The organism is Fibrobacter sp. UWB15 (genome assembly GCF_900177705.1).
Classification (GTDB): Bacteria; Fibrobacterota; Fibrobacteria; order Fibrobacterales; family Fibrobacteraceae; genus Fibrobacter.
The window spans coordinates 1-115,343 of record NZ_FXBA01000002.1; the positions used below are offsets into that span (position 1 = coordinate 1).

Here is a 115,343-nt window from a genome sequence, read left to right on the forward strand (position 1 = left end):
CAGGCCGCATCTCAATTATAACCAAAGGATTTTTTTCAGTACCGCTAAAGCTTCTTTAGAACCACCTGCCTAGCAGGTGGTTTTCGGTTATACAAAAAAGGCCTTATCTCAAAGGATAAAGCCTTAAAGTAAACGACTTCGTGTTTATAATTCTTATTTCAGCATCACTTTCTGAGTCAGGTTGATTCCCTGGCCTGCGACCTTCACAAAGTATGTACCCGCAGCCGCATTCACCTTGAACTGGTGCGTGCCTGCAGAAAGCGTACCCTTGTGAAGCGTTACAACCTTGTGGCCCGTGACATCGAAGAGTTCCGCTGTCACGCCTTGTGTGCGGCCCATCGAAAGACTAAGCATGTTACCACTTACTCGCAGAGCCTTGGCACCTGCAACTTGCGGGCGCATGCAAATTCCCGAAGGATCTCCGAAGACAATCTTGATTTCGGGAATCATCTCTTCGGTGTTTTCGAAGCCGCGACTGAAGGCGTCGTACTTGTCTTCGTTAAAGTCCCAGAGAACCTGGTCGTCCGCCTTGAAGTTGTCGTAAAGGATAGTACCGGTATAGCCTGCGGCATAGTTTGCGATAACGACGCTCAAGGTCTTGTTACGGTCGGCGTAGCTGGAAATATCGAACGAACAAGTCTTGGACTGGCCCGCGGCTACTTCGCAGGGGCCTTCCACCTCGGTCCATGTCCACGCATCCGTCAGCTTGAAAATCAAGTTCAGTTGTGCATCGCTTTCGCTCTTATTAGTAACCTCGAACGTAAACGTATTGGCCTTGCTCAGGTCCCAAGTCTTCTGGTATTCAATCTGGGCATTGTCGCCGCCGTAAGTCACCGCCATCTTGCCGTCACCGCCTTCTTGGCTGATGGCGACATCCTTGATCTTGATGCTCGCTTCTTCGGTAGCGGCAAGGGCCTTCATGGCATCGAGAGCGGGGTCAATGGTATAGGTGTAACCGCCAAAGTTCGATTCGGTCTTGTCGCCAATGTACTGCCAGGCAAGTGCGCCTGCGTAGCCACCGTCAAAGGCCTTGCGGTAGCATTCTTCGGTCGAAATCTGGGTCTTGGCAGCCATGCTTGTAGTATAAGTATCGCCCTTCCAGCCGCTTGCCGGGAATTCACCGATAATCATGGGCTTGTTGTCGTACTTGTACGTCGTTGCCATCTGGGCTGCCGTATTCACGAACGGAGACACGGCATCGTTCTGGTAGTACGGATAGTAATGCGTCTGGAAAAAGTCGAGCGTACCGTTCGCTTCGCCACCGGCAGCAATGAGTTCGGAATCGTTCCACCAGCTCTGATACTGAATATTCACGCTACCCGTAGAAACGAGCAGTTCCGGGTTTGTGGTATGGATTGCCGCCGCAATCTTGTTCGTGAACTTTTGCAGCACGGCCTTGTCTAACTTTTTGGTCGTCCAGCCCACGCTTGTCATGCCTTCGGGTTCGTTGAACACTTCCCAGGTCATGAGCGCATTGTGGTTACCGATAGCCTTTACCACCGGAACAAGCGCATTGTCGATAAAGGCCCTGGTACCAGCATCTTCGAAAAGCTGCGTATTCGCGGTAATGTCCAGTTTTTCGTCGTAAAGGCCCCACTGATTCGGTTCCATCAGGTTATGGCTGAAAAGGCACATCGAAACCATCACGCCGTATTCTTCGGCAATGTCCAAAGCCTTCTTCATGTTGGCGATGGTATTTGCCTTGAGGCCCGAAACCAGATGCGTGCTCTGATCGATTTCGGGACTTTGGCTCATGTTGTTGAAAAGCCACCAGCGAATGGCATTGCCGCCTGCGGCACGGGTACCTTCCACAGCCTTGCGCCAGGCGTTTTCGTTCAGCGGGGAATCGCCCACGTCGGAGTTGTAGTCGCTCCAGGCGAGATTCGTACCCGAGAAGAAAATCTTCTTGCCGTTGTACATGAGATCGGTGCCGCTCACGGTGAGTCCCGGGGCAGCAAACGCGGAAACGACTCCACCGAGTAACAAAGCTCCGCTTAATGCCTTAAATCCAAACTTTTTCATAATACTCCTCAAAACACCTCCTCCTTCGGAGGTGGTTATCTGAAAAATACACTAACAAGGCTCTAAACGATTATTTTTTATTCCGGGGTGTTGACATTCATCATAGAAAATGTCCACACCCGCAATGAAAATCCCTAGCGAACTATCCAGCCGCCGCCAAGTACCATATCGCCGTCGTAGAATACGGCGCACTGGCCAGGGGTGACTGCAAACTGGGGCTGTTCAAAGCTGGCGAGTGCGCAGCCATCTTCTAGAATCTTGACCATGCAATGGGTCGGACGCTGGCGGTAACGTACCATGCCCTCGCATTCAAACGTATCGCCCGCAGCGTAGGCAACACCTGTAGCAGGGTTCACCCCGTGCCACTGGCAGTTCTGAATGCGCACTTCGCTTGCCGAGACGGCCGACTTGTCGGCGGTCACCAGAATATCGCCCGTTTCGGGATTCACGCTCTGCACGAATGCAGGGACACCCAGCGCAACGCCAAGTCCCTTGCGTTGCCCCACCGTGTACTTGTGAAAGCCGTCATGCGTATTCCACACCTTGCCACTTTCATCGACAAAGCGACCTGCGCGTGTCATCGGGCCAAAGCGGTCTTGCAAGAAGGCGGTATAATCATCGCCGTAAATGTCAAAGCAAATATCCTGACTATCGCTTGCGCTCGCGTTTTCAAAGCCATGCTTTGCCGCCATCGCGCGGACCTCGGGCTTTTCCATACCCCCGAGCGGTGTCATCACGCGCGCCATGGCGGAATCGGGCACACCGAACAAAAAATAGCTCTGGTCCTTGGCAATATCGCGCCCCTTGAAGAGCCTTCGCACGCCACCGACCTCCTTCACGTTCACATAATGCCCTGTAGACAGGAAGTCTGCGCCGTGCTCAAGCGCAAAGTCGAGCATCCAGCCGAACTTGATGTAGCGATTGCAGTAGCAGCAAGGATTCGGGGTACGCGCCCCTGCAAAATCCCCGTGACAGCGTTTAAGCACCCGCTCCGTGAATGCGTCGTCACATACTGCCACATAATGCTCTATACCAAGCTTCTTCGCGACCGCACGGGCGCGTAAAACGCTTTCGTCCTTTTCGGGGTCATAAGGGTTCGCACCATTCGCCAGAGGCGGCAAAACTCGCAGCGTCACGCCGAAAACGTCGTAACCCTGCTCCAAGAGCAGGAGTGCCGCCACCGACGAATCCACGCCCCCGCTCATGCCGACTGCTACACGTTTCTTAGTCATACTAATCAAATCGGAGCATGAGTGCAATTTCGAATTGCAGAATCTGGCGCAAGTGCGGCGTTTCGTCATCCAGCTTTTCATGAATCTGACGGTATTCAATGTAGCTGCTCATGGAGGCTATCTTGTTGAACTGGTAGCCAGCGCTCGGGCGAATAAACCATTCATGAGTACGCGACGGTACCGTGCGATCTGTCAGAGAAAGTTTCGGGTTATAAGCCACCGTATCTCTCACGTTGCCATACAAGCCGTCATCGAATGACCACTGTTTGAACACGCCATCCGTTCCGCTTTCTTTATTCCACTTGTTGTAACCTTCGTCAGGGTCATATTCCTTACGAATGGTCTTCTTATAGTCGTAACCGGCAGTGAACTTCAAATCAATGGAATTCTTGAACTTAAAGAACCACTTGAAGAACTTGACGGCCTTATCGAGCTTGAGCGGGTACGTAACGGTAAAGTCATCACCAATGTTGAACATAAAGTCGTTATACAGCGACGTGTGAATCCACGGTGTTTCCCAGAAGTAATCAGACGTATCCTTACCCGTGCCCGAAGAATCCGGCCAGGTGGTAATGCCAATGACTTCTTCCTTCGGGCGTCTATCCGTATCTTCGATCTTCATACGCACGCTGTTTTCGATGCGCATATTGTTCTGCAGCAAGAAGGTAATGCGGATAAGCGGATTGAAATTGATGCTCTGCGACCAGGAATCTTCGGCACTCTGGAACGGATGAACCGTGGTGGTGTAGGCGTAGTCAAAGCGATGGTAGGTAGATACACTACGGAAGCGGTTCAAGAACGAAATGCGCTGTGCAAAGTTCGGCACCGTCACGCCTATGCCAATCTTTGGCCACACCGTCGTGGTATCGATATACATCGGGTATTCTCTAGACTGCGAGAAGTCTTCCTTCCATTGCAAATCACCCGTCACGCCGATATCCCAAATCGGAAGCGTAATGCCGGAACCAACCTGGAACTGACGGGACACGGAATGTCTAAAGTTACCCTGATACACCAACGTATCGACATGGCGGTTCCTGTACTGGCCAAAGCGCACAAAATCATCGCGATGATCCAACCCCATATCGCCCGTGACAATGTTATAGAATCCTCGATTGCGGTAACCGTTACCCAAGCCAAGACCATACAGGTAATACTGTAGCGGAGTCACACCCTGGTCTTCGTATAGCTGAGCCAACGTAAAGTTTTCACCCACGGTGTTGGTGCTAGCGGTCCAGTTAAAGCGGACTTCACGCCACTTGACCTTATCGAAAGCGGTAGCCACCGGATTTTCCTTGCCAAAACTGCGGGCCAAATCCAGCACCTTCAAAGACGGAGAGAATTCGAAGCGGTTGGTTTGAGAAATCGTCCAATAATTCTTCTCGACAGATGTTTCATCCATAAAGTCGAAGTCATCGGGGATAGTCTTTTGCTGGTTAAAGTCAGAACTGAAGTTTGCGCTAAAGGGCAAGAAAGGAATCAAGCGCGGGTTGAAGCCGATCTTGAACTGCTGAGAACGGGCGCGTTCGTTGCGCAAAATACCGTAAGACTTGCCGTAAGACCTAGAACCGACGCTATCGACCTTGTAGAACACCGTCGTGTCGTAACGGATTTCGTAGGAATTCGGATTCTGCATGTCAATGGCGAAGGTGTCGCCAGATTCAGAAACCTTCGGAATCGTATCGTAAGGAACGGCGACGACACTGTCACCCGAAATATACACACGCTTGTCGGTATGGTCGTAATCAAAGATATAGTCGCTAGCGAACAGGCCACCATCGCGAGAGGTAAAGAAGTTCTTCTTCACGAATGCTTCACGATCGCCACCACCATACATGTCACGCTTGATGTTTAAGGAATAATTCGTCGTAAGGAACGAGAAGATATTCCAGCGCATGTTCAACTTGTGGTTCAATTCCGTGGTGTAGGTCACAATCTTGTCGACCTGAGGCTCCACATAATCCGGATCGCGGTTCTGGTTCACGTAACGGATATAGTTCAAGTCGAAAACAGTAAGATCGAATGTCTGCGGCCAAGGTTCAAATTCAGACTTCGAAATGGGTTTCAGCCATTCGTACTTAGAAAGTCCTTCGAGCGGTCTAAACTTGAAGTTGCTGAAAGTACCCAACTTATATTCAATCACCGTGTGGTACGAATAAGAGGAGTCGGCAGACGTGGTTGCGCGGCCTTCAGATTCGTTGTAAGAAAAGCTCACAGCCGGACGGTCCAAAAAGATTTGCGACATCACTTCGCCTAGTTTGGAATCGTGGGCGTGGTAATCCTTGCGGTAGCTAATACCAAAAGACTTGTCACGGGTGTAGGACTGGTAACCTTTCGATTCTGCACCGTCGCGAAGTTCCTGTTCTTCCCTATTGGAATTCACAGCAAGCTTGTTCTGGAACATGTCGCCCGTAAGGTCCACGAAACTGCTCTTCTTGAGCATCATGTCGTCAGTAGGCTTCATGTAGGGGCGCTTGGTCGAACTATGGTAGCCCAAAGAAAGCGGAATATGGAATCCGGAACTGTCATTCAGGAACTTGTTCAAGTTCATAGTGAAGTCACCCGCCACATCGAGCTGGGAGGCTGCTACAGAAGTTTTCGGCTTCGGCGACCCGTTAGATGTCGAAAGTGTGGCGAAGTTTCCGTCCTGATAGCGAATCGTACCGGAAAGCGAGATAAAATCGGCGAAGTTCACCTGGCCACCCGTACGGGCAGCATAGCCCCATTCGGTATCCATGTCCGAAAGGCGGAGGTCGTCTAGCCAGAAGGTACCGGAATCCAAATCTGCTTCAGAAGCACTGGAGTCGGCGATAATCACAAAGCGCATCCAGTCAATGCTGGTAATCGAGGGATTACCCACCAAGCGAATCTTTTCATCGCGGTCACCGCCAAGATCCTTAACGACCGCATTCAGGTAAGGCGGACGGCGTCCACGCTTCAAGTCCGTAAAGTCAGCGACATCCATGGCGAAGGCGTTATCGAGCCAGTTGCGTTCATGGCAATCCGATTCGCGTTCACCGTTACCCTTGTTGCAGGAGTAGTTAACCGGGCGGAAGCTCCATTCGTAGTAATCGTTGGAGCCTTCAAGGGAACCCTCACCGAACTGAATGGCAAAACGCACCGGCACATCGGTCACGCCATCCTTCGCCTTATAATGGATTTCCATTTTGAGGGAGCGGTAATTCGAGAAGTCCTTCACGTCGGTTTCAAAAATACGGGTAACACCCACTTCCTGACCCGGACTAATATTGTGGTAATCCAGCACCAATGCGGTTTCCTTAAGGGGAGCGTTGGAATCCGAATCTCTTTCGGTGCGGGTATTGGGCGACTTGTGATACTTATTCGCATCTTCGCGATTGTTAATCGTCTTCACGCTAATGTAGCTGGTATCACGGGACGTCACATTTTCGGACACCTTCATTTCCACGCCGTTCACTTCAACAATCTGGGAATGTTCGGTAGAAGAAGTCTGGTAAAAATCAGCCACGGTCGTTTCTTCCCAAGCGTTACCCACCACGGCAAGGTTCACAATTTGCACCTTGGCTTCGGAGACGCCGTTATTCAACTTACCAAGCCAGAGCCTGCTGAACTGGGCTTCCGCAAGAATAGTCAGGTAGTCGCTTCCTGTTGAAGAAACAATGGTATCGAACTGGTTCAAAGGTATACGCCACTTGCGCCAGCCGTTTCTCAGTTCCTCAAAATTCATTTTGTTGGTGTCAGACAAATCAACGCGGTAACGGACAAAGCTGATGTCCTTATCCAAAGAGCCGTTCCTGTTAATATCTTCGGTATCGTAGGTTCGTTCACCGGCGTTATTTTCGGTACCGTTCATCTGCTTAGGCGGATCGCTTTCGTCTTCCAGGTCATCGTCGTAGTTGTCGCGAGAAATATCATTCGTGGAAGCATCCACGTTCCCCATTCTGATACTGTGCTCCATACCCTTACAAGGATTCGTGCGGCAGTCCCACACCGTATCGAATTCGTCGGTTCCGCTCAAACCATCAAGACCCTTGTCGTGCAAGGCAGTCGTCGTACCGATATCATTTTCACCGTTATAGTAACCATTAGGCGACCAACCGTTAATGGAAAGGTCTTCGCTCACCAAACCGAGATCAAGGTACAGGGAGCCTACGTTACCACGGGCAACCACCTCGATGTACTTCATGTCGCTCAAGTCCTGGTAGTAGCTGCTATTCGGGCGCATAATGCCACCCCAGGAATTTCCGGCCAGGTTGTCATTTGCGCGGAGAGTCATCTTCAAAACGGTCAAGTGCTGGTTATCCACATCGGAGTTACCCACCGGCGTGTAGATATTCTTGTACAGTTCCGTATTGTTGCTGTGCCAAATGAATTCACCCTGGTGCTTATAGTCTAGCTTTTCAATAAAAGTAGAACGATCCGATTCTACACCGCCCGGAGGCGACGCCTGGTACCAGGAAAGACGAGAAAGAGGATAAGTCAAGCCAGACGTTGTCGCTTCAAAATCTTCCACAAAGGCAGACTGATCATCGCTCGTGTTCGCATTGTGGCGGCTTGCCGCAAATTCAGCTTCATAGCGCCAACTCGACTGGGCCGTGGTGTTAATGCCCGGAATCAAGTTCACCAGTTCCGTGAGAGCAGGCACGGTATCCTGCAGGCGGAGGTTCATGCCCCACAGCACACTGGAATACGGTTCGTTTCCAAGCGTCGGAGTCTGGGCGGTCGTGCTCTGGCTCTTGTACAAAGCAGTAATGCCGAATACGGAACCGGCGCCCATGCCGTACAAGTCCAGCGGGAGTTCCGCGCGGGCACCAAGTAACAGTTTGTTGTCGATTTCGAACAGGGGTTCGCATTCGTAGCTGACCTTGATTTCCTTGTTCGGGTCAAGGGCGCGTTCACTCAAAAGTTCAATCTGGCCGAGTTCATAGTTGACTTCGTAGTCGGTACCGCGAATAAGGGTCGTAGAGCCCGCCGTCACCTTTTCGGTTCCCGGCGAAATATCCATACAGGAACTGCCACTCACGGAATAGCTGGAACTGGGGTCACGCACGCTAATGGTAGAACTGCGGCGCTTACCCACCGATTCGAAGTAGAATCGATTCGTATAGCGAGAAAGGTTATAGACTGGCAGCGTATAGAGCTGTGCCATAGCCGTGGTAGAATCCAAGTTACGCAAGGGTTCCAAACAGTTCTGTTTGGCGAGTTCTTCGGCATTGCTCTTGCCAGAGTAAATCGGGTCCGAAGTCTTTTTACAAGGGAGCCACATTTCGCCCGTATAGTTGCCTGCACCATCCTTCTTGAAAATAGTAGCGTCGTTCACCAGCGGAGTCCCCGTCGTCGTATCCACCAAGCCAAGCTTCTTGAGGAAGTCGCCCGAAATGCCGGACTTGTTCTTCATGCGCAACACGAAGTTAGAAGAACTAGCGTCCGAAATACCGATGGAGTACACATTACGCAGCATCAACTTGTCGATGTCCGTGAGTTCCGAAAGGGTCGCATCCCACTGGATAAGCGTAATGGTATCGCCATCTTTCACCGAAGACTTTCCGCCGCGATCTTCAGACCAGCTGGCAGCAAGCAAGGTATTGCGGCTTACGCCATTCACCTTCACCACGCCCATCTTTTGGTCGTAGCTAAAGTCGGTACCTGGAATTTCAGTCAAGCGTTCCACCAGCTTGGTAACGGGTTTTCCGCTAGGCGTCACGTACTTGACATACACATTGTCAATCACGCCGGTCTTGGCATTGGTCGCGCCGCGCTTGTAAAGTTTCAAACTCGTTGCGTTATAAGTCGAAGCCTTTCTGCCCGAATTCGTCACTTCGCGCACATACTTGTCCCTGGCATCGTAATTCAAGAAGTAATAGCGGTAAGAGACAAACTGCTTATCCAGAATCTGGAATTCCGAAACCGTTTCACTCGCCTTAAGGCTGTATTCTTCCTGGTCGCCACCGTCCTGCGAAGCAATGGTCGTGAGCCTCCAGTCGCCCAACTTCCAGTCGGCCTTGATACCGAACAGCCCCTGGTGGTTCTCGGAATAACCCGTAAGTTCCGTACCCGTCAAAGCGAGGTTCGTGGTACCGGCTTCTACGCGCTGCAGAATGTAATCTTCGAATTCGTCCTTGTAAGATTCTTCGTAAACCACGCGTACCTGATTGCGGGCGCCGAGGCCTTCTTCCACGTTGTTGATTTCAACCGTGATATAAGGACCGATTTTACCCTTCACCATGAAGTTCGGCGTGTAATTCAGAGTCGGGCTCGGCCACAGGCTCGTGTTGGTACTACCTTCGGCATCGTCCTTTTCGCCGTAGCCCTTCAAGCGGATATCCATGGTACCCTGGAGCATCAGCTTCGGCTTGTCGAGGCCAAAGTCGCGCATCCACGCAGGCATCGTCACCGGAATCGTAATGTCGAACACCGAACCCACTTCAGGGGTCTCGTAACCGTCGTTCGCCTTACCGACCAAATCGTTCAGCCACAGGCTCTTCTGGCCAATACTGTACATGTCCGACACGTAATCCGCAAGTTCAGGGTAATGCGCCGTCCACAAAGTGGTGGTATCGCGCGAAACGGAGTTCACACGCTTTTCGCTCACGTCCATTTCACGGGTCGACACATCGATATCGTGACTAAAGATCTGCCCCTTGCTGGTACTCATCAAACGCGGCGAAGCACCAATGCCACCAAACGGCAACAAGCCGTTCAAAGGCGTTACAGAAGGTGGAAGCGAAATGTACTGGTAAGTCGGCTGCCATTCGGTCTCTGCCGGATCAGGAGCAGATTCAGCATCGCTAGCAGACACAACCGAAACAGAGTCGCTCTGGGACCAGGCGATTCCTACGGCAAGGGCGACAGTCGCCACCGGCCACAAGCGTTTTATACCTTCAAAAAACACAATATTCTTCTATACAGGTGCCCCATAAAATACTGAATTCGCATACCGCAAAACCACCTACAATATGGGATTTTCCCGCAATTTGTGCGAAATTAGCAATTTTTCGGTAATTTGTACGGCTTTTATGCCGTCATAACATGAAAATTCCCCTTTCTACTTAAGAAAGATGCCCTCGACAAAACTGCCGAGAGCACCTCAACATCAGAATGACTTTGCGCTAAGCGTTAGTCAACACGCACAAAGCAATAGGCCAAATAAAGAGGAGCCGTCGAATAATCATTTCTATAGTTAATAATTCGTACATTTGCGGTTCCAGTCTCCTTTGCAACAAAATCAATAACTTCAAAGTTATTCATCAAGCTTTGAGACTGAAGACCTCTGTACCCCAAACCGGCTCCATAGACAGCCAAATCAAAATCATGAGGCATAACATGATCATAGAACAATGGTGCAGGAGGAACCATCCAAGCAATAACAGCCCTATAGCGTTTTCCTTTCTGAACATTTTCAGTTACAGTATAATAAGCATCATTGCCATTATTGTTTGTTCCGAAGATTTCATATTGCGTTATGCCCGGCCAAGACAAAATATGGCTTCGAGACTCTGTAAATAATTTATACGAAGGAATATGAGCAGTAAATCTTGCATCGTCGTAATCAATATCATCTGCATTCACGACTTCAAGACCTTCAGCAGCAATAAACTGAGCCTTCACAAGTTCCGGATTCCATTTAAATTCAGAACGCTGAGACATCAACACCGCAGCCATACCTGCTGAAAACGGTGTTGCAGCACTCGTTCCATCGAAATACTGTGGGCTACCACTATTTCGAAGCCAGAAATTGGTAAAATTAACAACTTCCGGTTTCGCAGTACCATCACCATGACCATTCATATCGGGATTCTTATATAGCGAATAATCCGTGAGTACGTAGCCATATTTTGATCCATAATGTTGCTTATCAAGCCGAGCGGCACCAACAGTAATCGAATTTATCCCTCGACCCATAGCTGTTACCCAATAATCAGCATATGAAGCTTTTTTATTTCCAGCAGCAACGAATTCAGACACTCGAAAGCTATAAACATACTGGTCTAAAAGCGCATCATCAATCGTATACGCGTTATCCCCCGTATAATAGCCCCAAGAATGAGAACCAACCATAATTTGAGGGCTATACGAAGCAGGATTTTCTACCATATATGCATTATTGCCACTAGCGTCTTCCCAATCAATGCTATACAATTTTGCATTAGGAGCAGTAGAATGAAGAACATGAGCTACACCTGTCGCATGGCTTTGCACACCATAATAGCAATTTAGACTCTGGTAGGAAGAGCCCAAGTATGTTGCATTAGCGCAACCTTCATCCGAGAAGTACACGCCAACATTCTGTCCATTATAACCACCATTATGACCATAAGTTTTCAAGCCATTGGCATTCCACATTTCATCCGGAGTATACCACGGTGCACCATTATAATTCGTTACAGAAAAAGTTTCCTTTTGAGGAACGGACGTAATAATGACATCATCAGAAGAATTAAATTCTCGTTCTATTTCTTCCGCCGTAAGGTTCTTTACAACCGGCAAGGAAAAACTCTTCACCTTTTTGTCACGATTTTTCTTCCACTTGTTGACGTTCGCTTCATATTCAGAAGCGCTCATTTCTTTCCCATTAAAGGAATAAACATTTTTTTTCAGTTTTTCATCATAACGCACTTCACCGCGGAAGCCTTTCACGTCTAAAATATCGCGATTCAACCGGCCAACACGCACGCGCATTCTTTCAGACGCAGCGTCATTCACCATATAAACCACAGAATCCTTAACACTAGCACTCTTGCTAGCACCCTTACGACCCAAAAGGTCAGATTTAACAACCTGCTTACGAACCACCTTTTTGGACTTGTGGTCATTCACAAACTTGCGAACTTTCGGATCCATACGATCAGCAGGTTGTCCTATCGACAGCAATTCTTCCTTTGACAAGGCGCTGTACTTTTCAAGCAATTGAGCTTGCGATGCAATACTGCATGCCATTACAGCAGCAGAAATAATTTTTGTAGACTTCATTGTCTCTCCATATTTGTTATTCATTGTTCGTTAATTTATTGATAATATTTTTAGTTTATTATCAATAAAGCAAACAAAAAATAAAAACAACAGACTCATTTTTTAAACAATATTTTTATGTAAGAAAAATATCACCTTGCTAGTAATTCATTTATACACAATATTACACACAATGTAATATATTGTAATTTTCACACAAACAGTCTAAACATCTCAATCACACTCAAAAAAAGCCCTGCAACAATCGCAGAGCTAAAAAAATATAATCGTAGCTTTATTTTACGGAGAGGAGAAACTAGCGCTCATCGAAGACGACGGTTCAATTTTTGGATACGGAGTGGACCAGCGTTCTTCAGCAAAGGAGAGAATCTCCTGAGCAACAGAGTCAACGAAAGCTTTATCTACAGTATCAATTTCTAGGGGATACATGCAAGACAACCAGAGTTGCTGACCTACACAAACTTCTCCTTTTTTGTCATTAGCAAATTCGCCTTTGCGGTTGGAACATTCATTTTTAAACAGTTCAAAATCACTTTCGCACGCACTGTCCGCATGACTATATTCATTGCACCACAACCAATTTGCATACTTATTTGATTCTTTAGACACCGTTCTGTACGTAACCATGTAATGACCATTGTAATCGTTATTAAGTAGTTGAACGCCCAATTCGCCATAATATGCAGTTATTATCCTATAGAAAGACGGTTCTTCAAATAAAATCGTTTTTTCGCCATTAAAACGATATGCAGTGCTAGATGCAGACCGAAGCGGAAATTCGTCATCGTAATCTTCTTGCGAAACTATTGTAGACTCATTTGAATCTACAGGACCAACCTCATGTGATTCAGAAGATTCGCTTAAAATACTAGAAGACGAAACTTTCACAACTGTTTTGTCCTCACTAGATGAAGATTTTTGAAAGTCTACCGCATCATCTATTTTAGACACATTACCAGAAAAACTAGATTTTGATTATTAGTTGTAGCGTTGGTAGACGAATCCGACGAACACGCCACCAGAATTAAAGGAATACACAGAAATGAAGCAATGTTTTTATTCATATTTTCCCCTTATATCTATCAATATACATTCATTGCTTTTTTTCTGCAGGAAAAAAAATGTCCACCATTGAGAACCTTCAATGGCGGACGTTTCTCTAGATATAGAATCTATTACAGCGGAATGTTCGCGTGCTTCTTCCAGTGACGCTTCTGTTCCTTGGTCTTCAAGGCATCGAAAGCGGCAATCAGGCGCTTACGAACATCGGCCGGGTGAATCACTTCGTCGACCACGCCCATGGAGGCGGCAACGTAGGGGTTCATCAGTTCTTCTTCGTACTTGGCGATGCACTGGGCGCGAGCAGCAGCCGGATCCGGAGCCGCAGCAATTTCCTTCTTGTTGATGATTTCCACGGCACCTTCGGCACCCATCACGGCCACCTGGGCAATCGGAAGGGCGAACACGTAGTCGGCACCCACGTCCTTGCTGTTCATGGCGATGTAGGCGCCACCGAAAGCCTTACGCAGAATGAGCGTCACCTTCGGCACGGTCGCTTCGGCAAAGGCGTAAAGGAGCTTTGCACCGTGGCGGATAATGCCCGAGTATTCCTGCTTGGAACCCGGCATGTAACCCGGAACGTCGGCGAGGGCCAAGAGCGGAATGTTGAACGCGTCGCAGAAGCGCACAAAGCGGCCAGCCTTGTCGGAACCGTCTACGTCCAAGGAACCAGCGAGCACCTTCGGCTGGTTAGCCACGATACCGATGGCTTCACCGTTCAAGCGGGCAAAGCCGATTACCACGTTCTTGCCCCAGTCGCTCTGCACTTCAAAGAAGCTGTCTGCATCGGCAAAGGCGGCAATCACGGACTTCACGTCGTAGGCCTGCTTGTAGTTATCCGGAACGATGTCCTGGATAGAGGCGCTGTTGTCGAAGGAAGCGGCCACTTCGTTCGATTCGGACTTGGAGAACAGCTTCTTGAAGAAGCCTTCGTCGTTCTTGGCGGCTTCGGCAATCTTGCAGTTGCATTCGGCAGATTCCTTGCGGTTGCTCTGCGGCAAGTAGCTGAGGAGCTTGCGGACACCTTCAAGGCACTTCTTGTCGTCTTCGTACATGAAGTGAGCCACACCGGACTTGGAGGTATGCACCGGAGCGCCACCGAGGTCAGCAGCGGTAATGTTTTCACCCATCACCTGCTTCACGACAGCCGGGCCCGTCAGGAACATCTGGCTCGTGTTCTGCGTCATGAAAATGAAGTCGCTCAGAGCCGGAGAATAGCAGGCGCCACCAGCGCAGGGGCCCATGATCACGGCAATCTGCGGAATCACGCCCGAAGCCCAAACGTTGCGGGCCATAATGGCGCTATAGCCTGCCAAGGAGAACACGCCTTCGTCGATACGGGCTCCACCGCTATCGTTCATGGCGACAAACGGAGCACCGGCTTCCACAGCCATGTCCATCACGCGGCAAATCTTTTCAGCGTGGCACTGGCCCAAGGAGCCGCCACCCACCGTAAAGTCCTGAGAAGAGGCAAACACCAGACGGCCATTCACCTTGCCGTAACCGGTCACGACGCCGTCACCCAAGACGACCTTGCTTTCCTTGAGCACGCGGTTGCTCGACTTGCGGAGTGCACCAACTTCAACAAACGTACCTTCGTCGAACAGCATTTCCATGCGTTCGCGGGCAGTGCACTTTCCGGACTGGTGCTGCTTATCGACACGGGCAGCCCCACCTGCCGCCTGGGCCTGAGCCAGGTAGCTATCCAGCTTAGCGATATACTTTTCGTTCCACATTTTGTAAAGAACTCCTGTATTTGTAAGATTTTCGTAGCCAAAATTAGAAAAAGCCGTTGAGCTAGTCAACGACTTTTGTATATTTTTGTTTAAATAAGTAAGATGCAAGTAGTTTGTAGGAAGCCTCGGCAATCAGGGGCCGCAACAAGCTAGAAGAGCACCACGCCTTCCTATACCCATAATATTGAATTGTCCCTCAGAACCAGTCTTAGCCTGAATTCTGACTCGGATGGAAGCAACAGAAGTGATCGCTTCTTCTATGGAAATGAGCTGGTCAGCCTTAGCCCAGCTTGGCTGAGCAAACTTGGACCAAGGAATGACAACATACTTACCGGTAGGAGACTTGCCCAGGTCATAAGCCGGAAGTGCATAACCGATTTTCTTATCCATTTCTTCGCCCAGGCTCAACTCAAGTACAGCGGCATGCGAGGAACTAAATAGAATGTCAATACCCTCCATACCAGAAATATCGACCGGTATGGCTTGACCATCGGCACCCTTCCCCGCAAGGTCGAAAGCGATCTCCACAAACGGATCATAGTCCAAATCGCCTTTATCCAGCTTGTACGTTCCACACATACCGTTACCGCAAGCTTCGAGCACTGGTTCAAGATCACCGTATTCTTCGTCCGGATCTGCAGCCCATGTTATAGTTGATTTTCCACCATCAAGGCTATCATTATAGGTATACCAATAACCGGAATTATTAAAACCGGCATCATACCCCGTGTTTATTCGAGCTATGCCTTCGGCCCCAATCCAATTTTCAAAATCGCAAGACGCTAAACTGCTGCTGGATTTGGGTTCAACACTGTCGCTAGACGGCGGCACTACACTACTGCTCGACAGCAGCTCTACGCTCGACGGAGTACTTGACGAACTTTCAGTGACAGACGGAACACTCGACGAACTTCCATCTGTCGACTGCACGCTCGATGAACTTTCATCAGTCGATCGCACACTTGACGAAGACCCCTGTTCAGAAATGTTTTTTCCATCAACCGTTTCGGTATTTGTTGGCACCCCGGAATCGTTGACAACCGAATCTTTCGGCGTTTCAGACGGTCTGTCACATTCACAGGACTCCTTAGAATCGGAACCAAAATCGCAAGCCACCACCGCAAACGTTGCAGAAAGCAACGCCAAAGGCAGCGCTTTTTTGAAAACGCGACTACTCTTCATATTCATAGTAGACTCCTCCACATTTGTCCCCATAAATATACACAAAAAAAATGGCTTACATAAAAAAAAAGTCCCCCGATGGAGGACTTCCTGTAAATTTAATCACCTTATTTTGCGATATTAAAGGAACACTTCGATACCGCCGCGGCACTTTTCCCAAGTGGAGTTCTTCTTGCACAGAAGATCCATCATCTTGTCGTAGGTGGCCGTATTGGAGAAGCCCTTCCACAGGCGACGTTCCACAGATTCACCGCTATCCTTATCGATTGTGGTGATGGTGTCGTAGTAGGCCGGATTATCCTTGAATTCAGAAATCAGGATTCCCTTCAAGTCTTCGGTGTAAATCTTGGAAGCGTACTTGAGGATGGAATCGTTGAAGTTGAGTTCGTTTTCGACCAACCATTCGAAATCCTGAATCGGGTCACCGTAAATGAGCCAATGCTTAAGGGCAAGGGCCACCACGAGGTCCTTCACGGCGCTGCGGAAGATAAACTTGTCTTCGAGGCGGCCGTTCCAGGTGATACGGGTCAGCGGGTTATCGTCGTTGGCTTCGATAGAAACACCCTTACCCGGGGTTACGCGGCGAATCTTGATCGGGAGTCGGCTAAGGAGCTGCCAAGCCTTGGTGAAGGCGATGGTCTTGCGGACGAAATCCTTTTCCTTATCCGGAGAAACACGCACGAACGCGCCGAAGCAACGCTGGTACAGAGTTTCCTTATCGAAAATGCAGTCGCTAGAGCGGCATTCGCTGAGCTTGCCATCCATCATGAAGAGGGTCTTGGCAAGTTCGGGGCGCATACGCACTTCGAGCTTACGGGTACGTGCCTTCAGGCGCACGCCATCCTTATAAACGTAGGTAAAGCCTTCTTCCTGGTAACGCTGCCAAATGAAGAACTGCAGGTCATCAGCGGCACGCAGGTGGTAGCTGAACACCGGGTTCTGGCGGTTGTTGGCCATGGTCACCTGGTTCAGGAAGTTGTCGGCACCAGGATACGGCACCACCACCTTCACGAGCACCTGTGGGTTCACCGGCTTCTTGCTCTTCTTGGCGTACTGTTCGTAGGTGAACAGGGACTGGGCACCGTTAATAATCTTCGGACGTTCAATATAGAGAACCTTCTTGCCGTCGCGTTCCTTGAGGCGCAGGTCATCGCCCGTCAGGGTCATACCGTTGTGCAGGAACGGGAAGTCATCCACGTTCACGTTCTGGTCGTCGTTGCGTTCCATGGTCTGGAAGGCATCGATCAAAGCAGCGTTCGTGTGAGTGAGGTTACCGAGGTAAGTACGAATGTTACTAGAGACGATAGCCATGTTGTGCTTCGTCTTGAGGCGCTTACCCAGGTTCACGTGGTAGTCAAAAATCGTACGAATCGGGCAGAAACCGAGGAAAAGTTCACCGTGATCGGAGGTCAGGTGGAGCGGATCGGAATCCATCACGATTTCAAGCTTGTCGTCGGCGCTGCGGAAGTCGCGGGTCAAGTCATCGTGTTCAGCGATAATTTCGAGCTTAGCCTTGACTTCGTTCTTCCAGATGCCGAGCTTGCGGCGCATATCCTTGAGGGTACGTTCCAGTTCGGAGTCGGTAATGTCGCGGGTCGCACGGGTACGGAGAACCGTAATTTCGAGTGTTTCCATGTAGGGGCGACTTGCCGGGGAATCGGAATCTTCCTCTTCTTCGTCGTCAGAAATCTTATTAACAGCCCAAGGATCAGCTTCTTCGCGAAGCGACATGAAGAACGGATTAGGAGGGTCGCTGGTGCGGAAAACGGCTATCTGGAGCTGCTTGAGGTCGGAATTCAAGTGAGAAACGACCTTTTCGAGCGGAGTATCTTCATCAAGGAAGATGAAGAATTCCATAAAGCCCTGGGAGTATTGGAAGCCATGGAAGCAGCCGTTTTCATCAAGGTTTAGATGCCGGAGTGCCTTAATTCTGTCAGTAGGATCGTTCGGATTGAGACTCAAGAGGCTAGCTACAAATGCTAGACGGCGTTCCTGCGATTTGGTTAGTTCCATTTTTTCCTCAGTTCTGTTATTTTACAATACCAAAAGTCGGGTGCAATTGCGGCACCTTACCCTTAATATCGTATTTTGCACCTTAAAAATAGTTTCAAAATGCCGCTTTGTGGATAAAAAACATACATTTTTTTCATTTTTTTTCAAAAGGCGCCTTATTTATAGTGAACATTTGTGCAAAATTCATACTTTTTTACTTTTTTTGAATAAAGTTTCATCTTTTCGGGGCAAAAATGCTATGATTTACACTATAGGAGATGTTCCCATGAATTTGCTAGATATCATTAATAAAGCCAAGGCCGAAAAAGCCACCTCGTTAGACCTTTCCCAAAAAGAACTGAGGCTTCTGCCCCCGGAACTTTTCGAGCTGGAAGACCTCGAAGAGCTGATTCTTGATCGCAACATGCTCGTGGAACTCCCCGACGACATTTCCAGGCTCAAGAAGCTGAAGAAGCTCTCCGTGAGCGAAAACGACCTGATGGAACTCCCCGAAGAGATCGGCGAGCTCGTAAACCTGGAACACCTCTACCTTGGTTACAACAGCCTGTCGGAGCTCCCGGACTCCGTGGGCAACCTCAAGAAGCTGGAAACGGTGAACATCGCCAAGAACCAACTTTTGGATTTGACCCTCGAAGTCGGCAAATGGGAAAACGTCACCAAGCTGAGTCTTCACGACAACATGCTGTCCGAAGTCCCGGCAACTCTCGGCAAGTTGAAAAAGCTCCGCAAGCTTTACCTCGACAACAACGACCTGACCAGCATTCCGGCAGCTCTCTCGCACCTGGAATCTCTGGAAGTTTTGATGGTGTCGGGCAACAACCTGGGCGCAATCCCCTCTGAATTTGGCAACCTGAAAAAGCTCAAGGAACTGGTCCTTGACGCAAACCAGCTTGAAACGCTCCCCGAAACCCTTGCCGAATGCGACAGCCTCGAAACCATCTCTGTAGTGGAAAACCCCATGGAAGGCGGTATCCCCCGCGTGCTCCTGGACAAGAAGGGACTGAGCATAGACCAGTAGGAAGTAGACAGTAGGCAGTGGTTAGGAACATGTCATCCTGAGCGGAGCACGAAGTGCGTAGTCGAAGGATCTAAACTATGAAAGACCATATTTATAGATTCTGCTCCTTCGAATCTAACGCGACTAAGGGACTAAAGTCCCTAGTCTTGTATATCGATTCCGCCCTAAAGGGCGTCACTCAGAATGACACATTCTGTATAATCAAGAAATTTATTCCTATTTCCTGCGTCCTAATTTCATTTCTCATTTCTTCTTGTTCCGATTTTTTTGAGCCGGTAGACAGCACTCCTGCCCCCACGGAATACACTTACAACTACTGGCTTTTACAAAGACTGTACCTATACGAAGACGAACTGCCCCTGCTGGATGAGCAGGGAGACTCCGTCACCGAGCTTTACAAGAAGCTGTCCGATCCATATACCCGCTACATTCCGCCTGCCAAGAGTGCATCCGCCATCAGCAACATGAACACAAGCATTGTGTCTGGCGACGTGGGAATGGAATACAGCGAATTTGCGATAGAACACCCGCTTATTATTTACCGCGTCTACGCCGAAAGCCCGGCAGGACGCGCAGGGGTTCCCCGCTACGGAAACATCTTGACTGCAAACGGAGTGGATATCGCCGGCAACCGAGCAAGAGCCATTTACGACTCCATACTCGCCTACAGCAAGGATATCACCATCAAGGTCGCCTACCAAGGCGACACTACCGACTACAAACTTACTAAAGAAGATATCTACGCCCCTACCGTTTTCATAGACACTTTAAGTGGCGTTGAAATCATCACCATTACCGGATTCAAGCTCAATACCGTCGACAAAGAAGAAGGGACCTTCGGCGAACTGAAAGCCTACCTGGAATCCACAAAGAATTCCAACAAGCCAAGGCTCATTGACCTGCGCAACAATCCCGGCGGACATGTTGTCCACTGCACCGCCATGGCAGACCTGTTCATTGAAAAAGGTCCCGTTTCTATACGCACCTCCCGAGGCGCCTCTGGAGACGGTACCCCCACTTACACTACCCAGACGATTATCGCCAAGCCGGGCGACGCCGGAGAGAAAAAGGACTTTGTTGTTCTCGTGAACAAGAATAGCGCAAGTTGCGCCGAAATCTTTGCGGCCGCCATCAGCGAAGGCGCCAACATAAAAGTCGCTGGCGACACCACCTACGGCAAGGGTATAGGTCAAAGCACCTGGAAAACCATGAACGGCGGATTGGCAATTATTACTAATCTTGAATTTTTGACTCCCAAAGGAAATTCCTACCACAAAAAAGGAATCGTCCCCGACTACGTTTGTAAGCCCGCCACCCTACCCTGCGGACTGGATGCCATTCAAAAATTTTACGGAAAAACGGCAACAAAGACGGCGCTCCCCGACTACTTTACAGACAACGCCGCATTACGTTCGCAGAATATATTTGAAGGGGGCGCTTTCCTTGAGGGAGAGGACGAACCGTAACTTTGAAGAAAAAAGGAGCAACAATGAAATTCAGCAAGTTACTTATATCATTGGAAACAGCTTTGTTACTAGCGGCTTGCGAATCGACTGTCAGCAGCGATTCGTCAGAATACGAAATTCCTAGCAGCGATCTTACTAAGAACGGCATCTTTCTTGCCACTTACCCCTCGGATCAAGTGCAGAACGAATACGAAGGGGAACTTTATATCAACTTCGCCTGGCTTGACCTCGCCTACATTTACGGCCATACCCGCAATGAAATTGGAGACAATTACAAAGTTTACCTAGGCAAGGGAACCGCCGACGTCAACAAGGTCAAGGGCTATTGCACAGCCGACTATTACGACGTGTGCTACATGTACAACCAAATGGCGGACCCCTTTACCCAATACTTTGATCCCAATGTCGCCGATCAAGTATACAAGAGCGTGATGGAAACGAATGAAATCGTAGGCATTGGTGCTGATGTCGAGCCTGTTTCTGACGGAACATCGAGCTACTTGACCATTACCAAGATTTATCCCGAATCCCCCGCTAAAAAAGCCGGACTCATAGAAGGCGACATCATCGTCTCTATCGACGGTCTTTCCATTTCGACATCCGAAAACTTCGAAAAAATGTGTTCCGGAGAAAAAGGCAGCACGATACAGATTACGGTTCTCCGTAATGGCGGGACAATCGTCGCAAACGTCACCTTGGACGAATACCACGCCCCGTCTGTCATAATCCACTACGAAGATTCGATTCCGGTGATTGAAATCCTGGAATTTTCCGAAACGACGATTCATCCCAAGGGAACCTACGGAGAATTCCTCGAAGCTCTAGAAAAAACCGCAGGCGCCACCTCGACCATTATCGACTTACGTCAAAATCCCGGCGGAAGCGTTGATCATTGCAACAATATTTCAATGGAATTCCTCTCTGCCGGAGACACTGTCATTATGGACCAAATGGTAAATATCGACACCACTACGGTGAACGGCAAACTGAAACTCATCCAAAGAATCGACACCATCGTCACCACGGCTACAAAGGACGGTATCGGCAAGGACCGCTACTACGTTCTAATGTCCAGTGACTCTTCCGCCAGCTGCGCCGAAGTCGTATTGTCGGCCGTGTCCGTAAACAAAAGAAGCCCCATCGTGGGCGTGACCTCTTACGGAAAGGGTATTGGCCAGGGCGTCTTCACCGAAAAGGAACATGGCATTCGCGGTCTCGCCCTCATTACCGCCATGCAGGGCTTTGACAAGAACGGCGAAAGCTATCATGACGTAGGCATTGTCCCCGACTACGAAATATTGGACCCCGATGAACAAATGGCAAAGGCCGTGGAACTCGCCAAGGGCGCGACAGAACTGCGTACCGCCGGATACGGAACCGAAAGACTCTACCATTTCTCGAAGGCTCGCGAATCGATAAATTCAAACAAAAAGATCCCGGATATCCGAGACCTAAAGACACGATATAAAATCATGCATTAATTGATTCTTTTACAAGCTACGCATACGCACCAGCACATCGGTGGTATCGTTAGCTTTTACGGCAGGGGCGGCGAGAGTCGCCTCTATTTGTTTGCGGATTTCGGCCACCTGTTCCTTGAGGCGAGCAAGCCGCTGCCCTTCGAGCTTGGGGGCGGCAATCATGGTCTTGGAGGCCGGATTGATCCATTTGCCCTTTTCGTTCTTGAAACCCAGATGCAGGTGCGGGCCGGTGCTTCGGCCTGTGGAGCCCACGCGGCCAATGCACTGGCGCGCAGCCACCTTGGAGCCTACCTTGACGCCGCGGACCGAGAGGTGCATGTACCAACTTTCGGAACGGTCGCGGTGGCGAATGGCAATCTTGTTGCCGCTGAAGGGATCAAAGCCCGAAACAGTCACAACACCTTCGGCGACGGCGTAAACCGGCGTACCCGTAGGACTACCGTAGTCAATGCCGGCATGCATTTTGCGCTGACCCGTAATCGGGTGAATGCGACTACCGAAGGGGCTTGTAATATGCAGGCGGTCCAGCGGGTAACGCAAGCCGTCAAACACGAGCGCTTCGCCCTTTTCGGTATAGTGGGCGTTGAAGGAGCTTTTCGGATCCGGATCTTCGTAACGGAAGGCTTCGTGATGCCCCACGATGCGACCGTCGAATTCGGCGTAAACGACTCGGCCGTCAATCCAGATAGAATCCTGGTAGAATGTTTCTTCGAGCAGAATGCGGAACTTGTCGCCGGCACGCGCCAAGGGGAACGCCACCTTGCACTGGAGAACGCCACTTACTATGCCAACCATGCGACCGGGAATACCGACCTTGAAAAGCGTACCGTTCAAGGTGCTGCCTTCGGTAAGGGCGCCTTCGAAAATGGATTGACGGCGCTTTACCGGCTTTTGAATCAGGCTATAGACGTAACCGTTTTCGGTGCGACTAAGCATGTGGATGTTTGCCGGGTTCGGGGCGTAACGGAATCGTTGGACACTACCCGAAGAGTCAATGGCTGCATAAAAGACCTGACCCACGCGGAGTTTGGAAAGTTCGGCACTGTCCTGAAGGGCAAGCACAATCTTGCCGCGTTCGCGTTCGTTAATCTGCATGCGAACCAGCACCTGGAAAAGGCCATCGCCCGCACGGACAGTATCGTTATGCACCATCCAGTTACCCGGCTGCATTTGCAGTTGTTCAATTTCGTTGGTCAGGGAATCTATTTGTGCACGTAGGCGATCGCCTTCATCTTTCAGATTTTGAATCTTTCCTTGTTCATTGCAACCAGACAAAGCGAGCAAGAAAAGCACAGACAAGACTACAAACAAAAAGCGGTTCACGTGCACCTCAAAATGATGTTACAAGATAGAAAAATCCCCTCGCGGTTAAGCAAGGGGATTCTCAAAGTTCTTATGCGAACCGATTACTTTGCAGCGGGAGCAGCGGCCGGGGCGGCAGCCGGAGCAGCAGCAGGTGCGGCGGCAGGAGCAGCCGGCTTTGCAGCTTCAGCAGGCTTGGCTTCAGCCTTCGGGGCTTCGGCAGCAGCCGGCTTGGCGGCTTCAGCAGGCTTAGCTTCAGCCTTCGGGGCTTCAGCAGCAGGCTTTGCAGCTGTGGCCTTAGTTTCAGCCTTCGGGGCAGCGGCCTTAACAGCAGCCTTCTTTTCAGCCTTCGGAGCTTCAGCCTTCGGGGCTTCAGCGGCCGGAGCGTCGGCAGCATGTGTATCAATCAATTCCATTTCGAACACGAGGAGGCTGTTACCCGGAATCTGCGGGCCACGGCCACGCGGACCATAAGCGAGGTCGCTCGGAATCCAAGCGGTGACCTTGCCGCCCACCTTCATGAGCTTGAGCATTTCGGTCCAACCCGGAATCACGGCGCCGATCGGGAATTCAAGCGGCTGGCCACGATCGACAGAGCTGTCGAACTTGGTGCCATCAAGAAGCGTACCGGTGTAGTGAACCTTCACGATATCGCCATCGGCCGGAGTTGCACCCGTACCTTCGGTAATCACCTTGTACTGGAGGCCAGATTCGGTGATCACGACGCCTTCGGCGGTCTTGTTCTTGGCGAGGAATTCTTCGCCAGCGGCCTTGTTGGCTTCGGCAGCGAGGCTATCCTTTCTGTCCTTTTCAGCCTGACGAGCCTGAGAAAGATCGGTCAGGGTCTGGAAAATGACGGAGTCGTTCATCAAGAAATGAGCGGAATCATCGTTGTAACGTTCCTTGAAAGCCTGGATAAAGAGATCGAGGTCGAGGTCGATAGAGTCGCGGGTTACCAACTGGAAGCGAGCCTGGTTACCGAAATGGGCACCGAGAGCGTAGCTGTACTTATCCTTATCGGTCACCAAAGCAGTCTTGGTCTTGGGACCCTGGCAAAGTTGATCACAGCCAGTCAGAGCAAATGCGAGAGCACCCGCAGCAATAATGAGTTTTTTGTTCATTTTATCCTCTTTTATGTTTGACAAACGAAAAATAACAAAATCTTACGCCAAAAGACCATATGTAACCCATTTTTACCAAAAGAAATTGGTATATTGCGTTTCGTTAACAAAAGAAGGATATTTACTATATGTGCGGAATTGTCGGATACATCGGACAGAACGAAGCTTTGCCTATCTTGGTCGGCGGTCTTAAAAAGTTGGAATACCGCGGCTACGATAGCTCGGGCGTTGCCCTGATTGAAGACGGAAATATTGAAACTGTCCGAGCTTCCGGCAAGATTGCAGCCCTCGAAGACAAGCTCAAGACAAAGCCCCTTCATGGCCACATAGGCATTGCCCACACCCGCTGGGCCACCCACGGTGCTCCGACCGAACAGAACGCTCACCCCCACCAGAGCTTTGACGGCAAGATTTCGATTGTACACAACGGCATTATCGAAAACTACGCCATTCTTAAAAAGAAACTCCAGGCCGAAGGCGTCGAATTCAAGTCCGAAACCGACACCGAAGTCGTTGCCCACCTGATTGCCCGCTACTACAAGGGCAACCTCAAGGATGCCGTCCTCAAGGCCATTTCCAAGATCGAAGGAACTTTCGGCCTTGCCGTGATTTGCAAGGACGAACCCGGCACCATGATTGGTGCCCGCCGCGGATCTCCGCTCATTCTGGGTATCGGACAGAACGAATTTTACTTGGCCTCTGACGTTTCTGCCATTATTATGCACACGCAGAAGGTCGTTTACCTCGACGACAATGACATCGTTGAAATCAAGGAAGACGGTTACAACCTGTTGAATACGAACAGCCAGCCGGTGCAGCACGAAGTGCAGGACGTGGAATTCGATGCCGACGCCATTGCGAAGGGCGGCTTTGCGCACTTTATGCTCAAGGAAATCTTCGAGCAGCCTGAAGTGCTCCGCAACACCATGCGCGGTCGCCTGCTGTACGCCGAAGGCAACGCCAAGCTTGCAGGCCTCGACACCAACATTAGGGAACTCCGTAACATCAACCGTATCATCATTACCGCCTGCGGTACCAGCTACTACGCCGGTATGGTCGGCGAATACATGATCGAGGACCTGGCCGGCGTCCCGGTCGAAGTGGAATACGCCTCGGAATTCCGTTACCGCAACCCGATTATCAAGCCGGGCACGCTCGTGCTCGCCATTAGCCAGTCCGGCGAAACCGCCGACACGCTCGCCGCCCTCAAGGAAGCCCAGCAGAAGGGCGCTACCGCACTAGCCATCTGTAACGGCGTGGGTTCGACCATCGCCCGCACGAGCGACGGCGGCGTTTACCTGCATGCAGGCCCCGAAATCGGTGTAGCCAGCACCAAGGCGTTCACCAGCCAGGTGACCGTGCTTGCCATGATAGCCCTTTTGCTTGGCCGCCAGCGCAGACTTTCCTTTGAAGCAGGCTCCGACATCGTGAAGGCTATGCAGGAACTCCCGGAACTCGTGGAGCAGACCCTCAAGCTTTCGGACCAGATTGCAGGCATCGCCAACAAGTACGTGAAGGCAAACAACTTCTTGTACCTGGGTCGTCACTTCAACTACCCGGTGGCCATGGAAGGCGCACTCAAGCTCAAGGAAATCAGCTACATTCACGCCGAAGGCTACCCCGCCGCTGAAATGAAGCATGGGCCCATTGCCCTTATCGACGAAAACATGCCGGTCGTGGTGATTGCCCCGAAGGACGCCCTGTTCGACAAGGTGATCAGCAACGTTCGCGAAATCAAGGCCCGTGGCGGCAAGGTGATTGCCATCTCGACCGCAGATTGCCACCCGCTCGACGAAATTGCAGACCACCTGATTACAGTCCCGAAGACCATCCCGATGCTCATGCCGATTGTGACCTGCGTGCCTTTGCAGCTACTCGCCTACCACATCGCCGTGCTCCGCGGAAACGACGTGGACCAGCCGCGCAACTTAGCGAAGAGCGTGACCGTGGAATAAGCCCCACTGGTTATTGGAATAATCGCGGCTACGCCGCAAGGTTATAAGCAAGCCTCCCTAACGGGAGGCTATTTTGTTAAATCTTAAACTGCAATATTTCTTCGGCAGTCAATTCCTCAATTTTCTTGCCGACACGCTCAGCATATTCACCAAGCTTAAAAATATTCAACTTACTTTTCGGAGAGGGCTTGTACGGATCCGGCGTCGCCATATATTCTTCCATGGAGTCCGCCAGAATTACCGCAGGCTTTCTAATTCCATTCATAGGTATAGACCTCCAAAAGTTTTTGCGCAGCGCCCTTGTCAAGCATGAAATGAAACGGATGCAACACACCTAAAAAGGATGCTCCAACAACTTTAATATAGTGATTTAGCAGATCCTTGTTAAGGGCAAATCCATAAACATACCCTTTATAACTCCATAACATTGAGCGGTCTGCTGCAATTGCAAAAAGATGACCGCCAACCCCACTAAATTTCTGTTTTCCAAACAAGTGTTTATTATTGTGTGGAGCAGTGCAAGCCCAATGCAAATACGCCGCTTGAGCATTTTCATCATTCTTTACACCAACTAACCCTTGGATTTCATTATTTTCCTTCAAGGCAAGTGCATACACCTCGACATCATTGGGAACATCAATCCAATTGATTCCCCATCCGTCCTTTTCCTTGAACTTTCTCAAAAACGAGCGGCTTTCAATCTTGAATACCACCGTTTCCTTGATTTCTCCGGTTTCGACATCCTTGAGGCAAGGGACTATTTCGTCCAACCAAATGTCAACACAACCGCTTACCAGCGAGCTCTTCATCTTTTACTCCAATCCGCCTACAAGCTAAAAAAGGCGGGGCTTTAATTATTTTGCTTCGTGCGCAAAAATCAGTTTACTACACACTCGTGCACTAAATATAAATTGCTGAAATCGGATTGTCAAGAGGTTTGAAAAAAAATTTCGGTTGATTACTTTATTATATTTCGCAAAAAAAATGAAGGTTTTGGTGGGATTTTACAACTGGAGGTCTTATGAATTACATCATTGCGAGTGTAACGAAGCAATCCATCTTCTTGACATTTTCCATTCTTCTAGCCCTGCTTGCAGCATGTGGCGATGAATCCTCTTCTTCTGTTTCGCCGGAACCTCGCCACTGCGAGGAACAGAGCGATGACTGCGACGATACCAGCTCTAGTAGCGGTGATGTTTCCAAAAATTCTTCTAGCTCGCAAAAGAGCGCCGATAAGGGCAAGTCTTCTTCGTCGGTAGAAAAGTCGAAGTCCTCTTCTAGCGAAGGTAAGGTCGCCTCTTCGTCTTCTAAAAAAGACGAAAATTCTAGTTCTTCAGTAGAAAAGGCGAAGGAATCCAGTTCCTCGGTAAAGCCGTCTTCTTCTTCGGAAGCCAAGTCCAGCAGCAGCGAAGAAACGAAAACTTCTTCATCAAGTGGCGTTTTTGACGTAAACGCTCCCTGTACTTATGGAGATGTTTATGTAGAAGAAGTTGATGGTGAGAAGCGGGCTTACATTTGTTACGAAGATGGGTGGAAAAGATATATTCCGAAGTCTTCCTCTAGTTCCACACCCAAGAGCAGCAGCAGCCGGGGCTATGACTCTTTGCCGAGTCCGTTGCACTATAATATGAGCTATGGTGAGTTCACGGATACTCGTGATGGTACAAAGTACGCCACAATCGATATCGATAACAAGTACGGCCCCGATAGTGTGCGCCTTGCCTTTACCGTGTTTGCCCAGAATCTTAAGTATCACGACAAGATGGTTCTCGGTACAGAAGAGCAGGATGACGATACGAAGGTCGAAATGTACTGTTACAATGACAGTATCGAGTATTGCAATGACTGGTGGGGCGGTCTGTACCAGTGGGCAGAAATGATGGCTCTGCCTTATGAGTGTAATAGCAAAAATTGTGCCGACTTGATTGACCCCGATGGAGATGGGTTCCACCAGGGAATTTGCCCGAAGGGGTGGCATTTGCTTTCTGAAAGAGAAATGCTTGCTGCATCTTATGCTTCTGGCGTTGGCGTAAGTGAAATTGAAAGATCAAATACTATAAAATCGGAAATTTCCTTTTCGTTGGTCGGAGGAAGAAATCTTACGGGAATGAGCTTGATTGCGACCGGCTATCGGTTGAATGAAATGGATGGAAATAAATTGGTTGTGTTCGATCACCTTAATAAGGGTACATATTTTGATTTTCCTGCAGAATATGAGGCCGTGAATGCCGCTACATGTAGAGGTGGAGCAGTGTATTCAAATAATGCGTATTTGGCGATGGGTGATCAAAAAAGATACGGCGTTTCCGTTCGCTGCGTAAAGGACTATTAATTCTCACCGCCTTCTTTAGGCCTAAAATCAAAAAAAGTTTAACAAAAAATAGAGATTCCGCTGAGGGGCGGAATCTTAGGAGTTCTTCTATGTCCAACAACAAAAAAAACAACAAGAATAAGAAAAATCGTAAAAATTTCACTCTTGAAGCTCTTGAACCGCGCCTGCACTAAATCGACGGCGAATGCCTGGCCGCTAAGCATTTTTCTCGGATGGGAAAGGATATTCCACCTTGGTGGCCATGCGCACTAAGCAACAAGTTGCTAAGTGCTGTCCGCTCGGCTCTGCGGCCGGGAAGACAAGTAAGAAGAATAACGCTTGGCCAACCAATAAAAAGCGTCGGCCAAGGAAAGGGAGGGTGCAGGGAGGGAACCGTGCGGCCTTCGCAACTCCGAGCTGGGTTCCCTCCCGCATTATCGGGATTTTAAGGGCAGAGCCCTTAGGCGAGGGGGTGCTGGAAGACCCGGCACGGGGCTGCAAGCAGGGGGAGGCGTCCCCCTTCTTGCAATAAACAAGCCCATTCTTCCCGTAAATAATGTATATTGTAAATAGAGCATCAAATGAACTTGCCGATAAACATAATACACCAGATAGAGACCTTTGCCAAGGAATGTTTCCTTGACCGCGTTATTCTATTTGGTTCTAGGGCTCGAGGTACAAACCGCGAACGCAGTGATATTGACCTCGCGGTGTCCGGCGGCAATCTGGCCCGTTTTGAGGAACTGCTTGAAGAAAAAGCAGACACCTTGCTTTCGTTCGATGTAATTAACATGGACGGAGTTGCTTCAAGAAAATTGAAAGACAACATCCAGCGCGAGGGAGTCCTGCTTTATGCAAAAGTTTGACAACTTTGTTGCATGTTTTGACGTGCTGAAAAACTCCAATCGCGATATGGCAAAAAGCGATGAAATTTATCGTACTGGTGTTATCGGACAATTTAGTCTCGCTTTTGAGTTGTCATGGAAAACTTTACAAGAAGTTATGCGAGCCCACGCCATTAACGAAGCCGAGAACGGTTCTCCGCGCGAAATCCTCAAGGCTGGTTTCAAGTATAATTTCATTGATGATGAGCAAACCTGGTTGCAAATGTTAAAAGACCGAAACTCCGCAACGCATGTCTATGACGAAGAAGCGTTTGAGGCTGTGCTAAATCGAGTTTACGACAGCTACATCAACGCTTTCGAACACTTCTCCGAAAAGATGCTCGTCAAAATTGAAGAATTGAAAGATTAAATCGCCGAGTGGAATTCGCCTTCGCGCTCTGGAAACGCGTTCAGGCCGAATGATTTTAACTACATTTACCGTAAATGACCGAAGTCGAAGAACAGGAAGAATACGAAGTTCGCATCGGGGCGTTCAATGGCCCGATGGACTTGCTGGTGTATCTTGTTCAGAAGAAGGAAGTTCCGCTCGAACAGATTTCGATTGCCGAAATTGCGGACCAGTTTTTAAAGTGGGTGAACGAGTACGAGGGTACCGACCTGTCGAAGGCGGGCGACTTCTTGTACATGGCGAGCCGCCTGATGGCCTTAAAAGTGCAGGAACTTTTGCCGGCCGAACAGCGTGACCCCGAGATGGAAGCGGAATACAACGAAGACCGCGAACAGCTCATGAAGGAAATGCTGGAATACCAGCGCTTCAAGCAAGTCGCGAGCGGCCTCCAGGAAATGGAAAGCGAAAACTTCGGTACGTATTCCCGCGGACGCCTCGAAAAAACGCAGACCGACGAAGAGACTTTGGCCGACGCAAACATCTGGCAGCTTTTCCGCGCTTACCAGAAGAGCCTGAAGACCAAGATTTCGGAAACGATTCACCACATCGAACTCGACTACGTGACCATTCAGGACCGTCAGCAGGCAATCAACAATTATCTTGCGGTGAATGGCCGCGCCCTGTTCGAAGACTTGCTTGACAACGATTCTCACCCGATTGTCGCGGCAGTGACCTTCATGGCCATGCTCGAGATGATCAAGACGGACGAAATCGTGTTCCGCCAGAGCGAACTGTTTGGTCCAATTTGGATTTACCGCAAGAAGAACAACGCCGACTACGCCGAAGAAATGGCGCACGAGACCGTATTCTTCAGCAAAGATCCGGACGTGAAGCCGGGCCTTGTGGAAGCGATTCGCAACCAGGCGATTGCTCGCTCCAAGGAGCAGACCGTGGGCGACTTGGCCGCGGTGATGCGCGAGGCCGTGCTGTGGACGGAACGCGGACGGAACGTGAGCGACGACGATTTGACCGCCATGCTCGAAGGTCGCGAAGACTTGAGCGAAGTGCAAGAAAACCCGTTCGCCGAGATGATGAAGGAAGACGAGGCGACAGAGAATGCCCAGGCTTCTGCGGAAGGTGCGCAGGCCCCGGCAGAAGGAACCGCGCAGGTTGTTGAATCTGCTCCCGAAACAAGCGCGCCGACAACTGAAACGGTTGCGGAAGAAACAAGCGCGCCCGTCGAAGAAACTCCGGTGGAAGAAAATGAGGAATGGAGCGCTTCGTTGTCTACGACTCCTCGCGATGACGTGAGCGAAGAACCTGTCGACGCCTCGATCGAGCCTGCAGAAGAAATCTCCTCTGAAGAGCCGCAGCCCGCTGACAACATGACGGACGAAGAATTCGAAGCGTTCATGAAAAAAGCCCAGGCGTTCTATGACTCCCAGGCTAATGAAAATTCTGATTCAGACGACGATGACGATTTCCCGTCTATAGAGGTTCATACTAATGACTAGGAGATCCCGGGTCAAGCCCGGGATGACAATAGAAGACTAGTCTCGCCGACCGCCGATAAGTCCGGCTCGGTACGCCCAATAAAGCAACTGCATAATGGAACCGATGGCGGCTGCCACGTAGGTAAGCCCTGCGGCAAACAGCACTCCCGAAACCGTATTGTATTCGCGGCCCTGCGCCACGATGTCGAGGCGAGCAAGCACCTTTTTGGCGCGGGAAGAAGCATCGAATTCCACCGGCACGGTCACCAGCGTAAAGAGTGTCGCGATACCGAACAGCAGCACACCCGCCACGGCGAGCGAATAGCCGAGCGCACGGCCCGCACTCATCAGGATGATGCCAAGAATCACAAGCCACGGGCCAAGATTCGAGCCAAGGTTTGCGGCAGGCACAATAAACGAACGCAGCCACAGCGGGAAATACCCCTGCGCATGCTGAATGGCGTGGCCCACTTCGTGAGCGGCAACGCCCGCGGCAGATGCATTGCGGCCGTTATAGACTTCGGGCGACAAGTTCAGAGTCTTGTTCAGCGGATTGTAATGGTCCGACAAGAACCCGTGATGCTGCAGCACCTTCACGTCGGTAATGCCCGCATCCATGAGAATTGCCTTCGCCACATCGGCACCGGTAAGGCCGCTCGAAATGCCGACCTTCTGGCCAGCGTTAAAACGGGACTTGACCATCCAGGAAACGCTACCAGACAAAGCGAGCGTCACCAGGAGAATCATCATGTATAAAGGATCGAACATCATAAAAATACCTCTAATCGTAATATACAAAATTACATATCGCCGGTTTTCAGTTTGCTACCGTCGCGGAGGTTGGTAAGCACGAGCCCGAGCAACAGGTAGAATACCGCCTGCATCGCAAGCGGCAACAGAAGCGATGCCGCATCGTAAATGTCGGCGCCGCGCTGCTCAATGGCAAGCCATGCCGGAATGGCAAACGTCGAGGGCAACAAGCAAGAGAAACCCTTCATCCACGTCGGAATCAGTTCGGTGGGCCAGCTAAAGTTCGAAAGGAACAGAATCGGAATGCTCATGTACAGGAACAGCTGCATGCTCGTTTCGCGGCGCAAGAACACCTGCGAAAGTACCATCCCGAAGTTGATGACCGAAAACAGGAACACGATTGCAAAAGCCACCATCGGCAAAATTTCGCCACGGCGCGGAAAATCGAACACGTTGTACACTACAAAGTGGTAGAACAGGATAAAGCTGCAGTAATGCAAGAAGTACGCAAGCGAACGCCCAAAGTAACGGTAAGGCATCAACTCGTTTTCGACAGAACTGTCGCGTTGCAACTTGCGGAACTTGCGGTGAGCACGGGCACCGCCCAGAATGCAGATGCCAATCACAAGCGTCTGCTGCAAAATCAGCACCAACACGCTCGGCACCACATAATTCGAATAGCTACCCGTGTTGTTGTACATGGTCTGCACGCTGATGGGTATCGGGTCGCGCATGGCAATCGCCTTGGCCGCCGGAACTTTTTTGCCGAGGGCTATTCGCTTGACTTTGGTGGTAGCCCCAACAGTCAATGCGCATGTGGTAAATGCGGTTCCAATATTGCCGTGAAGCATCACGTAGGCACCGTGCGTAAACACGTTCACGTTCGTCTTGCCACCGTTACGGAGCGTTTTCTCCATGTCTTTGGGAATCACCATGAAACCGTAGATTTTTTCTTCGGCCATGGCCTGTTCCGCTTCGCGGATATCCGAAAACACATAGCGCACATCAATCTGCTGGGCTGCGGCAGACATCTGCGTGAGTTCGCGCGACATGACAGTATGATCTAAATCTACCACGGCCACAGGCACATCTGTTGCCGTCTGTTTCATGTAAGGCGTCGGGTAATAGAAGGCGTAAAGCAAGCCCGCCACCACCAGCAACAGTACCGCCGCAGGGTCGGTGTAAAAAAGCTTCCATTCGGCAAACGCCACCTTAAAAAGTCGCTTAAAGAGGTCAATCATTTTTGCCTCCTTTATGCAATTTTCTTTTGGCAATTTCAGATGCGACCGCCTTGCGAATACTCAAATCCGAATAGACGGCGCCGGCAATATTTTTCAGCTTATCCTTCAGGTGCAACTTTTCGCGGGCTTCCCAATCCGCCTCTTTTTCTTCGGCAACTTTCCAGCGCAAGAACAACAATTTTGAGGCGAGTAGGTGCCAGAACAGCGCCATACATAAAAGGATTGCTATCGATTCCCAGGCGTGAGCCTTGCCGACCGAGCCCAAGAGCATGGTAGACTGCACCTTTAAAACATGCGTGAGCGGAAGCAGGAAAGCAAAACCGCGCACCACCAAGGGCATCGCCATCACGGGGAATGTCTGACCCGCAAAGGCAAATGCGGGGCCGGCGATAACGCCCGCCACGCTAGACGACATACGCATGTTGCCTGTAATGCCCACAAAGGCGGCCCCCGCTCCAGAGCAAGCGAGAAACATCGCCAGCTGCCCTGCAGACACCACCACGAATTCATCGAATGTCATCGGGGTGAGCGCACGGCGAGCATACGCATACACCGCCACCATCGACAGCCACTGAATCACGACCAGCGGCAAAACTGTCGCAGCGCCAAGCACCACGCGCGAGCCACCCGCAGCCTGCAAAAATTCGCGGACGCGGTGATCGCGGAACGGAAAACTGAACAGGTACACCGCCGCCAAAATTCCTGCCAAATGGAAAAGTGCCGTCACAAGCCCGAGCCCTAAAAAACCCTGGTAGTTACCGCTGTTATTGCTCACGGACTTGAGTTCTACATGAATCGGGTCATCCATCTGCTTGGTAAACAGGTCGGCGCCAATCGTCGAAATCACCGAGCGGATTTCCTTAACTGCAAACGTATTCGTAAGATAATTCTGGCCGCTGGAATACACCGGAATCACGGGCGTTTCAAGCCGCAGCGCCCGGCGTTCCATGTCGTACGGGAGCACGATAAACGCCTGCAAGTCACCGCGAATCACCGCATGTTCGCATTCGCTACGGTCGTGGCATTCCACCGCGACTTCGAGCACGGGGTCTGCACGCAATGCCATTTCGACTTTATCGGCCAGCTGCGAACGGTCTTGCTTTAAAAGGCCAATCGGCACATGCTGAATGATTTCGGCCGAAAAGAAATTCACCATAAAGACCGATGTCACCACCGGCAAAATCAGGAGCACCAGCCACAACACGATATTGTGACTGATATAGATTTTGCGAATCGCTCTAAAGAAATCGATAAACAAGGCGCACGACCTTACTGAACCTGTTCCATCGGGAAAAGCACGCTCATGCCGGGGCGCAGGTTTTCAATCTTGGTTTTCGGGCGAAGGCGCACTTCGAAACTTTTGAGGTCAAAGCCGCCGCTTTCCTTGGAGCTGCGCCAGGTGGCGTAATCGCCTACAGACGCAATGTAGCTGACTTCCATTTCTACGTTCTTGTCGAGCGCCGGAATGAACATGCTGAAAGTCTTGCCCTTGGACACATTCTTGAGCAAGTCTTCGCGCAAGTGGAATACGGCCCAAGAATCGTCGAGGTCGGTAATGGCGACTACCGGCATGCCGGAGCCCACGACTTCGCCCTCTTCGACCAGTTTCACGGAGACTTCGCCTGCGATGGGGGCGCGGATTTTCGTTTCTTCGAGGTAGGCGTCGACCTCGGCGTTGGCGCCCTTCGCCTGCATCACGAGTGCGTTTGCGGCAGCCTTGTCTTCGCTGCGGGCGCCGGCAAGCGCCTGTTCATACTGGGCCTTGGCGGCGTCGGCAGCAGACTGCGACGCCTTCATCTGGGTTTCGGCTTCGTCGCGCTTCTGGAGCGGGAGCACGCCTTCGTTATAGAGTTTCTGCACACGGTCGTAAGTGTTCTTCGCGAGGTTCGCGGCATCTTGCGCGCGCGAGGCCATGGCCTTGAGGGCCGTAATATCTTCGGAGCGGGCACCATTTTTAGCCTTGTTCGCCTGAGCGCGAGCCGCACCTAAAGCACCCTGCGCCTGCATTTTCTTGGCTTCAATTTCGGGGCTGCTAATAATAGCGACAATGGCATTCTTTTCGACCATGTCGCCTTCGCGGAAGAACAACTGTTCCACGCGACCGGGAACCTTACCCGCCACAAGCACGCGGCGAGCTTCCATCTGGCCTTGCAAATAGGCGTCGCGAGGTTCAGTTGCGAACTTCTGCAAGGTAACGATACCAAGGCCAATCAGGGCAATCAACGCCAAGACGACCAAAGTTTTTCCAATCACTTTCATGACGTTCATTCTTTTTCTCCGTTTCTAAAATCAGTTTGCGGGTGTAGCAGGCGTTGCCGTTTCTGGCGCCTTGGCGCTATCTGCCGGTGCAGAATCTGCTGCTGTAGATTGCTTCACCCCTTCGGGGTTCGCAATGACGTTTGTTGAGGGGCTCGCGGCAGCGTTGGTAGAGTCGCTTGCAACCGGTACGGCTACAGGTTCTGCAACGGGTTCTTCGGGCTTCGACACCTCAGCCGTTTTTTCTTCCACAGGCTTTACGTTCTTGAGCATCTCGCCCGCATTCACCACTTCTCCACTTGCTTCCAAAAGTCCAAGCCAGGCGACCACCGCGTCGTAATGCGCCTTCAAGTCAGCCACCTGCAAGCGCGAAAGCGCAAGTTCTGCATCCACTACATCCAAGCCCGTGGCAAGGCCCGCTTCGTAAGCCAAAGTCTGGCTGCGGTGCGCTTCTTCGGCAAGTTCGCGAGTCTTCTTCAGGCTTTCCAAGCGGCTCTTGGCATGCTCCATTTCACGCCAGCGTTTTTCAACCAGCAGGCCAATGTTATCCATGGTCTGCTCTTCCATACTCGAAAGCGAACGGTCGAGAGCCTTCGCGTTGCTCACCTTAGAGCGAGTCTCGCCGCCCTTGAACAAGTCCCACTGCATCTTGGCACCCACCGCCCAATCGGGTTCCAAGAGCGTCAAGTCGCGGGTATAAAGTTCCTTGTAGGCGAATAGCGCCACCGTCGGGAAATAATCGGCGCGGGCAGCACTTACCGCATCTTGACTGCGCTTGCGCTCGGTGCGCAACTGACGCAGACCCGGGTGTCTATCCATCGCAAGCTGCTTGAATTCTTCCATGGCCAAGGTCTGCTCCGGAGCAAGCACCGGAGTGATAGCCGTAATGTTCGTGTCCGTATGCAACAGACTTGCAAGAGCCAAGCGAGCAAGAGTTTGGTCGCGGTAAGAATCTTCAAGCGCGTTTTCAGCCTCAGCCAAAGCCACTTCGGCGCGCAAGCGTTCCGCCTTGCTAATCTGGCCACCTTCTTCCAGTTTCTTGGAGCGGGCCAAGTGTTCTTCCAAGTTCTTCTTGGTGCTTTCGCGAAGCACCGTCAATTCTTCGGCCAGGCGAAGCGTAAAGTACTTGGTAGCCACATCCATGAGGATTGTGTTTTGCGCCATGTCAAAGGCCGCCTTCTTGGCATTCACGTTTTCTTTGGCGGCATCGTAGGCGGAATAAATCTTGAGGCCCGTAAAAATCGGCCAAATAGCAGTCAAGCGCGCATTAAAGAACACGTCGTCCTGCACCTTCATGCGGAAATCGGCATCGTCGATTTTCGCTTTGGCGGCATCAAGCTGTTGCTTGCTGTCAGCCGCATACTTGTCTGCCGTCTGTTGAGCGATTTCTTGAGCCGTACCACCGACCTTTTCTTGGGCAAAAGCGTTCGCCTGGGCTTCGCTCAGACCTTGCGCCCTTGCACCGGCATACGCCTGTTCATAACCGGCCTGAGCCTTATTGTAGGCATCGATATAAGCTTTTGAATACACTCCCGCAGGGCCAACAGTCGAAAGTCCGCCTGCAAGGCCACTTAGCCCCTGTTGAATTTCACCCAAGTCAATATATATGGGGTCGTTGATTTTTGTAACGCTGGCGGTCAACGACAACTGAGGCATAAAACGGGAACGGGCCTCAGACTGTCCACTCTCAGCCATATCCACTTTAGCCTTTTCAGCCTTAATCTGCGAATTGTTCGCCTTTGCCATCGCAATGGCATCGGAGAGCGAAATGGGTGCTGCAAAAACGGCAGCACTCGCTGCAATACCCAAAATCACACACTTTTTCATACATTGTAAAGATATATATTTTTTACAAAAAAAGCCACCTTTTAAAGGTGGCATTTATACTATAAAAGCAATTATATAATTTTACTTACCAGGAGTGGGCTTGTCCACCGTCCAAGCGGCAGCTTCATAACCCATCGTGGTGAAGTCCTTACGTTGCAAGCTATAGCCGAAACCATCAGCGCGCTTGTAGTCAACACCATTGCCGCTCCACTTATCGCTATAGAGCGTAGCATCGGACCAGTCGTAGTACCATTGGTCATTAAGCGGGTTCGAAGCATCTTTCTGGTAGAAGTAAGGTTTCTTGACGGCAATGGTTTCACCACGGTTAGAAAGCTTACCGCTATAGAAGCTAATCACCACGCCAGCGTCGATCGAATAGCGCGTACGCAGTTTATCAGCAGTCAAACCACTACTCTGCAAGGAATCCGGGAACAGCACTACAATGCCGCCAGCCGGAATCACGTCAGTCGAAGCAAATTCAAAATTAATACCTTCGACCTTCCAACCTCTGTTTCCGTTTGAAAGTTTTTCAAACGGCGTAATGGGCGTTTCAGACAAATTCTTGAGTTCCAAGAATTCCACGTCGTTCAAGTCTTCTTCGTTCGGATGGTAGTGAATTTCGCTAATGACCAAAGAACCGATATAAAGAGCACTGTTGGCGGCCCCCGGCGTAGCCTGTACAAGGGCGCCTTGAGCCGTAGAACCATCGCTCAAATCCACCACGCCGCTCGAAAGCTTGCTAGACGGCAAGAGCAAGCTGGATTCATCACCTTCGACAGCGCCATACAGGTAGTAAGAACCACCGATATCGCTAACGATCAGTTCCTTGGCAGCACCTTCGCTATCGTTAAAATCGGTTGCAGCATTCAGGACAAGGTAACCCTTTGCAGGAACCGTACCGGCCTTGATCGTGAGTTTTTCCTTACGGATCTTGGATTCAAAAACCCAGCCGGTCACGTCGACATCGGCGCTGCCTGCATTGTAAAGTTCAACCCAAGCATCGGTACCCGTACCGGTCGGCATGATTTCGTTCAAGCGGATATTCGAAGTCGTGAGCCATTCATCGTTGCCCACACCCGGATTACCGTTCATAATCTTGCTTGCACCCCAGGAGGTTGCCTGAGCAGCGTTGCCGCCCTTGTACACAAGCGTACGGCCCTTGCCGTTGGCAAGAGACGGCCAAGGCGGTTCCATGCTGTAAGAGCAGCTCACGTCGCCTTCACCCGTCAGTTTCACGTCAATCACGTCGCCTTCGTTCGAAAGCTTGGCCACAGCACCCGTCTTCGGGTCAACATCCCACGGGCCATAGAGACGGCCATTGAAAGTGGGATAAGTCTGCATGAACAAATCCTTGTCGTTAGTCACGACAATGTATTCGCCCTTCTTGAGTTCTTCGTTCGGGAACGTATAAGAAAGAGCTCCGTCCAGACGCATGCCCGAAGCAAGCATACTGCTGATATCCGGACCACTCTGGATTGTCACTTCGACCCATTCCAATGCGGAACCATCGTCAGCATTATACATGATTTCGGTAATCGCCATTTGGGTGACCGAAGGATCGTCAATTTCAGTAGCAGAAGACAGCTCCGGCTGAGGATTATCGCCATTAACGCTGCTCGAAGAACCCGTCACAGGAGTATCGCCAGCAGACGAAGTCGGGTCAGGATTCGCACCACCTTCTGAAGACGAAGAAACGGTCGGATCGACAGGATCCGGTTCCGTAGATTTGTCACTGGAGCAAGAGGTGGCAAGAACCATTGCGGTTACTGCCGAACCAGCCAAAAGAATTTTTTTGATATCCATAGAGGTATCCTCGCAAAAACTTTCTTCTATTTTAATAATTTTCACCGGCGCCCACGGCAAGCTTCGTCCAGTACGGAGTCTTGAATCGGCGCGGATTTTCGTAAACACGCTTCCATTCGGCAGCGGCGTTACCGAACTTGGAGAATGCGGCATGTTTCAAGTTCAGGAACTTGATCAAATCGAACATCCAGTAGGGCACCTGGGAACACGGGCACTTGAGTTCGAGCACGGCATCGCACCCCGGCTGGAAGAACCTGGGAATACCTGTCGAATGCATGTAATGCGGGTCAACTGTATAATCAAAACCGTTTTCTTCGCGGAAGCGCATGCCGGTATCAATCGTCACGCGGGAATATTCTTCGCGAAGTCCGAACCAGGCACGGCGTTTGTACTGGGTCAAGAGTCTCGGGTGTGCATTGTAGAGTTCCGTCTTGTACAAGAAATCCTTGATGTACATGCGGTCCTTTTCACCCTTGCACGGCCAGTCTTCGGGTTTCATGTGCCAGACTTCGCCCGGGTTAATGCCCTTGATGGTTCCACGGCTCTTGTAGCAAATGTTCTTGATTTTGCGCTTGCATTCAAAATGGAATGTTCCGTCTTGAGCCGGGTGTTCACCGTAAGTGCGAATGCGCATATTGAAGCGATCCAGCAACTGTTTCTTTTTCCAGCCGAGGAACGTCCAGCTAGGCGAATCCAAATAGAGGTTCGTAATCCAGTAGAATCCGCCCGGCGTAATTTTAGAGTAGTAGTCTTCTTCGCAGTACGGAGCAAGGAATGCACCGATACGGTCCGCCCATTCCACAGGAATGTGGTACTTGAGTTCGAACCTTTCGAGAAGACTGAATCCGCGGGCTTCGGCCATACTACTTAAGTCCCCCGACTAAATGGTTCTGCACGCCTTCCTTAGAAAGCTGGCCTGCATACTGCAACAGTTCAAGATAAAGGTCGTAAATGTCGGTTTCGAGCTTGGCTGCATTCAGTTCGCTTTCAACCGCGGATTCGCGGGCACGCAGCAAGAGCAGCGGGTCAGATCCGGCGTCTTTGGCAAACTGTTCAAAGATGTTGCCAGCCTTTACCTTGTCGGCAAAATCCTTCTGGACCTTCCACTGGGCAAGGAAACCATTAATTTGTTCAGCAAGGCGATTCACCTTCACGCTCACGTCGCGAGACTTTTGCATATAGTCGCCTTCGGCATCGAGGTCAGCCACCTGGTTGCGCAGGCTGTTATCCTTGTTGCTATCGAAGAACGGGAGCTTAATGGCAAGCGTTGCGTAGAACTTATCGCGAGTACGACGATTATCCTTGTCGTCTACGAGTCTCTGGATAGAATAGGTGTTGTCATAGCGGACGGTTTCTTCATTATAAGCGTTGTCCTTCCACTTGGTACAATCGTCTTCGCTGTAATATTCGCTATTCGTATTGCACAAATCGTCGTAACCCATGTCCTTATACTTTTTCATCAAGGACTGGATTTTCATGGAGTAACCGATACCGATGTGCGAAATATAATCGTGACGGCTTGCCAAATCCTGCTTGGCACGGGCCTTTTCGGAATCCATCTTGCCCTTCGCCATTGCAACCTGCGGGAACTGATCGTTCACTTCGACGCCGTCATTCAACCAGGCTTGAATATCTTCCATTTTCGGAAGCCAAGAAGAATCCAGTTCAACGCTTTCGAAATCCGGAATCCAAACACGCAACTTTCTTTCGGAATTCTGGAGCGAATTGGAATCGCTAATGAGGGCTGCGCGAATCGAGGCTTCCTTTTCAAGAGCAGACATCAAGTCTTGCGGATTGAAATTGGGGGAACCCGACTTGAGGTGCAGCACTTCGATACGGTCGGCGTTAATCTGGTAAAGTTCCTGGTTCAACGCATTGATTCGCTTGCGCATCAGGTAATGGATACCGCGTTCGTAACGGTCGTACAGGAGAATGCCACGGTCTTCGGCCAGCTGAGCGTTTGCGTACGCCATCTGGGCTTCGTAATGAGCTCGGTCGGCAGAACCTTCGCCAAAAGGCTTCGGCGTCAAGCGAAGTTCGAAATCATGCTGGGCAAAACTAAAACCATCAAGCTTGTAACGGAGTTCAAGCTTTTCCCACAACTTGGTGTTGCGGGAGGTCGCAATGTTTGCACGCTTTTGAGAAGCCTGATAACGCACATCCTGGTCAGCAGACTGAATCAAGGTTTCCCAAGTAAGCGGAGCCGCAATCAAAGGGGTAGCGACAAGCAAAGAAATAAAAGCAAAACGATTCATAAAAATTTCATCCATTGGATTGCATCGCACTCAATAGGTGCTCGCAATGACGTTAATGGAACTTACTCCGAAATAGTGACCATTTCTCCCAAGAGGAACGAATTTTCAGCAGGGATTGTGATAATAACTTCGCGGCCGTGAATCGGCATTTCAGGCATCTTCCACATACGCATCGGGAATTCCACAATGCGGCTGGAAAGGCCAACCACCTTGCCCTTCACCGGCTTACCCGTAGCGCCGAGCGACTTCACCTTGACGGTTTCGCCAATATCCATGCGCTGGTACATTCTTTCGTGGATGTAGCCACGAACCAATGTCGGAGACTTGTGAGTGAGGGTGACAATCGGAGCGAAACTAGACACTTTTTCGCCGTCATGAACATTCACGGAACCCACGACCCAGCTTTCCTTGGCAATCTGGATAAGTTCTTCCTGCTGTTTCTGAAGTTCTTCGAGTTCCTTTTTCAGGTTTTCGACTTCGCTCTTGCCGGCATCTTTCTGCAAGCGATTGCTGCTGCGCAGAAGTTTGATTTGTTCGTTGGCATTAGCATTTGCAACGGCAAGTTCGTTCTTGAGTCCCTTGATCTGCATAGCCATGGCGTCGTTGCCATCGGCTTCAGAATTAGAATTCTTGAGGCTCTTGAGCTTGGATGCGATTTCCTTGTTCTTCTTGTATTCGCTTTCAAGTCTGTTGATTTCAGACTTCAAGGTAAGAGTCTTCGTGGCAAGGTCTGCCTTGACTGCAGCGACCTTCTGGTCGATGTCGGCGGCAGAGAGGTTGCTACGGCCTTCACTAGCATCCAGTTCACGAGTCACTTCGGCTATACGGAGCGTGAGGTCCGGGCGGTTGAGTTCCACGATGGTATCGCCCACATTGATTGCCTGCCCCGGCATCACATGTACCTTGACCACTTCGGTGGGACTCGGCACGCTAATGGTCGTTTCGGCAGCTTCTGCAATACCCTGGAAGGTCGCAATCTTGCCCTGATACATGAACCCAAGAATAATGGCAATGATTACGCAAAGAACCCAGGCAATAGAAAGCTTGTGACCGTAAACGTAGGCAACACCGGCGTTACTCTTGTGCGTATTCCAAAAATTTTCGAGCATATCGCTAAGCTTGTTCATACCGTCTCCCTTACATTTCCGTCGTGGCGTCTTGCATCATGAACTGCACGTCCGAGATGCCTTCGATTTTAGAGAGTTCGCTCAGGATTTCTGCAGCCGGATGAGTGGCACGCAGGCGAATCTGGTAAGCAACGTCAAGGCGAGCACCGCCGTCAACTTCACGCATCGTAATCAAGATGAACGTCTTGAGACTAGACTTCATGATGTCTTCGATCTGACCACGGACCTTGGCTTCGTTGGGGAGCGCAAAACGGAGCATACCGTCAAAGAAATGCTTGGTACCAAGACCAGTACGGGAAAGGAGGAAAGCAACCGCGCTAAAGGCAATCGTGCCACCCACGGCAGCACCCCAGGCGTACACACCGCAACCGATACCGGCGCCGAGCGATGCGAACACGAACATAATGTCACGCGGGTCCTTAAAAGATGTTCTAAAGCGAACCACGGAAAGAGCGCCCATCATACCAAGACCGCGACCCACGTTATCACCGATAGCCTGCATCACAGTGGCAGCGACAACGGCACTAAGCACAATGGCCTGCACAAAATTTCTCGAATACGACAAACCAAGGAAGGTTTTTTCGTAGGTCCAGGCAATCACCGAAGAAAGGATAAATGTGAGAATCAAGGTGTACGCCAACGTAATGAGAGTGGCGTTGGCGGTGCCGGATTGGACGGCTAATAGGTCGAGCATAAGGACTCCGTGGTTTACTTTTTATCTTTCAGCCAAAATTTACTTTAATCACTCGCAAAATAGTGAATTTCTGTGTAAAAATGGATGAACAAAAACCAAACGTTCCTAAAAAATGAGGCGATTCGGGACGAATTCACCCTATTTTACCACACCAGTTAGAATAATAGCAAAAAAGGCCAAAAATAACACCTAAAAAGAAATTTGCATTTCAAAACTAGCGTGCAAATAGCGTGCAAATCACAGTAAAAAAAATTTACTTTTTTTAGTTAAATCGACCCGCTCCAGCGCGACGGCGACGGCCCCTTTCGGACACCAAAGCTTCGATCAAGAAAAGGAGTGCAGCAAGGCCCAAGAATATCTGGTAGCGGTCCTGATAATTTTCCATACGATCAGAGGCCTGCTCCTTTTTCTCGAGGTTTGCAATTTCAGAGAGCACCTTTTGCAATTGGAATTCACCGGGGCTTGCATAGAAGTAAAGACCGCCGGTGACGCTTGCGATTTCTTGCAAGGTTCCGTCTTCGAGACGCGTCGTCACAATGTTTCCCTGCATGTCTTTCTTGTAAGCGACTTCACCGTTTTTAGAATGCACCGGAATAGGCACACCTTCGCGAGAGCCGATACCGATCGTGTAAATGCGGATTCCCATTTCAGCAGCTTCTTTAGCAGCATTCACGGCAGCGGCTTCAAGTTCTTCGCCATCGCTCATCAAAATCATCACGGAGTACTGGCCTGCACTTCCTGAATTCCTGTAAAGATCCATTCCCTTGCGAATCGCCTTTTCGAGGTTCGTACCCGGCATGAGCCAGCCTGGAGTCAGTTCCTTGAGCATCATCTGTACGGTGCCGTAATCAAGAGTCAGAGGCACCATCACCTGGGCTTCGCCCGAGAACGCCACAAGCCCCACACGGTCACCCGAAAGCGATTCCAAGAACGCCGAAATTTCATGACGGCTACGGGTCAAGCGATTCGGCTTGATGTCTTCGGCAAGCATCGAAAGTGAAATGTCCTGCAGCAGCACCAAATCGAGGCCGCGGCGTTCGATATGTTCCATTTTACGGCCCCACTGCGGGCGTGCAAGAGCCACAAACAAGAAGGCTATCGCAAACAACAAAATGGTCACCTTCGCAAGCCTACGCCAGGGCGACACCGAAGTCGAAAGCTTTGGCAACATCGAAAGCGAAACAAAGCGTGCGGCAAGCTTTTTGCGACGGTGGTATGCATACACAAAAAGAAGCGCAAACAACGGGAGCGTTAAAAGGCCCCACAAGAACATCGGTTCAGCAAATCGCATCTAAAGCCTCCATTACGGGATGCGCACAAAGCGCGTATTCGCAAGCAACAGTTCAAGCAAAATCAACAAGGCACCCACTAAAAGCCAGGGGTAGAACTTTTCGGCATAGCGGGCATAAGCCACCGTTTCAATTTCGGTCTTTTCGAGTTCATCGATTTCGGAGTAAATCTTTTCCAATTCTTCCTTGTTTTCGGCACGGTAGAAGCGGCCGCCCGTCTTTTGAGCCACAGACCTGAGCACGCCTTCGTCAATGCCCTCTTCGGGCGTAATGTCACGTTCGCCCCAAGAGATATCACCGGTCCAGGGGTTCTGCTGGAATGCAAGAATCTTACCACTCTTTTTACCAACGCCCACCGTATAGACTTTAACACCCAGCGACTGGGCCACATCGGCGGCACGCATAGGCGGCACCACGCTAGCATTGTCGCGACCATCGGTCAAAAGCACCACCACCTTGGACTTGGCTTCGGACTTTTGCAGACGGGCCAAAGCATTCATCAGGCCATCACCGATTGCCGTACGGCTATTCATAATGCTATCGCGAGCAAGGTCATCCGTTGCCTTCAAAATTTCGAGCAAGGAGCCATAATCGAGCGTCAAGGGGCATTGCGTAATCGAGCGTGCTCCGAAAGCGGAAAGACCTATTCGGTCGCTGTGACGCTTCTGGATAAAGTCCGCAATCACCTGTTGGGCATAACCCAGACGGCTATACTTCCAGTAATCGCCCGACTTAAGAATGCGTTCCGCATTCATCACGCCGAGTTTAGCCTGCTCCATGCGGGTAAGCATGTCAAGCGTGCCCATGGACCCCGAAATGTCGAGCGCAAGCATAATGTCGACGCCATCAGTAGAGGTGTATTCCACTTCCATGGCGTTCTGCGGGCGGGCAAGTGCAACCACAAAGCACACGAGGGCGGCCATGCGCAAAATCGGCACAATATGGCGAAATTTAACGCGACGGCTCGGAACCGCGCGCTTAGCAATCGAAAGGGCCGGAAATTTGATAGTACTCTTGCGGCGGTGTTCGCGATAGATATACCAACCGACTAAAACAGGAACCAAAAGTAGGAGCCAAAAGGCCTCGGGATTCTGAAAATGTAACGCACCAATATCCATAAAATCTCCGAAAAATCGCAAAAATCAAATCTTTTCGCAGAAGAATATACAAAATTGTGGCGGGAAAAGTACAGTCGGCAGAACGCAGCATTCCTCATTCCACACTACACATTCCACATCTCACATTCCACATCAAAACACATCTTTCTGCGCGGTCACATGGGGCAAGAAGCGCTTCATGAACGGAATAATGCCCAAATACAGCAGCATGGTCACCACAAAAACAAAGGCAAGTGCTACAGGCCGCGGCCAATGCACATGGTTTTCCTGCAAAATTTTAATAATTCCCCACTGAACCCATCCGTGAGTCACAAGCACCATGATAGAAAACCTTCCAAAATAAGACACCAGTGGTAATTTCTTTATCGCCTTCGAAAAGAACAGCACCGCAAGCGTCCCTAAGATGCCGCACAGGTAAACGTTCCAAATCGGGAACCAATAGCGGTTGCTCACGTAACTCACCGAATCAGGAGGGGCATTCCACGCAAGCGCAACAACCAAGCCAAAGCACAAAAAGGCAAAAGGAATATTCCAACGGTCCAGTCGATTCGGGGTCAGAAGTTTAGTATAGCGGTAGGCGACGTGCCCCGCGCAAAAATACGGAATCGACGCCATCGAAGACGCCCAGAACAACGGAAGCTTGATATTGTAGCGGCCCAGGAAAAAGCCTACCAGGCCAAACGCAACCGAAAGCACCACTAAAGAGGACGTCGCATACTGCGGGAACTTTCTGGCGACGACTTTTTTTGCGACCAAGTACAGCCCGTAAAACATCAGGTTCGTCCAAAAGAGGCTCAGCAAAAACCAAACCGGGATATTCGGGAAAGACTGTTTCCAGACAAACGAATACCAAACGGCAGCACCGGGATTTCCTCGCAAGTGCAGACAATGCAATACAAACGGGAGTATGCACGAAAGAGTCACGAAAAAGAATGCGAAGGGTATCAGGAGTTTGTTGATTTTGCGACGGCTGAAATCAAAGAATCCCGCATATTCCTTAAAGAACAGCCCCGACAAAAAGAAGTACAAAGGCATTCTAAATGTAGAAACCGTTTCTTTGAGAGGATATGTTTCAAGGCCCCAGGTACTTACCACATGGTGCCACACCACAAGCATAATGCAAATGCCTTTCGCCAAGTCGACAAAAGCGTAGCGCGGCTTTGCAACAGTTGTGGGCGTCGCAGGTTCCATAAATACCGTTATTACTGTTCCAGGAAATCAAAAATGCGTTGCTTGTAATCGGGCCGTTCATCGAAGACTGCATGGCCGCAATCTTCGTACATATAGAATTCGCAAGGAACTCCTTCGGCCTTTAGCTTTTCGGCTAATTTGACAGACGCTTCAGGCGTTGTCACAAGGTCTTTGCCAGCCCCCAACACAAGCACCGGACACTTGATTTTGCCAAGGTCATCGTAAGTATCCACATAATCGCAGGCATCCGAAAAAAGTGCAAAACGGTCCAGTTCTTCGTCCGAGATTTCTTTGTACAGCGCAAGCAGAGCCCTGCGGTAACGGGTCACGAACTTTTCGCTAAAGCAGTCGTCAATAAAGCTGTTTACAAGGGCTGCTCTTTCTCGGGCCCGTGCAAGGTGCGCCCAATTCCGAATCGTCGTAATCTGCCGTGGCTCAGCCTTCGATGTCGAGGATCCGAGCACGAGCTTGTTCACGACTTCGGGATTGCGGATTGCCATATACTGCGCCACCATGCCGCCTTGCGACACGCCATAGATATCGGCATTTTCAATGCCCAAAGCCTTGAGGGCAGCCACCTGGTCGTCGGCCATTTCGGGCAGCGAATAACCGGGCTTAGCGTCTTTTTTGCGGTCAAAAAAGTAAAGCGTGTATTTTTCCTTAAAAATCTTGTAAGGCCCTTCTAACGAGGCAGCCGATTTCATGACGCTCTTAATCGAAAGTCCGGGAATCACAATCAGGGGCTTAGGGCCCGAACCGATACGGGCGTAATCCATTTCAAAAGAGCCCGTACTCACCGTATGTACAAGATTTTCGCTCATGCTAGAAATATAGTAAGTAGTAGGAAGTAAGACAAATGCGTAAGTCGAGTGTCGCGATCAAGCTTGCTTGGACATGACCGAGGCTAGCATTTGGTACTTGAGCGAAGCGAAAGTACAAGTAGACAGTAGGAAGTTAGAAGTAGACAGTGGGCTGTGACGGTTAAAAAAATGCCGGAACTTTGTCCGACATGTAATTATTGTTCAAACCCGAATTCTGGATTTCGAAATGGATTTAGTTTCTGTGGAAGTCGTCTTCGACGCGGATGATATCGTCTTCGCCGGTGTATTCGCCCACCTGGACTTCGACGATGACCAGCGGGAGCTTGCCTTCGTTCTGCAGGCGGTGAACTTCACCCACCGGGATGTAAGTCGATTCGTTCGGACGCACGTAGAAGACATTCTTGCCGACAGTTACCGTAGCAGTCCCGCTCACGACCACCCAGTGTTCCGAGCGGTGCAGGTGCTTTTGCAGGCTGAGGCGCTTACCCGGCTTCACTACGATACGCTTCATCTTGTAACGTTCGGTAGATTCCAGCACGGAGTACGTTCCCCACGGGCGGCTCACGGTCTGCGGCACGTTAATGAGGTCAGAGCCGCGTTCCTTGAGTTCTTCCACCACCTTCTTGACCTTCTGGCTGCTGCTGAGCGGAGCGACGAGGAGCGCGTCCGGGGTGTCCACGATGAGCATCTTGTCGAGGTCGATCGTCGCGATGGTACGCTGACCGCCCATCACAAGGGAATTCTTGGAGTCCACGGCAATGTGGCGCGGGTTCACGTTGTTGCCGTTTGCGTCGTGCTGGTATTCGCCATAAAGGCTGTCGAAGCTGCCGAGGTCGCTCCAGCCGATATCGCTCGGAACCACCTTCACCTTGTTGGACTTTTCCATGACGGCATAGTCGATGGAATTCGACGGGATAGCCATCATGTCGTCGCGGTCGATGCGAATGGGTTCGCCGTCTTCGACTGTCGCATTGGCAAGGGCCTTTTTCGCAGCGGCGAGCATTTCCGGGGAATATTTGCCCAGTTCGGCGAGGAATGTCTTTGCCGTAAAGCAGAAGATACCGCTGTTCCAGTAGAAGTTCCCTGCCAGCAGGTACTTTTCGGCAGTAGCGCGGTCGGGCTTTTCCACAAAGCGCTTTACGTTTTCGCCATCGGCTTCGATATAGCCGTAGCCTGTCTCGGGGCTGGTGGGCGTAATGCCGAACGTCACCAGATTACCGGCCTTCGCCAGTTCTTCGGCGCGGAGAAGCACCTTCTTGTATTCGTCCTTCTTGCGGATCACGTGGTCAGACGGAGACACGAGAACGACCGTTTCGGGGGCCATCGTAAGGCAGGCAAGGGCGATTGCCGGGGCGGTGTTACGGCCCACGGGTTCCAACAGGAACTTGCTACCCGTCATGCCTTCCGTTTCAAGCTGGTCCTTGGCCAAGAAGAACTGGTCGGCGTTAGAAACAATAAACTGGGATTCGCAAACAGCGGAGTTCGTGACCACGGTCTTGCGGAACAGGGACTGTCCGTCAAAAAGCGGGGCGAACTGTTTGGGCATCAGGGAACGGCTCACGGGCCAAAGGCGCGTGCCCGAACCACCACAAAGAATCAAGTTAATCATAATTCAGCGCACCTTATTATCTATCATCGGGTGTATAGTCGTCCTTGACCACATGAACTTCATGAGCAGCCAAAGCGCCATAGTAAACCATGTTAACAGACGGGAAGATCAAGCTGACAAGGCGGTTCCAAGTAGCGAGTTCGGAAGCGTCGACATAGACGACATCGCGAGCATTCAACTGGAAGCGGTCAGCCATGGCAAGGGCCATTGCATTCTTCGCATTCAGCTGGAACACGTCAATCTGTTTGTCCGACGTATTACGGATAACATAAATACCGCGGGCCGTAGCGTTCAGAGCCTGCAGACCGCCGGCAGAAGCCAAGGCTTCGGCAAGAGTTAACTTTCCGTTATAAATGTTGATAATGCCCGGCCTTCCAACTTCACCCATAATGTAGGCCTTCTGGTCTTTCTGAGTTTCAGAGAGGGACGGAACAAAGACCTGGTCATCCGGCTGAACCATAATGCGTTCAAGCGGCAAGTTCGCCTTGAATGCATTGAGGTAATTAATGGTATAAACCTTGTCGCCACGACGAAGCTGCATCAAGGACGGATCGGCTTCTTTAGCGAAACCGCCCACGCTGGCAATCACGTCGGGAAGGGTCATCGGATTTTCATTGAACGAAACATAACCCGGTCTTGTAACAGCGCCGGACACGGACATCTTGCGGCTATGGTAACCGGTCACACGCACATCGACCTGCGGATCGTTCAAAATCTTGTCAGACAGGCGCTTGGTGATTTCGGCGCGGAGTTCCTGGGCCGTAAGACCTGCAGCCTGGAGTTCACCGGCATACGGGTAGAAAAGCTTACCGTCGGTGGTCACCTTCTGACCAGCGGGCTGGTACTGACCCATCGGAGAAGTCAGTTCCGGATGTTCCCACACCACGACCTGAACCATGTCCAGAGGTCCAATACGGTATTCCAGTTCAGGCAAGGAATCCACCATGAGTTCCTTCAAGTCGCCAAAATTGTCAGCGCTGCCACTGTCGGCACTTGCAACGCCATTACCCAGATCGCCTTCGCCAATGTCATGGATGTGAACCATCATGCCATTGTATTCAGCAGAATCACCCGGAAGAGTCATCTGCATTTGCGGTCCGAGAGCGCAACCGCTCAAAACAGCTGCGGCAATAAGGCCAAGACCCAAACTCATTTTCTTCATAAATTAACCCTTTTAGCCAGTTTAAGCCTGGCCTTCGCTTTGTTTGATTTTTTCTACCCAGTACGGGGTCAGTTTAGAGATAAAATTCCACGCCAGCACGAAAGCGTTTTCGGGACGGCGATACGGGTCGGGAACATCCACCCGCTGCGGTTCACCATAACGGAAAACCTTGCCTTCGAGCCATGGATAACGGTGCAACAAATCCATTTTGTGGCCATTTTCCATCACCAGGATGAGGTCGGCCCACTTAAGAATATCCAGATTAATCTGCCGAGCGCGGTGTGCGCTCATATCGATACCATGTTCAAGAGCAATCTTTTGGCTGAGTTCGTGCGCCGGATGATCCACCAAGGCGCCAAGACCAGCACTCATGACTTCAAAATCAGGCCCCAATTCCTTTTTAAGGCAATATTCACCCGTGGGGCTGCGGCAAATATTACCGGTACATACAACGAGAATGTGTTTCATCGGTTTTAAATTAGAAAATTCTTACAATTCAAACGCAAAGCCCAAATCCTTAAGAGCGGGGTTCTTTGTGTCCTTTTCAGAAAGCAGCGGTTCAAAGCCGTTACCCACCGGCCATTCAATGCCAATTTCGGGATCATTCCACATCAGGCCACCTTCGTCCTTCGGATCGTAAAGGCGGGTGCACTTGTACACGAACGTCGCCGTTTCGCTAAGCACCACGAAACCGTGGGCAAAGCCCTCGGGAATGTAGAACTGCTTCTTGTTTTCGGAAGAGAGCACGACGCCTTCCCACTTACCGAACGTGGGGCTGCCCTTGCGCAAGTCCACAGCCACGTCAAAGACTTCGCCTTCGATCACGCGGACAAGTTTGCCCTGCGGGTTCTTCTTCTGGAAGTGAAGACCGCGAAGTACGCCCTTCTTGCTCTTGGATTCGTTATCCTGCACGAAAACCATATTGAGGCCGGCAGCGTCGAATTCCGCCTTGTTATAGGTTTCCATGAAGTAGCCTCGATGGTCGCCAAAGACCGTCGGCTCGACAATCGTCACGCCCTCGATGGAGGTTTTAATGAAATTAAACTTTCCCATTTTCTTTTTCCTGTCTACTGCCTACTTCCTACTGTCTACTATCTATTCCCGTACATTTTTTCGTAATACTTCTCGTAGTCGCCGCTGGTGATGTTGTCCAGCCATTCCTGGTTGTCGAGGTACCAGCGCACCGTCTTCTCGATGCCTTCTTCGAACTGCAGGCTCGGTTCCCAGCCGAGTTCTTTCTGGAGCTTGGTGGAGTCGATGGCGTAGCGGGCGTCGTGGCCCAGGCGGTCGGTCACGTAGGTGATGAGGTTCATGTCCTCGCCTTCGGCGCGGCCAAGGAGCCTGTCAACAGTCTTGATGACGACCTTGATAATGTCGATGTTCTTCCATTCGTTGAAGCCACCGATGTTGTAGGTTTCGGCAATTTTGCCGTTGTGGAAAATCACGTCGATGGCGCGGGCGTGGTCTTCTACAAAAAGCCAGTCGCGCACGTTTTCGCCCTTGCCGTAAACCGGGAGCGGCTTCTTGTGGCGGATGTTGTTGATGAAGAGCGGAATCAACTTTTCGGGGAACTGGTACGGACCATAGTTGTTGCTGCAGTTCGTGACAATCGTCGGCATGCCGTAGGTGTCGTGGAACGCGCGAACAAAATGGTCGGAACCGGCCTTACTAGCAGAATACGGAGAATGCGGCGTGTACTTCGTGGTTTCGTAGAAGAAATCGTCACCGTAAGCCAAATGGTGTTCCGAACTGGACGCCGTAGTCGTGAACGGAGGCGTAATGCCTTCGGGGTGGTTCATCTTGAGGGCGCCATAAACTTCGTCGGTCGAAATATGGTAGAAACGCTTGCCTTCGTACTTTTCGGGCAAGGATTCCCAGTAGAGTTTCGCTGCCTGGAGAAGCGCAAGAGTTCCCATGACATTCGTCTTGGCAAACGTAAACGGATCCTTGATGGAACGGTCCACGTGGCTTTCTGCAGCCAAATGAATGATACCGTCGACATGCTCGTCCTGCATAAGTTTGTAGAACGCGTCGAAATCACAAATGTCCATCTTCACGAACTTGTAGTTCGGCTTGTCTTCGATGTCTTTCAGGTTCGCAAGGTTACCCGCATAAGTCAGCTTATCGAGGTTGATAATCTTGTATTCCGGGTACTTGTTCACAAACAGGCGAACCACGTGGCTACCAATGAAACCTGCGCCGCCGGTGATAACGATGGATCTTTTCATATTTTTCTCCGATTTCGGGGACAATATAGTAATATGGGCTATTGATTTAGCAAGTCAAGGGCCTCGGCTTCAGACTTGCCCGTTGCAATAGCATACCCATAGGCAACCGCCATCGCACAATTGCCTCGATTTTCGGCATGGAATTTTTTGGATCCTTCTGCAATTGTCATAATTGCGCCCTCCTTATTGTTGGAACACTTGCCAATAGTTTCTGGGTATACTCATGTTGCGGGTTAGTAAGCACCACGTCGGCATTCCCGCGCTCGACGATGTGGCCAAAGTACATGACCAAGACCTCGTCACTCAGAGCGCGAACCACCTGCATATCGTGGCTGATAAATACAATCGAAAGACCAAATTCGTTACGCAAGTCGTTAAGCAAATGCAGAATCTGCGCCTGCACCGAAACATCCAAGGCGCTGGTGACTTCGTCGCACAAAAGAATCTTGGGTTTGACCATTAAGCTGCGGGCAATGCAGAGTCGTTGCCGCTGCCCCCCCGAAAATTCGTGGGGGAACTTTTGGAGTGCCTCTTTCGGTAACGACACTCGCTCCAAAAGTTCTCTTGCACGCGCCTCCGCATCGGTAACCTTCACGCCGCGTGCAAGCAGCGGCGCCGTTAAAATTTCGGCGATGGTCTGTCGCGGATTCAAGCTACTGAACGGGTCCTGAAAAATCATCTGCACCAAGTCAGAAACACGACGTTCGCCTCCGGGATTTTTTCCGACAATGCGCCCCTTTACAACTGGTTCACCGAAAAGTTTGAATTCACCGGAATCCATAGGTACAAGTCCCACCAGGGACTTTACGAGAGTCGACTTACCGCAACCCGACTCCCCCACAATCGAAAGGATTTTTCCGGACTCAAGTACAAAAGAGACGTTTTCGACTGCTGTAAAATAGTTCTGGACTTTGCCGAGTACTCCGCCACGAATCGGGAACTTCACCGTAAGTCCCGAAACCTCCATTGCAGGTACGGATTCTTGAGCCATTCCTAAGCCTCGGTTTCCGTTTCGCCGTCAAGGCCCGAAAGGGCTTCTTGCACATTTTTCTCGGTGGCAAGCAAAATCTTGCGGCATTTGCGCAAAAGTTCAGTGGCTTCCTGTACCGCACCGGCCAATTCGTCAATTTCCATCTCGGAATTGTCAATTCGCTCCAAGATGCTCTCTAAACGCTCCATTGCAGTTTTATATTCGAAATTTTCGGTACTCATATAAGTGAATATAGTTATCTTTGACTGAGTGAGTTTTATGAAGATGGACAAGCGGCGTGTTTTGGAGCTTTGCCTTACACTTATGGTTGGGGGCCTCTTTTCGGCATGCCTCGACATCCCCGAACCTCCAGGAGACACTCCCAAAATCACCTCCGTCCAAGTCCTCGTAAAGCAATTCGACGACACCAAGGGCGAGCCTCTCAAAATCAATTCCGACGAAGATGCCGAACTGATCGCCGAAGTCAATCCGGACAAATTCAAAAACGACATCAAGTATTTTTGGTATAAAGGAAACGACATTCTCGGCAAGGGGATGGTCTACCCTATTAACTCCGATGACATGGCTTCCAGCGAAAAAATCAAGCAGAACATTCCCGACAAGCTGGTCATCGAAGATAGCGAAAACAACCAGCTCAAAATCACGTTCCAGATTACCATCAACGTCCCGCCACAGATTTCGACCAAGACAAAACCCGCAAACGGCGATACCCTGTACGGCAACACTCATACTCCCATTCTTTTTTCGTGGCAGTCTTCTGACCGCAACGAAGACAAGCATTTATCCCACGTTCTTGAAATCGACGGAATCCGCTATAACGTAGGCGAACTGCAGCAAATATCTCAATCCGGTTTTAGCGAAGGCAAGCATACCTACCGTATTCTAGTCGAAGACTCTCTTGGCGACAAGGATTCCATTCCCGAACAGGAATTCTTTGTTATCGACACCTTGGAGACCAAATGATTTTGCGCCTATTCAAATCGTCGGTTCTCCTTGGAATTCTTGCAGTCCTCATGGCCTGCACCAACTCCGACGATTACCTGTTCGACAGCCAGGACTCTCAACAAATCGAGGTTTCAGCCGTCGTCACACGGTCCTTCGACAGCGACGGCCAAAAGTCCAAAGCAGACACCATCCAACCGGGTGACTCCCTTATATTCCTCACGAGCGTGTCGCCCTCCAAGTCCATACGCAACAGGCAATACTTCTGGACCATGGACGGTGCCAACTTTGCCAGCGAGTACAGTTTCAAAAAAAGCATCAACGAGCCCGGCATCCACAAAATCGCCTTTATCTTCGTTGACTTTTTCGGAGACACCCTCAGCGACACCTTGACCGTTACAGTCGCATCGCCACCCATCATGGACACCGAAAAGTTCATCCCGGCGAGAGGTACGCAAAACATCGATCCCGACAGTGCCATCCGTTTCGCCTGGAACTTTGACGACCCCGATTCCCTGTGGGATGTTTCCTTCCGCTTTATCTTGCAGGACAGCGAAAAAGACACCCTTGTAGACACCTTGCTGAATCAGGCCAATTTCACCTGCCGCAAAAAACTTTCTCCCCTGCTGAAATACACCTGGACCGTCAGCGCCTATAACGAGTTCGGTCAGCGTTCAAAGGAATCGCTCTCCACCTATTTCTTTACCGACGGAAAAACCGGACAAAACGCCATTGCCGGAACCGTCGGCATACATTCGGACCAAACACATTACAATTACAACGTCTCCCTCCAGGATTCCTCGCAGGCCCCCCTGACCTCACTTCAGCTTTTCGGCAACCCCGGCGCAAGCTTCAACATTTCTCCTCTAGATAAAGGCACTTACAGCCTAATCGTCTCGGTAGACAGCGCCGACGATTTCAAGCCCGACACGATTCGCTTCAAATTAAGTGCAGATCAGGTTCTCGAACTAGATTCCATCATCCTTCAAGACAAAATTCCGCCCCGCATTCAATCCCTAAACGGTAGCGACACCTTGGACTACTCCGACACCTTGTACTTTATCGTTTACGATTATGGTGGCCCTATTTCGACTTCTAAAATCAACATCTATTTCGAAGGCGAATACGTTCCGAATTTCACTCTTTTGAACGACACGTTGCACGTTCCATTCAACAAGAAATCTGCAAACCAAAACTGGGCCAGCAAGATGATTTTCGTTGAAGCCATCGATCAAAGCAACAATAAGGTTTGGAAGACGTTCTACCTCCGCCCCAACGCCTCATTAGCGGAGGTATTCAGTGATTAAGCTTTTGTACATTCCCCTGGTAGCGTTGATTCTTGCGTTAGCGGCGTGTGGCGACGAGCATCTTGTCGACAAAGACCCGATAGCCCTCAAGCAATACGTTTTTGTGGGGCCCGACGGCTTTAGTGGCGACATCGCCAACTACTACGATCCCATTGAAAAATTCTACGCCGAACAAGGGCAAACCATCAAGTTCTTTGCTGGCTACTCCGCAGGCGGCTCCATTTACACCGACGAATCCCTGCAACAGTACTACAACGGGCTCCTTTGGGAAATCGACAGTTCCACTTACAACTTGAATTATTTCCGTCACACTTTCTTAAATCCTGGAGAATTCGAAGGCTCCTTGAAAACCGTCGACCTCTTTGGCGACACCCTGCGCACCTCTTTCAAAATCTACGTCAACACGCCCAACGAAATCACCCTGGAAGCCCCGATTAATGGATACAACCAGGCAAGCCCCGAAAGCGATCAAGAATTGAAACTGCAGTGGAAGGTCACCGGAATCGACCCGTGGGAAAAGCCCCGCTGCATTATCTATATGTCTTACAAGCGCGATTCCGTTTGGAATATGCCCCTCGGTATTACAAACTGCAACGAACCCGCCACCCTCAAGGGCTCCCTCATTCAGACTTACGATTCCATCGCGCAGCAGGATATCAGCCCTTATGACAGTTCCTTTACCTTATACTGGGGCGCAAAACTAGTCGTGAAAAGCGAAAGCGGCCGCGAATACCGCGATTCCACCGACATATTCCATTTTTCCACCAAGATTCTCGAAGAAACATCGACGCTAAAAATCCCCTTCCTTTACGAACGCTATAGAGGCATTTCTATTCTGCAGACAAAAGCCTACCTGATTTCTAAAGATGGCGACACCCTGCAGACTCTTACCAACGATTTACCGGTTGGAACATTGAGCACAAAAGTCAAGCCCCAATTCGGCCTTAAAGTAGTATTGGAAGAAAAATACCGCAAGGAATACGCCAGGGAAAGTCTCGAAGTAGACATTCCCGCCTACACCGTACTGACCACCGACACAGTCGTCTTCAAAGACAGTACGCCGCCCCAGTTGGCTCCCGCGAACAATCTGGTAATCAATTCCGATTCCATCGCTTTCCATATTTACGATGACGGTTCCGGCATCAACGTTTCCAGGCTGCAAGTCATCATGGATTTCGACACCTTGGATTTCAACTACAGCGTGCCCACTGTAAAATTCTTCAAGAATTGCTTTAGCAAATGCAAGCTCTCCTTTGTCGGCGAAGACAACGCACACAATAGTTTGCCCAACGTTTACTGGACCGTCGAAGCAGCACCCGGCTACCGACTGATTTCGGGTCCCTATTCATACGAGGGATTCTAACATGTTGCGCCTTTTGACCACACTAATCCTTTGCATGACAGCCTGCGTTTTTGCAGACCCCAAGGTGTTACACGTATCGACGATTCCAAGTAACGCCGATATCTACGTTGACGAAATCCGTCCGAACCACGCCAAGGATCCTGACTTTGTTTCACCTGCCGTCATTGAACTTTCCGAAGACACCTTGGCAAGCGAAGTCCTGATATCCCTTTTCAATCCGGGATTCATGGACACCACCCTCCGCGTAACGCTGTCGCCTAAGGACACCTCGTTCATCATCATTTCTCAAAAGCCTATTCCTGACGAAGAATTCCTGGAAAGGCAACAGTCCGAACTTGCAAAGCGTAAACGCGCACACATCGGAAAAAAACTCATGAAGATTTCGCTTATTCCTTTTGCGGCAGGCCTTGTGGCAGGTGCTGTCACCTACTACGAAATCGACAAGGCCAAGGACTACAAAAAGTCCCTCAAGAATTCTTCTATCGACACGGACCGTTTCCAGCAAAAACTCGAAGATTTTTCTGACTACCGCGAAAGCGCCAAAACGGCCAAGGGTTTTACCTACGCCGGTATCATAACAGGCGCCGCACTTTTTTCTATCGGATTCATTTTATCATTCTAGGGCCTTATGAAAAAATTCATACTGACATTGGCAATCTTGTGGGCCAGCGCCATTTGGGCAGACGAAGGCATCCCAAGCCTAGTAGAACTGGTAAACGGCACCAAGCAGGCCGCCCAATTTCTGGGCGTCCAGAACGACACCGTTAGTCTAGGCGGAACAATCCAAGGCAAGTTCACGGTCATTCGCATTCCAAAGAACCGCTTCAAGAGCATCGTCGACGAAAAAGGCAACGACCTTCTGAACGGAACCATCCCACAGCAAGATTCCGTCGATCAAAGTTCTGCAGAACCGAATTCCGGCATTCAAGACAGCACCCAAGCCGAAACGGTGGAAGCGCCTCACAGTATTCCCTTTTTGGATTCTGTGGAAGGCAAGCATGTCTTTGTCTCTTTCGAACGTCGCAATTCCGAATCCAACCTGGCAGAACAACTTGAAAACTTGATGATTCGCCTAATCAAGGAATCGGGCACGCCTCTTTATTTTGTAAGCCGTCAAGACATCAACGTCTGCAGCAACGCCGCATGCATCAGGGATTCCCTGAAGGCACACGGGGCGGCAACGGCCTACATTGGCCGCATCACCTCGGCAAGAACCCCTGACTCTGTCGCTATTCAAATGTCGCGCTACACCTTGGAAGATTCAACCCAAGCCAAGACGAATACAGCACAAATTAATTTATCTGCAGTCCACGCTTTGACAGATGCGCTTTCTAAAGACAAACTCCACCGCTTTGTCCTTCGCGTTCAGGGCGAACGCGTTCCCGAGCAAGCCTCTAACGGCAAGAGCTACGTGCGCGTGGAGACCAATCCCGAAGGAGCAAACATCGTCACCAAGGGCAATATAGACATCTGCAAGAGTCCCTGCACCTTCGTGGTTTCTAACACCGAAAAAACCGAAGTCTACGCATACTGGGGCGTCGACCGACAGTTGTGGGGCGCAAAGACGACCATCAATCCGCTCCCCGGCGACACCGCCAAGGTATCCCTAAAACTCAAGCGTGTCAAGCCCGAACTTTTAATACACTCCAAGCCTGAAGGAGCCTACATCTTTGGCGGCTCGGCCAAAGTCACCAAGACTTCAAAACCCATAGGAGCAGCCCCCAAGAAATTCCCCATCTACGACCCAGGATTTTCGACTGTCCAACTCCGCATGGAAGGCTTTAGGGACACCACGCTCACCGTGTTTGCCGCACCCACCGAAATCACCAATGTCAATGTGGAGCTCACCCCCATTACCGACCAGCGCGAACTGTTGGCACAACAAGATTGGTTAAAACAGCGCAAGAAACATTTTATCGGCAAGACCCTCATGGGGTCTTCAATCGCGCCCCTCTTCTTGGGAGCCCTCTTCATGTACCTGGCTAGTCTGGACTACGACGACGCAGACAAGATCAAGACGGACTTGGACCGCCCCGCTGCAGGTGGCGACAACTTCCAGTCCCAGGCCTCCGAGAACAAGGAACTGGTGGACAAAGGTGACAAAAAAATGATCATTGGCGGCACCTTGTTTGGCACCGGAATCCTTTTACTGGGCGTCGGTTTCGTTTTAACCTTCTAAAACCACAAAAAAGACCCTAAAAACGGCGTTTTATTTTTCATTTTTCGATCCACATTGCAAAAGAAAATTTAAATTTATGCTGATGCGTAAACTGTTACTTGCACTGACTTTATTGGCTGCGGCTTCTCAGGCCGCCGATTTTGAGAGAATCAACTGGCGTACCCAGCTGTACTTGCAGGGCGAACCCGCTTATCTGAAATTCAAAGCAGATAAAGATAAGACCTTGCTTAACGATGGTATCGATACAAAACTTCTAACGATACCGGTCTCGGTCGGCGCACTGTGGTCGCCGCTCATCACCCCGTTCTGGAAAGCTGATATTCCGTTTACCCTTTGGCTCGGTCTCGAAGTCAATTCCATTCAGTTCGGAACGATTGAAGACAAGCCGAAGTATACCTTCGAAGACGACAACGGCGAAGAGAACACCAAGAGTCCCAAGGACGACGAAGAACTTTGGTTCCTCTCTTACGCGCCGTCCGCACTTGCCGGTTTCTCCTTCAACCTGGCTGGCGACTTTGACCTGCGCGTCTTGGGTGGCTACGGTTTCCAGTTCTTCACCTTCTACGATGAATTTGGCGGCAACACAAAGCAGCACACCGAAATGCTCCCGACGGGTTTCGTGTCCGGTGCATTGGAATACCGCATTGGCGAAATCTTCCAGGACGCCGACTTCAAGATCGGTATCAATGTCCGCAAGGAATTCCTCCCCTACGAAAAGGTCAAGGCCCGCAGCAAGGACAACAGCCCGAGCCCCTCGCCGTACTCCGACCTCAAGTTCGACAAGATTGAATACAAGTGGCCCGTCCGCGTTGGCCTAGAACTCTCCATTGACTTCGGCCGCGAAAGCCGCCGTGACCGCCGCATGCGTTACAACCTGCATGACCGCGACGACGTGCTGCGCAAGTACAGCGAAGTCAAGGACACGCTCTCCGATTGGGACTGCATGGCCATTGAACGTGACTACCGCTTCTACCTCGACGAAAACGGTGAACTTCCCGACATGAGCGAAGCCTACACCCGTACGCAGTTCGCCGACGTTCTTGAAAGTTTCCTCGCCTTCTGCCACCCGGCAGACCTCGCCACTAAGGAAAAGCTTTACTCCACGCTCGACAGCGGCAAGGTGCAGATCAAGGAATACCAGGCCAAGCAGGAAGATTCTCGTTTTGACCAAGTCATGGCAAGCAACGATCCCGAAATGCTTGAAATGTTCTTGCTGTACTACCCCGACTCTCCGCGTAGAGCCGAAGTCGAAGCCAAGCTCCGCTCTCTCAGCGAATACGACAAGTTCCGCGCCATCCAGGCACAGAACACCTTCAAGGCTTACCTCACTTACTTGAACGACAATCCGAACGGTGCTTTCCGCGACGAAGCCGAAGCCGGCATCTTTGAACTGGTGAAGGCCGGTAACCGTCTCAAGGACTACGAAATCTACCTGAAGCGTTTCCCGAACGGTAAGTACGTCGAAGAAGCCAAGGCAGCATTGCAGCAGGCCAAGAACGGTGGCGCCGCTCCGGCAGCCGAAGAACAGTCTATCATTGAATACCAGACTGGCGAAAGCTACAGCGAACCGGAACAGCCGGCCGAAGAACCGGCCGCCGAAGAAGAAGCTGTCGAAGAAGAACAGCCGGCCGTTCAGCACAACAACAGCGCAGCCGCAAACAAGAGAGCAGCCAAGATGGAAGCCAAGAAGAAGGCTAGACAGAAGCAGCTCGAAGCCAAGAAGGCCCGCGCCGCCAAGAAGAAAAAGAGATAATCTCTTCTGACACATTTTTCAAAAGTCCAGACACGTCTGGACTTTTTTTGTTTATCGACATTCCCCTCCTATGTCACCCCAGCCCCTTTTCCATATTCTATATTTGCCCCTATGAATAAAAAAATCTTGTTTCTCGCAACCATTACTTTATTTGCAATCGCGGCATTCGCCGCCCCCGACGCAGCCGCAGATTCGGTTTCACAGGCCGCAGCATCCGGCAAGTCCGCAGGACTTTATACGCAAATCATTGACTGGTACAACGCCCATTTGAACTACTGGTCCATCGCTCTCCTGATGGCCATCGAAAGTTCCTTCATCCCGTTTCCGTCGGAACTGGTGGTGCCGCCCGCCGCCTACAAGGCGTTGCAGCCCGAATCTGGCTTGAACATAGCCCTGATTGTGGTTGCTGCAAGCATAGGCGCACTCGTAGGCGCCTACATCAACTACTTCTTGGCCAAGTTCCTCGGTCGCCCGATTATCTACAAGTTCGCCGACAGCCGCCTGGGGCATTTCTTGCTGCTTGACACGCAAAAGCTCGAAAAGGCCGAGAATTACTTCCGTGAACACGGCGCCATTTCTACCTTCGTGGGTCGCCTCATCACTGTAATCCGCCAGCTTATTTCGATTCCCGCAGGCATCGCCAACATGAAGCTGTTGCCCTTTACGGTCTACACCTTCCTGGGCGCCACCATCTGGAACTGCGTGCTCGCCGGTCTTGGCTACCTCGCCCACGGCCAGAAGGACATTATCGAAAAATACAATTCCGAGCTCGCTATCGCGCTCCTCGCCTTTGGCGCTCTGTTTATCGGCTACATGGTCTGGAACGCAGTCAAGAAGAAGTAGACAGTAGGAAGTAGGAAGTAGACAGTAGGAAGTAGACAGTAGGCAGCAGGATGTTGGAAGTTGAAAGCAGGAAGTTGGCTGTTAGCTGAGGCTGAACTCTAATAAGGATGAATAAGAGGCGTCCTTTTAGGATGTCTCTTTTTTCGTAGGCAAAACGTAGGCAATAAAAAAAAGCTCCCCGAAGGGAGCTTTTCTAATGCTGTTTTAAAGGAGCTTGTTACTTGGTGCCAAGACCACATTCGGCCTCTTCAGCACCCGTCAGTGAGATACAGACATCCTTGAAGGAGATTGCACCCTTAGTCACCTTACCGAGATCGAAGGTCACATTATTGACACCATACTCGCCCTGACCCGTCACCGGTTTATCAGTGCCATGAGAAATCGTCAAACTCACGCCCGAGCCCTTTGCATCGCAAACAACCGTAAGCGACGGGGTATAGTATTCATTATCCCAGGTACCAGCCACAGTAATGCAACCAGCATTGGCCACCTTGATCTTATCCTGAGGAACCTGGCCGCCATCTACTTCGAGCAAGTAATCCGGGGCAGAGGCATCCGTAGCAACAAGAGTCGGGCATTCCACCACCTGAACAGTATTGTCATCGTTAGCGACAGAGAGTTTCGGCGTATAAGTATCACCCTTCTTTTCGAAGAGATGCTGGTACGTTTCTGCGGTGGCGCCGAGATCCGTGCCATCCCAAGTGTAACCGGTAATGTTGGCCTGCGACCTGCAAAAAGCAGTCCAAGTCGCAACACCTTGGTCATCCGTAATATCGCCACCATCTACACTGCAAGTACAAGTAATCGGGAAGCCGTTCACCTGAAGCGGAGAGCAGGTAATCGGATAGTTTGCCCCCTTGTAGGTCACGACGACAGAAGCACCGAACTGACCGGAAGCGGCATAAGTGATATTGCCACTGGAGGTGCTCTTCTGGGTTCCGTCATCCACACCGCCAGTAGTGGTCCATGCGTAAACGGACTTGGCGACTTCAACCGGATCAAATCCAGCAAACTTCGAATTCGGAGAGAATTTCCACTTAACGGATTCACCCTTGCTAATGGTAGCCTTTTCCGGAGCGCAAGTACCGAAGGTATCGTCGCTAACAATTTCCATGCTGCTAGAAGAAGGATCACCCGGATCAACGACAATCATCGAAGAAGAAGAAGGCTTTTCGACAATCACGAACGGGTCTCTAGAAGCCGAAGAGCTCGGATTCTGGTTCTGGTTCTGATTCTGCTGTCCCTGGTTCGGATCATCAATCGGATCCGGATTTACATCAACCGGTTCATCGCCATTAAGGTAAGCCTGATACTGAACATAGCAGCCAGGATCTTCTTTACAGCTGGTCAAGGCATCATTCTTCAGAGTAACAAGTTCGCTGCTAGGACCGCCCGTTGCCGGATCCAAAGCATAAAGACGCAGCATAACTTCATCTTCACCACTCATCTGGTTAATATTACCATCACCGCAAGCCCAAAAGCTTGCTGCAGCGATAGCAGCTAACGAGACTCCTGCTAAAAGTTTCTTATTCATAATAAAACCTCTTTGACCGAAAAATACATTATTCAAATTGAAAATGCTACAACCGCACCAAAATTAGTGCTTAAAAGCACATATTTTTTGCATACAAAATTTGCAACCGTTCATCAATGTAAACCCGAGTTTACCTATACGAAAAATAGGGCAAAAACGGGGCTAATTACGGGTCTTCGTCTACCGAAATCTTGCGCTGACCGGTAATAAACTGGTGCACATAGGGGTTGCTGGTGTTCTTGATTTCGTCCACCGTTCCCACTTCGATAATACGGCCATTATACAGCATGGCAATACGGTCGGCCACCTTGAAGGCGCTCACCATGTCATGAGTCACCACCACCGAGGTCACGCCGAGCTTGCTCTGCATATCGAGAATCAAGTCGTTGATCACGTCGCTGGTAATGGGGTCGAGACCGGTCGTAGGTTCATCGTACAAAAGGATTTCGGGGTTCAAGGCGATGGCGCGGGCAAGGGCCACACGCTTGCGCATACCGCCCGAAAGTTCAGACGGCATCTTGGTACGGAATTCCGGCACCAGGTTGATCATCTTGAGCTTTTCGGTCACCACGTCCTGGATTTCGGCTTCGCTCATTTCCGGGTGGTGTTCACGCAAGGCAAACGCGATATTTTCGCCGGTGTCCATGGAGTCAAAAAGCGCGCCCATCTGGAACAGCATCCCCATTTTGCGACGAATCGTATGCGTATCGAAGAACTTGGGCGTACTGATTGTCACGCCATCCACAGTCACCTCGCCGCCATCGGGCTGCAAAAGCCCGATCATGTGCTTTAGAATCACGGACTTGCCGCCACCGGACTTGCCGATAATCACCATGGTCTCACCACGGCGAATATCCAGGTTCACGTCGCAAAGAACGTCCTGCGGACCAAAGGACTTCTTGAGGCCTTTGAGGCGAATGGCGATATCGTTCGGGTCTATTTTTACGTTTGGCATAGTGACACCTTAGAAGAATAGGATAGCGTCCAAAACAAAGTCTGCAATCAAAATCATGAGGCAGCTGGATACCACCACGCTCATGGTAGCGATTCCCACGCCGCGGGCACCTGCCTTGGCATTAATACCATGGTAGTAACCTAGCAAGAAAATCAAGGTTCCGAATACAAAAGACTTGAGCGTCCCCGACCACAAATCCATGGGATCGAACAGGTACTGCATGCCGGTCACATAAGTGTAGGTCGTGATATCGAGGCCGAGCACGCAAACGATCCAGCCACCGATAATACCCAGCGCATTCGAAATAACGGTAAGGCAAGGCACCATGGTAAAGAAGGCCACAAAGCGTGGCATCGCCAAATAGCGGTAAGTATCGAGACCGAGCACCGTGTAGGCGGCGAGTTCCTCTTTTTCTTTCATGGAACCGAGCTCTGCAGCGATAGCAGAACCGACGCGGCCCGAAAGCACAATGGCCGTAAGCAAGGGGCCAAGCTCAATCAAAATCATCTTACAGGCGGCCGTTCCCACGAACTTGTCGGCCACCAGGTTGTGGAATTCGAACTCGGCCTGCACCGTAGCCACCATGCCCGTAAAGATAGACGTCACGAACAAAAGCGGCAAAGACGACACACCAATCGAAATCATCTGCTTTACAATGAGCACCGGATTCTTGTGGATAAAGCGCAGCTGCTTAAGGGTGTTCAACAAGATGCAAACGACTTCGCCAATAGCCGAGATACCGGTTACGAGAACCTCACCAAACCAGATAAACGGGGCTAACAGCAACTGCATCTAGGACTCCTTAGTAACTTCCGAAATCGGTTGCTCCCATGTCGCCGGCATCGTCGTAGGCATAGGCTTCGCCGCCGCCTTCGCCTTCGGGTGCTGCATCGTAGAACGTGGTATATTCCGGAATGAAGGTCATGGGAATATCCTTGACCGAACCGTTACGGTGCTTTGCCACAATCAGTTCTGCAGTATGTTTGTCTTCTTCGCGGTGAGTCTGCACGAACTTACGTTCCACAAACCACACCATATCGGCATCCTGTTCGATAGAACCCGATTCACGCAAGTCCGAAAGTTGCGGGCGTTCGCGGCCCTTTTCTTCGACTTTACGGCTAAGCTGTGCAAGCGCGATGACCGGGATCTGCATTTCCTTGGCAAGAATCTTGAGGCCGCGGGAAATGGCACCGATAGCGACAGCGCGGTTTTCTTCTTTACCCGTCTTCATGAGCTGCAGGTAGTCGATAATCAGCAAGTCGAGTTTGCCCTTGCGTTTGAGCTGGCGGGCCTTGCTCATAAGTTCCATAATGCCCAAGTCGGCGTTATCGTCCACATAGAGCGGGGCCTTCTGAATCGGCGTCACGGCGGCAATCAGCTTTTTCTTTTCGTCGCTGTTGAGGTAGCCGTTACGGAGCTTACTCTGGTCAATCTGCGCTTGTGAACAAAGTAAACGTTGGGCCAGCTGAACACCGTCCATTTCCAAGCTGAAAAACGCCACATTCTGCTGGAAGTTGATTGCCGCGTTTGCAGCAATCGTAAGCGCGAAAGACGTCTTACCCACACCGGGGCGCGCTGCGAGAATAATCAAGTCGGACTTTTGAAGTCCGTTCGTGAGTTCGTCGAGTTCGGTAATGCCCGTGCGAATGCCCGTAATGCCGTCTTTGCGGTTGTTCAGGCGTTCCAAAAGCGGAGTCACAAAATTCTGGATTGGCTTCAGGGAATCGCGAATCTGGTCGTCGGCAATGGCGAAGATATCGCGTTCGGCATCTTGCAAAACTTCATCAGGTACAGCCGCCGGGTCCATGGCATTCTTGATGACCGCAGAAGAAGACTTAATCAACTTGCGGAGTGTCGCCTTCTTGCGCAAGAGTTCGATATGCCAGCTGGCGTTAGCCGAAGAGGCCACCGATTCCATGAGTTCAAACAGGTATTCGCGACCGCCCACAAGCGTAAGCTTGTTCATGGTCTCGAGTTCTGCCGCAAGCGTCACCAAGTCAATCGGCGTCACGTTGCGGTTGAGCGTACACAGGGCGGTCCAAATCAGCTGGTGCTTTTCCAAGTAGAAAAAGCTTTCGTCCTTGATGATCATGATGGCTTCGCCCATCACGTCGGGATCGCGCAAAATACTTCCCAAGAGGCAACGTTCGGCTTCCAGGTCCATCGGAACCTGGCGACCTTCGTAAGAATTCTGTTGATTTTCAAAATCAGGCATCGTTGCCATCCATCATAATCTTAAGTTCTTTCAATTTACGCCACAGGGTCGCGCGGCTAATGCCCAAGCGCTTGCAGACTTCGGTGCGGTTTCCATTGCACACGCTCAAGGCACGCAGAATATGCCTGCGTTCCATTTCTTCAAGCGGCAAGAGTTCGTCGTCCGCATCGCTTTCGGCGGCGGGTTTCTTTTCTGTTTTCGCGCTGCTTTCAAACGAGATTCCCGGCAAGTCGATTGGTTCTGCTTCGATTACCTGGGGGTCGACATTGTGGTCGCCCTTGATGTGCGGAATCGCCATCGTCTGTTCGCGGGCACAGGCCTGCACCTCTTCGGGCAAGTCTTCCAGGCGAATCACGCCGCCTTCAGCAAGCACGGTCGCATGTTCGATAATGTTTTCAAGTTCGCGAATGTTGCCCGGGTACGAATACTTGGTCAGCGCATACAGGGCTGCCGGTTCAAGGTCCACGATATCCTTACCCTGGGCGTCCTTGTTCTTCAAGATGAAATACTTGATCAGGTTCGGAAGCGCGGGCTTACGTTCGCGGAGCGGCGGCAAAAGCAAATGGAAGGTATTCAGACGGTAGTAAAGGTCTTCGCGGAAGCGGCCCTCTTGCATAGCCTCTTGCAAGTCGCGGTTCGTTGCAGCAAGCACACGCACATCCAGGTACTGCGGTTGGGTGTCGCCCACTCGCCTGATTTCGTGGCTTTGCAAAAAACGTAAAAGCTTGACTTGGGTCGCCGCCGAGAGTTCGCCGACTTCGTCCAAAAAGAGCGTTCCGCCGTTTGCGGATTCGAACAGGCCCTTCTTGTCGGCGGTAGAACCGGTATAAGAACCCTTCTTGCTACCGAAGAGTTCGCTTTCGACCAGGTTTTCGGGAATGGCGCCACAGTTTACCGCCACAAACGGTTCGCCCGCACGCTTGCTGTAGCGGTGAATCACGTTAGCGAGGAATTCCTTGCCCGAACCGGATTCGCCGGTAATGAGCACCGTACTGTTGGTAGGAGCTACCTTGTAAACGGTCTTTAGAATCTTGCGCATCTCGGGCGTGTTCCCGAGGAGGCCATCCAGCACCTGGGATTCCATGAGCTGGTTGTTTGACTTGTTCAGTTGCTGAGCACGCACCTTCTGGGCCGTCGATTCAAGTTGAGATATCGAAATCGGCTTTTTGAGGAAGGTGTTCGCACCGCGGGTAATGGCTGCGGCAGCGCCCTGCCAGTTGCGGTCGTCGCAAAGCACAAAGATTTCAATGCCCGGATGGCGCTCCTTCAAGAAGCTCACCATGTCCATATTGTCCTGCATTAAAAAGGGAACTTCGATAAACGCGAGGTCTATCGAATTCTTCTTGACGATGGGCATGAGGTCACTTTCGCGGGTGCAGGTGAACAACGTTGTCCCCGCAACCGACCAAGAGTGCTGGATATCGTCGATAAATTTCTGATCCAAGTCCGCGATCAGGATATTCATCGCGACCTACTTACGAATGGCTCTTGATGATTTCTTCGACCTTCGCGCGAAGGGCTTGCAAGTCAACCGGCTTGTTGAAGGTTGCCGCGGCATCAAAATGCTGGGCAGTCATCAGGTAGTCTTCGGCAGAGGTACGGCCACCGCCGCTCACGGCGATAGTGCGGTCACTCATGTTCAAACGGCGCAAGTCCAAAATCACTTCGTAACCATCGACGTCCGGCATAATAATGTCGGTAATGATTACGTCATAGGTCTTATTCTGGTAAAGAGTCTTGGCTTCTTTACCGTTCTTAGCCGTTTCTACATTGTAGCCCTTGATTTCAAGAGCGGACTTGAGCATCAAATTAAATTGCTCGTCGTCATCAATAATCAGGATCGTAGGCACTAGCCCTCCTTCGTTTCAGTTTCCATTGGCCAATATAGATAAAATGTAGTTCCTTCACCCAATGTTGTCTGCACCGTAAAGTAGGCATTTCCCTCTTTTAACAGCCTTAAGGCCGAAGAAAGACCTAGTCCTAAGCCTTCGCCAGGGGCCTTTGTGGTAAAAAACGGTGCAAAAATTCGTTCCAAGGTACCCGAATCCATACCCGTACCCGTATCTGAAATTTCAAACTTGGCATAGGCACCGGCAGGAACCGGCGGAGCATAGGGAGTCACTAGTTGGGATTCCAGGATTTCAGGATAAAGTTTAAATGTCAACGATCCGCCTGTCTGCTTCATGGCAAACAAAGCGTTATTCGCGAGGTTACTGATAATGCGGTCGAGAGACGCCACAATACCGCGAATTTTCAGGCTCTTGTCCAGTTCCTCGCTATGCACCTTCACGTTAGGCGGCAAGGTCAACGAAATCTTTCGGACCACGTCTTCGATAATCATGTAAGGCGAGAAAACAATGGCAGGAGTTGCGGCATTCGCATTGCCGCGAATGGCGCTCAGCAATTCGTTGAGCGAATCCTTGGCGCGGTTTGACGCCTTCAATGCTTCTGACACAAAAGAGAGCAACTGCGTCTTTTGATCTTCGATTTTTTCGAGTCCAAGCAATTCCTTCGTGAGTTCCAAGAACCCTAACTGGGCGCCAAGAATATTGTTGTAGTCATGAGCGAACGCGCCGCAAATGGTACCCAGTTCTTCAAGTCGCGAATGAATGAACTTCTGTTCACGCAACATGTTACGTTCGTATTCGAGCCTGCGCTGTTCGGTCATGTCCACCTTAAGGCACAACGTCTTGTAAGGGGCCTTGCCCTGCTGGATAATCGGGATGTACATGTTGTCGAAGGTCTGTACCAGTTCGCCCATACCCGTAAGGCGGTTCGCTTCGTCCTGGGAAATTTCGACGCCGTCTTTATCTTCGAAAGAGGTGTAGACTTTCGCTTCGCCCTTCTCACGGGCTTCTTTTTCGTAGATAGAAATATCTTCGTTATTGTCTCGGGCACCTTCGCGCGAGCCGCGCTTGGCTAGGTCCAGCTGGTTCTGCTTCTGGTAAACGCCCAGTTCACTCTTGTACCACACTCTAAAGGGCAGCGCGTTAATCAAGGTGTTCAGCACGTTTTCTTTTTCCGCCTTGATAGACGCTTCCTTGTTCAAACGATCCTGATAGCGCACCAGGTCATGAGTGTATTCCACATACTGTTCGTTCAGCGTTTTCAGGTTCTGCTGCAGCAACAAAGTCTTGGACTGGTCCATGAAAAAGGCGATGTTGACGACCGTCATGAGAGTCTGTCTGCACTTGAACAGGTAAATCTTCATGACGTGAGTTTCGCCGTTAATATTCATGCGGACATCGCTGTAAACCGATTCCTTGAAAAATTCGAGGTTCGGCGGCAAAACGTTCTTGATGGATTTTTCACACAAACTAATAGAAGACTGTCCCAAAAGTTTGGAGGCTCCATGGTTCACCGCCTTGATTCGTCCGGCATCATCGTAGTAGATGATACCGTCTTCAATCTTGGTAATCAACTTTTGCAAGAACCAGAAGGCGCCCATGTCCCTAAACCTTGCAGACGTGTAATACTGGCCGCAAAGCAGCGCCAGGAACAGCGTCAAGAACTGGTGCCAAACAATAAACTGGAACCCGCCATGCCAGGCGCCGAATTCCTTGATTACAGGAATGAGAAAATCAAAAAGAACCGCCACAATCAAGCACAGGGTAAAGGTACCGGCCATGTAGGCTCCCGTATGCCGCACCGTTTGGTCTAGCGAATTAAGGGAGCCCTGCAACAACTGGTAAATCACAATCAAGCAAGGCGGCAAGAAGAACAGCACATAGACAACGGTAAATGTCTTGAAAATCGGCATTCTTTCAAAGGGGTGGAAACCGAACAAGTCAAACTCGGGCACCACATCGGGGCAAAGCACGAACACGGTGGTTAAGGCGACAATCACAATCACGCCCACATAAGCAGACAATGCCTTGAAGATTGTGCGGCGGCTATACAGCACTATTTCGCACATGTCGTAAACGGCAACGCCTACACGCACCCAGCACAAGGCCTGCAACCCAAAGACCAGCTGGCGGCCAATATAGCGGCCAGATAGATCAGGCTCCATGGGTCCGTAAAAGAAGAGGATGCCCAGAATACTGCAAGCGTTCCAGGCAATATTTGCAAGCACCATCATACGCAAAGGTTTCGGCAGGCGGCGTACCGTCATCTTGCGTTCTAGCAACACGGGGTAATAAAAGGATACAATAAGGGCTAGCACCGAAAGTACCAAAAGGTACGGAGAATCGGAAAACAAGCTCTCTGCCATTTTATTTTACCCGTCTTATACCAAATGTGGACGTTTTCTCGTAGGAGTCCTTGCCGCTGAACTTGTCGGCAGCCTGAACCCGTTCATTGGGAACGAACAGCGTTTCCAATTGCAATTTATAAATATAGGCGCCCGTGGCAACAGCCTTACCCTGTTCGGACTGGATTCCGACATCGGTATTTGCCCATTCTACGTAGAAAATGACCTTACCCGACGAAGAAAGGTAATCGGCAGAGGCTACACTGTACTTGTTCGACACTCGGTTCACGTAGCTGCCCAGATTCGAATAGATGGGCATGTCGACCTTGACGCGCAAGCTGTCCCAAGCGGCGGGCTCGCCACCCACGGAGCCGCGGGGTACCGACATTTCGATTTTCCAGATAGCGCCCTGAATGCTTGTCGTGTCGATACCGTTTGCCACCACCTGGCCCTTGCTAATCATGTCCAGCTTGTGCGAATTGGGGTTCTGCACATACAGGCGCATGTTGTCCTTGAAGGGCACCTGGGAGCGCAAGACACCGCCCGAGTTGGACACATTCTGCAGCATGGTCACCTTGAACTTGACCTTCGGATTGCCGCTGCTGGTAATCGGAATCCACGGAGCATCTGTAGCAGGCATGTTGCCCAAGGCATCGCGCAGGGCACTCATTACCTTGGGCTGCAAGCGCACGAAGTCGCCTTCGCTTACGGCCAGCGGATTACCCTCTTCGTAAACAGCAACCATGCTCATCTTGTTAGATGCAATAGACAATGTCTGCACTGAATGCTTGAATACCGCCGTGTCATGGTCAGAAATCTTTTCGCGGTAATACACCAGCGAAGAATCCGCAACACTTACCGGTTCACTCAAGTCAATATCCAGCATATCGAACTTGTCGGACTTGGACGCATCAATGGAGGCCGCCACAATCACCGGGCCCACCAAGTCTTCGCCGAGCACCGAATTCATTTCGTAAGAGGCGCCGGAGCCCAAGTGCTGCGACACAAAGCCAGCGCCTTCCACGCTGCGGCCCTTCAGCGAGCCTTCGTAGGTGCCGCCAGTAATACCGTAGCTGAAGGGTTTAGCCAAATCGATTACCGCCGTCATGCCGTCGGCAGCGTAAGTCGGCACTGTGCCCGCCACCCAAAGCGTTTCAGGAGCCGTGAGGCCAAAGACAATCGAAATGCTATCGGGGTAATGCTTCTGGTCGATGGCGCGGGCGTATTCAATGTAAATGTGTTCGGCGTAGCTATCTTCGTTCAAGTCTGAAACAGACGCATAAGTCATAGGCACTGGAATCAGCTTGAGCGTAATCGGCAGCTTGGGCTGGCCACATCCGGCAGCCACCTCGTTGCCGTTTTTGTCCTTAATGACGCCGTTCGCAAGCAACTGTGCGAACATACCTTCGGTCACAACAGAGTTGCCGTTAGCGTCAAAGCCAACTTCGAATTCCCACAAGTTCATGGATTCGTTATAAATCTGCGTAAACTTGACTGCAGGTGCATCCACGGGCGAAGTACCGTTCACGGCAAACAGCTGCACCGGCCAGTCAGTACCCGGGCTAGAAATCGGTTCGCTGAACTGCATGTACACGCGGTCGCTCTTTGCAGTGTCGAGGCGTTCCAAGACAGCCACCGCCAACAGCGTCGGAGCCATGCCATCTTGATAGAAGTCAGTATGGCTTTCTACCGAGCCGTTCACGTTGGAATTCAGGGTAATGGAGCCGCTGGGATCCGTATTCTTGGCGGTATCCTTGATGTTCGCCTTTACTAAAAGTTCTCTGCCGACAAGGCTAATCACGTCGGTAGAGGTAATGGTGTCGTTACCGTAAACGAAGCTTACCGACTTAAACGACTGATTTTCCTGGTACTCGTTCGAAAGCGAAATCTTGATAGCGTCGGGCACATTGTCGCAGTCCGTATCAATCATCTTGGCGACATCGATAATCGGCCAAGGAGGCGGAGCTTCTACGACTAACTTCGCAGTCGCCATGATATAGTCGAACTGGTTAGATACAGGGCCCGTTGCAAACAACGTCGTAGTCAACGCTTCTTCGGAACTCACGTAGAAGGTCGCCTCGCCGTTCACCAGCTGAATATTGGTGATTGGAATTGTCGCCGTCATGGAACTCCAGAAATGAACGTTGCCGCTAGTGACGCCCAAATCGAGAGTGAGGTTCACCGTATCCATGGGTTCTGCCAAAGTATCCAGCAAGAACACGCGGACAGCGACCCTCTTGGGATTTGCCGGATCCGTCGTCTGGTACGTGCTGTAAACATTCTTGTCGAAAACGAGAATGCGCTTTTCGAGCGGAGTGGTAACGGTATCGATTTCTACGTTGCTACGCACCACGGCACAGGCGCAGTCGTACTTGTTGGCACCCGTATAATCGGACTTGCCCGCCGCATGGTTGTGCCAGCTCACCCATTCCATGTAGTTGTTGCCATAGGCGAGCGTCGTGTCTTTACCGAACACAAAGGAATCGGTACGGAGTCCGTTATCGTAGCTAAAGTTCTGCTTTGTGCCGTTCATTTCAAGGTCATCCAGATTACCCGTCGGAGTCACCTTACTGTAGCCCTTATAAGTCGTCTTGTACTCTTCCCTTTCTACAGAGTAGTACGGGCTCTTGAAGGGTTCCTCGAAATTGAGCGAAACCGTACGATGCACCTGCGGGCCGCTTTCAGGAGTGTCTTCCGGACTATACCCAAATATATGCTTGCCATGGTAATAAACCGGAATGTAAGGGTTTTCCACAAAAGCAGGGAGCGTATCTCCGTTCGGGAACACCTCAAGTTGATCCGTTTCAGAGCCAATAAAGTACGGAGCTTTCGTCAGGTCTACTCCTTCGAACATTTCTGGATCGCTTGCATCCAAATGCGGTCTAAGAGACCAGCCGTTGCCGCTCAGGTCGCCAAAGGAAAATCCATAGTCCCACCTAATCTGGAAAATGATTCGCCCTGAAACATAAAGTTTTTCTTTAATTGTCATGGGCAAATAATACTGTCCGCTAGCATCGGCCTTTTGTTGTCCAAATACAACTAGCGGCGAGTTCCAATCCTCCTGATGCATATCCTTGCCTTTTCCATCAAAAACATGCCTTATGTAGCTAACAGGTGTTCCTGGAACTACATTCGTGTCCAAATACAGGCGAAGTTCAAAGTCCTCAAACTCAAGCGTATCATTATTGTCGATTTCAACAATAAACTCTCTACATTTTTCCCAGCCCATCGCAAGTGTGCATTCAGCTGAATCCTGATAAGCGCTCGGCTTAATCGTAATTACAAGATCCACATACGAGGCTTCGCTTTCGGTAGTAAAGCTGTAGCCCGCGCCGCCGTTATCTTCTGGCGGAGACATTCCCGAAGACACCGTAAAGTAATATGTGGTTCCCGCTTTGAGATTTGTGAGATTTACCTCATGGAACAGCACAGCACCATCAGTCGATGTTTGGGATTCACTCAATGCCGACATCGATGTTCCATATTTCACCACGCCATTAGAGCGGATATCGGTCCACCAGTAAATCTTGGCGCTGCGATTATCTACTTGGCAAATGGTAACGCCACTAATTTTAGGTTTCACATCGGTCATGGTAAACTGGTACCATTGGCCATGATTATCGTCAGAGGAAATATTGTGCTTAGTATCCATGCCCTCCAAGAAGAAGTAATAGGTCTGCCCCATTTCCAAGCCTTCGAGGGTAACTTCACCACCCTTAGACGCCTTGGCTTGTTGCACCGACTTGGCACCCATCTTTTCTGGAGTCGTATTGTAGAAGACCGTCACAAGCGCCATTTCATCGGTATCCCAGCTTACAACTGCAGAAGTTTCTGTAATTGGGGTTCCCTGAACATTGCTAAACAAGGGGCCATCGTTATCGGGCGGCAAAAATTCAGCAAGACGCTGAACAGGTATCAAAAGCTGTGCCGAGAAGTCAATACAAGTTTCCGTTTTAGTATAATCTTCCCAGTAATCTTCCAAGGTCATATCGGGGAAATAGCCCCCCATCAAGGCGCCTCGCGGGCACCTGTATTTGTAAGGCTTTCCGCCTGCATCATAACCATCTGGATTAGAAGTTCGGTTATGCGGGTGGTTTTGGTTCTTGTCGCCTGCACCCATCAAGAAAGAGATATCCCAGGGGTTCGCGCCCAAGGTATAATAAATATTTTCGAGTGCAAGGTTAAAATACGCCTGTTTTTCAGGGCCTTCCGGAAGCACTTCTGAAAGCATGAAGACGGCGTTGGCGGCTCCCATATTGTAACGATTAAGCCCCCACGCTGTAGGGTAAAGAATATCGTACGGAGGAACCGCGTGAATCGTCCCCCATCTATTGTCCCAAATAACCTTATTACCCTTTGTACCGTCAGCAGTCGCGCGCCGCAAGGCGTTTGTTGCACGCTGTATAAGAGTATCGCGTTCCAGTTCCCCCACATTATATGTTAACGCTGTATCCTTATTAGCAAGAATTAGCTTAAGGAACGAAAACAACACGTAGGTATGGACGTTTTCATAGTCGGTCATCCAGCCACCAGGATAAAAACCGCTAATGACTCCCAAGAAACCTCCTCTAAAGAAAGCACCAGCATCGCCAGGTTCATTATTGTTTCCATAATTTACCCTGTTATCATGGATTTTCAAATCCTTGTACAAATCAAACTGGTACGAGGTATCCTTGGTCGCATACCACAAGGCGAGAGCTCCAGCGGCAAGGTCGTCATTCATATTGAATTCACTATCCCCCCCCTTATAAAGGTCTTGTGGGATATGTGATGATTTATAACCAGTTCCAAGAGGAGAATGATATAATGCTACATTCTTATAAATATCCTTGGCCGCTTCCAACAGAGAATCCGCATATATAGGGTCATAAACCTTCCATGCCGCAGAGAAATAAGCCAATGTGGCAGCAAAGGAACCCGCATACGAACCTACCGTATCACTGACATCGCGGTCGGGGCCACCATGTTCGTAAGCCTGAGCATCTTGTCTTTCCGGCTGATCCCAAAAATCATGATCTAATATACTGCCTACGGTGTGCCACATATCATGTTTTTCAATAAGGCCATCCGCTTTCGATGCCTTATAAAGTTTAAAGATGTAATCGGCACCGATTTTGGCTTCCCACAAAATATCAGGAACACCATCGACAATCACTGTATCATCGTAAGATTCACCATAACGGTCTTCGGCCTTGTCCTTATACACAAGGTATGTCGTTATCAAAGCGTAAGCGACATAGCCTAGAGTTTCGGAGGGTTTAAAGTGGTCACCACAATCGTGCCAACCACCCGTCAAGTCATGACCAATAGCCGAACCATCCTTCAAGTGACACGGAGCATGAAAATGAGACTTGGTATTACCACAACGCTGAATACCAAAAAATTTCAGAGCATTTTCTAATATGGCATTAAAAACATAGGGGTTAATATCAAAGGTGGCAGATGTATCATTCCCGACAACAATAAAATATTGTCCCGGCGTGCTAGGAGAAAGGCTCGAAAAATCAGCACGATAAAGTTTTTCGGTTTCCTTGCTGTTTTCACGATTGCCCATATGATACATTACTTTAATGGAATTATATCCACCATAAACCCACATGTTGGGCTTGATTACATTTTCGTCTATCAAGCTTAATGTACCACTCAACGCCTCGGCACCACTATTGGCATCAATCACCTTGAACTTGGTATCCGTAGGGTCAGCTACATAGGCAAACTTCGGGTCTTGCGGCCTAAAGCCCACTTGGTTCACGCGAATCGCTCGACGAGCATTGACGTTAATCGAATCCAGGTAACGGCGATCGTGTACCTTGTCCGTGCGATCGATATCAGGGAGCCTATCTGCCATGGCAAAGTCCACGGCAAACAAGGCGAGCAGCGCCATCAGTTTCAGAACATTTCTCATAGTCTAACTATTCCTCCCACAAATAAATAAAAAAAGAGAATATACCACCCCCTGGTACATTCTCTGAAATTTTTTAATTCTTGGCCCTTCTGAAACCGAAGGTTCTGGTGAAGGTATCCGAATCCTTGAACGTTTCGGTTCGGTCACCTTCGTCAGCCTTCTGTGGCAGGTATTCGCTCTTGGCCTTGGTATTGAACTTCGCTATATAAGGTCCAGTACCAATCTTCTTGCCGTCGGCGCTCTTCGGATAATCTTCCGGTGCACACCATTCCAGATAAAGGGTCAGCGTGCTGCTTGCCGAAATGTATTCCTGGAGCTGCGACGACTTGAAGGAGTATGTCGCCCTGTTCACATAAGAGCCCATGTTGTTGAAGATATCCATTTCAAGATTGACATCGTAATCGCGCTTGGCTTCGCCGAGTTCCGTCTTGTCCAACACATCGGGCAATGCGATTTCGACCATAAAGACCGGGCCGCCATGAACGTAGTTACGAATCGGGGAGCTCAGCACGTCGTGCAGCTTGCTGTTGCCTTCGGCCACCACAACCGTTTCGTTGCTCTTGTTCAAAGTCGTCAAGCGGAAGTTCACATTCGGATCCATCGGGACGCCGCCATAGTAAACCGAGTTCGCGTTCCTGGACTTGGTCACGCCATCCACAGCCGTAATGGTGAACTTGATCTTGGACACAGAACCGGTCACAGGCACCCACGGAGTAGCGTAGCCTGCATACTGGCCAAACAGATCCTTGAAGTAGCTCGTTTCCGGATCAGAGATCAGGCGCACGGAGTCCGCAATCCAAATGGCTTCGTTATACTTGTGCTTGTAGCCAAGCTTTGCCGAAGTGGAGTGCGTCATGTAAGTCAGCGAAAGACTGGGGTTCTGCTTGGGGCTAAAGAACACGCCTGCATTGGCTTCGCGCTTGCGTTCCACCACATAGGCGCCGGTAGGCACGGTATCGAGCGGTTCAGACAGCGTAAGGGTCACGTAGTCCTGAGAACCGTAGGAATCGTCGCCCACATCGAAGCCCTGCCACACCGCGGTCAAAATCACCGGCGGGCACTTGTCCACAACAGGGTAATACTTGTCAAAGAAGCCGCCTTCTGGACCAAGGCGCGGCGTCACGCGGCCATAACCGTCGTAAGAGCCGGTGGTCGAACCGTAGGCAAACGTATTTGCAGGGCCAAGCTTAATGGTAATCACCGAGAACGTATCGGCAACCGTCACAGTCGCAAGAGACGAATCGGCAGCCATCTTGGTTTCTTCGTGGGTACCATATTCAAACGTATGTTCCCATTCGGGCAACATGCTGCGGACTTCGCCCTTCAGGCCCCATTCCACCACAAAGCTGTCGAGCATGTCCTTGTCGCGGAGCTTCTTGGCAAACTTCATGTAGAGTTCGTCGGGGTAGCCGTCGCCTTCGTGGTCACGCATTTCGGCAAGAGTAACAGGTACCGGCCTCGGGGTTTCCGCCACCTTGACCGTCTTACAAATCAGAGTCGGGTCAAGCACGTTCAAGGCCTTGTCGGCCACCTGGTTGCCCTTCACCATGACCGTAGCACCTTCCTTAACGAAAGCGCCATCGGTGTTGCCGGTAATGGCAAACATCCAGCTCTTGCCGTCGTTAGTCGTAGTCGCCTTGCCCACCACGCTAATGGCGGCACCGGTGACGCCGACAATATCCAACGGCCAAGTGCTTGCGGAATTGAGAATCACCGGTTCGGTAAAGGCGATCATCACGGTATCTTCCGGATATTCGCGATTCGGATTTTCAAGAATCGTCACGCTCATTAGCTGCGGCAGAATGCCATCGGAAATTGCCATGCGACTTGCGTTGGTAGCGCCTTCAGCCTTCATGTACACCGTAGACATGCCCGCAGGAGCGGCATTTTCTTCGATACCGAGCGTTGCAGGCAAATCCACCACCACGTCGCTCTGGTCCAGAGCCGAGGCCGGGTCGACCTTGAGCGTCACCGTATCGGCCATGCCGGACAGGTACACGCGAATGCTGTCGAAGCTGTAGTCGCTTGTCAGCGCATTGCTGAATGTCACCACCAGCTTGTCGGCAATGTTGTCGCAGTCGCTATCCTGAGCCAAGACCTTCGTGGGTTCGGGGTACTTGGATTCGGCAAAGAAGCTCTGCTTAGAAACGTCTTCTTCGTCATCGGGGTCAATGTAAATCACCTGGATCGTGTCACCCGCGAAGAACGAAATCTGGGAATTATTTCTTGCTTCCGGAGCAATGGAGGTTGCCGTAATGGCATTTGCACTCTTGAAGCTACCCGGGTTAGAAGCGTCTTCCACCATCTTCACCTTAAGGGTATCGTTCTTCTTGCCGTTGATTACCAGGACTTCGATCGGGGCAGAAGTTCCTGCCTTATCCTTGTCGTTCAGGTAAACATAGAAGCGGGTGTTAGACGGGTCGGCCGGAGATGCCACCGGGTTGCCAGCTTCATTCTTGATGGTGAGGCTAGAGGCCGTGAGGTTGCCGCGAGTGAACTGCACGTAGTAGGTACGGTTAACGAAAGCACAACCGCCGTTTTCGGAACATTCTTCACATTCGGGGTTTGCACCGGCAAAAAGCGTCAAGTCAATCTTGTTGCTACCGATCTTCATCTTCACCGGAATATTGAGCGTCCAGAGGCCGGTCGAGTCAATGGTGCCGTTGCCACTCGTCACGTTGTAATGAGCGATGATTTCGTGATTTTCGTAATCGAGCAAGAAGATTTCGTCACCAATTCGATCAATAACCGTCTTGATTTCGGTACCGTTTGCCCAGATACGGGTAATGTAGCCCTGTTCAGAAATCTGGGCATAACCCTTCACGTACACCGTGCTGCTGGTCTGGTCAATCTGCACGTAAGAATTGTTAGACACATTGAACGGAGCATCAAAGTTCACATCCATCTTGTAATGGGCACGCTTGGTCGACATTTCCTGCGCCGAGGGGCTATACCCCCAAATGAATTCATCTTTACGATAAACCACAATATAAGGATTGACAGGAATTTCACCATCGATATCGCCATAGTCCTTGTCTTCATACGGCATACCATCGTAATCGGCACCATCGTCCAGGAACTTATGCGGAGCCCAGGACCAGTCACCGGTCGTCTTGTCCATGTGCTTCTTTGCAGGCTGGCGAAGTGTTTCGCAAGTCTGGTAATTGTCATTAGAAATACCCGAAGAATAGGTCAAGTCAACACGCAAGCGTGACTGGGACTTGATAATAGACGATCCCAAAGGAACCGGGAAGTAATAGGAATACTTTCCTGTCGTTGCATCGTAAGTGTCATCCAAACGCACAGGCAATGCAGCACGCATCAAGTCGCGGAGTTCGCGGTCATTTTCGCAGGGTTTGTTGAAGCCAGCTTCATCGTAGGCCTGGCAAATATCGGAGTCAATCAAGGTGGCGCATTTTTCAACTTCTTCGGGGAGTGCCGTAAAGTACATTCGAAGCGTCAAGCTATCGAATGGACGCGCCTCGTTGTTATAGATGTTCAGGTTCAGGAATTCAGTGCCACCGAAGTCATACTGATAAGCACGGACACTAAAGTCGTACCAACCCACCGGAGTCGTAAACTTGAGCATTTCTCCCGTCTTTTCGTCAACATTGGTGAACTGACCGTTACTTTCGACCATGTAGTAGTATGTCGTCTTTTCTTTAAGGCCGCCAATCTTTACGTAGTGGAACTTGGTCGGAATGCCCGACACGTCGGCATTGCCTGCCCCACTATTAAAGGCGTATTCAGAAGCGGTAGCATGCGGGACTGTATCCCAATAAATCTTGGATTCGTATTCGCCATTCGGAGTATACCACATGACTTCGGCACTGTCTCCAAACATATTACAGACAGTCACATTCGTAATCTGGGCGCTTTCCACCGTATTGAGAGTGGTAAAGCTGAACGGAGTCTTGGTAGAATCCACCATATACTTGATGGTCAGGTTTTCCGGCACATAGGCATTTTGGCCCACGGCGTAGAAATGGTAGGCAGTACCGGGCTGCAAGCCACGCAAGATAATTTCGTGCTGCACGCCGGCCGCATTGTCGTCCGGAACGGCAGTTTCGGTCATCGAAGCTTCGTCGGTACCGTAGTAAAGGCTTGCCGTACCACGAGTCGAAAGTTTGACCACCACAATGGCAGAGTCCATGCTCACGTGACGGATTTCCACGCTCACGCCCGGGGCAATCGTGCGATCGAACTTGGCGGCAGCAAGCATACCAGAACTCACAAGAGTTGCCGCGGCATCGATACAGGTTTCAGACTTATGGTAGTCTTCCCAGCTCTTGTTGTCGGGAACCATGGAGTTTGTAGCCCCCGGAGTCACGCCACCATAAAGGGCGCCAACAGGCGGGCGGTACTTGTAACCGGCACCCGGCATATTCTTGCCTTCGGGGTTAGCGGCACGATGGTGCGGGTGAGCATCGTTCTTGTCGCCAACGCCCAAAATGTAGGACACATCCCACGGGTTCACGCCCAACAAGTAGTTCAACTGATTAATACCCAGCTGGTGCATTTCATCGGATTTCCAGTCGGGGGTGCCCAAGTTCGGGAGAGCCAAATTCTGTTTTTCAATATCCTTGGCGACGTCGGCATATGCCAAAACTTCAAAGATGTTACCGGCCTGATAACGGTTGTAAATCCAGGTCTGGTCCGTCTGCATCGAGAACCAAATCGGGTCATACTTGACTTCGTTACCCTTCCAGCCGATATCCTGGACCATGTAGTTAGAAGGATCCTTGCGGGGCAAAACGATTGTCGCCGAACCAGCACTCACGTCACTCAAGTTGTGGATCATGCTCATGATACAGTCTTCAATGGCGTTGAGGCGTTCTTCCTTTGTCAAGCCAAATTCATTAATGGCCTTGTTTTCGTCAGCAAGAATCAACTTATAAAGAGCATAGGTCGCATAGGCGTAGGCATTTGCCCAGCTGGTATTCTTGACATTCTTAAGGAAGCCCTTGTTATCTGTCACGAACCAACCACCGTCGAAGCAACCCACGCAGTTTTCCATGAACGACTGCGGAACCGTCGTGCCAAGCGTCTTGGAACGGATAGCGTCGTCACCATACTTCGAATCACCTGTGGCATACCAAAGGGCAACAGAGGCGAGTGCCAAATCATCGAAATATTCGTTGTTGCCGTTGTAGGCCGGAGAAGACCAGCCGGCAGCTTCGGTATTATTCTTATAGGTCTTGCCCTGAGCCATCGATTTTGCAAATTCATACATTTCCTTTGCAACCTTCAAACAGCTGTCAGCAAAAGCCTCATACTTAGGATCCTTATAATCGGAATAAAGCTTACCCACAAGGGCAAGGCCCGCCGCCGTTTCACCACCGATATTTGCACCGATTTCGCCAAGGCGCACGGTACGAGACATAGGACCACCACGGTCCGTCGCTGCAGCAGAACCATCAACAGGAAGCAAGTCGCTATTTTCAGGACGGCCCCACCAACCGTGGTCAGAACCGAAGTTACCCACAGAAAGAGCCATATCGTCAATCACACCCTTGGCACGGACATAGGCACGCAACACATAATCAGCGCCATGCTTTGCTTCGCGCATCATATCCGGGACACCGTCCTTATTCACCGTTTCACCGTGGTTAAAGGCATAGTGGTCTTCGTCGGCATCAGCATTGGTAGCAGCAAGAACGGCGGCAACCATAAAGGCATACATCTGAGTCTGGGATTCCTTCAAGTGGTCACCGCAGTCATAGTAACCACCTTGCAAAGTTCCCGCAAGAGAGGCATTATACTGGTCGCGTACATCAGCAGCACCCGTAACTACAGCACCAGCACCATCTTTCATGTGGCTTGCGGGGTGGAACCAGGAATCACCATCACCACTACGGTTAATGCCGTAGAACTTGAGGGCAGCATCCTTCACCATGGAATACACCTTGTCACTCACAATGAAGGTACTCGAAATATCGTTTCCGACCTTGATGCGCAAACGGGTGTCCGTCGGAACGTTACCAGGAATGTGACCCACCTGAATAATACCGGACTGTCCCGTAATATCCACCTGGTAACGCTTCTGGTCATTCGTAGCCGCATTAGTACCGGCAATGATAGTCCAATCCGAAGAGGTCTGGAAACCGCTACTGACTAAAGAACCTGTCACCTTCGGGTTCAGGGAATTACCGTCAATATCGACCACTTCGAACGTCGTCGCCGTACCCACGTAGTAGAACTGCTTTTCAGGGTCACTTTCCAAGTAACCGGCCTGGTTAATACGAATCGGCGACATACGGTAGTTAATCGCATCCAAATAAGCCTGGTTCAAGGTATCGGGAATCAAGGCGTTCGGTACGTAAGAGGCAGGAGTGCGGTTCCTGGGCACCATATTGTGCTTCTTGGTCACCGTCGTATCGTAATGATCAAAGACAGTCGTATCCCACGTAAGCGGGTAGACCGGGCGAATCAGGTCGTAGGGCGTAGGCTGCTCTTGCTCGGCGGCAAAGGCAAACGAAACAAACGCAGCTATAGTAAGCGCGGCAAACAGATTCTTTTTAACGGGCACAAAAGCCTCCTTTATAATACAGCCAACACGGGTACTGCAGATACCCGTTCCATAAATCCCAAATACACAATTTAAAAATAGATTTAAAAAGCCCGAAACGGACCACCCAAAAGCAGAAAATGTTCCCTTTTTGCTCACAAAAACGGCAATAATCAATGATTTGGGACACGCTGTTTCGTATAAAAGATTTTAGTAAGAAATATATAGAACAAGGTTCAGAAAAGTTTACAAAAAGAGGCCGACACCCGTAGGCATCGACCTTTTGAAATCTGTGGATTTTAAACCGCTAGATTAGTCCTTGCCGGTGAAGATAATCACGAGCACGGAGGCAACGAAGGCGGCAGACACGATCAGGAATTCCCACGGGTTTTCCATGATGGTGGACTTGGCAGAACCGGCAGAGCTGTTTTCGAGAGCAGCCTGTTCTTCGGCCTTGGCCTTGGCAGCTTCTTCAGCGGCCTTCTTTTCTTCTTCGGCCTTAGCGAGAGCGGCGCTGTCAACCGGAGCTTCTTCAGCCTTGGCTTCGAGCACTTCGGTCTTGGCGGTATCGGCCTTGGCGGTGTCGGCGGCGGCTACGGCTTCAGCCGGAGCGGCAGCAGAGTCAGCCGGGGCAGCGGCGGCAGCTTCGGCAGCAGGAGCGGCTTCAGCAGCCTTAGCAGTATCAGCGGCAGGTGCAGCAGCCGGAGCAGCGGCGGCAGCCGGTGCGGCGGCGGGGGCCGGTTCAGCCTTAGCAGCTTCGGCAGGCTTTGCTTCAGCCTTCGGGGCTTCAGCCGGCTTAGCTTCGGCAGCGGGCTTGGCAGCTTCTGCCTTGGCAGGAGCGGCAGCCGGAGCAGCGGCGGGGGCTGCGGCAGGTGCAGCAGCTTCGGCCGGTTTGGCAGCTTCAGCAGCCGGAGCAGCGGCAGCAGGCTTGGCGGCCGGTGCGGCGGCCTTAGCGTCCTTGGCAGCCGGGGCTGCAAAAACAACAGCAGAGGCAAGCATAGTTGCCAACATGAGAGTCTTGATCTTCATAGTTTCCTCTTCAGTTTAAACTTTTAACGATGTAAAAAATAGTACAAATTTCAGTTGTCTGCCAACTTTTTTATAAAAAAAAGTACAAATTGTCGCTATTTTCCGTCCATTCATCGGCATTTTGCGATATTCCTCACACCGCCGCGGGCTAAACCGCTCCATTCAGTCGAAAATTTTAGACCAAAGCCGCTAGAAATTTTAAATTACACACATAAAAAACAATGTGAAATGTGTAATGTGTGATGTGTAATTAGTCATTCCACTTCCCACATTGCGGCGCAAGCCGCCCACATTCCACACCACACACTAACCCTTGATTCTAACCCTAACCCCTAATTAACTATGGCATTCAAATACGAAGCTACCGTCCAGCACGGTGAAGATACTACCGAATACGTGAACCTCGGTAAAGACGGCGTTTCCGTCGCCGAATTCGAAGGCAAAAAGATTCTGAAGGTCGCCCCCGAGGCGCTCACCAAGATCGCCCAAGCCGCTTTCGAAGAAGTGGAATTCTGCCTGCGTCCGGCCCACACGGCCAAGGTCGCCAAGATTTTGCAGGATCCGGAAGCTTCGGACAACGACAAGTTCGTGGCCCTCACCATGCTCAAGAACGCCTGCGTCGCCGCCAAGGGCATTCTCCCGTTCTGCCAGGACACGGGTACGGCCATCTGCGTCGCCCACAAGGGCCAGCAGGTCTGGACGGGCTTCGACGACGCCGAAGCGATTTCCGAAGGTATCTACAACGCCTACACCACGAAGAACCTGCGCTACAGCCAGATTGCACCCTTGACCATGTACGAAGAAAAGAACACCGGTTGCAACCTGCCTGCCCAGATCGACATCCACGCCGAAGAAGGCGCCGAGATGAAGTTCTTGTTCGTCGCCAAGGGCGGCGGCTCTGCCAACAAGACTTACTACTGGCCCATGACCAAGGCGCTCCTCAACCCGAAGTCCTTGGAAAAGTTCCTCGCCGAAAAGGTGAAGACCTTGGGTACTGCGGCTTGCCCTCCGTACCACCTCGCGATCGTAATTGGCGGAACCTCTGCCGAAATGAACACCCACATGGTGAAGCTCGCTAGCTGCGGCTACCTCGACGATATTCCGACCACGGGTTCCGAAGGCGGCCGCATTTTCCGCGACCTCGAAATGGAAGAAAAGGTTCTGCACATCTGCCAGAAGACGGGCATTGGCGCCCAGTTCGGCGGCAAGTACCTGGTGCACGACGTTCGCGTGATCCGCGCTCCGCGTCACGCCGCAAGCTGCCCGGTTTCTATCGGCGTCAGCTGCTCTGCCGACCGCAACATCAAGGCAAAGATTGACGAGAACGGCCTCTGGCTCGAAAAGATGGAACACCATCCGGAAAACTACATTCCGGCAGGCAATGCCGTGAACCTCGCTCCGGCTGTGGAAATCGACCTTGACCGCCCGATGAAGGAAGTGCTCGCCGACCTCACCAAGTATCCGGTGAAGACGCGCCTCAGCCTCAAGGGTACGATGATTGTGGCCCGCGACATGGCTCACGCGAAGATTGCCGAAATCTTCGACAAGCAGGAACGCGGCGAAGAACTTACGGACGAAGAAAAGACCGTGCTCAAGGTCGTGTCTGACCACCCGATTTACTACGCCGGTCCGGCCAAGACTCCGGCAGGCATGCCCACCGGTAGCTTCGGCCCGACGACCGCCAACCGCATGGACCCGTACGTGATGCGCTTCCAGAGCAAGGGTGCTTCGATGATCATGGTCGCGAAGGGCAACCGCAGCCAGGACGTCACCGACGCCTGCAAGAAGTACGGCGGATTCTTCCTCGGTTCTATCGGCGGTCCGGCAGCCATCCTCGCTGAACAGAACATCCTCAGCAACGACATCGTGGCCTTCCCGGAACTCGGCATGGAAGCCATCCGCAAGATCACCATCAAGGACTTCCCTGCATTCATCTTGGTCGATGACAAGGGAAATAATTTCTTCGAAGGACTGATTTAGTAGGAAGTAGGAAGTAGACAGTAGGCAGTGATGCAACTGCCTGCCACAATCAAAATTCCCGTCGGAACAACCGGCGGGGTTTTTCATTGAAATTTTGTCAAAAGCATAGTACTCTTTATTGTCCTTTTCGTGCAAGAAAAGGTTATTTTATTGAATGGATAACTGTGTTTAGGGAACTGGCCTATGCTCAACATTAACGAAATAAGCGATTACAGGGATTTACTCAAGAACTACTATACCCAGCGCAAGCTGGATATGCCTCTGTATTCCTACAAGATAATGGGGCAAAAATTGGGGCTTGAAACAAGCCAGATTTTCCGAGTGCTGAACAAGGAACTGCACCTGCCAAACCACAGCATTCCTCTGGCCAAGGACCTATTGGATTTAAAAGGACGCAGCGGTGAAATTTTCGAAATCCTGGTGGCCGCAGCCAAGGCAAAATCCCAGACGAAAAAAGAGAAGCTCTACAAAATGGCCCTTTCGCTGCAAGATGTCGACTTGCGCAAGTTCAGCGCCAGCGAATACCTGTTCCTGAGCAAGTGGTGGATTCCCGTGGTGCGAGCCCTTATCGAGATGAACGGCGGCCATGCCGAAGTTTCTCGCCTGGTAAAACAGATATCGCCTGCGGTTTCTGAAGACCAGATTCGCGAAGCCATAACGGTTTTGAAGGATTTAAAGCTGATTACGCCGCTCGCCTCGGAACGCTACGCCGCAACAACAGCTAATTTTACATCGGCAGGGTCTCCGACAAAGACCTCCGCCATCCGCAGCTATCAAAACCAGCTTTTGGCACTTGCGCAAAACGCCCTGGTAGCCGTGGAGCCCTCGAAGCGAAACATTTCTTCGCTGTTGGTGGGCGTAGACGATGAATGTTTTGCCGACTTGAACGAAATGACGATTGAATTTAGACGCCAGGTGCAAAAAAGAGTTGCCGAAGTAAAAGACGCGAACCGCGCCATGCAATTCGTATTTGCCTTTTACCCAGTAGCCGAAGTTTCCAAAGGCATGCAACCCAAAAAAATAGGAGTAAAAAAATGAGACGATTGCTTTTACTCCTCGCTCCCCTCGCCTTTTGGGCTTGCTCCGACAAAGAAGTCGCGGGCATCAGTACCGTTGAAACCGAAAACGCGTTTCTGATTCAAATCGTTCGTGAAGATTCTTTGCCAGCGGCAAACGTAGTCGCCCGCATGCGCTCCGTGGACTTTGTAAGAAACGTTTCCGAAAATAGCGGCAATGGGGATTCCGCGAAATCCGAATTCTTCGAGGAATTCACGACCGATTCCTTGGGGCAAATTCGCATCGACAGTCTTACCGTAAAAGAGGCGACGATTGAAATTGTGGACGCCGGCGAAGGCCTGTTCACCAAGATTTCTGCCGAAGACATTCAAGAAGGCGACTCCGTACAGTACACCCTCGAAAAAACGGGCAGCCTGCGCGGCAAGGTTTACTTGCCCGACAGCGTGGACTACGCCTGGGTGCAAGTGTACGGCACCGGCCGCCTGGTTAAAACCGACAGCGAAGGCTTTTACGAAATGGATTCGCTGCCGCCGTACGAATACGACATGCGCGTGATCGTTGGTGACAGCATTATCGAGCAGTCCGCGAAAATCAACGCCGGCGAAGATGTTTCTGCAAACGTGCGCACTTTCGAACCCGACTCGGTCAAGGTACTGGACTTTGAATCGGCAAGCGCCCAATTCACAATCAAGGAACTCGGCATCAGCGAAACGGGCTACATGTCTTCTACCGACACAAGCGTCAAGACGACGCCCGAAGTCGAAATCATTCCCGAAACCCGCAAAGACCTCTCAGAATTCATTGTCGAAGCGGGCGCAGACCGCGAAGGGAACGCTATTTATTGGGAGACTTCGGCAGTAAAGCGTGGTTCCTGGTCGTTCTACGGAATCTGGATTTGCAAGGAAGAATCGCCCTGCGACTTGTCCGCAACCGATTCTATCGTTTACTACGCTCGCGGCACAGGCGTCATCTCGATTATCCTGGAAACCTTAGGTGAATCAAACACCGAAGGCAAGACACTCGCCTACGACACGCTCAAGACTAGCGACGAGTGGACGCGCCGAGTTATAAAGCCCGAAAACTTCAAGCCGCGCGACGACTTGTACGGCAACCTCGGCTGGGAAGTCATCAGCAAGTCGGTGACGACGATTTCAATCGCCGCCTACGACAGCACGGAATTCTGGATTGACGACGTCGTGTTCTACGGCGTCAAACCGAGTGATTTTATCATTAAATAAAAAGGAGATCCCGGGTCGGAGCCCGGGACGACAATGCAAAAGACAAGATTACGGCAGGCCGACGTGGCGCTGCTTCTGCTTTTTAGGCTTCGGTTCTTCCGGGCCTTTTTCAGCTTCGGCCTTGGCGGCTTCGGTTAAAAGCATTTCAAGCGACACGCGAGAAGCCTCCTGCTCGGCTTTCTTCTTGTTGCCGCCCTGACCGCGACCGTACACGCGTCCGTCCACATGGACTTCGACCGTGAACACCTTCTGGTGTTCCGGGCCCGATTCATCGACCACCACGTATTCCGGAACCGTGCGGAGCTTGCCCTGCAGGTATTCCAGGAGTTCGCTCTTGTGGTTGATGAAGTCCTCGGCAGAAATGATTTCCTGCACCCGCGGAAAGTGGAATTTGTTCAAAATCGCGCGGACCTCGTCGAGGCCGCCATCCAAGTAGACGGCGCCAAGAACCGCTTCGTAAGCGTCGGCCAGAATGCTTTCTTTGCCGCGACCGCCGAGCTTTTCTTCGGCCTTCCCCACCTTCACGTATTCGCTCAGGCTCCATTCCTTAGACGACTGCGCGCAGGCATGTCCCGAAACAATCGCGCTCTTGCGCTTGGAAAGTTCGCCTTCAGGGTCGTCGGGGTAAGTCTTGTAAAGGTATTCGGTGGTGAGCATGTTCAGCACGGAATCGCCCAAAAATTCCAGGCGTTCGTTGTTGCTCACATAAGGCATGTCTGTGCCCGTCAAAAAGGAGCGGTGCACCAGCGCATGCGCCAACAGTTCGGGGTCCTTGAACCGGTACCCGAGCTTCGCCTCAAGCCCGCCATCGGACTTCTGGCGAAACCAGAGTTTAAGCACTTTGTGTAGAAGGTTTGTATCAGACATTAAATAGTAGGAAGTTAGAAGTAGGAAGTTAGAAGTAGGAAGTAGGAAGTAGGAAGTTTCTGTCTACCGTCTACTTCCTACTGTCTACTAAACAGAAAGGGCAACCCGAGCCGGGTCACCCAGTCTAGTTTCTTATCGAGAGAGGCTAATAATTAAGCCTTCTTAGCTTCGATGAAGGCGACCACGTCAGCAACCTTCTGGAACTTTTCGGCGTCGGAGTCGAGGATTTCGACTTCGAATTCGTCTTCGAGGGCCATCACGAGTTCCACGCGGTCGAGGGAGTCGGCACCGAGGTCGTTACCGAATTCGGATTCCGGCTTCACATCTTCAGCCTTAACGCCGAGCTTGTCAACGATAACAGCGGTGACCTTCTTGAAAATTTCTTCGTTCATTGTAATCTCCATTTGGATTGATTGTTTGAGTTCAAATTTAGTAAAAAAAGCCTAGGCGTTCAACCCACCATCGACGCCAAGAATCTGGCCGGTGATGTAGCAGGCGTCGTCCGATGCCAAAAATGCGGCAGCGTTGGCAATATCTTCGGGTTTTCCGATGCGGCCGAGCGGAATCTGGGCGGCATACTTTTCCTTGGTGGCCTCATCCATGGCGGCGGTCATGTCGGTACCGATAAAACCGGGGGCAATCGCGTTCACGGTAATGCCGCGAGAGGCAAATTCCATGGCGTTCGAGCGGGTCATACCGATAATGCCAGCCTTGGCAGCGGCATAGTTAGCCTGACCGGCCTGGCCATGCAGTGCGTTAATGCTCGAAATGTTGATAATGCGGCCGGTACGCTTGCCCATCATGGTGCGGGCGACAGCGCGGGTGCAAAGGAACACGGAACGCAGGTTCGTGGCGATCACGGCGTCGAAGTCTTCGTCCTTCATGCGCATAAGCAGGCCATCGCGGGTAATACCGGCGTTGTTGACCAAAATGTCGACCGTGCCCATGTCAGCAATGATCTGCTTGAACACGTTCTGCACCGTTTCGGAGTCGGCCACGTTGCAAGCATAGCTCTTGACCTGCACCCCAAGTTCGGCGGAAAGTTTGGCGGCCAATTCTTCCTTGACCGAAGTGGAAAGGATGGCGACGTCAGCACCTTCGCTGGCGAGCTTGGTTGCAATGGCGAGACCGATACCGCGAGAAGCGCCCGTCACGATTGCCTTTTTACCAGTAAGTTTACCCATAGAGTGTTCCTCTTAGTTAGGAGTAGGAAGTAGGAAGTTGGAAGTTGGAAGTAGGAAGTAGGAAGTAGGAAGTTGGAAGTTGGAAGTAGGAAGTAGGAAGTAGGAAGTAGGAAGTAGGAAGTAGGAAGTTGGAAGTTGGAAGTTGGAAACATTCACTGTCTACCGTCTACTTCCTACTGTCTACTATTTATTTAAGTGCCTCAAACGCCTCGATTGTTTCGACCGGAGTAACCTTCACGTCGCGGCTGATCTTACGCATGAGGCCCATGAGCACCTTGCCGGAACCCACTTCGACACCCTGAGTAACACCCAGGGACATAGCCTTGTTCATACAGTCATTCCAACGGACCGGAGACACCAGCTGGCGCACCAGGAGGTCGGCGATTTCGGCACCCTTCGTGACCGGTTCGGCAATCACGTTGGCGATAACCGGCTTTTCGACATCGTTAAACTTGGTCTTGGCAATCGCTTCGGCAAGGCCTGCCTGAGCGAACTGCATGAGCGGGCTGTGGAAGGCGCCAGACACGGCAAGCGGAATGGCCTTGATACCGGCAGCAGCGCAGTTTTCGACGAGCTTGTTCACGCCGGCGACCGCACCGGACACCACGATCTGGCCCGGGCAGTTGATGTTTGCCGGAACCACGACACCTTCGGCCTTCACGGCTTCGCAAAGTTCAAGAATCTTGGCTTCGTCCTGGCCCATAATGGCAGCCATGGCACCCGGATTCTTGGAACCAGCACTGGCCATGAGTTCACCGCGGGTACGCACCAGACGGAGTCCCTCTTCGAAGCTGAAGCCGCCGGCAGCGTAGATGGCGGAGTATTCACCGAGGGAATGCCCGGCCACGTAATCAAAGGCAAAACCTTCGGACTTGAGGAGTTCCATCACCATGGCAGACACGGTAAACAGAGCCGGCTGCGTGTTGTCGGTGCTCTTCAAAACATCTTCCGGACCTTCGGCCATGAGCTTGGAAAGCGAGAAACCGAGAATTTCGTCGGCCTGCATCATGAGCTTCTTGGCCGGTTCAAAAGTAGAAGCGAGCGTCTGGCCCATGCCCACGTACTGGGCACCCTGGCCGGGGAAAAGCAAAATCGTCTTAGACATTATATATAAACCTCTGCGGCAAAACCGCACTTTTATAGTTTCGCGCTACAATTTAGAAAATAAGGGCAGGCATCACCGGTCCGCCCGCCCCTGTATACAAGAAATTGCAAATGAAAGATTTTCAACGCATTTTTGTAAGGTCAATTCTAAGACGCCCCTGTTATAAAAGCAAAACAAAAAAGAACGGAACCTGCAAACCGCAGGCTCCGCCTTAAATTTCGCACAAATTCGCGCTATTTTGCTTCGGAGGAATCATCCTTGATAGCGAGCAGGCGTTCGTTCACATTCTTGGACACACCCTTTTCGGCATACTTGGCAGCGACTTCGACAGCCTTTTCGATTGCGAGAGCATCGGAACGACCGTGAGCGATAATGCCCGTACCATTCAGGCCAAGGAGAAGAGCACCACCCGTCATGCGGTAGTCCCACATTTCGTCGAAGCGGCGACCGTTCGGGGTATCGATAACACCGAACATCTTCTTGTGCAGTTCGTAGAAGCCTTCGAGCATCTTCAGAACTACGTTACCCGTAAAGCCAGAAGTCACGACCACGTCGGCGACACCTTCGATAAGGGTTTCGCCTTCGATGTTACCGATAAAGTTTACCGGAGCGGACTTCAGAAGCTGGTGAGCTTCCTGCAGCACGGCCGGGCCCTTGTGTTCTTCTTCGCCCATATTCAACAAACCAACCTTCGGGTTTTCGTAACCGAAGTAGGTCTCGGCGAAGGCGGAACCGGCAATGGCGAAATCCACCAGAGTAGCAGCGCGTTCATCGACGTTAGCACCGGCATCGACCAAGATGATCGGGCGGTCAGCAGTCGGAATCACGCAACCGATAGGCGGACGGCTGAATTTGTCTGTAGTACGGCCCAAGAGCATGAGGCAGCTAGCCATCATGGCGCCGGAGTTACCGGCACTCACGGAGGCATCTACCATGCCCTTCTTCTGCAAGGCAACGCAAGTCACCAAGCCAGAATGGGGCTTCGTCTTGAGAACCTGTACGGGGTGTTCATCCATGGCCACAGGGTCCGGTGCATCGACCACGGAAATGCCTTTGCCAGCATAGCCAAGCTTTTCAAGCTTAGCCTTGACCTCGGCCTCCGGTCCGCACAGAACCACGTGCAGGTTTTCGTTCTTGTTGACGGCGTTAACCGCACCTTCAATCACTACGTCCGGGGCGAAATCGCCACCGAGAGCATCAAGAGCAACTTTTACCATGGACATCTCCTTACAACAGTAGAACCGTTAATTATTCGGCATCCTTCATGTTGATCACTTCGACACCATTGTAGTAGCCGCAAACCGGGCACACGCGGTGCGGGCGCTTCACGGAACCGCAATGATCGCAGGTAGCCATAGCGGGCACTTCCATCTTCCAGTGGGTGCGGCGCTTGTCACGACGGGCGGTCGAGGTTTTTCTTTTAGGTACTGCCATTTTTAACTCCTATTTTCCATTTTGCTCTTAAGAGCCTTGAGTTTGTCCCAACGAGGGTCGGTTTGAGGCTCCTCGTCGGCGGGTTTGTTTGTTACAAAGATAAAATCTTCGTCAGGATTTTTCACGGGCGCTTGCGGTTCTTGTAGAATAACCAGCTGTCGGACGCACTCGGAAAGGTCCACGAAGTTCTGCCCCTGGGGAATTCGGTAGGCAAAGACGTCTACATCGTCTTCATCGAGTTCCTGTTGCGAAACCCCGGTGCGCGTTATTTCTGCCACGATTTCGGTCGAAAAGGGGCGGTCGAACGGTTCCAAGGTACGGGAGCAGGTCAGAGTTTGCACTCCGGAGATAGATCCAGTCACAAGACACTTGCTTTCGCCTTCGGGGCTTACCAGCACCTCGGCTACCAGATCGCCCTTGAGGTGCAGTTCGTCGAAGATTTCGGGGGCATCGGTACGGCACCAGACCACCCGGCGGTCTTCGGAATCAGTAAGTTTTTGTGCGATATCTAATCTCAAAGTAGCCCAAATTTAGTAAAAACAGGGATACAAGTCAATATTTGACGAGTATCCCGGTTAAAGTTTGCGTTTACTTTTTCTTTTTGCCTGGGGGACTGGGCATGAAGGGGCTGCTGGCAGAGGATTTTTCCTTGGTGGCAGTCACCGTTTCTTGACTTACGACCACGGAATCGCCCACGGAAAGCCCTTTGAGAATTTGGATGTTCACGCCGTCGCTGATGCCGGTCTTGACGGGGCGAGGGGCGGCCTTGCCGTCGATGTTTACCCATACGAGGTTGCCGCTCGGCTTTTTGCCGTCGGGGCGTTTTTTGAAGGATTTGGGGAAACTGCCAGGAGGCGGGAAGTTACCCTTCTTGAAATCGCCTTTCGGGAAATTACCCTTGGTGAAATCGCCGGAGGTGGAGTCGCCGGATTCGGGGCGCGGCGGGCGCATGCCCTTGGGCGGTTCTGCCATCGGGGTTCCGTCTGCCGGCGTGAACTTGAGGGCCTTCACCGGGATCGCGATGGCGTCGGTGATTTCTTGGGTCACGATGGTGCAGGTCGCCGTCATGCCCGGGAGCAGTTTCTGATCCGGGTTTTCGGCGGTAATCACCACGGTGTAAGTCACCACATTGCTCGTGGTCGTCGGATTCAGGCGGACTTCTTGCACCGTTCCGTTAAACGTATCGTTCTGGAAGGCATCGACCGTAAAGGTTACCTTCTGGCCTTGCTTGACCTGACCGATGTCCGCTTCGTCCACGTCGGCCATCACCTTCATTTGGCTCAAGTCTTTCGCGATTACAAACAAAGTAGGAGTACTCATGGAAGCGGCCACCGTCTGGCCGACTTCTACCGCGCGCTTTAAAACCACGCCGTCGATGGGGCTCTTGATGGTGGCGTAGCTCAAGTTGAGGCGAGCCTGGTTGACTTCATTTTGGCTGCGTTCTACGGCGAGCTTTGCCGAATTCATGTTGTATTCGGCGGTTTCGAGTTCCACGGCGCTCGCGGAATTGCTTTCGGAAAGCTTCTTGACGCGGTTGTAAGTCGATTCCTTGAACTTGAAATCGTTTTCGGCCGACTTGTAGGCGATTTCGGCCTGCGTGAGCGTGGCCTTGAGCTTGGACTTGTCCAGTTCGGCGATAATCTGGCCTTTTTTGACCTTGGAATTGAAGTCTACGTTGATTTTTGCGATGTCGCCCGACACTTGCGTACCGACTTCCACCTGGTCGACAGGTTCCAATGTACCGGTCGCCGAAATGGTGGTCGAAATCGTAGTCTGCGTAACCTTCACGCTCACGAGCGGACCTGCAGCATTTTCAGTCTTCGCGTCAAAGAAAAAGGTTTTCACCCCAAACCCGATACCCGCCAATACGGCAAGCACCACGATAAATTTTATGATGAATTTGAGCAATCGTTTCATACAACAGACCCAAAAATAAAAAGTATTACCGACGTTTTCGGGTATTTAGATGCGCACACACGACAAAAGGTTGCCTATTCGCAAGAGTTTATCCCCATTTTTTTATATTATGCAGCATTAATCGCTAACAACTGTCTACTTCCTACCGTCTACTTCCTACTACCTATGACTCGTATTGCAAAAAAAGATGACAGCGCAGAGGTCCGCCGCGTTACGTGGGTGGGGCTCGGCTGGAACGTGGTCTTGTCGGTAGGCAAGTTTTTTGCGGGTTATTTTGGCGGATCGCATGCACTTATTGCCGACGCCATTCACAGTGCATCTGATTTTATCACGGACATAGCGATTATCGTAGGGGCCCGCTTCTGGAATTCGCCGCCCGATGCGAAACACCCGTATGGGCACAGGCGATTCGAGACGCTGATTTCGGTCGGAATCGGGCTTGCGGTTTGCGCCGTGGGTCTCGGGCTCGGCTACAATGCGGTGGTAGCGCTCATGAACGGCGAGCAGTCTCACCCCGAATGGATTGCGGCGATTATGGCGGCGGTTTCGATTATCGTGAAAGAGGCGCTTTTCCGCTACACGCGGGCGAAGGGTCGCGACATTCGCAGCGAAGCCGTCGAGGCAAACGCTTGGCACCACCGGAGCGACGCCTACAGTTCTATTCCTGTTTTGATCGCGGTCTTGTTCGGGATTCTTTGCCCCACACTCTGGTTTGCAGACTCCGTAGGCGCGATTATCGTTTCCGTTTTCATTTTGCACTCGGGCTTTGAAATTGCATGGCCGGGCATTCACCGCGTGGCCGACGAAGGCGCGAGCGCCGAGGTGGCCCAAAAGTTGCGCGAAGTGGCACTCGCCTGCCCGAACGTGATTAGCATTCACGGGTTCCGCACGCGTTACGTAGGCAGCGACTTGCACGTGGATTTGCATGTAGTCGTTCCCGCCGACATGACGCTCTTGGCCGCCCACGACCTGGCCGAAGAAGTAGAGCGCCGTATTATCGAGGCGGGCGAAAATGTAGTCGATGCGCTTGTGCACATCGACCCGTACGATCCGAACAAAGTATAATCCATACTGTCTTCCCGGATATTGCACATGTCATGCCGGGCTTGACCCGGCATCTCCTCTAGTTGTTTGAAAAAACGCTTGCATTTTTACTGCAAGCGCTTTGGAAAGCCGTAAAGGGAGATCCCGCATCTACGTGCGGGAAGACAATTAGGAAGCATCCGGGAAGACAATCGGGGCTATTTCTTCAGCAGGAAGCCGGCGACGCTCTTTTCGCGGACGAAGGTTTTCTGCGCGGCCGCTTGTACGTCGGCGGCAGAGACCTTATTGAGTTCGTCCGCCCAGTTGAGGAAAATGCGGTAGTCGCCGTACATTTCGTACCAGGCAAGCATCGTCGCCACGTTTTCCATATCGGTCAGACTACGCACCAGGCCGGCGTAGGCGTGGTTCTTCACCTTCTGGAAATCGCGTTCGCTCACCGTTTCGGTCTTAAGGCGTTCCAGTTCTTCCCACACGATTTTTTCGACCTTCGCGGGGTCGGCATCCGGGCGCAGGTTCACAGTCACGCCAAATTCAGACACGTACTTGTTGGGCGAATTAGACGCCTTCACGCTCACGGCGAGCTTTTCTTCTTGAATCAGGCGCCTGTAGAGTCTGCCGGAACGGCCATTCAAAACGCCCTCGGCAATGTCCAGCGGGTACAGAATCTGGTCGCCCACGGCAGGCGTCGTGAACACGAGCGTATACAGGTTCGGGGCATCCGGGCGTTTTACCGTCAGGCGCTTTTCGCCGGCCTGCTCGGGGTCGCGAATCGTGAGCGGAGGGAACGCCTCGCCTGTAGGAATCGGGCCAAAGTACTTCTTGACCATTTCCATGGTGGCGGTGGTATCGATGTCACCTGCCAGCACCAAAATCGCATTGCGCGGCTTGTAATACTTGCGGTAATGTTCGTCGGCCATTTCGCGCGTCAAGTTCATGATGTCACTTGGCCAGCCGATTGTTGGCACGCGGTACGGGAACGCCTCGTAAATCATGGAATTCAGCGTTTCGTAATAGCGACCCGTAGGTTTATCATCGTAGCGCATGCGGCGTTCTTCGCGCACGACCATGCGTTCGGAATAGAATTCGCGCAGCACGGCGTTCTGCATGCGATCGGCTTCCAGCCACATGAACAGTTCAATTTTATTCTTCGGGAGCGTCACGATGTAGGCGGTCATGAGGTCGCTGGTGAAAGCGTTCAAGCCCGTACCGCCCGCGGCCTGGTAAGCGCTCCAAAGTTCGTCCTTCACAAAAATCTTGCGGTGTTCGTTCACCACGGAATCGTGTTCGGCGGTGAGCTTTTTCACCTTCGCGGTATCGCCCGCCAAAATCGCCGGACGGATGAGAGCCTGCAGGCTATCTTGCACCGCCATGAACTTGGCGTCGGCAATGCTGTCGGTAATGCCCACCTTCTTGGTGCCCTTAAAGAGTTCATGTTCCAGAATATGCGCCAGGCCTGACTTGCCCGGGACTTCGTGCACGGAACCTGTCACGTAGAACAGGCGGCAACTTACCGTAGGAGCCTGCTTGTTCGGGTGCAAAAGCACCGTAAGGCCGTTCGGCAAGACTTCTTTGTGGACCACCAAGTTCACCTGGGCAAAGGACTGCGAAAACAAGGCAGCGGCCAGCGCCACACCACACGAAATTTTATTGAGCCAATTCATTACGGCAGCTCCCCGCTATTTTTTTCTTTAGCGAACTTGACAATTTCTTCTGCGATTTCGTTTGCCTTCTGCGTATCTTCGTTGTAGATGGCATCGATTTTTTGGCAACCCAGTTCCAGAATGCGGCGGGCCAGCGCAGAATCCTTCTGATTGCGCAAGTCGCGAATGGCCAAGTCAATCAGCTTGATGTCGGCCTTTGCCGGGTAGCCCTTCATAAAGTCATAAAAAAGCTTGATTTGTTCGTCGTACTGGGCATCCGTTTCGAGTGCAAGCAAAAACGGAATCACGCGCACGTTCAAAAGCTTGCCCAAGTCACCCACGAAGGTGTTCAGCGTGAGCCCCTTCGGGAACAATTCTTCGGTATCGTTCTGCAGGTCATCGGTATCCATGAATTCGCCCGATTCGATCTGCGTGAGCGCTTCGTTCAAAAAGTCCATCTCTTTTTTGCGGGCCTGTTCGCGGAACCTTGCCTGGTAATAAATCGGGAGCGTCGTGAGGCAAAAGTGAGCCTGCCCCGCGCCAATGAATTCTCCGATGTAATAAATGTCGGCGTCTTCGGCGAGAATGTCCTCTTCGCGGGTAAAGTTGCCGATCTTTGCCGGAATCGGGATGACTTCCATGCTCGAAAGTTCGTGCAGGCGTTCGCGCATCTGCTCTACATCCATATCGGGCGGGAGTTCCACGCCATCGGCCTGCATCGATTCCAGCATGTCGTTGATTTTGTCATCGACAGCGCGATCAATCGCCTTCTTGCTAGGTACGCGCGGCGAGAACATGCGGAAATCGCCTTCGAGCGCCAAGAGCCCGTTCTTGATCATGTCATCGAACGGTGTGCCGCTATCGCGTTCGTCGGGGTTCGGCAAAATCTTGGCGTAGGCAATCATACGCCCGCACAGGTTGTCGTCGTTTCCTTTTTTCTGCTCAATACCTAACATACAGGGAGCAATATAGTAAAAAGGTATTATTCAAAGTGTCATTCTGAGCGAAGGGCAATGCCCGAAGTCGAAGATTCTAAATGCACCTAAGATCCTTCGACGCGCTACGCTTGCTCAGGATGACAAAAATGCTAACGCTTTTTGTCACTTCACGCGGATGATTTGCTGGCGGAGTAGGGAGCCGTTGCCGCGCTGCAGCAGGTACATGCCCGGCGCCAAATTTTCGGTGCTTACAGTCAAGCCCACGGATTCGCGAACCAGCTGCCCCGTCAAGGTAAACAGGCGAACGCGAGTTGTCGGGACCAACTGCTGGCTCGGCGTTGCAAGCCCGCGAATCGCAGTCGTCGCATCGGCCTTGACCAACTTCAGTTCCAGTTGGTCCAGGTTCGGGCCATCGCTACCGCCTATGGTCGCAAACGTCATGTAGCCTGCGCCCTCGGCGAGTTTCGCCTTGAACGAAAGCGTTTCCCAGGTCGTCCAATTCGTGGTTGCCGCAAAGGACAGCGACTCGGCACTCTTGCAGCCGTCAATGCCGGCGGTGCACACGCCCGGGGCCGCGGCCGCCAGGCTACGCGCATTGCCACTACCGTTGGCGTAGCGCACCATAACTTCGTACTCGCCCGCGACTTCAGCGTATACGGGCACTTGAATCATGCTCAAGTCGCCGGCCGTAAAATTTACGAAGGCGGTCCCGTTAAAGCCCGCGTTGTTGCTTTCGGCAGCGGCGTTCGTAATGATTCCGTCTTCCGCCTGGAACACAGTCGTTCCCTTGGCGGTAAAACTCGGAATGAGTTCGATATCGCCTGCCGCAACGATTTCAACCGCAGCCTTGCTCGCATCAATCTGGCTTGCGCTCTTGCCGCTCCAGCCCGCGAATTCCCAGCCTGTATTCGGGACTGCGGTAAAGGTCGCCGTCTTGCCCTCGGCTACCTTGTCGCCCGAAAGGTTTGTCGTCACCTTGCCGCCGATGGCGTCGCCAAGCGTTACTTTGTAGTAAGTCACATTCGCGTCGACTGTTGCGACTTCGTTGGAATACGCGCCGAGGCCACCCATGCTGTTTGCAGCACGCACTGTAATCTTGGAACCCGTAGCTACACCATCGAGCGAGAAACTCGGAGCGACTACATTCGCCTTGTACTTGCCGTTTACGAACACCACCCAGCAGCGGGCATTATTGTCGTCGGCCCAGACAATTTCGGCGCCTTCCTGCGTGATTTTCGGGGCGGAAACCTGCGCCGTCAACTTGGTCGGATCCCAGTTGTCGCTACCCTTGAGTACGTTCTGGAGTGTGTACTTGGCGGCATCGCTTGCGTTCCACACCGTCTTAAGCGTAGTCGCCGTCGAACCATCCTTGCCTCCGTTGAAATAAGTCTTGCGCTGGCTTGTGTTCACCGCGTTGCCATTGCCATCCTTGCTGTTGTATTCGCCAAAGACCTGCGGAGCCGAATTCATGTCGGGGCCCCAGCCTTCGCCCTTGGGCTGCGCAATCATTTTCGTGTTCAGGAAGACCGTCTTCGCGTGCCCCCAGGAACGCCCGAGATAGAACGTGCCGTTGAAACTGTTGTTGCTCACGGTAATGGTCGCGTTGTTGAAGACGTAGCCCCAGTCTCCCGGATTTTGCGATGCGGTAATGTACCCGCCGTTGCGCGTCATCACGAGTTTGGTGCCTTCGAAGAACACGTCGCCGCCACCGCAAATAAAATCCACTGTACCGTTGATTTCGCCACCTTCCCAATAGGTGCGGCCTTTCTTGGTGTAATAGGTATCTTGGCCGCTTAAAAGGCGCACGTTCTTGTAGATATATTTATCGCCTTCGTTCTGCTGCAGCGCCACCTGGCGCGCCGCATTGCCAGAATTATAGGTGCCCTTGTTCTGCAGGGTAATATCCTGCATGTACATCTCGTTGTTCTTCGGGAAGTATATTGTCGCCGTAAGGCTGATGCCCTCGGTATCGGTCTTGTTCGCGATGATCGTCTTTTCAAGGCTCTGCCCGATAATCGAGAGGTACGATGCGCTCACGGTCGATTTTCCGTGGCTGTCGCCCGTAAGCTTGGTGATGTCGTATTCGCCATCGGGAACAAAAATGACGAAGCGGTTGCTGGCAGATGCTCCCGACTTGCCCGCTGCCGCAACAGCCGCCTTAAAGTCGCCATCGACACCAAGCACAAAATCGATTTTCTTTTTCTCGACCGCGGACGCAGAAACTGCGAAGCCTAAAGCCGCACAAACAAAAATCTTATTCAACATATCACCTCGCTCCGTTCACGCGGAAAATCTTGCCGTTTGCTTTTTTCAGGTAAACGCCTGCGGCGTTGTCGCGGCTACCAAAGTTTACATAGTAGCGGGCGGCAGCATTTGCCGGAACAGCTTGCACGGCGCGGTCCCCGATCACGGTCGTTCCACCGATATCTTTTTCGCCGGCGTACAAGTCAGCGCTCATCCAGCCAACGTAATCTATGTTTGCCATGCCGTCTTTCGAGGTGCTCACAAACTTGAGTTCGCTGTAGCCCTTTTCGAGCGGCACCTTAATGGTTTGAGCCTCCCAAGTGGTCCAGCCACCAGTAGAGCCCATGCTCACGCCTTGAACAACAAGCACATCGCCCACGTATATGTCGTAGCCGCGAGCGCCCGAGCCACCATTTGCAAAGCGGATTGTCAAATCGTATTCGCCCGCCTTCGCAGCGGTCACGCCGTAAGTTACGTAGCTACCCGTTTCGTTGTCTACATTCGCGTAGCCCTCGCCCACAAAGCCCGTGTTGGTCGCTTCTTTAGCGCCCTTGATGTCTACAAAGTTCACGCCATCGATGTATGTCTTGCAGGTATCGCTCCCGCAAAGTGCAGCCGGCGGTGGAGGCGGAACGTAGGTGCCAGACATCTTTTCAAGCGCTTCTAAATAAGCGGCTTCCGTCGAGAGAAGCGCACTGCCGTAGTCGCCCGCCCACTGGTAACCCGTGCGACGTTCTTCGCTAATTTTGGTAAAGTCCTGCGTCTTGGTGCTAGCCCCGTCGCGGTCGCAGAAGAAATAGTTGTCGTTGTTCACTTCGTAAAAGCGATACCACAAAACATTACCGTCGCGCTTGTCAAATGTACCCGCTTTCTTGTTAAAGTAAAGCCCCGTAACCTTAGTCTTCTTATACCAGGCAATAGCCCCCTTGACCGCCTTCTGGATTGCTTCGGTCTGTTCGGGCCAATTCATCAGGAACCACACAACGCCGGCAGATTCGCTCCCCGACTTAGATTCCAGTTCATAGGCGCGGGCCGGGCGCGGTGCATAATTTGCAGTATCATGCTGGGCACACCAAACCGTCAAATTTCCATTGTTCACAATCTGCGCCTTGAGCAAGTATTGAATTGCCTTGTCGAGTGCAGACTTCATCTTGCTTCGTGTCGCATCGTCAATGATATCGGAATCAAAAGGCGAAGTCTTGTTAGCGATATCCATCATAGTGACCATAGCGCGCACCATGGCATTGTCGTTGAGCGTCACGTGGTCGCTGTAGTTACCGCGCTTGGGCCACACCTGCGGAAGCCCGCCCGTGGAGCGTTGCATGGTGAGAATAAAGTTCAGAGCCTTGTTAAAGCTTGTCTTAAAAGCAGCCTTGTAACTGTTGTTGGTCGTCTCCTTGTAACGCACAGCCAGCAAGCGCATTTCTTGAATAGTCGCATTGTTGTCGATAGTGCCGAGGTCGCCGCCATCTTTAGCTCGCCATTCCGATTTTTGCCCGCCGGAATAGGCACTCTTGTACTTGTCGGCCATGGCCTTGTAAAAACCGCCGTTGCCAATTTGCCACGTGGTCATGTTGTAGGTGTACTGGTCAATGTCCATGCCAGACGCGGCCGAAGTCAACTCCGAATAGCCGCGGTAGCTGTTAACCTTCGAAACCGCCGTCGAAGGGGGAACATAATCCGCCGCATACGACGACACCGCAAACATCAAACCGAACGCGCCCATGACCGGCGCAGGCAACTTCCAAACACTCATAGCATCCTCATTTTGCGGGCACACCCGCACATTCGTTTTAAATCTACCTTATTTATAGAAATTGCGGTCAAATAAAAGCAATTTTTCGTAGTCTGCGGGCAACTTTTTCGCGTATTTTAGTCCACATTTGTACAAAAATGAAGGTTTTCGCAAGAAATTAAAGAAAAATTTTACAGAAATTGTAGTCCACAATTAAGCAAACAACAAAATTTTTCATTAGCGAGTACAGCCCGCCCCCGCGAGCCGGGGATTGCCCTGAAATTTCTATCTTTACCCCCGTATGAATACCAAAATTTACTATACCCTCACAGACGAATCGCCGTTCCTGGCGACTCAATCCCTGCTCCCCATCGTGCGCGGTTTTGCAAAGGCCGCCGATATCGATGTCGAAACCAAGAACATCTCGCTGCCGGGCCGCATTCTGGCCGCCTTCGGCAAGGCGAGCGACGACCTGGATTTCCTCGGCAAGCTTACGCTTGAACCGGATGCAAACATCATCAAGCTCCCGAACATTTCGGCTTCTGTGCCGCAGCTCAAGGCCGCGATTGCCGAACTCCAGAAGAACGGTTTCGACGTGCCCGACTATCCGGACGCTCCGGCAAATGACGAAGAAAAGGCTATCCGTGCGAAGTACGACAAGGTGAAGGGTTCCGCCGTGAACCCGGTGCTTCGCCAGGGCAACTCCGACCGTCGCGCTCCCAAGGCAGTCAAAAACTTTGCCCGCAACAACCCGCACAGCAACGGCAACTGGAACACCTCCGTGAAGACCCACGTGGCAAGCATGCAGGCAGACGACTTTTACGGCAACGAAAAGTCTATCACCATGGCCGATGCCGATACGTTCAAGATTGAATTTGTCAATGAAGCGGGCGAAGTCACGGAACTCCGTGCCGCAAAGCCGCTCCTGAAGGGCGAAATCATCGATGCCACCGTGATGCGCATGGCATCGCTCGAAAAGTTTATCGCCAATGCCATGGCCGAAGCGAAGGTGAAGGGCCTGCTGTTCTCGGTGCACCTGAAGGCCACCATGATGAAGGTCTCTGACCCGGTGCTGTTCGGTGCGTTCGTGCGCGTGTTCTTCAAGGATGTATTCACGAAGTATGCCGACTTGTTCAAGGAACTCGGCATCGATGCCAACAACGGTCTGGGCGATTTGTACAAGCGCCTCGAAGGCAATGCGAAGGAAGCTGAAGTTAAGGCCGCCATTGACGCCGCTCTCGCTGCGGGTCCGGATCTCGCCATGGTCGATTCTGCCAAGGGCGTCACCAATTTGCATGTGCCGAGCGACGTGATTATCGACGCCTCGATGCCTGCGATGATCCGCAATTCCGGCTGCATGTGGAACAAGGAAGGCAAGCTGCAAGAGACGATCGCCTGCATTCCGGACCGCTGCTATGCCGGTATTTACGACGAGACGATTGAATTCTGCAAACAGAACGGCGCATTCGACCCGAAGACGATGGGTACCGTGCCGAACGTGGGCCTCATGGCCCAGGGTGCCGAAGAATACGGCAGCCACGACAAAACCTTTGTCGCAAAGGGCAAGGGCGTCATCCGCGCCGTCAACAGCAAGGGCGAAGTGCTTTTGCAGCAGAATGTAGAAGCGGGAGACATTTTCCGCATGTGCCAGGCGAAAGACGCTCCGGTGCGTGACTGGGTGAAACTCGCCGTCACGCGCGCCCGCCTCAGCAACACTCCCGCGATTTTCTGGCTCGACCCGGAACGCGCTCACGACCGCGAAATCCAGAAGAAGGTGGAAGACTACTTGCCGGAACACGACTTGAACGGCCTCGATATCAAGATTATGAGCCCGCGCAAGGCGATTGTGGAAACCATGAAGCGCGCGAAGGCCGGCCTCGATACCATCGGCGTCACGGGCAACGTGATGCGCGACTACCTCACTGACCTTTTCCCGATTCTCGAAGTCGGAACATCCGCCAAGATGCTCAGCATCGTGCCGCTCATGGCGGGCGGTGGCCTCTACGAAACAGGTGCAGGTGGATCCGCTCCCAAGCAGGTGCAGCAGTTCCTCGCCGAAAACTACCTCCGCTGGGATTCCCTCGGCGAATACTTCGCGCTGGTGCCCGCCTTCGAACAGGTCGCCCTGAAGGACGGTAACAAGAAGGCGAAGGTCCTCGCCGACACGCTGGACGAAGCGAACGGCAAGATTCTCGAATTCAACCGTACGCCCGCCCGCAAGATTGGCGAGCTCGACAACCGCGGCTCACACTTCTACTTGGCCCTCTACTGGTCGGAGGCTCTTGCCGCCCAGAAGGACGACGCCGAACTTGCCGCCAAGTTCGCCCCGGTCGCCGACGCATTGAAGGCCCGCGAAGTCGAAATCGTCGCCGCGTTTGCCGCCGAGCAGGGCAAACCCGCCGACATCGGTGGCTACTACCTGCCGAAGGCCGATCTCCTGAAAAAGTGGATGCGCCCGGTAGCGGAATTCAACGCCGTGATTGACGCGCTGTAATCGGCATGCTGCAAACGAGATTCGGTCTTATTTCCTCGCGAAATAAGGCCGTTTTCTTATGTACACGCGAAATCACGAGTTCTTTTTCACCCAAAGACCTTTTGAATGTAAATTTACCTTGGAAGGTATTATTATGAATTTCTCTAAAATCGCTCTTTTCGCCGTTGCCGCCTACGGTTTCTCGCAGGCAGCCATTACGGGCAATGTCGTCGATGAATCGGGGTCACCCGTCAAGAACGCCGCCGTTACCGTCAGGACTCTCCCGAACTTGCTCGCAAACGCCCGAACGCTCACGAACGACAAGGGAGCCTTCAAGCTTGGCAACGCCAGGAAAGACCAAAGCATTATCGTGCGCAAGGCAGGGTTCCTCCCCGAAACGCTCAGCGTAGTCGCAGGCCAAAAGAAATACGATAACATCACCTTAAAGCGCGACCCCATCGAAAATAAAATCGACGAAATCATGGCGGGCATGACCATTGACGACATGATTGCCCAGATGACGCAAGCGAAAGTTCCCAAGCTCAACTGTGGCGAAGGCGTTTGCGGTTCCGCCCTCGAAGGCGGCGGTGCCTACACCGCCGATTTCTACAAGAGCGCCTGGAGTCAAAAAATCCCTGCCACCTACGGCAAAGACAACGTGCATGGCGTCGCCGACGTAAAAGGGGCAACCATATTCCCGCACAACATTGGCCTCGGCGCCACCCGCGACTCTGCGCTTGTACGCAAAATCGGGCAAGCCGTCGCCGAAGAAATGTGGGCCGCCCACATCGACTTGAATTTCGCGCCCGCCATTACCGTACCGCAAGACGAACGCTGGGGCCGCGTCTACGAAGGCTTTGGCGAAGACCCCGAACTCGCCGTGAGCCTGGGGGCCGCATTCGTGCGCGGGCAACAAGGCAACCATAACGACGCCGAATGGCGCGTGATTACCACCATCAAGCACTTTATCGGCGATGGTGCCACCAAAAAAGGATACGACCGCGGCAACGCCATTATCTCTAAAAAGGATCTCTACAAAAAATACCTGCCACCCTACGAAGCCGCCATCGAGCAAGGCGCTTTGAGCGTCATGGCAAGCTTTAACCAAGTGAACGGCGTTCATCAGCATATCGATTCTACCCTGCTCACAGGCGTTCTCAAGACGGAGCTTGCCTTTGACGGCTACGTGATTGCTGACTGGGAAGGCATCGAACATTCCACGACGCCAGGCGCTGCAGGCAACTATTTTGCCGGCGAAGTCACCGACATGTCTTCGAAAGACGCCATCCGCGCATCCATTAACGCAGGCCTCGACATGGCCATGGTCCCGCAATCGGTACATAACTTTGTCAAAACCATGAAGGTACTGCTTGCCGAAGGGAACATTAGCGAAGACCGCATCAAGGACGCCTGCCGCAGAATATTGCGCGCCAAAATCCGCGCCGGCCGAATCGACAACCCCAACGGTCCCGCCGCCTATGTAGGCGTCACCAAGAACATCGGCAGCAACGAACACCGGCAAATCGCCCGCGAAGCCGTTCAGAAAAGCCTCGTCATCCTCAAGAACAACAAGGTCCTTCCGCTTGACACCAACGGCAAAGTCTTCGTGACCGGCAGCCACGCCAACAATACCGGCCTGCAATGCGGCGCATGGACTCTAGGCTGGCAAGGCACCCTCGACGAAGTCCCCGGAGCCACCTCGATTCAAGCCGGATTCGACGAAGTCGCAAAAGGCACACGCGTCGAAACCGCCGAAGAAGCAAGCACCATCGTGTACGTTGTCGGCGAAGTCCCCTACGCCGAATGGTTCGGCGACTACCGCGGCGATGACTTCAACAACAAAATCATCTTCAAAGAAGACCGCACCGACATGTCTTTCAACAGCACCGACGAATACATCGCGCAAATCAAGGCCTGGCAAAAAGCCGGCCACAAAGTCGCCGTCGTGCTCATCACCGGCCGCCCGCTCCCCATCACCTCGTTCATCAAGGCTGCCGATGCATTTGTCGTGGCATGGCTCCCCGGCAGCGAAGGCACAGGTGTCGCAGACGTTCTCTACGGCAAGGTAAAGCCCACCGGCAAACTCCCCCACACCTGGCCCAAAGACGCCAAGCAAATCCCGATTAACGTCGGTGACGGCAAAAAAGGATTATACCCGTACGGCTACGGGCTGACGTACTAACTACATTTTAAAACCAGCATCCACCATGCACTTTTGGGCGAAGCAGTTCGCCTCATCCTCTTTTTCGGGGTGATTGTGCGTGATTTCGATGTTCTGCAGGCAAATTCCCTTCTTGCCATGATAAAGCACATGCGCAAGCTCATGGAAGAACGTGAACCACATCGTCGCACGCTTCTCGAAGCGGTCGTGCAGCTGAATCAGCGGCACATCCTTGTACCAGCGGTACATGCCGTGAATCGGCGCGCACTTGAAGTTCTGCACGAACAGTACGCGAATTCCGATTTTGCGGCAGATTTCCTGTAAACCCGTCATGCAATCATCCACCACCTCGGCTTCCGGCGTCCAGTAGGTAATGCGTTTTTTGCTTTTGGGGCGGACCTTGTTGGCCGCCGCAAAAGCGATGATTTCGGGGAGAGCAACTTTTAGGCGCTTGCGCACAGGAATCTGTTCCTGCTTTTCCATCGGGTCCAGGTCCGCAAGAATTTCGCCACGACGAATCCACGCCGAAGTCGCATACGGGTCCTTGACATCGGCCAGCGAGATCCGGAAAGCCACCTTAAGCTTAGCATCCTTATAGTAACCGTCCCACGCCTGCGGAGACGCCACCGCGAAAAACTTGAGGAGCGAAAGTCCCGATTTGTCGTCACCCTCGATTTTACCGCGCCGCACCCAACCGCGCACGTCTAGTTCTTCGGGGAAAGACTTTCTCCAGAGAGGCTGGTTGTCAAGGGAGGCTTTGACATATTCGCGGGCAAGGTACTCATCGTACGCAATTTGACGGCGCAGCCAGAAGCTCGCAGGAATTTCGGTTATTACCTCAAGCGAAAACGCCACTTCCGGCGTTATACGGCAATTGCCCTGCAAAATATCGTTCACTGCCTTGGGGGTGTAGCCCATACGCGCAGCCAAATCGTTGGCGTCAAGGCCCATTTCTTCAAGCTTTTCCGACAGAGTTCTGCCTGGCGGAGTCACATAAGCCAATTCATCACATCTATATACCTGCATAAACGCTCCTACTTGTGATAATCTACAATTTCCAGAATAGAAATTGTAGTTTCGACAATCAATCCAACAATATTTCCAGCACTATTCATAACCGGCTTAAAGATAAGCCGATACGGATGGTCCAAATCGCACGCCCATTGTCCAGCGCGATTGCCTACCAACTCGTGGTATCGTCCAGGAACATTCTTTAAAGACTCCAGATCAGCAGCGCCCTGAAGATCGTTTATCCTATCCAAATAAACCTCCGCACGGCGCTGCCCCATTTTCCTCACTGCATAGGCCTTGTCACCTGCGCAGCGAGCCAATTCTTTATCTGCATATACTACTTGCACCTATCACCTCATTATTTTACTACACCTATAATATATATTAAAATTTTAAATAAATCAATAGGTATATCATTTTTATAAAATATTTTATATATTTTGGAGAAAGGAAATTAATCATCATTGGCCCCGGAAAAGGAGGCCAACCAGAGGCAAAATGAGCCAAACATCCAAAATTATTCCATTAAATATTGTATACACCTATCCCGTTCATTGGGACTCATTCCACATTTTACGGGATTATGTTCAGAATTTTTACGATTCAGTTCCTATCGATCAATGGTCACAACGCTTTCAGTACGAATTCTGCGACGGGACATTGGCGATGCGCATCGAGAACACTACTTTCAGTTACGAATGGCTTTTACATATCGGAGCATCAACAAAAACCAGCTCTACAGAAAAACATGCAGGCTATTTCGGTGAAGGTTTCAAAATAGCCTCCCTATGTGCTTTGCGCGACAAGAATTGGACAATACAAATGCGTTCCGGCAACTGGAGTCTCAACGTGATTTGTACAAACCAAACAATAGATGGTCAAACGGTAAAAATGCTCGCATACGACGTATCTGAAACAATCGCCCCTAACCAAAAGAGCGAACTCATTTTACAGGGCGTTTCCGAAGATGATTTTACACTTTTTAAGACCGTCCTAAAATGCTTTTACTATCCCGAAAACGAACTCCTAGGAGAAAAGATTTGGGAAGATTCAGAAGGCGCCGTCTATACACGCAGTAAAGGAGAATACGAGATAAAACTTCCATATAATTACGACTATGGACGAAAGGGAATTGTATTTTGCGGCTACCAATTAAGAGGATCAAACCCATTTGACTTGGTAATCTGTTTACATGATTTTGAGCAGAATGACCGAGAACGCGATAACTTACTGAATATGGAAGTTGTCACAATATTCAAAAGAATCAGCGTCCATTTAACAGCCGCTGCGTCTATTCGTATGTTAGAAAAAATGCGTCGCGTTTGGCTCTCCAATAGAACAAAAAGATTTGATTTTGAAAATTGGAGCCCCGTATTACAACGGCTATTGCTTAACATATTGTACTCATCCAATTGCTGCTCAGAATTCAAGCAGAAATATCCGAATCTCCTGTTTTTTGAACCCAAACTAAATCGTTTGCAAATGAATTTACGGCAAGAAGCAAGAAGTTGGTACAATAATTACCGCGACAAATACACCCTAGTCGGGGAACCTTTTTCTGTATTGGGCTACCCGTCTCTTGAAGACGAGTGTAGGCGCAATGGAGGACTTGTCATAGACAAAAATGTTGCTCCTGGAATAGAAAGTAACTGTTTCACGATTCTTGAAGATGTCTGCAAACAAATGTTTAATGGTTTTTTTATCGCGGATCCTTGGCCACAGCACAAGGTTATAACAAATCCAAAAGCCACCTATCACGGAATGGCAACCCTAAGGAAAAACAAGCGAAAACAGAGTAATGCACATCACCTTTGTGTCAGGAATAAAATTGAATGCGTCTATCTAAAGCGAACAATTTTTGAATCGGATAAATTCTATGACGGTTTGTCCACCTATGTCCATGAGATGTGTCATATGTTCGGAGGCGATTCCTCTGAAAATTTCAGTCTCGGACTTACCTTAGCCATGGAAATCCTCTTGCAGAACACACCCATGGTTGAATCCGCACACGAAAAATGGAAACAACAATTCGTTAACTTGCAAAGGTTCTAAATGAAGCGAAAAAGAAAAATAGATCCAACACTAAGCTATGAAGAGGCTCACGCATTGGGCAAAGCCCAGGGGTCATTACAATATCGTTATGAATTAGCAGTAAAATGCAGAGATGCAAAAATAATTGACTTGCCTACGCTTGCCAAATGGACTGAACTTTCCATAAAAACAATTCTTGTACTTTAAATCACACGCCGAAGAATTCGTTCACTTTTTCGCAGACAAAGTCGATTTCTTCGGTTTTCAAGCCAAAGAACATCGGCAGGCGCAATAAGCGATTGCTTTCGTTGGTGGTGTACTTATCTTCGCCGCTAAAGCGGCCATAGCGCAGGCCCGCGGGTGACGAATGCAACGGCACGTAGTGGAACACCGCTAGAATTCCGTTGTACACTAGATGTTTGAGAAGCGCCGTACGCGTCTGCAAGTCTTCGACCTTCAGGTAGAACATGTGCGCGTTGTGCTTGCAATGTTCCGGAATGAACGGCAACTCGATCAAGCCCTTGTCGGCCAGCGGTTGCAAGCGTTCGCGGTATGCATTCCAGCTAGCCATGCGGTTATCGTTAATCTCGTCGGCGCATTCCAGTTCCGCATAAAGGTAAGCGGCGTTGAGTTCGCTCGGCAAGTAGCTGGAGCCGAGTTCTACCCAAGTGTACTTGTCGACTTCGCCACGGTGGAACTGACAGCGGTTCGTACCTTTTTCGCGAATAATTTCAGCGCGGTCGCAATACTTTTTGTCGTTGATGAGGAGCGCACCGCCCTCGCCCATGCTGTAATTCTTGGTTTCGTGATAACTGTAGCAGCCAAAGTCACCGAGCGTTCCAAGCGCTTTGCCCTTGTAAGTCGCCATCATGCCTTGAGCGGCATCTTCGACTACGAACAGATTGTGGCGTTTTGCTATCTCGTTGATTTTATCCATCTCGCAAGCGACGCCCGCGTAGTGCACCGGCACAATCGCTTTCGTTTTTTCGGTAATGGCCGCTTCAATTAAATTTTCGTCCAGGTTCATGGTGTCGGGGCGAATGTCTACAAACACGCACTTAGCCCCTTGCGACACAAACGCATCGGCCGTGCTCACGAAGGTGAACGACGGCATAATCACCTCGTCGCCGGGCTGAATGTCGCAAAGGCGGGCCGACATTTCAAGCGCATGCGTGCAACTGGTGGTCAACAGCGCCTTTGCCGTGCCGGTGTGCTTTTCGAGCCAATCATGGCACATCAAGTTGTAGGTACCGTCACCACAAATGCGACCGCTTTCGACGGCCTGCTTCACATAATCAAGTTCAAGTCCTACAAAAGGCGGTTTGTTAAAAGGAATTTTCATAACGCAGAAAATATATATTTTTTAGGCATAAAAAAGATATATTGTTTACATCATGAGTTTTAAAAAGAAAATGTTGCTTCTCGGCGGCAGCCATGCCGAAATTCCGCTGATTCAGGCCGCACAAAGTTTGGGCTGGTACGTGATTACCACGGGAAATGCCCGCGAGGGACTCGGTCACCCTTACGCCGACAAGAACGTTTTTGCAGATTTTAGCGACAAAGATGCCATGTTGGAACTCGCGAGGAGCGAGGGTGTACAAGCGGTCTGCTCCGGATGCAACGACTTTGCCCTGCTCAGCACCGTGTACGTTTGCGAAAAATTGGGACTGCCCGGCCACGACAGCTACGCGACCAGCCTCGAGATTCACCACAAAGACAAATACCGCGCGCTGGCAACAAGACTCGGCATTCCGACACCGCGTGCGCTCGTTGTCCGAAGTGTCACGGAATTTGAAGCTGCCATTACAGAACTCGCATTCCCAATTATTGTAAAGCCGGTCGACTTGACCGGCGGCAAGGGCATTCACCGTGCCGCGACCCCAGAAGAAGCACGCACCGCTTACAAAGACGCCTGCAGCCGCACTCGCCAAGACCACATCGTGGTCGAAGAATTCGTGCAAGGTTCAAACCACGGATTCTCCGCCATGCTCGTAAAAGGCAAAGTCGCATTCGCCTTCTCCGACAACGAGCAGTACTACATCAACAAGTACATGGTCTCGGGCGCCAATTCGCCAAGCACCTCCAGCGACAAGACTCTCGCCATGCTCCGCGAATACAGCGAACGCATCGCACAAGAATTACACCTGGTCGACGGCATTCTGCACATTCAGTACATCGAGCGGGCCGACGGCACGCCTGTCATCATTGAAATCTGTCGCCGCCCGCCGGGAGATTTGTACATCAAGTTCGTGAAGTACGCGACAGGCATCGACTACCCGAAATTCATCGTTCTGGCAGAAACAGGCGAAGACATTTCCGGCATCGCCGACGTTCCCACCCAAGGATTCTGGCTGCGCCACTGCATTATGTCCGACACCCAAGCCGGCGAGCAGACTGCATCGGGCGACATCAGCAAAGGCATTGTCCGCGACGTCACCTTCGCCCCTGAAATTCAAGGCAACATCGTCGAAAAATTCCTGTGGTACAAACCCAGCGAAGTCATTACAGATAAACTCACCTACAAAGCCGGAATCGTATTCTTCAAGTTCGACACCCTCGCTGAGATGCAAGATAAAACCACCCGTATGACGGAACTTGCGAAAATCACTATATTCAAGGCATGAAGAAGGAACCTTATCAGATTGCGTTTATCGGGGGCGGAATCAATTCGGCCATCGGCGAAGTCCACAAGGCCGCAAGCCAGATGGACGGCCACTTTGAACTTGTAGCGGGAGCATTCAGCACCCACGCCGAAACAAACCGCAAAACCGCCGAAACTTGGGGCGTTACCACCGAACGCACCTACGCCGACTACCACGAACTTTTGAAAGCCGAAAAAGGCAAACTGGACGCCGTCGTAGTGCTCGCGCCGACGGACTACCACAAAGACATCGTGATTGACGCGCTGAACGCCGGGTTTCCCGTGGTGTGTGAAAAGTCGCTCGCCACCAGCTTTGAAGAAGGCGAAGAAATCGCGAAAGTCGTCGCTGAGACCAAAGGATTCTTCTGCACTACGTACAACTACACCGGCTACCCGATGATTCGCGAACTCAAGCAGTTCATCGCCGACGGCAAGCTCGGTAAAATCCAGCAGGTGCAAGTCGAAATGCCGCAAGAAGGCTTTATGCGCCTGGGTGCACACAACGAACCACCCAAGCCGCAAAGCTGGCGACTCAAGGACACCGTGATTCCAAAAATCTCGCTGGACCTTGGCAGCCACCTGCACAACATGATTTACTTTTTGACCGGCGAACGCCCTGAACGCATTGTCGCCGACCAGGCCACCTTCGGGCTCTTCCCGCAGATCGTCGATAACGTAGGCGCTCTTGTGCAATACACGAACAACGTTCGCGCCCAAATCTGGTTCAGCAAAACAGCACTCGGCAACCGCAACGGGCTCCGCATTCGCGTGTTCGGTAGCGAAGGCAGCGCCGAATGGTTCCAGCTGGAACCCGAAACTTTAAAGACCTGCGACCTGCGCGGCAACGTGAGCTTGCGCGATCGCACCGGCGACGTGAAAATTGCAAATCAGCAGCGCTACAACCGCTTTAAGGCAGGCCACCCCGCGGGCTTTATTGAAGCTTTCGCAAACTACTATAAAGACATCGCCGACTGCCTCAAGCAATACTTTGAAACCGGAAACTTTACGAGCCAGTATGTTTGCGGCATCAAGACTTCGCTCGAAGGCCTCGCCATGATGCAGGCCGCCGCGCGCTCCGCACAAAGTAACAAGTGGGAAGATTTATAATGAAACTTTCGTTTGTAATTCCCTGTTACCGCAGCGAAAACACCATCGAAACCGTGGTGCAAGAAATCCGCGAAACCGTAGCAACACGCCCCGGCACCGACTACGAAATCGTACTGGTGAACGACTGCAGCCCCGATAACGTGTGGCAAGTCATCAAAAAACTCGCTAGCGAAAACAACCACATCAAGGGAATTTGCCTCGCTAAAAACTTCGGCCAGCACAGCGCCCTGATGGCAGGCTACGGCCAGGCCACCGGCGACTACATCATCAGCCTCGATGACGACGGACAGACCCCCGCCAGCGAAAGTTTCAAGCTTGTAGACAAACTAGAAGAAGGCTACGACGTCGTTTACGGCTACTACGAGCATTCTGCGCAGCACCTGTTCCGCCGCTTTGGCACCTGGGTCAACAAGAAAATGGCCGAAGCGATTATTGGCCAGCCCAAGACGCTCCGCACAACGAGTTTCTTTATTATGCGCAAGTTCATTGTCGATGAAATCGTGCGCTACCCCAACCCGTTCGCCTACATTAGCGGACTTGTTTTCCGCGCTACTAAGAACCTCGGCAATGTCGAAGTGCAACACCGCCGCCGCCTCGAAGGCCGCTCCGGCTACACCATCGCAGGCCTTATCGGGCTCTGGATCAACGGCTTTACCGCATTCTCCGTCAAGCCGCTCCGCGCTGCGACTTTTATTGGCGTTATCTGCGCCCTCGTCGGCTTTGTCGCAGGCCTCTACGTCGTTTACCAGAAATTCCTCAATCCCGAAATTCCCGTAGGCTACACCAGCATGCTCGCCACGCTCCTGTTTGTGGGCGGCATGATTATGCTCCTGCTCGGGCTCATCGGCGAATACGTAGGCCGCATCTATATCAGCATCAACCAGTCGCCGCAATACGTGGTGCGGGAAAGAACGTT

85 protein-coding genes (1 of these 85 running past the window's edge) are annotated in these 115,343 nt (G+C 51.3%); 26 read left to right on the top strand and 59 right to left on the bottom strand.

Annotation, left to right across the window (positions count from 1 at the left end):
- Positions 1-153 precede the first annotated feature (153 nt).
- From B9Y58_RS04755 to B9Y58_RS04790, 8 genes are all read right to left on the bottom strand, one after another.
- A complete protein-coding gene (locus B9Y58_RS04755; protein WP_073056743.1) occupies positions 154-2,022 on the bottom strand; it encodes a T9SS type A sorting domain-containing protein in 1,869 nt (622 codons plus the stop codon).
- A gap of 134 nt (positions 2,023-2,156) precedes the next feature.
- The gene (gene mnmA, locus B9Y58_RS04760) at positions 2,157-3,254 is read right to left on the bottom strand and encodes a tRNA 2-thiouridine(34) synthase MnmA (protein ID WP_073056747.1); all 1,098 of its coding nucleotides are present in this window, start codon (positions 3,252-3,254) and stop codon (positions 2,157-2,159) included.
- A gap of 1 nt (position 3,255) precedes the next feature.
- Entirely contained in the window at positions 3,256-10,125 is a 6,870-nt protein-coding gene (gene sprA, locus B9Y58_RS04765) for a T9SS outer membrane translocon Sov/SprA (RefSeq protein ID WP_233247848.1), read from the bottom strand.
- A 224-nt stretch (positions 10,126-10,349) separates the two neighbouring features.
- Complete coding sequence (locus B9Y58_RS04770; protein WP_158278325.1) at positions 10,350-12,203, bottom strand: S8 family serine peptidase; 1,854 nt, start codon at positions 12,201-12,203, stop codon at positions 10,350-10,352.
- 279 nt (positions 12,204-12,482) lie between these two features.
- Positions 12,483-13,154 (bottom strand): hypothetical protein, encoded by a 672-nt coding sequence (locus tag B9Y58_RS04775; protein WP_085534775.1) that lies wholly within the window; start codon positions 13,152-13,154, stop codon positions 12,483-12,485.
- Between the two features lie 224 nt (positions 13,155-13,378).
- Positions 13,379-14,998 (bottom strand): acyl-CoA carboxylase subunit beta, encoded by a 1,620-nt coding sequence (locus tag B9Y58_RS04780; RefSeq protein WP_073056754.1) that lies wholly within the window; start codon positions 14,996-14,998, stop codon positions 13,379-13,381.
- 132 nt (positions 14,999-15,130) lie between these two features.
- Positions 15,131-16,144 (bottom strand): hypothetical protein, encoded by a 1,014-nt coding sequence (locus B9Y58_RS04785; RefSeq protein ID WP_143154693.1) that lies wholly within the window; start codon positions 16,142-16,144, stop codon positions 15,131-15,133.
- Positions 16,145-16,300: 156 nt separating this feature from the next.
- Entirely contained in the window at positions 16,301-18,193 is a 1,893-nt protein-coding gene (locus B9Y58_RS04790) for an AIPR family protein (protein WP_073056760.1), read from the bottom strand.
- A gap of 265 nt (positions 18,194-18,458) precedes the next feature.
- On the opposite strand from B9Y58_RS04790, the gene B9Y58_RS04795 reads away from it, so the two are divergent.
- From B9Y58_RS04795 to B9Y58_RS04805, 3 genes are all read left to right on the top strand, one after another.
- Positions 18,459-19,211 (top strand): leucine-rich repeat domain-containing protein, encoded by a 753-nt coding sequence (locus tag B9Y58_RS04795; protein WP_073056999.1) that lies wholly within the window; start codon positions 18,459-18,461, stop codon positions 19,209-19,211.
- Positions 19,212-19,288: 77 nt separating this feature from the next.
- Positions 19,289-20,677 (top strand): S41 family peptidase, encoded by a 1,389-nt coding sequence (locus tag B9Y58_RS04800; protein WP_083532324.1) that lies wholly within the window; start codon positions 19,289-19,291, stop codon positions 20,675-20,677.
- Between the two features lie 23 nt (positions 20,678-20,700).
- Entirely contained in the window at positions 20,701-22,158 is a 1,458-nt protein-coding gene (locus B9Y58_RS04805) for a S41 family peptidase (protein ID WP_083532325.1), read from the top strand.
- Between the two features lie 9 nt (positions 22,159-22,167).
- Here B9Y58_RS04805 and B9Y58_RS04810 read toward each other — a convergent pair whose 3' ends face one another.
- Complete coding sequence (locus B9Y58_RS04810; RefSeq protein WP_073057002.1) at positions 22,168-23,481, bottom strand: M23 family metallopeptidase; 1,314 nt, start codon at positions 23,479-23,481, stop codon at positions 22,168-22,170.
- 83 nt (positions 23,482-23,564) lie between these two features.
- Positions 23,565-24,581, bottom strand: a complete 1,017-nt coding sequence (locus B9Y58_RS04815) for an FKBP-type peptidyl-prolyl cis-trans isomerase (RefSeq protein ID WP_083532326.1) — start codon at positions 24,579-24,581, stop codon at positions 23,565-23,567.
- A 128-nt stretch (positions 24,582-24,709) separates the two neighbouring features.
- Between B9Y58_RS04815 and glmS the strand changes: the two genes are divergently transcribed.
- Complete coding sequence (glmS, locus tag B9Y58_RS04820) at positions 24,710-26,536, top strand: glutamine--fructose-6-phosphate transaminase (isomerizing) (RefSeq protein ID WP_073056769.1); 1,827 nt, start codon at positions 24,710-24,712, stop codon at positions 26,534-26,536.
- 76 nt (positions 26,537-26,612) lie between these two features.
- Here glmS and B9Y58_RS04825 read toward each other — a convergent pair whose 3' ends face one another.
- Positions 26,613-26,801, bottom strand: a complete 189-nt coding sequence (locus B9Y58_RS04825; RefSeq protein ID WP_073056772.1) for a hypothetical protein — start codon at positions 26,799-26,801, stop codon at positions 26,613-26,615.
- Positions 26,788-27,345 carry a hypothetical protein gene (locus tag B9Y58_RS04830; RefSeq protein ID WP_073056774.1) on the bottom strand — a complete coding sequence of 186 codons (558 nt, stop codon included), beginning with the start codon at positions 27,343-27,345 and terminating at the stop codon, positions 26,788-26,790. The genes B9Y58_RS04825 and B9Y58_RS04830 overlap by 14 nt, the downstream gene beginning before the upstream one ends.
- A gap of 212 nt (positions 27,346-27,557) precedes the next feature.
- Between B9Y58_RS04830 and B9Y58_RS04835 the strand changes: the two genes are divergently transcribed.
- The 4 genes from B9Y58_RS04835 to B9Y58_RS04855 all read left to right on the top strand — a co-directional run bounded on the left by B9Y58_RS04835 (position 27,558) and on the right by B9Y58_RS04855 (position 31,594).
- On the top strand, positions 27,558-28,868 hold the full coding sequence (locus tag B9Y58_RS04835; protein WP_073056777.1) for an FISUMP domain-containing protein: 1,311 nt from the start codon (positions 27,558-27,560) through the stop codon (positions 28,866-28,868).
- Between the two features lie 560 nt (positions 28,869-29,428).
- Complete coding sequence (locus tag B9Y58_RS04845; RefSeq protein ID WP_073056781.1) at positions 29,429-29,713, top strand: nucleotidyltransferase domain-containing protein; 285 nt, start codon at positions 29,429-29,431, stop codon at positions 29,711-29,713.
- Positions 29,700-30,101, top strand: a complete 402-nt coding sequence (locus B9Y58_RS04850) for an HI0074 family nucleotidyltransferase substrate-binding subunit (protein WP_073056783.1) — start codon at positions 29,700-29,702, stop codon at positions 30,099-30,101. Before B9Y58_RS04845 ends, B9Y58_RS04850 begins: the two co-directional genes overlap by 14 nt.
- Positions 30,102-30,175: 74 nt before the next feature.
- The gene (locus B9Y58_RS04855) at positions 30,176-31,594 is read left to right on the top strand and encodes a segregation and condensation protein A (RefSeq protein ID WP_073056785.1); all 1,419 of its coding nucleotides are present in this window, start codon (positions 30,176-30,178) and stop codon (positions 31,592-31,594) included.
- 36 nt (positions 31,595-31,630) lie between these two features.
- On the opposite strand, the gene B9Y58_RS04860 is transcribed toward B9Y58_RS04855, so the two are convergent.
- The 22 genes from B9Y58_RS04860 to xseB all read right to left on the bottom strand — a co-directional run bounded on the left by B9Y58_RS04860 (position 31,631) and on the right by xseB (position 54,156).
- On the bottom strand, positions 31,631-32,344 hold the full coding sequence (locus B9Y58_RS04860; protein ID WP_083532327.1) for a zinc metallopeptidase: 714 nt from the start codon (positions 32,342-32,344) through the stop codon (positions 31,631-31,633).
- 29 nt (positions 32,345-32,373) lie between these two features.
- Positions 32,374-33,564: an ABC transporter permease gene (locus tag B9Y58_RS04865; RefSeq protein WP_073056787.1), complete on the bottom strand. Its 1,191-nt coding sequence runs from the start codon at positions 33,562-33,564 to the stop codon at positions 32,374-32,376.
- Positions 33,557-34,822, bottom strand: coding sequence for an ABC transporter permease (locus B9Y58_RS04870; RefSeq protein ID WP_073056790.1), 1,266 nt, complete (start codon positions 34,820-34,822; stop codon positions 33,557-33,559). The genes B9Y58_RS04865 and B9Y58_RS04870 overlap by 8 nt, the downstream gene beginning before the upstream one ends.
- An 11-nt stretch (positions 34,823-34,833) precedes the next feature.
- Positions 34,834-35,832: an HlyD family secretion protein gene (locus B9Y58_RS04875; protein WP_073056793.1), complete on the bottom strand. Its 999-nt coding sequence runs from the start codon at positions 35,830-35,832 to the stop codon at positions 34,834-34,836.
- A 21-nt stretch (positions 35,833-35,853) separates the two neighbouring features.
- Complete coding sequence (locus B9Y58_RS04880; protein WP_085534776.1) at positions 35,854-37,647, bottom strand: TolC family protein; 1,794 nt, start codon at positions 37,645-37,647, stop codon at positions 35,854-35,856.
- An 81-nt stretch (positions 37,648-37,728) separates the two neighbouring features.
- On the bottom strand, positions 37,729-39,450 hold the full coding sequence (locus B9Y58_RS04885; protein WP_085534777.1) for a lamin tail domain-containing protein: 1,722 nt from the start codon (positions 39,448-39,450) through the stop codon (positions 37,729-37,731).
- A gap of 31 nt (positions 39,451-39,481) precedes the next feature.
- Complete coding sequence (locus B9Y58_RS04890; protein WP_073056800.1) at positions 39,482-40,312, bottom strand: polyphosphate polymerase domain-containing protein; 831 nt, start codon at positions 40,310-40,312, stop codon at positions 39,482-39,484.
- Position 40,313: 1 nt separating this feature from the next.
- The gene (locus B9Y58_RS04895) at positions 40,314-41,705 is read right to left on the bottom strand and encodes a TolC family protein (protein ID WP_085534822.1); all 1,392 of its coding nucleotides are present in this window, start codon (positions 41,703-41,705) and stop codon (positions 40,314-40,316) included.
- Between the two features lie 62 nt (positions 41,706-41,767).
- Entirely contained in the window at positions 41,768-42,832 is a 1,065-nt protein-coding gene (locus tag B9Y58_RS04900; RefSeq protein ID WP_073056802.1) for an HlyD family secretion protein, read from the bottom strand.
- A 10-nt stretch (positions 42,833-42,842) separates the two neighbouring features.
- Complete coding sequence (locus B9Y58_RS04905) at positions 42,843-43,526, bottom strand: DUF4956 domain-containing protein (protein ID WP_072800390.1); 684 nt, start codon at positions 43,524-43,526, stop codon at positions 42,843-42,845.
- 262 nt (positions 43,527-43,788) lie between these two features.
- On the bottom strand, positions 43,789-44,817 hold the full coding sequence (locus tag B9Y58_RS04910) for a vWA domain-containing protein (protein WP_073056803.1): 1,029 nt from the start codon (positions 44,815-44,817) through the stop codon (positions 43,789-43,791).
- A 12-nt stretch (positions 44,818-44,829) separates the two neighbouring features.
- Positions 44,830-45,933, bottom strand: a complete 1,104-nt coding sequence (locus B9Y58_RS04915) for a vWA domain-containing protein (protein WP_073056805.1) — start codon at positions 45,931-45,933, stop codon at positions 44,830-44,832.
- A gap of 132 nt (positions 45,934-46,065) precedes the next feature.
- Complete coding sequence (locus tag B9Y58_RS04920) at positions 46,066-47,124, bottom strand: acyltransferase family protein (RefSeq protein ID WP_073056806.1); 1,059 nt, start codon at positions 47,122-47,124, stop codon at positions 46,066-46,068.
- An 11-nt stretch (positions 47,125-47,135) separates the two neighbouring features.
- A complete protein-coding gene (locus tag B9Y58_RS04925) occupies positions 47,136-47,945 on the bottom strand; it encodes an alpha/beta fold hydrolase (RefSeq protein WP_073056809.1) in 810 nt (269 codons plus the stop codon).
- A 232-nt stretch (positions 47,946-48,177) separates the two neighbouring features.
- Entirely contained in the window at positions 48,178-49,554 is a 1,377-nt protein-coding gene (locus B9Y58_RS04930; RefSeq protein ID WP_073056811.1) for a mannose-1-phosphate guanylyltransferase/mannose-6-phosphate isomerase, read from the bottom strand.
- Positions 49,555-49,570: 16 nt separating this feature from the next.
- Positions 49,571-50,716 (bottom strand): polysaccharide biosynthesis/export family protein, encoded by a 1,146-nt coding sequence (locus B9Y58_RS04935; RefSeq protein ID WP_073056813.1) that lies wholly within the window; start codon positions 50,714-50,716, stop codon positions 49,571-49,573.
- A 21-nt stretch (positions 50,717-50,737) separates the two neighbouring features.
- Entirely contained in the window at positions 50,738-51,184 is a 447-nt protein-coding gene (locus B9Y58_RS04940) for a low molecular weight protein-tyrosine-phosphatase (protein WP_073056816.1), read from the bottom strand.
- Positions 51,185-51,205: 21 nt separating this feature from the next.
- Complete coding sequence (gene rfbC / locus B9Y58_RS04945; RefSeq protein WP_073056819.1) at positions 51,206-51,769, bottom strand: dTDP-4-dehydrorhamnose 3,5-epimerase; 564 nt, start codon at positions 51,767-51,769, stop codon at positions 51,206-51,208.
- 38 nt (positions 51,770-51,807) lie between these two features.
- Positions 51,808-52,944: a dTDP-glucose 4,6-dehydratase gene (locus B9Y58_RS04950; RefSeq protein ID WP_073056822.1), complete on the bottom strand. Its 1,137-nt coding sequence runs from the start codon at positions 52,942-52,944 to the stop codon at positions 51,808-51,810.
- A 38-nt stretch (positions 52,945-52,982) separates the two neighbouring features.
- Entirely contained in the window at positions 52,983-53,114 is a 132-nt protein-coding gene (locus tag B9Y58_RS15030; RefSeq protein ID WP_255370614.1) for a hypothetical protein, read from the bottom strand.
- Complete coding sequence (locus tag B9Y58_RS04955; RefSeq protein WP_073056825.1) at positions 53,111-53,935, bottom strand: ATP-binding cassette domain-containing protein; 825 nt, start codon at positions 53,933-53,935, stop codon at positions 53,111-53,113. The genes B9Y58_RS15030 and B9Y58_RS04955 overlap by 4 nt, the downstream gene beginning before the upstream one ends.
- Before the next feature lie 2 nt (positions 53,936-53,937).
- Positions 53,938-54,156: an exodeoxyribonuclease VII small subunit gene (gene xseB / locus B9Y58_RS04960; protein ID WP_073056827.1), complete on the bottom strand. Its 219-nt coding sequence runs from the start codon at positions 54,154-54,156 to the stop codon at positions 53,938-53,940.
- Between the two features lie 28 nt (positions 54,157-54,184).
- Here xseB and B9Y58_RS04965 point away from each other — a divergent pair, with 28 nt between their 5' ends.
- From B9Y58_RS04965 to B9Y58_RS04995, 7 genes are all read left to right on the top strand, one after another.
- Complete coding sequence (locus B9Y58_RS04965) at positions 54,185-54,898, top strand: hypothetical protein (RefSeq protein ID WP_143154694.1); 714 nt, start codon at positions 54,185-54,187, stop codon at positions 54,896-54,898.
- On the top strand, positions 54,895-56,184 hold the full coding sequence (locus B9Y58_RS04970; protein WP_073056830.1) for a hypothetical protein: 1,290 nt from the start codon (positions 54,895-54,897) through the stop codon (positions 56,182-56,184). Before B9Y58_RS04965 ends, B9Y58_RS04970 begins: the two co-directional genes overlap by 4 nt.
- Positions 56,177-57,547, top strand: coding sequence for a hypothetical protein (locus B9Y58_RS04975; protein ID WP_073056833.1), 1,371 nt, complete (start codon positions 56,177-56,179; stop codon positions 57,545-57,547). The genes B9Y58_RS04970 and B9Y58_RS04975 overlap by 8 nt, the downstream gene beginning before the upstream one ends.
- Position 57,548: 1 nt before the next feature.
- Positions 57,549-58,169, top strand: coding sequence for a hypothetical protein (locus tag B9Y58_RS04980; RefSeq protein WP_073056836.1), 621 nt, complete (start codon positions 57,549-57,551; stop codon positions 58,167-58,169).
- 6 nt (positions 58,170-58,175) lie between these two features.
- Positions 58,176-59,726 (top strand): PEGA domain-containing protein, encoded by a 1,551-nt coding sequence (locus tag B9Y58_RS04985; RefSeq protein WP_073056839.1) that lies wholly within the window; start codon positions 58,176-58,178, stop codon positions 59,724-59,726.
- A gap of 82 nt (positions 59,727-59,808) precedes the next feature.
- Positions 59,809-61,479, top strand: a complete 1,671-nt coding sequence (locus B9Y58_RS04990) for a tetratricopeptide repeat protein (RefSeq protein WP_143154695.1) — start codon at positions 59,809-59,811, stop codon at positions 61,477-61,479.
- 111 nt (positions 61,480-61,590) lie between these two features.
- A complete protein-coding gene (locus tag B9Y58_RS04995) occupies positions 61,591-62,322 on the top strand; it encodes a DedA family protein (RefSeq protein WP_073056845.1) in 732 nt (243 codons plus the stop codon).
- Positions 62,323-62,539: 217 nt separating this feature from the next.
- Here B9Y58_RS04995 and B9Y58_RS05000 read toward each other — a convergent pair whose 3' ends face one another.
- From B9Y58_RS05000 to B9Y58_RS05045, 10 genes are all read right to left on the bottom strand, one after another.
- Entirely contained in the window at positions 62,540-63,856 is a 1,317-nt protein-coding gene (locus tag B9Y58_RS05000) for a hypothetical protein (protein ID WP_073056848.1), read from the bottom strand.
- Between the two features lie 166 nt (positions 63,857-64,022).
- The gene (locus B9Y58_RS05005; RefSeq protein WP_073056851.1) at positions 64,023-64,811 is read right to left on the bottom strand and encodes an ABC transporter ATP-binding protein; all 789 of its coding nucleotides are present in this window, start codon (positions 64,809-64,811) and stop codon (positions 64,023-64,025) included.
- 9 nt (positions 64,812-64,820) lie between these two features.
- Complete coding sequence (locus B9Y58_RS05010; protein WP_073056854.1) at positions 64,821-65,603, bottom strand: MlaE family ABC transporter permease; 783 nt, start codon at positions 65,601-65,603, stop codon at positions 64,821-64,823.
- Between the two features lie 10 nt (positions 65,604-65,613).
- Positions 65,614-67,026 carry a replicative DNA helicase gene (gene dnaB, locus B9Y58_RS05015; RefSeq protein ID WP_073056857.1) on the bottom strand — a complete coding sequence of 471 codons (1,413 nt, stop codon included), beginning with the start codon at positions 67,024-67,026 and terminating at the stop codon, positions 65,614-65,616.
- Entirely contained in the window at positions 67,019-68,491 is a 1,473-nt protein-coding gene (locus B9Y58_RS05020) for a sigma-54 dependent transcriptional regulator (RefSeq protein WP_073056860.1), read from the bottom strand. The genes dnaB and B9Y58_RS05020 overlap by 8 nt, the downstream gene beginning before the upstream one ends.
- 10 nt (positions 68,492-68,501) lie before the next feature.
- On the bottom strand, positions 68,502-68,876 hold the full coding sequence (locus B9Y58_RS05025; RefSeq protein WP_073056863.1) for a response regulator: 375 nt from the start codon (positions 68,874-68,876) through the stop codon (positions 68,502-68,504).
- Positions 68,876-71,239: an ATP-binding protein gene (locus B9Y58_RS05030; protein ID WP_073056866.1), complete on the bottom strand. Its 2,364-nt coding sequence runs from the start codon at positions 71,237-71,239 to the stop codon at positions 68,876-68,878. The genes B9Y58_RS05025 and B9Y58_RS05030 overlap by 1 nt, the downstream gene beginning before the upstream one ends.
- Before the next feature lies 1 nt (position 71,240).
- Positions 71,241-77,123 (bottom strand): glycoside hydrolase family 9 protein, encoded by a 5,883-nt coding sequence (locus B9Y58_RS05035; RefSeq protein ID WP_073056869.1) that lies wholly within the window; start codon positions 77,121-77,123, stop codon positions 71,241-71,243.
- Between the two features lie 73 nt (positions 77,124-77,196).
- Complete coding sequence (locus B9Y58_RS05040; RefSeq protein WP_073056872.1) at positions 77,197-83,652, bottom strand: glycoside hydrolase family 9 protein; 6,456 nt, start codon at positions 83,650-83,652, stop codon at positions 77,197-77,199.
- A gap of 291 nt (positions 83,653-83,943) precedes the next feature.
- The gene (locus tag B9Y58_RS05045; protein ID WP_073056875.1) at positions 83,944-84,660 is read right to left on the bottom strand and encodes a hypothetical protein; all 717 of its coding nucleotides are present in this window, start codon (positions 84,658-84,660) and stop codon (positions 83,944-83,946) included.
- Between the two features lie 342 nt (positions 84,661-85,002).
- On the opposite strand from B9Y58_RS05045, the gene B9Y58_RS05050 reads away from it, so the two are divergent.
- The 3 genes from B9Y58_RS05050 (at position 85,003) to B9Y58_RS05060 (ending at position 88,895) form a co-directional block, all read left to right on the top strand.
- Entirely contained in the window at positions 85,003-86,640 is a 1,638-nt protein-coding gene (locus tag B9Y58_RS05050; RefSeq protein WP_072812275.1) for a fumarate hydratase, read from the top strand.
- Between the two features lie 183 nt (positions 86,641-86,823).
- Positions 86,824-87,678 (top strand): DUF4423 domain-containing protein, encoded by an 855-nt coding sequence (locus tag B9Y58_RS05055; protein WP_073056878.1) that lies wholly within the window; start codon positions 86,824-86,826, stop codon positions 87,676-87,678.
- Complete coding sequence (locus B9Y58_RS05060) at positions 87,675-88,895, top strand: hypothetical protein (RefSeq protein WP_143154696.1); 1,221 nt, start codon at positions 87,675-87,677, stop codon at positions 88,893-88,895. The genes B9Y58_RS05055 and B9Y58_RS05060 overlap by 4 nt, the downstream gene beginning before the upstream one ends.
- A gap of 48 nt (positions 88,896-88,943) precedes the next feature.
- Here B9Y58_RS05060 and rnc read toward each other — a convergent pair whose 3' ends face one another.
- From rnc to B9Y58_RS05100, 8 genes are all read right to left on the bottom strand, one after another.
- Positions 88,944-89,762, bottom strand: coding sequence for a ribonuclease III (rnc, locus tag B9Y58_RS05065; protein WP_073056884.1), 819 nt, complete (start codon positions 89,760-89,762; stop codon positions 88,944-88,946).
- A 152-nt stretch (positions 89,763-89,914) separates the two neighbouring features.
- Positions 89,915-90,154: an acyl carrier protein gene (gene acpP / locus B9Y58_RS05070; RefSeq protein ID WP_073056887.1), complete on the bottom strand. Its 240-nt coding sequence runs from the start codon at positions 90,152-90,154 to the stop codon at positions 89,915-89,917.
- Positions 90,155-90,205: 51 nt separating this feature from the next.
- On the bottom strand, positions 90,206-90,946 hold the full coding sequence (fabG, locus tag B9Y58_RS05075) for a 3-oxoacyl-[acyl-carrier-protein] reductase (protein WP_072800985.1): 741 nt from the start codon (positions 90,944-90,946) through the stop codon (positions 90,206-90,208).
- 187 nt (positions 90,947-91,133) lie between these two features.
- Positions 91,134-92,051 (bottom strand): ACP S-malonyltransferase, encoded by a 918-nt coding sequence (gene fabD, locus B9Y58_RS05080; protein ID WP_073056890.1) that lies wholly within the window; start codon positions 92,049-92,051, stop codon positions 91,134-91,136.
- A gap of 233 nt (positions 92,052-92,284) precedes the next feature.
- Positions 92,285-93,268, bottom strand: coding sequence for a phosphate acyltransferase PlsX (plsX, locus tag B9Y58_RS05085; protein WP_073057008.1), 984 nt, complete (start codon positions 93,266-93,268; stop codon positions 92,285-92,287).
- 31 nt (positions 93,269-93,299) lie between these two features.
- Positions 93,300-93,485 (bottom strand): 50S ribosomal protein L32, encoded by a 186-nt coding sequence (gene rpmF, locus B9Y58_RS05090; RefSeq protein WP_073056893.1) that lies wholly within the window; start codon positions 93,483-93,485, stop codon positions 93,300-93,302.
- 2 nt (positions 93,486-93,487) lie between these two features.
- Entirely contained in the window at positions 93,488-94,003 is a 516-nt protein-coding gene (locus B9Y58_RS05095; protein ID WP_073056896.1) for a YceD family protein, read from the bottom strand.
- 70 nt (positions 94,004-94,073) lie between these two features.
- A complete protein-coding gene (locus B9Y58_RS05100; protein WP_073056900.1) occupies positions 94,074-95,402 on the bottom strand; it encodes an efflux RND transporter periplasmic adaptor subunit in 1,329 nt (442 codons plus the stop codon).
- A gap of 165 nt (positions 95,403-95,567) precedes the next feature.
- Between B9Y58_RS05100 and B9Y58_RS05105 the strand changes: the two genes are divergently transcribed.
- The gene (locus B9Y58_RS05105) at positions 95,568-96,467 is read left to right on the top strand and encodes a cation diffusion facilitator family transporter (RefSeq protein ID WP_073056903.1); all 900 of its coding nucleotides are present in this window, start codon (positions 95,568-95,570) and stop codon (positions 96,465-96,467) included.
- Positions 96,468-96,643: 176 nt separating this feature from the next.
- Here the strand turns inward: B9Y58_RS05105 and B9Y58_RS05110 are convergent, their stop codons facing one another.
- The 4 genes from B9Y58_RS05110 to pelA all read right to left on the bottom strand — a co-directional run bounded on the left by B9Y58_RS05110 (position 96,644) and on the right by pelA (position 103,024).
- On the bottom strand, positions 96,644-98,107 hold the full coding sequence (locus B9Y58_RS05110; RefSeq protein ID WP_073056906.1) for a M16 family metallopeptidase: 1,464 nt from the start codon (positions 98,105-98,107) through the stop codon (positions 96,644-96,646).
- Positions 98,107-99,042, bottom strand: a complete 936-nt coding sequence (locus B9Y58_RS05115) for a hypothetical protein (RefSeq protein ID WP_073056909.1) — start codon at positions 99,040-99,042, stop codon at positions 98,107-98,109. Before B9Y58_RS05115 ends, B9Y58_RS05110 begins: the two co-directional genes overlap by 1 nt.
- A gap of 144 nt (positions 99,043-99,186) precedes the next feature.
- On the bottom strand, positions 99,187-101,289 hold the full coding sequence (locus tag B9Y58_RS05120; RefSeq protein WP_073056912.1) for a pectinesterase family protein: 2,103 nt from the start codon (positions 101,287-101,289) through the stop codon (positions 99,187-99,189).
- A 1-nt stretch (position 101,290) separates the two neighbouring features.
- Positions 101,291-103,024, bottom strand: a complete 1,734-nt coding sequence (pelA, locus tag B9Y58_RS05125; RefSeq protein ID WP_083532332.1) for a pectate lyase — start codon at positions 103,022-103,024, stop codon at positions 101,291-101,293.
- A gap of 280 nt (positions 103,025-103,304) precedes the next feature.
- Between pelA and B9Y58_RS05130 the strand changes: the two genes are divergently transcribed.
- Both B9Y58_RS05130 and B9Y58_RS05135 read left to right on the top strand, forming a co-directional pair.
- Positions 103,305-105,497 (top strand): NADP-dependent isocitrate dehydrogenase, encoded by a 2,193-nt coding sequence (locus B9Y58_RS05130; protein WP_073056915.1) that lies wholly within the window; start codon positions 103,305-103,307, stop codon positions 105,495-105,497.
- Between the two features lie 133 nt (positions 105,498-105,630).
- Positions 105,631-107,658: a glycoside hydrolase family 3 N-terminal domain-containing protein gene (locus B9Y58_RS05135; protein WP_073057012.1), complete on the top strand. Its 2,028-nt coding sequence runs from the start codon at positions 105,631-105,633 to the stop codon at positions 107,656-107,658.
- On the opposite strand, the gene B9Y58_RS05140 is transcribed toward B9Y58_RS05135, so the two are convergent.
- Entirely contained in the window at positions 107,659-108,663 is a 1,005-nt protein-coding gene (locus tag B9Y58_RS05140) for a HigA family addiction module antitoxin (protein WP_073056918.1), read from the bottom strand.
- An 8-nt stretch (positions 108,664-108,671) separates the two neighbouring features.
- Positions 108,672-108,995, bottom strand: a complete 324-nt coding sequence (locus tag B9Y58_RS05145; RefSeq protein ID WP_073056921.1) for a type II toxin-antitoxin system RelE/ParE family toxin — start codon at positions 108,993-108,995, stop codon at positions 108,672-108,674.
- Positions 108,996-109,146: 151 nt separating this feature from the next.
- On the opposite strand from B9Y58_RS05145, the gene B9Y58_RS05150 reads away from it, so the two are divergent.
- Both B9Y58_RS05150 and B9Y58_RS05155 read left to right on the top strand, forming a co-directional pair.
- Positions 109,147-110,700, top strand: coding sequence for a hypothetical protein (locus B9Y58_RS05150; RefSeq protein ID WP_073056924.1), 1,554 nt, complete (start codon positions 109,147-109,149; stop codon positions 110,698-110,700).
- Entirely contained in the window at positions 110,701-110,886 is a 186-nt protein-coding gene (locus tag B9Y58_RS05155) for a hypothetical protein (RefSeq protein WP_073056928.1), read from the top strand.
- A gap of 1 nt (position 110,887) precedes the next feature.
- Here B9Y58_RS05155 and rffA read toward each other — a convergent pair whose 3' ends face one another.
- The gene (rffA, locus tag B9Y58_RS05160; RefSeq protein WP_073056930.1) at positions 110,888-112,021 is read right to left on the bottom strand and encodes a dTDP-4-amino-4,6-dideoxygalactose transaminase; all 1,134 of its coding nucleotides are present in this window, start codon (positions 112,019-112,021) and stop codon (positions 110,888-110,890) included.
- Positions 112,022-112,073: 52 nt separating this feature from the next.
- Here rffA and B9Y58_RS05165 point away from each other — a divergent pair, with 52 nt between their 5' ends.
- The 3 genes in view from B9Y58_RS05165 to B9Y58_RS05175 are tightly spaced (each overlapping or abutting the next) and all read left to right on the top strand, a layout consistent with a single transcriptional unit that may run on beyond the window.
- Positions 112,074-113,303, top strand: coding sequence for an ATP-grasp domain-containing protein (locus B9Y58_RS05165; RefSeq protein ID WP_073056933.1), 1,230 nt, complete (start codon positions 112,074-112,076; stop codon positions 113,301-113,303).
- On the top strand, positions 113,300-114,427 hold the full coding sequence (locus B9Y58_RS05170) for a Gfo/Idh/MocA family protein (RefSeq protein ID WP_073056936.1): 1,128 nt from the start codon (positions 113,300-113,302) through the stop codon (positions 114,425-114,427). The genes B9Y58_RS05165 and B9Y58_RS05170 overlap by 4 nt, the downstream gene beginning before the upstream one ends.
- A protein-coding gene (locus tag B9Y58_RS05175) for a glycosyltransferase family 2 protein (protein WP_073056939.1) crosses the window boundary here: on the top strand, positions 114,427-115,343 show its 5' portion. The gene runs 4 nt beyond the window's last position; 917 of the gene's 921 nt are visible here — the first part of the coding sequence; it begins with the start codon at positions 114,427-114,429; its stop codon lies beyond the right edge, outside the window. The genes B9Y58_RS05170 and B9Y58_RS05175 overlap by 1 nt, the downstream gene beginning before the upstream one ends.

Bases quoted from the DNA above. Each gene is read 5' to 3' on its own strand.
- B9Y58_RS04910 (WP_073056803.1), bottom strand. From the start codon at position 44,817: ATGCGATTTGCTGAACCGATGTTCTTGTGGGGCCTTTTAACGCTCCCG.
- B9Y58_RS04830 (WP_073056774.1), bottom strand. From the start codon at position 27,345: ATGAAGAGCTCGCTGGTAAGCGGTTGTGTTGACATTTGGTTGGACGAA.
- B9Y58_RS05035 (WP_073056869.1), bottom strand. From the start codon at position 77,123: ATGAGAAATGTTCTGAAACTGATGGCGCTGCTCGCCTTGTTTGCCGTG.
- fabD (WP_073056890.1), bottom strand. From the start codon at position 92,051: ATGTCTAAGACGATTTTGCTTTTCCCCGGCCAGGGTGCCCAGTACGTG.
- B9Y58_RS04930 (WP_073056811.1), bottom strand. From the start codon at position 49,554: ATGATTAACTTGATTCTTTGTGGTGGTTCGGGCACGCGCCTTTGGCCC.
- mnmA (WP_073056747.1), bottom strand. From the start codon at position 3,254: ATGACTAAGAAACGTGTAGCAGTCGGCATGAGCGGGGGCGTGGATTCG.
- B9Y58_RS04940 (WP_073056816.1), bottom strand. From the start codon at position 51,184: ATGAAACACATTCTCGTTGTATGTACCGGTAATATTTGCCGCAGCCCC.
- B9Y58_RS05000 (WP_073056848.1), bottom strand. From the start codon at position 63,856: ATGAATAAGAAACTTTTAGCAGGAGTCTCGTTAGCTGCTATCGCTGCA.
- B9Y58_RS05130 (WP_073056915.1), top strand. From the start codon at position 103,305: ATGAATACCAAAATTTACTATACCCTCACAGACGAATCGCCGTTCCTG.
- B9Y58_RS04855 (WP_073056785.1), top strand. From the start codon at position 30,176: ATGACCGAAGTCGAAGAACAGGAAGAATACGAAGTTCGCATCGGGGCG.
- B9Y58_RS04805 (WP_083532325.1), top strand. From the start codon at position 20,701: ATGAAATTCAGCAAGTTACTTATATCATTGGAAACAGCTTTGTTACTA.
- B9Y58_RS04915 (WP_073056805.1), bottom strand. From the start codon at position 45,933: ATGGATATTGGTGCGTTACATTTTCAGAATCCCGAGGCCTTTTGGCTC.
- B9Y58_RS04990 (WP_143154695.1), top strand. From the start codon at position 59,809: ATGCGTAAACTGTTACTTGCACTGACTTTATTGGCTGCGGCTTCTCAG.
- pelA (WP_083532332.1), bottom strand. From the start codon at position 103,024: ATGAGTGTTTGGAAGTTGCCTGCGCCGGTCATGGGCGCGTTCGGTTTG.
- B9Y58_RS04895 (WP_085534822.1), bottom strand. From the start codon at position 41,705: ATGAATCGTTTTGCTTTTATTTCTTTGCTTGTCGCTACCCCTTTGATT.
- B9Y58_RS05105 (WP_073056903.1), top strand. From the start codon at position 95,568: ATGACTCGTATTGCAAAAAAAGATGACAGCGCAGAGGTCCGCCGCGTT.
- B9Y58_RS04970 (WP_073056830.1), top strand. From the start codon at position 54,895: ATGATTTTGCGCCTATTCAAATCGTCGGTTCTCCTTGGAATTCTTGCA.
- B9Y58_RS15030 (WP_255370614.1), bottom strand. From the start codon at position 53,114: ATGACAATTGCAGAAGGATCCAAAAAATTCCATGCCGAAAATCGAGGC.
- acpP (WP_073056887.1), bottom strand. From the start codon at position 90,154: ATGAACGAAGAAATTTTCAAGAAGGTCACCGCTGTTATCGTTGACAAG.
- B9Y58_RS05050 (WP_072812275.1), top strand. From the start codon at position 85,003: ATGGCATTCAAATACGAAGCTACCGTCCAGCACGGTGAAGATACTACC.
- B9Y58_RS04890 (WP_073056800.1), bottom strand. From the start codon at position 40,312: ATGGCCGAAGCCCGCGGATTCAGTCTTCTCGAAAGGTTCGAACTCAAG.
- B9Y58_RS05045 (WP_073056875.1), bottom strand. From the start codon at position 84,660: ATGAAGATCAAGACTCTCATGTTGGCAACTATGCTTGCCTCTGCTGTT.
- B9Y58_RS05020 (WP_073056860.1), bottom strand. From the start codon at position 68,491: ATGAATATCCTGATCGCGGACTTGGATCAGAAATTTATCGACGATATC.
- B9Y58_RS05135 (WP_073057012.1), top strand. From the start codon at position 105,631: ATGAATTTCTCTAAAATCGCTCTTTTCGCCGTTGCCGCCTACGGTTTC.
- B9Y58_RS04995 (WP_073056845.1), top strand. From the start codon at position 61,591: ATGAATAAAAAAATCTTGTTTCTCGCAACCATTACTTTATTTGCAATC.
- B9Y58_RS04835 (WP_073056777.1), top strand. From the start codon at position 27,558: ATGAATTACATCATTGCGAGTGTAACGAAGCAATCCATCTTCTTGACA.
- B9Y58_RS05100 (WP_073056900.1), bottom strand. From the start codon at position 95,402: ATGAAACGATTGCTCAAATTCATCATAAAATTTATCGTGGTGCTTGCC.
- B9Y58_RS04825 (WP_073056772.1), bottom strand. From the start codon at position 26,801: ATGAATGGAATTAGAAAGCCTGCGGTAATTCTGGCGGACTCCATGGAA.
- B9Y58_RS05150 (WP_073056924.1), top strand. From the start codon at position 109,147: ATGAGCCAAACATCCAAAATTATTCCATTAAATATTGTATACACCTAT.
- B9Y58_RS04815 (WP_083532326.1), bottom strand. From the start codon at position 24,581: ATGAACAAAAAACTCATTATTGCTGCGGGTGCTCTCGCATTTGCTCTG.
- B9Y58_RS04885 (WP_085534777.1), bottom strand. From the start codon at position 39,450: ATGGATATCAAAAAAATTCTTTTGGCTGGTTCGGCAGTAACCGCAATG.
- B9Y58_RS04875 (WP_073056793.1), bottom strand. From the start codon at position 35,832: ATGAACGTCATGAAAGTGATTGGAAAAACTTTGGTCGTCTTGGCGTTG.
- B9Y58_RS05170 (WP_073056936.1), top strand. From the start codon at position 113,300: ATGAAGAAGGAACCTTATCAGATTGCGTTTATCGGGGGCGGAATCAAT.
- B9Y58_RS04935 (WP_073056813.1), bottom strand. From the start codon at position 50,716: ATGAAGAAAATGAGTTTGGGTCTTGGCCTTATTGCCGCAGCTGTTTTG.
- B9Y58_RS05110 (WP_073056906.1), bottom strand. From the start codon at position 98,107: ATGAATTGGCTCAATAAAATTTCGTGTGGTGTGGCGCTGGCCGCTGCC.
- fabG (WP_072800985.1), bottom strand. From the start codon at position 90,946: ATGGGTAAACTTACTGGTAAAAAGGCAATCGTGACGGGCGCTTCTCGC.
- B9Y58_RS04900 (WP_073056802.1), bottom strand. From the start codon at position 42,832: ATGAACAAGCTTAGCGATATGCTCGAAAATTTTTGGAATACGCACAAG.
- B9Y58_RS04925 (WP_073056809.1), bottom strand. From the start codon at position 47,945: ATGAGCGAAAATCTTGTACATACGGTGAGTACGGGCTCTTTTGAAATG.
- xseB (WP_073056827.1), bottom strand. From the start codon at position 54,156: ATGAGTACCGAAAATTTCGAATATAAAACTGCAATGGAGCGTTTAGAG.
- B9Y58_RS05140 (WP_073056918.1), bottom strand. From the start codon at position 108,663: ATGCAGGTATATAGATGTGATGAATTGGCTTATGTGACTCCGCCAGGC.
- dnaB (WP_073056857.1), bottom strand. From the start codon at position 67,026: ATGCCTGATTTTGAAAATCAACAGAATTCTTACGAAGGTCGCCAGGTT.
- rnc (WP_073056884.1), bottom strand. From the start codon at position 89,762: ATGTCTGATACAAACCTTCTACACAAAGTGCTTAAACTCTGGTTTCGC.
- B9Y58_RS05155 (WP_073056928.1), top strand. From the start codon at position 110,701: ATGAAGCGAAAAAGAAAAATAGATCCAACACTAAGCTATGAAGAGGCT.
- B9Y58_RS05115 (WP_073056909.1), bottom strand. From the start codon at position 99,042: ATGTTAGGTATTGAGCAGAAAAAAGGAAACGACGACAACCTGTGCGGG.
- B9Y58_RS04790 (WP_073056760.1), bottom strand. From the start codon at position 18,193: ATGGAACTAACCAAATCGCAGGAACGCCGTCTAGCATTTGTAGCTAGC.
- B9Y58_RS05165 (WP_073056933.1), top strand. From the start codon at position 112,074: ATGAGTTTTAAAAAGAAAATGTTGCTTCTCGGCGGCAGCCATGCCGAA.
- B9Y58_RS05055 (WP_073056878.1), top strand. From the start codon at position 86,824: ATGCTCAACATTAACGAAATAAGCGATTACAGGGATTTACTCAAGAAC.
- B9Y58_RS05005 (WP_073056851.1), bottom strand. From the start codon at position 64,811: ATGCCAAACGTAAAAATAGACCCGAACGATATCGCCATTCGCCTCAAA.
- B9Y58_RS04780 (WP_073056754.1), bottom strand. From the start codon at position 14,998: ATGTGGAACGAAAAGTATATCGCTAAGCTGGATAGCTACCTGGCTCAG.
- plsX (WP_073057008.1), bottom strand. From the start codon at position 93,268: ATGGTAAAAGTTGCTCTTGATGCTCTCGGTGGCGATTTCGCCCCGGAC.
- B9Y58_RS05010 (WP_073056854.1), bottom strand. From the start codon at position 65,603: ATGCAGTTGCTGTTAGCCCCGTTTATCTGGTTTGGTGAGGTTCTCGTA.
- rffA (WP_073056930.1), bottom strand. From the start codon at position 112,021: ATGAAAATTCCTTTTAACAAACCGCCTTTTGTAGGACTTGAACTTGAT.
- glmS (WP_073056769.1), top strand. From the start codon at position 24,710: ATGTGCGGAATTGTCGGATACATCGGACAGAACGAAGCTTTGCCTATC.
- B9Y58_RS04980 (WP_073056836.1), top strand. From the start codon at position 57,549: ATGTTGCGCCTTTTGACCACACTAATCCTTTGCATGACAGCCTGCGTT.
- B9Y58_RS04860 (WP_083532327.1), bottom strand. From the start codon at position 32,344: ATGATGTTCGATCCTTTATACATGATGATTCTCCTGGTGACGCTCGCT.
- B9Y58_RS04800 (WP_083532324.1), top strand. From the start codon at position 19,289: ATGAAAGACCATATTTATAGATTCTGCTCCTTCGAATCTAACGCGACT.
- rfbC (WP_073056819.1), bottom strand. From the start codon at position 51,769: ATGGGAAAGTTTAATTTCATTAAAACCTCCATCGAGGGCGTGACGATT.
- B9Y58_RS05060 (WP_143154696.1), top strand. From the start codon at position 87,675: ATGAGACGATTGCTTTTACTCCTCGCTCCCCTCGCCTTTTGGGCTTGC.
- B9Y58_RS04770 (WP_158278325.1), bottom strand. From the start codon at position 12,203: ATGAAGTCTACAAAAATTATTTCTGCTGCTGTAATGGCATGCAGTATT.
- B9Y58_RS04955 (WP_073056825.1), bottom strand. From the start codon at position 53,935: ATGGCTCAAGAATCCGTACCTGCAATGGAGGTTTCGGGACTTACGGTG.
- B9Y58_RS04850 (WP_073056783.1), top strand. From the start codon at position 29,700: ATGCAAAAGTTTGACAACTTTGTTGCATGTTTTGACGTGCTGAAAAAC.
- B9Y58_RS05120 (WP_073056912.1), bottom strand. From the start codon at position 101,289: ATGTTGAATAAGATTTTTGTTTGTGCGGCTTTAGGCTTCGCAGTTTCT.
- B9Y58_RS04950 (WP_073056822.1), bottom strand. From the start codon at position 52,944: ATGAAAAGATCCATCGTTATCACCGGCGGCGCAGGTTTCATTGGTAGC.
- B9Y58_RS04920 (WP_073056806.1), bottom strand. From the start codon at position 47,124: ATGGAACCTGCGACGCCCACAACTGTTGCAAAGCCGCGCTACGCTTTT.
- B9Y58_RS04795 (WP_073056999.1), top strand. From the start codon at position 18,459: ATGAATTTGCTAGATATCATTAATAAAGCCAAGGCCGAAAAAGCCACC.
- B9Y58_RS04985 (WP_073056839.1), top strand. From the start codon at position 58,176: ATGAAAAAATTCATACTGACATTGGCAATCTTGTGGGCCAGCGCCATT.
- B9Y58_RS05030 (WP_073056866.1), bottom strand. From the start codon at position 71,239: ATGGCAGAGAGCTTGTTTTCCGATTCTCCGTACCTTTTGGTACTTTCG.
- B9Y58_RS04755 (WP_073056743.1), bottom strand. From the start codon at position 2,022: ATGAAAAAGTTTGGATTTAAGGCATTAAGCGGAGCTTTGTTACTCGGT.
- rpmF (WP_073056893.1), bottom strand. From the start codon at position 93,485: ATGGCAGTACCTAAAAGAAAAACCTCGACCGCCCGTCGTGACAAGCGC.
- B9Y58_RS04845 (WP_073056781.1), top strand. From the start codon at position 29,429: ATGAACTTGCCGATAAACATAATACACCAGATAGAGACCTTTGCCAAG.
- B9Y58_RS04905 (WP_072800390.1), bottom strand. From the start codon at position 43,526: ATGCTCGACCTATTAGCCGTCCAATCCGGCACCGCCAACGCCACTCTC.
- B9Y58_RS04880 (WP_085534776.1), bottom strand. From the start codon at position 37,647: ATGAAAAAGTGTGTGATTTTGGGTATTGCAGCGAGTGCTGCCGTTTTT.
- B9Y58_RS04865 (WP_073056787.1), bottom strand. From the start codon at position 33,564: ATGATTGACCTCTTTAAGCGACTTTTTAAGGTGGCGTTTGCCGAATGG.